Origin of the sequence: Kitasatospora sp. NPDC052896 (assembly GCF_044547075.1) — a bacterium.
Lineage (GTDB): Bacteria > Actinomycetota > Actinomycetes > Streptomycetales > Streptomycetaceae > Kitasatospora.
Genome location: NZ_JBITZU010000004.1, coordinates 332,440 through 423,348, shown reverse-complemented (window position 1 = coordinate 423,348; position 90,909 = coordinate 332,440). Strand labels below are relative to the sequence as shown.

Annotated in this window: 75 protein-coding genes and 2 pseudogenes (1 of these 77 only partly in view); 44 read left to right on the top strand and 33 right to left on the bottom strand. The window is 73.4% G+C overall.

Translation table 11 applies throughout. The annotated features are described in order from the left end of the window. Both ACIGXM_RS12705 and ACIGXM_RS12700 read left to right on the top strand, forming a co-directional pair. A pseudogene (locus ACIGXM_RS12705) lies at nucleotides 1–261 on the top strand (hypothetical protein); the annotation flags it as partial. Then, entirely contained in the window at nucleotides 258–938 is a 681-nt protein-coding gene (locus tag ACIGXM_RS12700) for a class I SAM-dependent methyltransferase (RefSeq protein ID WP_396559887.1), read from the top strand. The pseudogene ACIGXM_RS12705 and the gene ACIGXM_RS12700, both read left to right, overlap by 4 nt. 59 nt (nucleotides 939–997) lie before the next feature. Here ACIGXM_RS12700 and ACIGXM_RS12695 read toward each other — a convergent pair whose 3' ends face one another. From ACIGXM_RS12695 to ACIGXM_RS12680, 4 genes are all read right to left on the bottom strand, one after another. Continuing rightward, the gene (locus ACIGXM_RS12695) at nucleotides 998–2,863 is read right to left on the bottom strand and encodes a glycoside hydrolase family 15 protein (protein ID WP_396559885.1); all 1,866 of its coding nucleotides are present in this window, start codon (nucleotides 2,861–2,863) and stop codon (nucleotides 998–1,000) included. Nucleotides 2,864–3,042: 179 nt separating this feature from the next. Then, nucleotides 3,043–3,222: a hypothetical protein gene (locus tag ACIGXM_RS12690; RefSeq protein WP_396559883.1), complete on the bottom strand. Its 180-nt coding sequence runs from the start codon at nucleotides 3,220–3,222 to the stop codon at nucleotides 3,043–3,045. Nucleotides 3,223–3,363: 141 nt separating this feature from the next. Then, nucleotides 3,364–4,029 (bottom strand): peroxiredoxin-like family protein, encoded by a 666-nt coding sequence (locus tag ACIGXM_RS12685; protein WP_396559881.1) that lies wholly within the window; start codon nucleotides 4,027–4,029, stop codon nucleotides 3,364–3,366. Between the two features lie 182 nt (nucleotides 4,030–4,211). Then, nucleotides 4,212–4,952 carry an SDR family NAD(P)-dependent oxidoreductase gene (locus ACIGXM_RS12680; RefSeq protein ID WP_396559879.1) on the bottom strand — a complete coding sequence of 247 codons (741 nt, stop codon included), beginning with the start codon at nucleotides 4,950–4,952 and terminating at the stop codon, nucleotides 4,212–4,214. 121 nt (nucleotides 4,953–5,073) lie between these two features. Here ACIGXM_RS12680 and ACIGXM_RS12675 point away from each other — a divergent pair, with 121 nt between their 5' ends. Continuing rightward, nucleotides 5,074–5,745: a TetR/AcrR family transcriptional regulator gene (locus ACIGXM_RS12675; protein WP_396559877.1), complete on the top strand. Its 672-nt coding sequence runs from the start codon at nucleotides 5,074–5,076 to the stop codon at nucleotides 5,743–5,745. A gap of 314 nt (nucleotides 5,746–6,059) precedes the next feature. On the opposite strand, the gene ACIGXM_RS12670 is transcribed toward ACIGXM_RS12675, so the two are convergent. The 3 genes from ACIGXM_RS12670 to ACIGXM_RS12660 form a co-directional block, all read right to left on the bottom strand. After that, complete coding sequence (locus tag ACIGXM_RS12670) at nucleotides 6,060–6,815, bottom strand: SDR family oxidoreductase (RefSeq protein ID WP_396559875.1); 756 nt, start codon at nucleotides 6,813–6,815, stop codon at nucleotides 6,060–6,062. 28 nt (nucleotides 6,816–6,843) lie between these two features. Further along, nucleotides 6,844–7,239 (bottom strand): nuclear transport factor 2 family protein, encoded by a 396-nt coding sequence (locus ACIGXM_RS12665; protein WP_396559873.1) that lies wholly within the window; start codon nucleotides 7,237–7,239, stop codon nucleotides 6,844–6,846. A gap of 116 nt (nucleotides 7,240–7,355) precedes the next feature. Further along, nucleotides 7,356–8,489 (bottom strand): alkene reductase, encoded by a 1,134-nt coding sequence (locus tag ACIGXM_RS12660; RefSeq protein WP_396559871.1) that lies wholly within the window; start codon nucleotides 8,487–8,489, stop codon nucleotides 7,356–7,358. Between the two features lie 273 nt (nucleotides 8,490–8,762). Here ACIGXM_RS12660 and ACIGXM_RS12655 point away from each other — a divergent pair, with 273 nt between their 5' ends. The 3 genes from ACIGXM_RS12655 to ACIGXM_RS12645 all read left to right on the top strand — a co-directional run bounded on the left by ACIGXM_RS12655 (nucleotide 8,763) and on the right by ACIGXM_RS12645 (nucleotide 10,688). Then, the gene (locus ACIGXM_RS12655; RefSeq protein WP_396559869.1) at nucleotides 8,763–9,452 is read left to right on the top strand and encodes a TetR/AcrR family transcriptional regulator; all 690 of its coding nucleotides are present in this window, start codon (nucleotides 8,763–8,765) and stop codon (nucleotides 9,450–9,452) included. Nucleotides 9,453–10,019: 567 nt separating this feature from the next. Further along, a complete protein-coding gene (locus ACIGXM_RS12650; RefSeq protein WP_396559868.1) occupies nucleotides 10,020–10,427 on the top strand; it encodes a hypothetical protein in 408 nt (135 codons plus the stop codon). A 39-nt stretch (nucleotides 10,428–10,466) separates the two neighbouring features. Continuing rightward, a complete protein-coding gene (locus ACIGXM_RS12645; protein WP_396559866.1) occupies nucleotides 10,467–10,688 on the top strand; it encodes a hypothetical protein in 222 nt (73 codons plus the stop codon). A 636-nt stretch (nucleotides 10,689–11,324) separates the two neighbouring features. On the opposite strand, the gene ACIGXM_RS12640 is transcribed toward ACIGXM_RS12645, so the two are convergent. Continuing rightward, nucleotides 11,325–12,197 carry an alpha/beta fold hydrolase gene (locus ACIGXM_RS12640; RefSeq protein ID WP_396559864.1) on the bottom strand — a complete coding sequence of 291 codons (873 nt, stop codon included), beginning with the start codon at nucleotides 12,195–12,197 and terminating at the stop codon, nucleotides 11,325–11,327. A 40-nt stretch (nucleotides 12,198–12,237) separates the two neighbouring features. On the opposite strand from ACIGXM_RS12640, the gene ACIGXM_RS12635 reads away from it, so the two are divergent. Further along, complete coding sequence (locus tag ACIGXM_RS12635) at nucleotides 12,238–12,600, top strand: FadR/GntR family transcriptional regulator (RefSeq protein WP_396559862.1); 363 nt, start codon at nucleotides 12,238–12,240, stop codon at nucleotides 12,598–12,600. 110 nt (nucleotides 12,601–12,710) lie between these two features. Here ACIGXM_RS12635 and ACIGXM_RS12630 read toward each other — a convergent pair whose 3' ends face one another. Continuing rightward, complete coding sequence (locus tag ACIGXM_RS12630; RefSeq protein ID WP_396559860.1) at nucleotides 12,711–14,072, bottom strand: DUF4157 domain-containing protein; 1,362 nt, start codon at nucleotides 14,070–14,072, stop codon at nucleotides 12,711–12,713. A 230-nt stretch (nucleotides 14,073–14,302) separates the two neighbouring features. Continuing rightward, on the bottom strand, nucleotides 14,303–14,764 hold the full coding sequence (locus ACIGXM_RS12625) for a DUF6194 family protein (protein ID WP_396559858.1): 462 nt from the start codon (nucleotides 14,762–14,764) through the stop codon (nucleotides 14,303–14,305). A gap of 214 nt (nucleotides 14,765–14,978) precedes the next feature. Here ACIGXM_RS12625 and ACIGXM_RS12620 point away from each other — a divergent pair, with 214 nt between their 5' ends. Both ACIGXM_RS12620 and ACIGXM_RS12615 read left to right on the top strand, forming a co-directional pair. After that, entirely contained in the window at nucleotides 14,979–16,352 is a 1,374-nt protein-coding gene (locus ACIGXM_RS12620; protein ID WP_396559856.1) for an FAD-dependent oxidoreductase, read from the top strand. Between the two features lie 142 nt (nucleotides 16,353–16,494). Continuing rightward, complete coding sequence (locus ACIGXM_RS12615; RefSeq protein WP_396559854.1) at nucleotides 16,495–17,055, top strand: GNAT family N-acetyltransferase; 561 nt, start codon at nucleotides 16,495–16,497, stop codon at nucleotides 17,053–17,055. A 61-nt stretch (nucleotides 17,056–17,116) separates the two neighbouring features. On the opposite strand, the gene ACIGXM_RS12610 is transcribed toward ACIGXM_RS12615, so the two are convergent. Continuing rightward, nucleotides 17,117–17,347 carry a hypothetical protein gene (locus tag ACIGXM_RS12610; RefSeq protein WP_396559852.1) on the bottom strand — a complete coding sequence of 77 codons (231 nt, stop codon included), beginning with the start codon at nucleotides 17,345–17,347 and terminating at the stop codon, nucleotides 17,117–17,119. A 213-nt stretch (nucleotides 17,348–17,560) separates the two neighbouring features. On the opposite strand from ACIGXM_RS12610, the gene ACIGXM_RS12605 reads away from it, so the two are divergent. The 8 genes from ACIGXM_RS12605 (at nucleotide 17,561) to ACIGXM_RS12570 (ending at nucleotide 24,527) form a co-directional block, all read left to right on the top strand. Continuing rightward, nucleotides 17,561–17,977 carry a molybdopterin-binding protein gene (locus ACIGXM_RS12605; protein ID WP_396559850.1) on the top strand — a complete coding sequence of 139 codons (417 nt, stop codon included), beginning with the start codon at nucleotides 17,561–17,563 and terminating at the stop codon, nucleotides 17,975–17,977. A gap of 89 nt (nucleotides 17,978–18,066) precedes the next feature. After that, nucleotides 18,067–18,837: a glycerophosphodiester phosphodiesterase gene (locus ACIGXM_RS12600; RefSeq protein WP_396559848.1), complete on the top strand. Its 771-nt coding sequence runs from the start codon at nucleotides 18,067–18,069 to the stop codon at nucleotides 18,835–18,837. Nucleotides 18,838–18,964: 127 nt separating this feature from the next. Next, nucleotides 18,965–20,080, top strand: a complete 1,116-nt coding sequence (locus ACIGXM_RS12595; protein ID WP_396559846.1) for an AI-2E family transporter — start codon at nucleotides 18,965–18,967, stop codon at nucleotides 20,078–20,080. 81 nt (nucleotides 20,081–20,161) lie between these two features. Beyond that, nucleotides 20,162–21,115 carry an alpha/beta hydrolase gene (locus ACIGXM_RS12590; RefSeq protein WP_396559844.1) on the top strand — a complete coding sequence of 318 codons (954 nt, stop codon included), beginning with the start codon at nucleotides 20,162–20,164 and terminating at the stop codon, nucleotides 21,113–21,115. Nucleotides 21,116–21,168: 53 nt separating this feature from the next. After that, nucleotides 21,169–21,957, top strand: a complete 789-nt coding sequence (locus tag ACIGXM_RS12585; RefSeq protein WP_396559909.1) for a spermidine synthase — start codon at nucleotides 21,169–21,171, stop codon at nucleotides 21,955–21,957. Nucleotides 21,958–22,208: 251 nt separating this feature from the next. Then, a complete protein-coding gene (locus ACIGXM_RS12580) occupies nucleotides 22,209–22,856 on the top strand; it encodes a DedA family protein (protein WP_396559842.1) in 648 nt (215 codons plus the stop codon). Between the two features lie 87 nt (nucleotides 22,857–22,943). Further along, nucleotides 22,944–23,615, top strand: a complete 672-nt coding sequence (locus ACIGXM_RS12575) for an O-methyltransferase (protein ID WP_396559840.1) — start codon at nucleotides 22,944–22,946, stop codon at nucleotides 23,613–23,615. Nucleotides 23,616–23,639: 24 nt separating this feature from the next. After that, nucleotides 23,640–24,527, top strand: coding sequence for a Gfo/Idh/MocA family protein (locus ACIGXM_RS12570; protein ID WP_396559838.1), 888 nt, complete (start codon nucleotides 23,640–23,642; stop codon nucleotides 24,525–24,527). Nucleotides 24,528–24,592: 65 nt separating this feature from the next. Here ACIGXM_RS12570 and ACIGXM_RS12565 read toward each other — a convergent pair whose 3' ends face one another. Beyond that, a complete protein-coding gene (locus ACIGXM_RS12565) occupies nucleotides 24,593–25,468 on the bottom strand; it encodes an SDR family NAD(P)-dependent oxidoreductase (protein ID WP_396559836.1) in 876 nt (291 codons plus the stop codon). A gap of 65 nt (nucleotides 25,469–25,533) precedes the next feature. On the opposite strand from ACIGXM_RS12565, the gene ACIGXM_RS12560 reads away from it, so the two are divergent. From ACIGXM_RS12560 to ACIGXM_RS12540, 5 genes are all read left to right on the top strand, one after another. Beyond that, nucleotides 25,534–25,986, top strand: a complete 453-nt coding sequence (locus ACIGXM_RS12560; RefSeq protein ID WP_396559834.1) for a MarR family winged helix-turn-helix transcriptional regulator — start codon at nucleotides 25,534–25,536, stop codon at nucleotides 25,984–25,986. 360 nt (nucleotides 25,987–26,346) lie between these two features. After that, nucleotides 26,347–27,363 (top strand): GlxA family transcriptional regulator, encoded by a 1,017-nt coding sequence (locus ACIGXM_RS12555; RefSeq protein ID WP_396559832.1) that lies wholly within the window; start codon nucleotides 26,347–26,349, stop codon nucleotides 27,361–27,363. Continuing rightward, nucleotides 27,360–29,174 carry a thiamine pyrophosphate-binding protein gene (locus tag ACIGXM_RS12550; RefSeq protein WP_396559830.1) on the top strand — a complete coding sequence of 605 codons (1,815 nt, stop codon included), beginning with the start codon at nucleotides 27,360–27,362 and terminating at the stop codon, nucleotides 29,172–29,174. The genes ACIGXM_RS12555 and ACIGXM_RS12550 overlap by 4 nt, the downstream gene beginning before the upstream one ends. Continuing rightward, nucleotides 29,146–29,808, top strand: coding sequence for an SRPBCC family protein (locus ACIGXM_RS12545; RefSeq protein ID WP_396559828.1), 663 nt, complete (start codon nucleotides 29,146–29,148; stop codon nucleotides 29,806–29,808). Before ACIGXM_RS12550 ends, ACIGXM_RS12545 begins: the two co-directional genes overlap by 29 nt. Further along, nucleotides 29,805–30,833, top strand: coding sequence for a 3-oxoacyl-ACP synthase III family protein (locus tag ACIGXM_RS12540; protein WP_396559826.1), 1,029 nt, complete (start codon nucleotides 29,805–29,807; stop codon nucleotides 30,831–30,833). Before ACIGXM_RS12545 ends, ACIGXM_RS12540 begins: the two co-directional genes overlap by 4 nt. A 244-nt stretch (nucleotides 30,834–31,077) precedes the next feature. On the opposite strand, the gene ACIGXM_RS12535 is transcribed toward ACIGXM_RS12540, so the two are convergent. From ACIGXM_RS12535 to ACIGXM_RS12525, 3 genes are read right to left on the bottom strand one after another with little or no spacing between them, the layout of a single operon-like run. Then, nucleotides 31,078–31,845, bottom strand: coding sequence for a MerR family transcriptional regulator (locus ACIGXM_RS12535; RefSeq protein ID WP_396559824.1), 768 nt, complete (start codon nucleotides 31,843–31,845; stop codon nucleotides 31,078–31,080). Nucleotides 31,846–31,893: 48 nt separating this feature from the next. Next, nucleotides 31,894–32,994, bottom strand: a complete 1,101-nt coding sequence (locus ACIGXM_RS12530; RefSeq protein WP_396559822.1) for a hypothetical protein — start codon at nucleotides 32,992–32,994, stop codon at nucleotides 31,894–31,896. Between the two features lie 56 nt (nucleotides 32,995–33,050). Beyond that, nucleotides 33,051–34,430 (bottom strand): APC family permease, encoded by a 1,380-nt coding sequence (locus ACIGXM_RS12525; RefSeq protein ID WP_396559907.1) that lies wholly within the window; start codon nucleotides 34,428–34,430, stop codon nucleotides 33,051–33,053. 242 nt (nucleotides 34,431–34,672) lie between these two features. On the opposite strand from ACIGXM_RS12525, the gene ACIGXM_RS12520 reads away from it, so the two are divergent. After that, nucleotides 34,673–35,932 carry an ROK family protein gene (locus ACIGXM_RS12520; RefSeq protein ID WP_396559820.1) on the top strand — a complete coding sequence of 420 codons (1,260 nt, stop codon included), beginning with the start codon at nucleotides 34,673–34,675 and terminating at the stop codon, nucleotides 35,930–35,932. 73 nt (nucleotides 35,933–36,005) lie between these two features. Here ACIGXM_RS12520 and ACIGXM_RS12515 read toward each other — a convergent pair whose 3' ends face one another. The 4 genes from ACIGXM_RS12515 to ACIGXM_RS12500 form a co-directional block, all read right to left on the bottom strand. After that, a complete protein-coding gene (locus tag ACIGXM_RS12515) occupies nucleotides 36,006–36,878 on the bottom strand; it encodes an LLM class F420-dependent oxidoreductase (protein ID WP_396559818.1) in 873 nt (290 codons plus the stop codon). An 85-nt stretch (nucleotides 36,879–36,963) separates the two neighbouring features. Then, nucleotides 36,964–37,698 (bottom strand): hypothetical protein, encoded by a 735-nt coding sequence (locus tag ACIGXM_RS12510; protein WP_396559816.1) that lies wholly within the window; start codon nucleotides 37,696–37,698, stop codon nucleotides 36,964–36,966. Further along, the gene (locus ACIGXM_RS12505; protein ID WP_396559814.1) at nucleotides 37,695–37,964 is read right to left on the bottom strand and encodes a hypothetical protein; all 270 of its coding nucleotides are present in this window, start codon (nucleotides 37,962–37,964) and stop codon (nucleotides 37,695–37,697) included. Before ACIGXM_RS12505 ends, ACIGXM_RS12510 begins: the two co-directional genes overlap by 4 nt. Before the next feature lie 321 nt (nucleotides 37,965–38,285). Then, entirely contained in the window at nucleotides 38,286–38,951 is a 666-nt protein-coding gene (locus ACIGXM_RS12500; RefSeq protein WP_396559812.1) for a TetR family transcriptional regulator, read from the bottom strand. A 263-nt stretch (nucleotides 38,952–39,214) separates the two neighbouring features. Between ACIGXM_RS12500 and ACIGXM_RS12495 the strand changes: the two genes are divergently transcribed. From ACIGXM_RS12495 to ddaH, 11 genes are all read left to right on the top strand, one after another. Then, complete coding sequence (locus tag ACIGXM_RS12495) at nucleotides 39,215–44,077, top strand: amino acid adenylation domain-containing protein (protein WP_396559810.1); 4,863 nt, start codon at nucleotides 39,215–39,217, stop codon at nucleotides 44,075–44,077. A gap of 26 nt (nucleotides 44,078–44,103) precedes the next feature. After that, nucleotides 44,104–48,669: an amino acid adenylation domain-containing protein gene (locus ACIGXM_RS12490; RefSeq protein ID WP_396559808.1), complete on the top strand. Its 4,566-nt coding sequence runs from the start codon at nucleotides 44,104–44,106 to the stop codon at nucleotides 48,667–48,669. 61 nt (nucleotides 48,670–48,730) lie between these two features. Continuing rightward, nucleotides 48,731–48,946, top strand: coding sequence for an MbtH family protein (locus ACIGXM_RS12485; RefSeq protein ID WP_396559806.1), 216 nt, complete (start codon nucleotides 48,731–48,733; stop codon nucleotides 48,944–48,946). Next, a complete protein-coding gene (locus tag ACIGXM_RS12480; protein ID WP_396559804.1) occupies nucleotides 48,946–50,802 on the top strand; it encodes a non-ribosomal peptide synthetase in 1,857 nt (618 codons plus the stop codon). The genes ACIGXM_RS12485 and ACIGXM_RS12480 overlap by 1 nt, the downstream gene beginning before the upstream one ends. Beyond that, nucleotides 50,799–52,313, top strand: a complete 1,515-nt coding sequence (locus ACIGXM_RS12475) for a condensation domain-containing protein (protein ID WP_396559802.1) — start codon at nucleotides 50,799–50,801, stop codon at nucleotides 52,311–52,313. Before ACIGXM_RS12480 ends, ACIGXM_RS12475 begins: the two co-directional genes overlap by 4 nt. Further along, the gene (locus ACIGXM_RS12470; RefSeq protein ID WP_396559800.1) at nucleotides 52,310–54,301 is read left to right on the top strand and encodes a cytochrome P450; all 1,992 of its coding nucleotides are present in this window, start codon (nucleotides 52,310–52,312) and stop codon (nucleotides 54,299–54,301) included. The genes ACIGXM_RS12475 and ACIGXM_RS12470 overlap by 4 nt, the downstream gene beginning before the upstream one ends. A gap of 56 nt (nucleotides 54,302–54,357) precedes the next feature. After that, entirely contained in the window at nucleotides 54,358–55,845 is a 1,488-nt protein-coding gene (locus ACIGXM_RS12465; RefSeq protein WP_396559798.1) for a condensation domain-containing protein, read from the top strand. Then, the gene (locus tag ACIGXM_RS12460; RefSeq protein ID WP_396559796.1) at nucleotides 55,842–56,594 is read left to right on the top strand and encodes a thioesterase II family protein; all 753 of its coding nucleotides are present in this window, start codon (nucleotides 55,842–55,844) and stop codon (nucleotides 56,592–56,594) included. Before ACIGXM_RS12465 ends, ACIGXM_RS12460 begins: the two co-directional genes overlap by 4 nt. Continuing rightward, nucleotides 56,587–58,212: an amino acid adenylation domain-containing protein gene (locus tag ACIGXM_RS12455; protein WP_396559794.1), complete on the top strand. Its 1,626-nt coding sequence runs from the start codon at nucleotides 56,587–56,589 to the stop codon at nucleotides 58,210–58,212. Before ACIGXM_RS12460 ends, ACIGXM_RS12455 begins: the two co-directional genes overlap by 8 nt. Continuing rightward, a complete protein-coding gene (locus ACIGXM_RS12450; protein ID WP_396559792.1) occupies nucleotides 58,206–59,540 on the top strand; it encodes an MFS transporter in 1,335 nt (444 codons plus the stop codon). Before ACIGXM_RS12455 ends, ACIGXM_RS12450 begins: the two co-directional genes overlap by 7 nt. Beyond that, the gene (gene ddaH / locus ACIGXM_RS12445; protein ID WP_396559790.1) at nucleotides 59,528–60,403 is read left to right on the top strand and encodes a dimethylargininase; all 876 of its coding nucleotides are present in this window, start codon (nucleotides 59,528–59,530) and stop codon (nucleotides 60,401–60,403) included. The genes ACIGXM_RS12450 and ddaH overlap by 13 nt, the downstream gene beginning before the upstream one ends. A gap of 15 nt (nucleotides 60,404–60,418) precedes the next feature. Here ddaH and ACIGXM_RS12440 read toward each other — a convergent pair whose 3' ends face one another. Continuing rightward, nucleotides 60,419–61,840 (bottom strand): helix-turn-helix domain-containing protein, encoded by a 1,422-nt coding sequence (locus ACIGXM_RS12440; RefSeq protein WP_396559788.1) that lies wholly within the window; start codon nucleotides 61,838–61,840, stop codon nucleotides 60,419–60,421. A gap of 427 nt (nucleotides 61,841–62,267) precedes the next feature. Here ACIGXM_RS12440 and ACIGXM_RS12435 point away from each other — a divergent pair, with 427 nt between their 5' ends. Next, nucleotides 62,268–65,321, top strand: a complete 3,054-nt coding sequence (locus ACIGXM_RS12435; RefSeq protein ID WP_396559786.1) for an AfsR/SARP family transcriptional regulator — start codon at nucleotides 62,268–62,270, stop codon at nucleotides 65,319–65,321. Between the two features lie 25 nt (nucleotides 65,322–65,346). Here ACIGXM_RS12435 and ACIGXM_RS12430 read toward each other — a convergent pair whose 3' ends face one another. From ACIGXM_RS12430 to ACIGXM_RS12415, 4 genes and pseudogenes are all read right to left on the bottom strand, one after another. Continuing rightward, nucleotides 65,347–65,505 carry a hypothetical protein gene (locus tag ACIGXM_RS12430; RefSeq protein ID WP_396559784.1) on the bottom strand — a complete coding sequence of 53 codons (159 nt, stop codon included), beginning with the start codon at nucleotides 65,503–65,505 and terminating at the stop codon, nucleotides 65,347–65,349. Nucleotides 65,506–65,637: 132 nt separating this feature from the next. Continuing rightward, nucleotides 65,638–66,036: a hypothetical protein gene (locus tag ACIGXM_RS12425; RefSeq protein ID WP_396559782.1), complete on the bottom strand. Its 399-nt coding sequence runs from the start codon at nucleotides 66,034–66,036 to the stop codon at nucleotides 65,638–65,640. A gap of 173 nt (nucleotides 66,037–66,209) precedes the next feature. Then, nucleotides 66,210–66,338, bottom strand: coding sequence for a hypothetical protein (locus ACIGXM_RS12420; RefSeq protein WP_396559905.1), 129 nt, complete (start codon nucleotides 66,336–66,338; stop codon nucleotides 66,210–66,212). A gap of 73 nt (nucleotides 66,339–66,411) precedes the next feature. After that, nucleotides 66,412–66,741 (bottom strand): annotated as a pseudogene (locus ACIGXM_RS12415) (FAD-dependent monooxygenase); the annotation flags it as partial. Nucleotides 66,742–66,748: 7 nt separating this feature from the next. Here ACIGXM_RS12415 and ACIGXM_RS12410 point away from each other — a divergent pair. Beyond that, nucleotides 66,749–67,333 carry a TetR family transcriptional regulator gene (locus tag ACIGXM_RS12410; RefSeq protein WP_396559780.1) on the top strand — a complete coding sequence of 195 codons (585 nt, stop codon included), beginning with the start codon at nucleotides 66,749–66,751 and terminating at the stop codon, nucleotides 67,331–67,333. Between the two features lie 105 nt (nucleotides 67,334–67,438). On the opposite strand, the gene ACIGXM_RS12405 is transcribed toward ACIGXM_RS12410, so the two are convergent. Further along, the gene (locus tag ACIGXM_RS12405; protein ID WP_396559778.1) at nucleotides 67,439–68,224 is read right to left on the bottom strand and encodes an SDR family NAD(P)-dependent oxidoreductase; all 786 of its coding nucleotides are present in this window, start codon (nucleotides 68,222–68,224) and stop codon (nucleotides 67,439–67,441) included. Between the two features lie 598 nt (nucleotides 68,225–68,822). Between ACIGXM_RS12405 and ACIGXM_RS12400 the strand changes: the two genes are divergently transcribed. Both ACIGXM_RS12400 and ACIGXM_RS12395 read left to right on the top strand, forming a co-directional pair. After that, nucleotides 68,823–69,677, top strand: a complete 855-nt coding sequence (locus tag ACIGXM_RS12400) for an alpha/beta fold hydrolase (protein WP_396559776.1) — start codon at nucleotides 68,823–68,825, stop codon at nucleotides 69,675–69,677. Nucleotides 69,678–69,827: 150 nt separating this feature from the next. Next, on the top strand, nucleotides 69,828–70,598 hold the full coding sequence (locus ACIGXM_RS12395; RefSeq protein WP_396559774.1) for an SDR family oxidoreductase: 771 nt from the start codon (nucleotides 69,828–69,830) through the stop codon (nucleotides 70,596–70,598). Nucleotides 70,599–70,671: 73 nt separating this feature from the next. Here the strand turns inward: ACIGXM_RS12395 and ACIGXM_RS12390 are convergent, their stop codons facing one another. Then, entirely contained in the window at nucleotides 70,672–71,637 is a 966-nt protein-coding gene (locus ACIGXM_RS12390) for a GlxA family transcriptional regulator (protein ID WP_396559772.1), read from the bottom strand. Between the two features lie 71 nt (nucleotides 71,638–71,708). On the opposite strand from ACIGXM_RS12390, the gene ACIGXM_RS12385 reads away from it, so the two are divergent. Together ACIGXM_RS12385 and ACIGXM_RS12380 are read left to right on the top strand one after the other, a co-directional pair. Then, nucleotides 71,709–72,383 (top strand): HD domain-containing protein, encoded by a 675-nt coding sequence (locus tag ACIGXM_RS12385; protein ID WP_396559770.1) that lies wholly within the window; start codon nucleotides 71,709–71,711, stop codon nucleotides 72,381–72,383. A 46-nt stretch (nucleotides 72,384–72,429) separates the two neighbouring features. Further along, nucleotides 72,430–72,852, top strand: coding sequence for a Rid family hydrolase (locus tag ACIGXM_RS12380; RefSeq protein ID WP_396559768.1), 423 nt, complete (start codon nucleotides 72,430–72,432; stop codon nucleotides 72,850–72,852). 523 nt (nucleotides 72,853–73,375) lie between these two features. Here ACIGXM_RS12380 and ACIGXM_RS12375 read toward each other — a convergent pair. Further along, the gene (locus ACIGXM_RS12375; protein ID WP_396559766.1) at nucleotides 73,376–74,101 is read right to left on the bottom strand and encodes a TetR/AcrR family transcriptional regulator; all 726 of its coding nucleotides are present in this window, start codon (nucleotides 74,099–74,101) and stop codon (nucleotides 73,376–73,378) included. Nucleotides 74,102–74,196: 95 nt separating this feature from the next. On the opposite strand from ACIGXM_RS12375, the gene ACIGXM_RS12370 reads away from it, so the two are divergent. Next, nucleotides 74,197–75,321: an FAD-dependent oxidoreductase gene (locus ACIGXM_RS12370; protein WP_396559764.1), complete on the top strand. Its 1,125-nt coding sequence runs from the start codon at nucleotides 74,197–74,199 to the stop codon at nucleotides 75,319–75,321. Between the two features lie 432 nt (nucleotides 75,322–75,753). Continuing rightward, nucleotides 75,754–77,112, top strand: coding sequence for a GH1 family beta-glucosidase (locus ACIGXM_RS12365; RefSeq protein ID WP_396559762.1), 1,359 nt, complete (start codon nucleotides 75,754–75,756; stop codon nucleotides 77,110–77,112). A 196-nt stretch (nucleotides 77,113–77,308) separates the two neighbouring features. Here ACIGXM_RS12365 and ACIGXM_RS12360 read toward each other — a convergent pair whose 3' ends face one another. After that, on the bottom strand, nucleotides 77,309–78,703 hold the full coding sequence (locus tag ACIGXM_RS12360) for an FAD-binding oxidoreductase (RefSeq protein ID WP_396559760.1): 1,395 nt from the start codon (nucleotides 78,701–78,703) through the stop codon (nucleotides 77,309–77,311). Nucleotides 78,704–78,867: 164 nt separating this feature from the next. Further along, the gene (locus ACIGXM_RS12355; protein WP_396559758.1) at nucleotides 78,868–79,434 is read right to left on the bottom strand and encodes a nucleoside deaminase; all 567 of its coding nucleotides are present in this window, start codon (nucleotides 79,432–79,434) and stop codon (nucleotides 78,868–78,870) included. Between the two features lie 98 nt (nucleotides 79,435–79,532). Here ACIGXM_RS12355 and ACIGXM_RS12350 point away from each other — a divergent pair, with 98 nt between their 5' ends. Then, nucleotides 79,533–80,519: an antibiotic biosynthesis monooxygenase gene (locus ACIGXM_RS12350; protein ID WP_396559756.1), complete on the top strand. Its 987-nt coding sequence runs from the start codon at nucleotides 79,533–79,535 to the stop codon at nucleotides 80,517–80,519. 23 nt (nucleotides 80,520–80,542) lie between these two features. On the opposite strand, the gene ACIGXM_RS12345 is transcribed toward ACIGXM_RS12350, so the two are convergent. Then, complete coding sequence (locus ACIGXM_RS12345; protein WP_396559754.1) at nucleotides 80,543–81,766, bottom strand: glycosyltransferase 87 family protein; 1,224 nt, start codon at nucleotides 81,764–81,766, stop codon at nucleotides 80,543–80,545. Between the two features lie 193 nt (nucleotides 81,767–81,959). Here ACIGXM_RS12345 and ACIGXM_RS12340 point away from each other — a divergent pair, with 193 nt between their 5' ends. Beyond that, a complete protein-coding gene (locus ACIGXM_RS12340) occupies nucleotides 81,960–82,577 on the top strand; it encodes a GNAT family N-acetyltransferase (RefSeq protein ID WP_396559752.1) in 618 nt (205 codons plus the stop codon). 42 nt (nucleotides 82,578–82,619) lie between these two features. Here ACIGXM_RS12340 and ACIGXM_RS12335 read toward each other — a convergent pair whose 3' ends face one another. The 3 genes from ACIGXM_RS12335 to ACIGXM_RS12325 all read right to left on the bottom strand — a co-directional run. Beyond that, nucleotides 82,620–83,354, bottom strand: coding sequence for a polyprenol monophosphomannose synthase (locus tag ACIGXM_RS12335; protein ID WP_396559750.1), 735 nt, complete (start codon nucleotides 83,352–83,354; stop codon nucleotides 82,620–82,622). Nucleotides 83,355–83,768: 414 nt separating this feature from the next. After that, nucleotides 83,769–84,608 (bottom strand): endonuclease domain-containing protein, encoded by an 840-nt coding sequence (locus tag ACIGXM_RS12330; RefSeq protein WP_396559749.1) that lies wholly within the window; start codon nucleotides 84,606–84,608, stop codon nucleotides 83,769–83,771. Nucleotides 84,609–85,384: 776 nt separating this feature from the next. Further along, nucleotides 85,385–90,909, bottom strand: partial view of a type I polyketide synthase gene (locus ACIGXM_RS12325; RefSeq protein ID WP_396559748.1) — the 3' portion only. Its footprint extends 2,743 nt past the window's final position; only the last 5,525 of its 8,268 coding nucleotides appear in the window; the start codon falls outside the window, past its right edge; the stop codon is at nucleotides 85,385–85,387.

The following is a 90,909-nucleotide window of genomic DNA, read 5'->3' as shown; positions in this document are numbered from 1 at the left end:
TGGATCAACTACCTGCGCGTGCCCACCTTCCTCACCGGCGTGCTCCTGCTCGTCTGGTTCCCCCTCATCTTCGACCTGTCGATCCCCTACCCGGATGCCACGCGACTGCCCGAGAACGTCTACCTCGGCCGGTGGCTGGCCATCACCGCCGCCCTCTTCGCCGCCTCCGCACTGGCCTTCGCCCTCACACTCCGCCGCCACCACCGGGCCGGCCGAGCCACCAAGGAACGACCCGGACCGGGTCACGATGCCGCACCATGACGACGGACGGGGACGCGCCGTCCCACATCGGGGAAGACCCCTATGCGCTCGCCCTGCGAACCGGCCACGGACCGGTGTACCTGCGGCTGGCGGACGGGCGCCGCATCTGGATGCCGGTGCACCGCTGGTACGCGCAGCCCACCGTGGCCGACGAATCCGTCCTCAACCGCTGCGTCGGCCCCGTCCTCGACATCGGCTGCGGACCAGGCCGGCTCTGCAGAGCGCTCCTGAGCCGCGGCGTCCCCGCACTCGGCGTCGACGTGGCCCCCCGCGCGGTAGCCCACAACATCACTCTCGGCGGGAGAGCACTGTGCCGATCGGTCTTCGACCGGCTACCGGCCGAGGGAGACTGGCAGACCATCCTGCTCATCGACGGCAACATCGGCATCGGCGGAGACCCACACGCCCTGCTGCGCCGGTGCATCCAGCTCGTCACCCCGACGGGTGTTCTCCTCGTCGAGGTCGGCCCTCACGGTGTCGAGGAACTGTGCACCGCCTGGTTCGAAAACATCCACGGCCACAGGGGGCCGCCGTTTCCCTGGGCGCTTCTGGGAGCACCGGCGCTCCGCAGGATCGCCGAGGACCTGGCCCTCAGCGCCAGCGACCAGTGGAGACGCGGCCGCCGAAGCTTCCTCGCCCTCAGTCGCCGGGGCTCGTCCTCGGGTCATCCAACCTGAGGCCGACTGGGGGGATGGAGGGTTCTGGGCGGGTGGCGGCACCGGGGTGTCCCAGGGTCTCAACCGGTGGATCGAGGCAGCCTGGGTGTGGGTGTGGGTGTGGGTGTGGGTTGCTCCTCGGCATCGCGGATGGCGCGGGCGGCGTTGATCAGGCCGATGTGGCTGAAGGCCTGTGGGAAGTTACCGAGAGCCTCCCCGGTGGCGGAGTCGGCCTCCTCCGCGAGTAGTCCGACGTCGTTGGCGTGCGCGAGGGCGGTTTGGAAGACGTGGCGTGCGCGGGTGGTGTCGCCAGTGAGGGCGAGGGCGTGGGCTAGCCAGAAGGTGCACAGTAGGAAGGCGCCTTCGTCTTCGGGCAGCTCGTCGGTGAGGTAGCGGCGGACCAGGCCGTCGCGGTCGGTCAGGTGCGTGGCGATGGCCAGCACGGTGGAGTGGACGCGGGGGTCGTCAGGTGGCAGGAAGCCGACGATGGGCAGCATCAGCGCGGAGGCGTCGAGTTCCGTACTGCCGAACGCCTGGGTGAACGCGCCCAGGTCGGGGCTCCAGCCGCGCTGTTCGATGGCTTGGCGGATCTGGTCGCGTTCGTGCCGCCAGTGGGGAACGTGGGCATCGGCTTGGAGGGTGGGTGCCATGGCGATGGCGCGGTCCAGGGCGACCCAGCACATCAGTTTCGAGTGCAGGAAGTGTCTGCTGGGCCCGCGTCGCTCCCAGATGCCCTGATCTTGTTCGGGCCACCGTCGGGCGGCTGTCTCTGCCGCTTGGACCAGGAAGGTGCGGGTGGCGGGGGCCAGAGGTTCGCCGGGCGGGAGGGTCTGTTGGGCGGCTTCGAGGAGTTCGCCGTAGACGTCGAGTTGACGTTGGCGCCACGCGTCGTTGCCGCTCCGGACGGGGCTGCTGTCGCGCCAGCCGGTCAGGTGGGGCAGGGGCCGTTCGCTCAGATCGCGTTCCCCGCCGATGCCGTACATGATCTGCAGGTCGATGCCGCGGTCGGGCTGGTTCACCGCGGCTCGGGCGAGGAAGTCGAAGAACTTCTCCTTCTCCTTGTGGCAGGCGGCTGTGGCCAGCGCCTGAAGGGTGAAGCTGGCGTCGCGGACCCAGGTGTACCGGTAGTCCCAGTTGCGTGTTCCGCCCACTCGCTCGGGCAGGGAGGTGGTGGCCGCGGCGACGATGGCGCCGCTCGGTGTGAAGGTCAGGGCGCGCAGCACGCGTCCGCTGTGGCCCACCTCGTCCTGCCAGGGGCCGACATAGCCGCGGTGGAGTTTCGACCACGACCGCCAGCCGTGGGCGGTGTCGCGAAGGCGGCGTCGGATACGCCCGGCCCGCCAGCGCGTGGGTTCGCGTTCCCAGGCCGGCTCGGCGTGCAGGGCGAATCCCAGGCGTTGCCCTGCCCGTAGCGGGATCCGACCGTGGGCGGTGGAGCCGTTCACCTGCAAGTCCACGGGGCTCGACAGGAGCAGGGCGTGTGCGCCCCCGTGGGCTGCGAGTCCGCCCCGGACGGGTGAGAGGAGCGGGTGGACGAGTCCGAATTCCGGGCGCGGCGCGTAGGAGATTTCGATGGTCACCCGTCCTTCGGTACAGGTGATCTGTCGCAGGAGCACTCCGGGGGAGGCGGTGCCGAGTGCGTGGCCGCGTTCGTGCCGTCCCAGGGCGAGGGCGTCGCGCAGTACCACCGTGCCTTCACCCGTGCGGAAGGTCGTCTCCAGGACAAGGGTGTCCTCGAGGTAGCGGCGGCTGGCCTCGGCAGGGCTGGTGGGCCGGATGGACCAGTGGCCGGCGTTCTCGTCGAGGAGCCGGGCGAAGATCGCCGGGCTGTCGAACCGGGGGAGGCACAGCCAGTCCACCGAGCCGTCGGAGGTGACCAGGGCGGCCGAACGACAGTCGGAGAGCAGGGCGTGGTCACCGATCGGTCGCGCGCTCATGCCTCGCATCCTGTCCCTCTCGGGCCGGGCGAGGCGGTCCGGCGAGGACGACGTTCGAATCGGTCGTCCGTGTCGCGGCTCGCTTCAGACGCCTGAGAAGCATTGATCCCAAAGCCTCCGACTGCAGCGGATTCGCCCACCAGCCAATCAGCACGATCCGCGATTCGCACGTGCTGGCCGCCCGGCGGCTACGCTGACCAGCGCACGGCCAGCAGCTGCTCCGACCAGTGCACGGCGTCCGGCTGGCCACGACGTTGACCGGCGGGAACCGCCATGCCGTCACCCAGCCGATCCCGCTGATCCGGGCCGTCCTGCTGATCCGCGGCAAGCGCCACTGCCACCGTGCCGGGGGCTTCGGGGAAGTTCACCCTGACGAGTCGAAGTCAGTAGGCGGAACCGCGCCGCGAGCAAGGAGTACGTCGTGTGGGTCGTGCGGGTCGGCGCCCACGTGAGAACAAGGCCGGTGCCGCTGGCGGCCCCGGCCTTGTTCTCTTCTCGTGCGGGTGCCCTCAGTCGAGGACGGTGAGCGCGGCCAGGATGTCGGCGGGTTCGGTGCGGGTGGCGTAGTTGGGGTGGACGTCGAGCCAGCGGATCGTGCCGACGGAGTCGATGATGGCGACGGTCGGCATCGGGAGAGCGGGCGTGTGGTCGGCGTTGACGGCGGTGAGGTCCAGGCCGAGGGCGGTCTGGGCCTGGCGCGCGCGCTCGGTGGGGGCGGTCAGGATGCCCAACCGGCTCGCGATCTGGTTCCCCGGGTCGGACAGCACGGTGAAGGTCAGCTGCTTGGTCTGCTGCATGGTCAGGGAGCCGTCGGGTGTCTGCGGGCTGATCGCGACCAGCGCAATGCCACGGGCGGTGAGGGCGGGCTGCACCTGCTCCTGGTAGGCGCGCAGGGCGATGTTGCAGTAGGGGCACCAGGCTCCGCGGTAGAACACGACCACGGCCGGTCGACCGGCGCGGGCCTTGGTCAGGGTGGTGGGCTCACCGTGAACGTCGAGCAGCTCGCCGTCCGGCAGTACGGACCCGACCGCGGCCAGGCCCGCGGGCAGGCCGGCGGCGTCCAGCTGCTGCTGCTCGTCGTGGAAGGCGTCCCGGGCATCGGCGGGCGTCCGGTCGGTGGCCTGCTGGTGCATGGCGTCGATCTGCGCGGCGATCGTGAAGCCGGTGGTGGTCATGGGTACTCATTCCTTCTGTGGGTGGGTGTGACCGAAGACGGGTCCGCAGGCCCGGGATGCCCAGGTCCACGAGGGCGCCGTCGGTGGCTGTCGGTTCCCTGGCGGGGGCTGCAGCGTGTGGGTGAACACCCTCGTGCCTGCCTCCGCGGTTGCGGGAGTCGGGCCTGCCGGCCCGGCGGTGGTCAGACGGCGGTGCGTCCGCCGTCGACGGGCAGGACGACACCCTGGACGAAGCTCGCCGCGTCGCTGACCAGGTAGGCGACGGCCTCGGCGATCTCGCGGGGGTCGGCCACGCGTCCGGCCGGGGCCTGGGACGCGATCTGGTCCAGCGCCCCTCCCATGGGCGCGGTGCCCTCGGTGCGGACAGGGCCCGGGGAGACGGCGTTGACGCGCACCCCGCGCGGGCCGAACTCGGCGGCCCACGCCTTGGTCAACAGCGCCACGGCGGCCTTGCTGGAGCCGTAGAGCGCCATTCCGGCCTGGCCGAAGCCGGCCACCATGGTCGCCAGGCTCACGATCGCGCCCTCGCCCCGCTCGGCCATGGCCGGAGCCAGGGCGGCCACCAGGAAGAACGGAGCCTTGACGTTCACGGCGTACGTGGCGTCGAAATCCGCTTCGCTGGTGGCGTCGGTGGGGCCGAACACGACGGCCCCGGCGTTGTTGACCAGGATGTCGACCTTGCCACCGGTCTGGACCGCGCGCCGGGCCAGGTCCCGCGCCGACTCGGCGTCGTGCAGGTCCGCGGCCAGGAAGTCCGCCTTGCCGCCGTCGGCGCGGATGGCGGCGACCACCCTCGCGCCGCGTTCCTCGTCGCGGCCCGACACCAGGACGTGGGCGCCCCGAGCGGCCAGGGCCTGTGCGGTGGCACGGCCGATGCCACTGGTCGATCCGGTCACGAGGGCGATCTTGCCGGTGAGTTCCATGACAAACCTCCACGGGACGTACGTCACCAGGGCCCGGCCGGACCCCGGAATGGCTTGCGCAATCCACTATCCGCCGCAAAAAATGGATTGTCCAGTCCAAAAGTGGAGGTAGGCTGGACCCATGACCACGCGCACGGAACAACGACCGGCGAAGCTGACCCGCAAGGGGGAGCAAACGCGCCTGCGCATCGTCGCCGCCGCCGCTCAGCTGATGTTCGACAACGGCGTCGCCGGCACCACGATGGAGGACGTCAAGGCCGCGGCCCAGGCCAGCAGCTCGCAGCTCTACCACTACTTCGCCGACAAGCAGGCATTGGTCCTGGCCGTGATCGACTACCAGGACGACACAGTCGTCGGCGGGCAGGAACCCATGCTGGCCCGCCTGGACAGCATCGAGGGCCTGCGGACCTGGTGCGACTTCATCGTGCAGCACCAGCGCGACCTGGAGTGCCGCGGCGGCTGCCCCATCGGATCACTGGGCGGCGAGCTGGCCGAGACCGACGCGAAGGCCCGCGCCGCAGTCTCGGGTGCATTCCTGCGCTGGGAGTCCGGCATCCGGGGCGGTTTGCGCGCCATGCACGAACGCGGCGAACTCACCGCCGACCCCGAAGACCTCGCGCTCACGATCCTTGCCGCACTGCAGGGCGGACTGCTGCTCACCCAGATCCACCGCGACGTCCACCCGCTGGAAGTCACCCTCAACGCCATGATCGACCACGTCGCCGCACATAGCACGACCCGTCCCCCGGCAACGGCGTCGCTCGCCGGCGCGGTGGACCCGGTGCAGGCGTAGCCCCGCGGGTTCTGGAGCACAGCCACCGGCCCCGGCCCAGCAGGACGCCACCCGTGCTTTCCCGATGCCCGCTCGTCCGTCCTGACCAGCGCTCGCCACACCCGAATCGGCCACCGGCAGATCAGCGACGCCGCCGCACACCGGCGCGGCGCCCGGCCTGGTCGATGGCTGGCGGTGCCAGACCGCCGGCCCCGGCTGACGATCAGCCCAGGACGCCGGATGACGCTCCGGGGGAGCCGCCGCAGGAAGAGATGGGCCTTGACGGGTGGCGGCCGTTCCCCGCCGCGTCAGCGCGGCGGGGAACGGCGGCGGGGTCAGTCCTTCAGCGCCTCGGCCATCCGGGTGTTGAGCTCGGTGACGAAGGCGTGCTCGCGGGGTCCCACGTTGTCACGGTGGATCCTCGCCTCGTCGACCAGCACCTCCTCGGAGTCGGTGCCCAGCGCCTCCAACGTCTGCTCCAGGAAGGCCTCCAGGGGCATGGCACGCGGGTCGTCGGGGCTGCCGACCAGGCCGGTGGCGACCCAGGGCGGGACGATCTCCTGGACGCTGACCGAGGTGTCGCGGAGCAGGAAGCGCTGGGAGAGCGCGTAGGAGTGCAGGGCGGCCTTGGTCGCGGAGTAGCTCGCGAAGGAAGCCAGCGGGGTGAAGGCGAGGGTGGAGGTGTTGTAGACGATCGTGGCACGCGGTTGCTTCTTCAGGTGGTCGATGAACGCCGAGGTGGTGCGGATGGTGCCGAGCAGGTTGGTGGTGACGTGGCCGAGGAGCACGTCCTCGTCGAGTGGGCCGGCGGCGTCGTCGGGGAGCATGATCCCGGCGTTGTTGATCAGGACGTTGAGGTCGGGGTGGTCGGCGAGGACCGCCCGTGCGGTGGCCTTGATGGCGGCGGGGTCGGTGAGGTCGAGTTCGACGGCCGCCATGCCGGGGTTGGCAGCGGTGACGGCGTCCAGCGCGGCGCGCCGTCGGCCGGCGATGACGACGGTGTTGCCCGAGCGGTGCAGGGCCTCGGCCAGGCCACGGCCGATGCCCGAGGTGCCACCGGTGATGAGGACGGTGTTGCCGGTGAGGTTCACGATGTCTCCTGAAGGGTGTGGATGAGGGTCAGGCCGGGAAGTGGTCGCCGAACATGGGCAGTCCGCTGGCCGACTCGGAGCGGGTCGCCTCGTCCTGCAGGACGTCCCAGTGCTCGGCGAGCCGACCGTTCTCGACGCGCAGGACGTCGGCGGCCACGGTCGCGGCGGGGCCTCCGTTGCCGGAGAAGCGACCGTGGAGCATGACGTGGTCGCCCTCGGCCAGGATCAGTTGGTGCTCGTAGCGCAGGGTGTCGGGCAGCGAACGGACGAAGTCGAACAGGCCTTCGCGGCCAGGTGGAACGTGGGCGCTGTGCTGGATGTACTCCTCGGACCAGAGCCGTTCGGCCGCCTGGTAGTCGCGCTGGTTGAACAGCAGGTCGAAGGCGTGCAGGACGAGTGCCTTGTTCTCTTCGGCGGAGCTCATGTCCGTCTCCTGGGGGTCGGGTCGGGCCGGGAGGATGCCGGGATCGGGCCGCCCGGGGCTGGTTGTCGGGACGGCTGACGGCCGGCGGCGACCGGGAGGGGTTCATCGGCGGGGCGTCAGGACGCCGTGGTGCTGAGTGCCGGGAGGAGCGGGGGATAGTCGGTGTAGCCGGCCGGTCCCGCGGCGTAGACGGTGTTCCAGTCGGGCTCGGCCAGCGGCGCGCCGGCGGCGAAGCGAGCGGGCAGGTCGGGGTTGGCGATGAAGGGCCGGCCGTAGGCCACCAGGTCGGCCAGGCCTTCGGCGATCAGCCGGTTGCCGCGCTCGCGGTCCATGTCCACGTTGGCGATCAGTGTGCCGGGGTAGAGCGGGCGGAAGTGGCGGAACATCCCGTCGCCCGCCAGCTCCTCCAGGGCGGTGCCGGTCAGGTCGTGCGTCGCGCCCATCAGCAGCAGGTGGGACAGGCCGTGGCCGGCCAGGCGGCTGATGACGTACTCCCAGGTGGGCAGGGTGTCCTGATGGGCGGCGAACGGGCCGCTCTCGTGCATGGGCCCCGCCTTGACACCGATCCGGGAGGCGTCGACGACCTCCGACACGCTGTCGAGGATCTCGAACAGGAGCCGTGCCCGGTTCTCGACGGAGCCGCCGTACTCGTCGGTGCGCAGGTTGGTCGCGCTGTTGAGGAACTGGGCGATCAGGTAGACGTAGTTGGCCTGGATCTGGACGCCGTCGAAGCCGGCCCGGGTCGCGTTGCGGGCGGCCGTGGCGTAGTCGGCGACGACCTGGCGGATGTCCGCCCGGGACATCGCGCGCGGCACCACGGTGGGTTTGCGCCCGGTGGCGGTGACGCTGAGCTGGCGCGGGTCGACCGCCGAGGCGGACAGCGGCGTGGCGCCGCCGAGGAGGTCCGGGTGCGAGAGCGAGCCGGTGTGCCAGAGCTGCGCGACGATGCGCCCGCCCGCCTCGTGGACGGCGTCGGTCACCGTCCGCCAGCCGCGGACCTGTTCCGTGCTCCACAGCCCCGGGGTGTCGGCCCAGCCCACGGCCTGCGGGCTGACCGCGGTGTCCTCGGTGATGATCAGTCCGGCGCCGGCGCGCTGGGCGTAGTACCGCGCGTGGAGCGGGGTCGGGGCCTGGGCGGGGTTGTCGGCGCGCATCCGGGTGAGCGGTGCCATCACGATGCGGTTGGGTAACGCCAGGTCTCCCAACCGGGCGGGCGTGAGCAGCGGTTGGCCAGGGACGGTGTCGGACATGGTTGCTTCCTTCCTCGGGGGTGGTGGGTGAGCGGCGCTCAGGCGGTGACGGCGACTTCTCCGGGGCCGTTGCCGGACTCCGGGTAGCGGTGGCCGTCGGCGATCTCGTCGAGGGGGAAGGCGCGGTCGACGACGGGGGCAGCCGCACTCCACCAATCACGATGTCGCTCGACATTGTTCTACGCCCGACCGGGCGTCCTGTCAATGTCGACCGACATTGACTTTGCGGAGTGCGGCTCCTACAGTCATGGGCAGACAAGATCGGGGAATCGCATGGGCATCTCGAAACAGCAGGCGGCGGAGAACCGCGCGGCGATCATCAGCGCCGCCGAGGCCCTGTTCCGCGAGCGCGGCGTCGACGCGGTGGGCCTCGTCGAGCTCATGGGAGCCGCGGGGATGACGCGCGGCGGCTTCTACAACCACTTCGCCTCCAAGGACGCGCTGGTCGACGCGGTCCTCGCCAAGGCCATGGCGGACGGGTACGCCAACCTCACCGCGGCAGTCGAGGGCTCCGTCTCCCGCGGCGGCGACCCGCTCGCCGACCAGTTCGCCTGGTACCTCTCTCCGGAGCATCGCGACGACATCGACCACGGCTGCCCCAACGCCGGTTTCGCCGGCGACGCCCGACGGCTGGACCCCGTCACCCGCGACCGCTACGCGCGGGGGCTGGCGACGCACCTCGCCACCTTCACCGAAACGGTCCGCGCGGCCCGGTCCACCAGCCCCGACCACGCCCCGGACGACTCCGCCGCCCCGGACGCGCACCGCGGCCACGCGCTCGCCATGGTCTCCGAGATGATCGGCGCGCTGGTGCTCTCCCGCGCGGTCCGGGACTCCGACCCGGCCCTCGCCGACGAGATCCTCGACGGCGCGCGCACCGACCTGCTGGAACGCCGGGCCGCCGAGATCGCGCGGGGCGGCGCGCGGGGGAGCGCCGGCAGCGCGGTCGCCGGAGCCCACTGAGGCATCCCCCTTTCGGACGCGCTCGGCGTGATCCGCGCGCACCGGCGGCAAGCTCGACGTCCGGTAGCTCGCCCTGCCCGCCCCCCGCCGTCGACCTGGCGCCGGGCTGGCTCCCGGTATGCCCCGCGTCCGGCCGAAAGCAGCCCGGCCGCAAGGGAGTTGACGCGGGGAACCGGGGCTGTTCCCGCCCCGGAGTTCTCGACTTGCCCGCCATCTGTTCTCGGTCTGTTCTGGATCACCGAGTCCGCCCGGATCGGCTGCTAGAAATTGGGCCTCGCCCCCGGTGCCCGCCGGCGCCCGGCCGCTCGATTCGGCGTCGCGGCCCGGGCACCGGGCCTTTTCCAGTGAGGGAGGTGGACCAGATGAAGAAGATCGCCATCCGGAAGGCCGGATCCGTGCGCCTCACCAGCGCGGTTGGCGCGCTGTACGGCGGCTGTGGCTGCCCGGCCTGATAACCAGTCACGTTCCGATCCGGTGATGGGTTCGAGGCCCGTTCGAACCCATCACCGGTGACCGGCCGGGGGAGCCGGCCGGCAGCCCATTGTCCGTCTTCCGCGCGGAGGAGCCATGTCAGACAGGCCTGCGGCGGTGGAATCCGGCGAGGCCCGAGGAGCGGGAGCACCGGAGCGGCCGCTCGCCTTCCACCAGCTCACCTTCCTGTCCGAGGGCGACGACGTGACCGTCGGGCGGCCGGACGAGGGGGAGTTCGTCGTCCTGCCGGCCGACGGTGCCGCGCTGCTGCGCCGGCTGGTCGAAGGACAGACCTGCACGCAGGCAGCCCAGTGGTACCTGGAGACCTACGGGGAACCGGTCGACGTCGCGGACTTCGTCGCGGACCTCGGCGAGTTGGGCTTCCTGCGCGGGGCGGACGACCCCGACACCCGGCAGCCCGCCCCGGTGCGCTGGAGCCGTCTGGGCCGGGCGGTCTTCTCCCCGGTCGGCGCCCCGCTCGCTCCGCGGCCCGCGGCTTCCTGACGGTTCGCCGCGCGCAGGCCGCGCGCCAGACATCGCCCGGTGCTGACCAGGCAGCCGTGGACGGCGTCGCCGAAGCGGTGGCCCGCGATCGCGGACCCGGCCGTGGGCACGGCCGGCGACGGGGCCGGCTCCACCGGCGACGGCGCGGGGCCGGCCGAGTCGGCGGCGAACCGCGCGGTGAGCCGCACGGCCCGTTCACGCAGCGCGCGCCGACGAAGGGCCAGCAAGGAGTTCGGCGGCACGTCGAAGCGCTCCTCGTAGCACCGGATCAGCGACTCCGAGGGAACCCGCCGCGCCTTCTCGACGTCGGCGAACACACTGTGCGCGCTGTACCCCATCAACTTCGCCAACGCTCTGAGGGACAGCCCGCCCTCCACCCGTATCCGGTACAGCGTCAGCCCCAACTCGCGCTCGGCCTGGCTGAGTTCCGACCTGGCGGGCGAGACGCACCGGCCGGTCCCGCCGGCCGGTCCCGCCGGCCGGGTCCGGCAGCACCGATCCCGGAACCGGCCCGCGTTCCGCGGGCACGGCATCGGCGCCGTCCGTCCGGAAGAGAGCACCATCCACTCGAGTGTTCCGCAGGTTCCACGCCATCAAGTCGATCACTCCTTGTGACCTGGTCTGCACGCTTCGTGCAGGACTAGTTCATGGTGGGCCAACAGTCGACACTAGAACACCTCTTCGACAGTTGAATAACCATGATCGCCGGTACCACCGCCGGCCGTTCGCGCCGCGCTCGATCGGGTGAGCCGGCACCGAGTCCCGGGCGGCGGCTGCGGGCGGGGGAGTGGTCGCGGATGAAGGGGGACTCCGTTGGCCGCGGCAAGAGTTGGTGACGTCCGGGCCCTCGCGCGGCCACCGGCCGCCGGGCTCGGCGCGGCGGCCTCGAGTCCGCTCTCAGCTCCGGCGCACGCGTCCCAGGTGCCGCGCCAGGGCGGCCGCGAACTCGTCGGGGTGACTGAGGTGAGGCGCGTGACCCGCCCCGGTGAGGGTCTCCACGGTCGCGGCCGGCAGGCGGTCCGCGAGCAGTTGGGTGCAACGGCGTACCGCCGCGGGCCCGTCGGTGCCCACGGTCACGGTGATCGGGACGCGATCGGTGGCGAGCGCCTCGAGGTCGAGCGCGTAGTGGTCGGGGTCGTGGAACTGGTCGAGGTAGGTGTGGGCGTTGGCGGCGAGCACGGCCCGCTGCGGCTGCGGGAACAGCTCCCGCCACCGGGGGCCGAACGCGACCTTCTCGGCGAAGAGGGCCACCGCCTCGTCCTGGCGGCCCGCCTCGATGTGGGCGGCGACCGTGGTGACGTGGGCGCGGGCTTCGGCGCGCAGCGGCTCGCCCTGCGGGTCGTCGGCCAGCAGGGGGAAGGCCGGCGGCTCGTGCACCAGGACGCTGCTGACCAGTTCCGGGTGACGGGCCGCGGTCATGAGGGCGACCAGTGCGCCGTAGGAGTGCCCGACCAAGTGGGCGGCGCCTCCGGCGAGTTCGGTGATCACGGACACGAGGTCACCGGCGTGGTCGTGGAGGCCGGACCGGCCGGCGGGGGCGCTGCTGCGGCTGTGGCCGCGCCGGTCGTAGCGGATGGCGGTGATGTCGTGGGGCAGGAGGGGGACGATCCGGTCCCAGCTGGTGTGGTCGTCGAAGGAGCCGTGGACGAGGACCACGTTCGTCGTGACCTGGTCCGCGCGCCAGTTCAGTGCGGCGCCACCGGTCCTGAGGCTGCCCGTGCGGACGGTGGCGGTGGTGATCCGACCCGCGGCCGGAGTTGCGAGATCCATGGCCCGAAGGCAATCAGGGGTCCTGGCTGACAGTCAATCATTGACCGTCCAGCTGGGAGATGTGATGCTCAAGGTCGGGTCCAGTTCGCGGGTGGAGCAGATCGCCGAGGCCGTGCTGGAGGAGATCGCCCGCGGGCACTGGCGGGTCGGCGACCGGGCCGCCTTCCACCGTGCGGTGGTGGAGGCCTCGCACAACGTCGTGCTGATCGAGCTGTACCAAGGCCTGGCAGGGGCGGTGACCGAGAGTCTGCGCCGCTCGCGGACGGCCCCCGGACTGCCCGAGGCGCCGCACGACATCCACCGCGAGCTGTACGAGGCGATCGAGGCCGGTGACCCCACCAGGGCCGCTGCCGAGGCGGCCCGACACCTTGACGTGCTGATCGACACGCTCCGCCGGTCCTGACCACCGCCCGACTCCGCGCGCCCCGGCCGTGCGGTGCGGTTGCTCGCCACCCGTTCGGTGCGCTCGTCCGCCGAGGGCACGGCCATCCGCGCGAGCCGACAGCCGACCGGTCAGGTCACGTTCGGGTTGGCCGGCCGCTCGTCGCCCGCCGCCACGCGGCGGCCCTGGCCGCGTGGTCCGATGACGACCGTCTTCATGGTGACGTGGGGGTAGTGGACGCTGTAGTAGCCGTCGGTCCAGTAGTCGTGGAACGAGGCCGTCGAGTTGACGGTGTACGTCCTGGGGTCCGGGGCGGTCTGCCCGCTGCCGGCGAAGGCCTCCAAGGTCACGGTGTCGGTTCCGTCGACCCCCACGACCGCCGCCGCGTGGTACTGCGACATGACCGTTTCGCCGGGGTTCAGGGCGACCATCACGTAGGCCTGGCCGACGACCGGAGCCGCCCGCCGGTCCGGCTCCCCACGGAAGGCCGCCGCACGCTCGCGGTTCGACTCGTCCGTCACGCCGAAGGCCTTGGTGCCGGCGGTCGTGCGGATGTTGCTGTTCGCACCGTCGGCCAGTTCTCCCACGGCGTTGTGCATGATCTCCTCCGCGGTGTGGAGGCAGTCGTCCAGGATCTGCCTGGCGAGCTGGTACTCCTGGTAGTCCCCGGTACCGAAGAGGTTCTGCGGCTGTGCGTGCGTCGGCCGCAGCGCCGGGGAGACGTTCTCCTCCGACGTTCCGACCCGCACCCAGACCGAGGTCGGTCCATCGGCGGCGACCGCGAACAGCCCGCCGCTGGACACCGTCATGGCGTCGTTGGCCTGGGAGTTCTGGGCCGCCCAGCGCTGGACCGGCTGCCCTGGTGTCCGCCCGGCGAGCTGCGCGGTGCTCTCGGCCCGGCGGGTCGCCGGTACCGCACCGCCCATCACGCGGCGCGCGGTGCTCTCGGCCTCCCGCTCGAAGCGGTCGGCGGGGTCGGAGACCCGGAGCCCGTCGCCGATGTCGGTGCCGGCCACCGGCCCCTGGCTCTGCTGGATGACGTGGGTGAGTTCGTGGGCGAGGGTGTGCTTGTCGGCACCGCCCGCACCGATGACCACGTGGTGGCCGGTGGTGTAGGCGCGGGCCCCGATGTCGGCCGCGGACGCCTTCGCGGCACTGTCGTCGTGGATCCGGACCTCGGAGAAGTCGGCGCCGAAACGGCTCTCCATCTCGGCGCGGGTGGCCTCGTCGAGCGGCCGTCCGGGGCTGCGCAGGACGTCGTGGACCGCGGAGCGCTGCACCGCCGCCGGCTCGGCCGGGTGGCCGCTCCGGTGTTCCCCCGGCGCGGCGAGGCGCCCGGCCCGCCGGAGGCGCCGCCCGACGGCGGCGTTCCCGACGGTCGCCTGGAGGTGGAGGAGACCGGGGAGCCGCTCGCCCCGGGCCGCGGCGGCTCCGCGGGCCGCCGGACCGGCCTCCTCCTTGCGGGTGCCCCTGGCATTCGCGTGGTCGCGCACAGCGCCTCCTCCGGCGTGGGAATGACGTCTCCTCCTGGATACGCGGGAACCGGGCCCCGACGTCAGGTCCGTGGGGGCAGAGTGCACGGTCCGCGAGGACAGAGCGCACCGGCCGCGCGGACACCCGTCCCGCGCCGGCCAGCGGTTCGGCGAGGCCCAGGGGCCGGCCGTGGTGGTCGAACGAGCCGCTGAGCGCCTACGGCCACCCAGTCAGGGACCGCGCCCGGCCGTCACCCCGTACGTCGTTCATGGCGCGAACGTGCGAGGTGACAGGCATCGCGGAGCAGCTCGCGGGTCGCGGTACCGGTCCGCCGGCCTGGATTCACCACCGCGAGCCAGCCCATCGAGCCGTAGACGGGGTGTGCCATCACGGCATCGGTGCGGCCGGGGTCGTCGTCGACGGCCGCTTCGCGCGGCGCGTGGCCGGTCCGTTCGACGAAGGCTTCCTTCCCGGCGGCGATGTTGACGCGGAACGCATCCGGGCGATCCAGGCGCGATCTCTCGTCGCCCGGGTAGTTCTTCGTCACGATCGTCGCGAACGGTTGAGCCGCTTTCGGCACGACACCGTCGGGAGCGTAGTAGAAGAACGTGTCCCCCCAACTGATCTCCGGTGAGCCGTCGTCGGGTCCCGGGCTGACGGCCAGGACTCCATCGAGGTCCCGCATGAAGTCGGTGATCTCGTCGATGGTCATGCTCCCAAGCGTCTCATCAAGGGGCTTGTGGCGACATCGGATCGAGGGTCAAAGTCCGTTCCGGGGCGACTAGTTCAGAGTGGAGCGGGTCGGATCGGCGGAATCCACGGCGCCGCACCACATCGCCGTCGCACCGCGACGGACGACGCCGGCTCTCGACCGGAGATCGCCAAGCAGTAGGCTCACTCCGCAACACGACGCGAAGGGGAGCTCGGTGGCGCGGGTTGCGGTGATCGGTGGGGGTATCAGCGGGCTGGGGACGGCGCTCATGCTCGGGCGGCGGGGCCACCTGGTCACGTTGTTCGAGCAGGACGCGCGGGCGGCCGGAGAGGACCTGAACCGGGACTTCTTCCACTGGGACAGGCCCAGGGTCCCGCAGGCCGGCCATCCCCACTCGTTCCTCGCGCCCGTCCGCACCGTGTTGCGCACCGAGATCCCTGATGTCTACGCGGACCTGCTGGCACGCGGAGCCCGGGAGTACCACGACTTCGACTGGTTCGGTGAGCATCCGCCGCATCGGGCCGGCGACGAGGACTTGGTGACCCTGCGCACCCGCCGCATCGTGCTGGAGGCCGCCCTGACCGCGGCCGCGCGGCGGGAACCCACCGTCGAGGTGCGGCGAGGCTGCCGGGTGAGCGCCCTCACCTTCGCGGAGGGCCGCCCTGCCCGGGTCGACGGCGTGCGGGTGGGCGCGGAAACCCACCGGGCGGACCTCGTCGTCGATGCGTCCGGTCGGCGCTCGCCGGTTTCCGCCTGGCTGACAGCGGCCGGCTGCCGCCGTCCCGTGGTCGACAGCCACCGCACCGGGATCGCCTATCTGTGCCGCTGGTACCGCCTGCGCGCCGATGGCCCGCGTGACCCCGGGCGGGTGAAGACCGGCTCGGCCGCACCGTTCGCACTCGCCGGCGTCTTCCCTTCCGACAACGACACCTTCGCGGTGAGCCTGGTGCTCTCCACGGGTGATCCGACCCGCGGCGCGCTCACCGACCCTGCCGTGTTCGAGGCCGTCGCCCGCCGCTTCCCCGCCACCGCCGCCTGGCTCGACCTGGCTCCCGAACCGCGGACCGCCGTCCTGGCGATGGCCGGCCTGGACAACCGCTGGACCTCCCTGGTCGACGATGACGGACCTGTCGTCACGGGCCTGGTCAACGCCGGGGACAGTCTCGTCCACACCAACCCCACCCTGGGCCATGGCGTGGCCCTCGGCCTGCGTGCCGCCCAGCACCTCGCCGCCCATGTCGACCGGATCGCCGCGGACCCCGTCGGCTACCACACCTGGACGGCACAGGTCCTCCGCCCGTGGTTCGACGCGCAGGTGACGGCCGACCACGGCAACGAGCAACGCCTCACCGAGAGCTCACCACCCTCGGACCGGCGGGCCGCCGCCCTGGCCGCCTGCGCCTTCGACGATCCCGTCGTCATGCGAGCCCGTGCCCAGGTACGCCATCTCCTGCGACCGGCCGACGACGCCTACGGCACCGACGAAGTGGACCGGGCCGTCACCGACTGGCTGGCCGCACACCCGGACTTCTCGCCCACGCACGACGGCCCGACCCGCGATCAGTGGGACGCACTCATCCCGAGCTGAGCGCTTGCCCGGCGGATCCCCCCGGCGCAGGCAACTGGCGTCCCGTCGGAGCGCGTCCCCATGTGTGACGACGTCAGAAGTCGTTGTCCGCAATGGCCATACGGGGTCGAACCGGGTGGCCGAGAGGGTCAGGAGCCGTTCCATGTCGGATGAGATCACAGCGCACCCCGTCGCCTGGCCGCCCGCCCCGATCAGGACCGAACGGCTCGTGCTCCGCGAGCCCGAGGCCCGGGACCGTGCGGCGATCATCGAGCTGTTCACCTCGCCGGAGGTGGGCACCTACATCGGTGGCCCTCGACCGCGTGACGAGTTCGAGCGTGCGGTGCCCGAGGTGCCCGGGCGGCGCCCCGGCCTCTTCGTGGTCGATCTGGCCGGAGCGATGATCGGCTTCCTCACGCTTCTCGATCGGCGCGGCGCGGAGCGTCCGGGTCACGTCCGTCCGGAGGGCGGGGAGGCCGAGCTCGGCTATATGTTCCTGCCGCAGGCGTGGGGATTCGGGTACGCCACCGAGGCGTGCGCGGCGGCGCTCGACTGGTTCGCCGACGCGCTTCCCGGCGAACCGGTGGTGCTCTGCACCCAGACCGCCAACGACCGCTCGATGCGCCTCGCGGTGAAGCTGGGGTTCACCGAGGTGGAGCGGTTCGAGGAGTACGGCGCCGAGCAGTGGTTCGGCGTGCGGTCCTCGCTCATGCCGTCCGGTTGAGTTCTGCCCGACAGCACGGATCCACGAGGCCCCTCGGACAACGATCGACGCCGCCGCCCGGCTAGTGCGCCGCGCTGACCACGGGTCCGTGCGCCGGCGGGGTGGTGAGCGCCGGGGTGCCCAGCAGCACGGCCGTCACCAGACCGGCCGCCAGGACCAGGCCGATCGCCAGCCGCCCGGCCAGCGCCCGGAACGAGGGCCGGGGGCGCGGCGGCAGGACGGTCCCGCGCCATTCGCCGGCCTCGCGCTCGGCGAGGAACGCGAAGGACACGGTCTCCGGTTCCAGGGACATCCGCTCGCTCCGCTCGTTCGCCCGCAGCCGCGGGCTGATCACCCGATGGTCTGCCGATCTGCTCTCCGGTCCATGGTGCCCGATCAGTCCGAATTGGGCCGAACGGCGGATGGTGCGGGAAGGCCCGCCGGATGCGAGAGGATGAACCGCGCCAGCAAGTCTCGGCCGCGCCGACCCCACCGGCACGGCCGCCAGGAGAACCCAGGGAGCGTCATGGGGCAGCCCGAACGGCCGGTCAACCACTACCGCATCGGCGAGGCGGCGGCCATCCTCGGTGTCAGCGCGGACACCATGCGCCGTTGGGTGGACGCCGGCCGGGTCGCCGCCACGCGCGACGACCACGGCCACCGGATCATCCCCGGCGACCGGCTGGCGGCCTTCGCCCGGGAGCTCGCCAGGCCGGGGGCCGCGGAGGCGGAGGGCCGGCCGTCCTCGGCCCGCAACCGGTTCCCCGGGATCGTCACCCACGTGGTGCTGGGCGATGTGGCCGCTCAGGTGGAGGTCCAGGCCGGACCGTTCCGGGTGGTCTCGTTGATCAGCCGGGAGTCGGCCGAGGAGCTGGGCCTGGTGCCCGGGGCCGCCGCCACCGCGGTGATCAAGTCCACCAATGTGATGATCGAACGCGGCTGACCGTGATCGAATAGCGTGATCGAATAGCCGTCGCACCCGAGCGCAGCGGCCCCATCGAGCGGGTCGTGCGGGAGACCGGAGGAAGCGCAGTGCCAGCAGCCGCCCTGCCCACCACCCAGCGCGCGGCGGACCGCGCGGCGCGGCCACTGGCGGTCGCCCACCGTGGTGACCCCTACCGGCACCGCGAGAACACCCTGCCGGCGATCGCCGCCGGGCTCGCCGCGGGGGCGGACGCCGTCGAGATCGACGTCCAGCTCACCCGGGACGGCGTCCCGGTCCTGCTGCACGACCCCACGCTCAAGCGGCTGTGGGAGCTGGACCGCCCGATCCGGGCACTGACCTCGGCCCAGCTGGCCGCCCGGACCTTCGCCGGCGGACTGAAGATCCCGACCCTGGAGGAGGCGCTCGCCCTGCTTGCCGGCACCCCGTCCGGTCGGCTGCTGATCGATCTGGACGAGCCGGGTCCGGCCGCGTCCACCTGGCGGACCGTCACCGCGCTCGGCGCCGAGGACCGGGTGGCGTTCTGCGGCCCGGCCACTGCCATGCTCGCCGTCCGCGAGCTGGCCCCCGACGCGACCGTGGCGCTCACCTGGAAGCGCCCCGAGCTGCCCGGTCGCCCGCTCCTCGACGACCTGCGCCCGCGCTACCTCAACCCGCCGTTCGGCCTGGTCGACCGTGCGCTGGTGGACCGGGCCCGTGACGAGGGCCTGGAGGTCAGCGTCTGGACGGTCGACCTGCGCCGGACCATGCGCCGGATGCTGGCGGCCGGCGTCTCCTCGCTCACCTCCAACCGGATCGACGTGCTGCGCGCGGTGATCGACGGCCGCCGCCGGCCCGGCGCACCGGCGGCCCGGGGATGACCGGCGGGCCCGCCCGACCGAGGGGTGCGGGCCCGGACGCGCCGTAGGGCCGCGGGTCGGACATTTCGTCAGATTGTTTGCTGAGATGGACCGATCAAGAGAACGGTCCGGCGGAGGCGGAGGCGGAATGTCGACGGACCCCACGCCCGGAGGGGCGGCGGATCAGCAGCCCGAGAGCCACCACGAGCCCCACCAGTCGCTGCCGCCCGCGGTGCGGACCGCTGCGGCGTGGTCCGTCGCGGTGATCCTCTTCATCACCGTCGGTGGTCTGGTGGTCTACGCGTTCGTCGCCCTGCGGGCCGCGACCATCCCGATGCTGCTCTCCCTGCTGGGCACCGCGCTGCTCTACCCGGTCGTGCCCTGGCTCGTCGGGCGCGGGCTGGGGCGGGGCCTGGCGGCCGGGTTGACCTGCGTGGTGCTGGTGGCGGTGGTCCTCACGGTGCTGGCGGTGCTCACCAACTCGCTGGTGCACAGCGCCCCGCAGATCGCCCACGCGCTCCAGCGGGCCGGTGACCAGATCGCCGAGAGGCTCGGCCCGCTCGGCCAGAAGATCAGGTTCGCGCTCACCCAGTCGGCCGGCTCGGGCAGCTCACTGGTCTCCTCGCTGGCCGACGGCGTGCTGTCGGGGCTCGGGGTGGTCACCCAGGTGATCACCGGGAGCGTGCTGGCGCTGGCGCTGGTCTTCTTCTTCCTGCGCGACGGTCACCGCAGCGGGGAGCTGGTGCGGTCGGTGCTGTCGGAGCGCCAGGCGGAGACGGTGATCGCCTGCGGCCGGCAGGCCTTCGCCGCGATGGCCGGGTTCATGCGCGGCACCACCCTGATCGCGCTGATCGACGCCACCTTCATCACCATCGGCCTGGCGGTTCTCGGCGTGCCGGGCGCGGCGGGCCTGGGCGCGTTGGTCTTCCTCGGCGCCTTCATCCCGTTCATCGGGGCGTTCCTCTCCGGCACGGTCGCGGTGTTGGTGGCGCTGGCGGACGGCGGGCTGACCAAGGCGCTCTGGGTGCTGGGCGTGGTACTGGCGGTCCAGATGGTGGAGGGCAACGTGCTGCAGCCGGTGATCCAGAGCCGGACGGTCGAACTCCACCCCGCGACGATCATGATCGCGGTGGTGGCGGGCGCCGGGGTGGCCGGCATCCTCGGCGCGCTGCTCTCGGTGCCGCTCTGCGCGGCCGGCCTCGGCATGGTGGACGTGCTGCGCGGCCGGCCCGGCCAGCGCGGGCGGGTCGGCCGCCCGTCCTGAGCCGTCCGGCGCGCGGGTCGGCCGGTGGCACCCGTGACCGGCCGCAGTGCCGCCCGTGGGCCACCCAGTACAGTCGGCGCTGTGGACGCTGTGGAATTCCGAACCGACATCCTGGGCGAGCCGTACCAGGCCGCCGAGCTGCCGCTGACCGTCGACGAGGAGGGCGCCGTCAGCGCGACCCTGGTCCGGCGACTGGTCCCCGGTTCCGAGCGGGCGGTGCTCTACGTCCACGGTTACACCGACTACTTCTTCCAGACCCACCTGGCCGATCGATTCGTCGACCTCGGCTACTCGTTCTACGCGCTCGACCTGCGCAAGTACGGTCGGTCGCTGCGGCCGCACCACTCGCCCAACTTCGTCCGCGACCTGCGCGCCTACGACGAGGAGCTGGACGCCGCCGTCCGGATCATCCGCGAGCAGGACGGGCACACCCGGTTGCTGGTCAACGGGCACTCCACCGGCGGTCTGGTGACCGCGCTCTGGGCCGACCGGCTGGCCGGGCGCGGCGTGATCGACGGGCTCTTCCTGAACAGCCCGTTCCTCGCCATGCCCGCGGCCCGGGCGGCGCGCACCCTGGGCTCGCCCGCCGTCGGCGTGCTGGGCCGCTTCGCCGCGACCCGGAAGCTGCCCTCCGCGCTCAACCCGCACTACGTGCACAGCCTGCACCGCGACCACCGGGGCGAGTGGGACTTCGACCTCGCTCTCAAGCCCGCCGAGGGCTTCCCGCTCTATGCCGGCTGGCTCGCCGCCATCGACCGTGGCCACCGCCAGGTGCGGCGCGGTCTGCACATCGACTGCCCGGTGCTGCTGATGGCCTCGACCGCCAGCATCAGCACGACCAAGTGGGACCCGGCGCTGCACCGGCGGGACGCCGTGCTGCGCGCCGACGACATCGCCGCGCTCGCCCCGCGACTGGGCCGGCACGTCACCACCGTGCGGATCGAGGGCGGGATGCACGACCTGGTGCTGTCCGCCCCGGCCGTCCGCGAGCAGGTCTTCACTGAGTTGGACCGCTGGCTCAAGGCGTACCTGTGACCGAGGAGCCGCACCCGGTGCTCCGGGAGACCGCGTTCGGCACCGCCAAGCTGATGCCCGACCTGGACTGCCCGGGCGGCTGGCTGCTGACCCTGGACGGCACTCCGCAGTCCTACGTGGACCTGCGCGACCCGACCCGCCTGGAGTTCGAGTACACCCAGCGGCTCGGCCACCTGACGGACGCCCTGGCGCCCGAGGGCGCGCCGCTGGACGCGCTGCACCTCGGCGGCGGCGCGCTCACCCTGCCGCGCTACCTCGCCGCCACCCGGCCCGGCTCGCGGCAGCGGGTCGTCGAGGCCGACGGCCCGCTGGTCGAGCTGGTCGCCGAGGTGCTGCCGTGGGCGGGCCGGGGCATCACGGTGACGGTCGGTGACGCCCGGGCGGCGCTCGGCGGCCTGCCACCCGGCTCGGTGGACCTGCTGGTGGCCGACGTCTTCCAGGGCTCGCGCACCCCCGCGCACCTGACCTCGGTGGAGTTCGTCGGGCTGGCCGCGGCGCTGCTGCGCCCGGACGGCTGCTACGCGGCCAACCTCGCGGACGGCGCGCCGCTGGAGTTCGCCCGGGCCCAGGCGGCCACCGTCCGGGCGGTGTTCCCGGAGACCTGCCTCGTGGCCGAGCCCTCGGTGCTGCGCGGACGGCGGTACGGCAACCTGCTGCTGATCGGCTCGCGCCGGCCGCTGCCGGTGGCGGCCCTGGCCCGTCGGCTGGCCGGGGACCCGTTCCCGGCCCGGTTGGTCGCGGGGGAGGAACTGGCCGAGCTGGCGGCCGGCGCCCAGCCGGTGACCGACGCGGCGGCCCGGCCCTCCCCGCCGCCCCCGGCCGGCGCCTTCAGCATCGGCTGAACGCCGCCCGAGTGCCAGAACGCCGGAAGGCGGATCGCGAGGGGACGAGCGAGTGACGACGTGGGTGCCGCGGATCCCCTCGCGCGGGTCCACCGGCGTCGCGGTCCGCGGAACCTAAAGCAGGGGTAAAACGTCCTCCCTGGAGGCGGCGGGTTAGGCTCGGATGTTCCGGTGCGCGGAACCGCGTTTCCCGACCGTCCGCTTCCCGACCGCCCCGCTCCCTGATCGACACCTGCCTGGAGGTACCGGCCTTGCACATCGACGCGTGGATCCAGAGCGTTCCTCCGGGGGCGGTGTACCTGCTGGTCGGTCTGATCATCGGGGTGGAGAGCCTGGGGATCCCGCTGCCGGGCGAGATAGCCCTCGTCACGGCCGGGTTGATGGCCTCCAAGGGCACCATCAACCCGTTCCTGGTGGCGGTCTGCGCGGTGGCCGGCGCGATCATCGGCGACTCGATCGGTTACGCGATCGGGCACAAGGGCGGCCGGCCGCTCTTCGAGAAGCTGGGCCGGAAGTTCCCGCGCCACTTCGGGCCCGACCACCTGGCCACCGCCGAGCGCTCGTTCCAGCGCTGGGGCATGTGGGCGGTCTTCTTCGGCCGTTTCGTCGCGCTGCTGCGGATCTTCGCCGGGCCGCTGGCCGGGGCGCTGCGGATGCCGTACTGGAAGTTCCTGATCGCCAACGTGCTGGGTGGGGTGATCTGGGCGGGCGGTACCACCGTCGCCGTCTACTACGTGGGCAAGGTGGTGGAGAAGTACCTGCAGAGCTTCTCGTACGTCGCGCTGGTGCTCGCGGTGCTGGCGGGGCTGGGCTCGGCGGTGGTGGTCAAGCGGCGGGCCGCCCGGGCCCAGGCGGCGGACCGGGCGCAGGAGCCCGCCCCGGTGCCGGCCGGCGAGTGACGACGGGCCGCTGACCGGCCGTCATGTGCCTGCCGGGACACCCCGTAGGATGCGGCCCAGCGTACGGACCGAACGGCGGAGGCACTGATGGATCAGCAGCAGCGATGGACCGCGGTGGACGAGTACCTCAACGACGCCCTGGTCGGGGAGGACGCCGTGCTCCGGGCGGCGCACGAGGCGAGCGCGGCGGCCGGCCTGCCGGAGATCGCGGTCGCGCCGAACCAGGGCAAGTTGCTCCATCTGATCGCCCTGACCATGGGCGCGCGCCGGATCCTGGAGGTCGGCACGCTCGGCGGCTACAGCGCGATCTGGCTGGGCCGGGCGCTGCCGGAGGACGGCCGGCTGATCTCGCTGGAGCTCGACCCGGCGCACGCCGCGGTCGCCCGGGCCAACCTGCACGAGGCGGGGCTGGAGAAGGTCGCCGAGGTGCGCACCGGCCGCGCGGCGGACAGCCTGGCGGAGCTGATCGACGACGCCGAGAAGCCGTTCGACCTGATCTTCATCGACGCCGACAAGGCGGGCTACCCCGAGTACTTCACCCTCGCGCTGGAGCTCACCCGTCCCGGCTCGGTGATCATCGCGGACAACGTGGTGCGCCGGGGCAGGGTGGTCGACGCGGACGACACCGACCCGAACGTGGTGGGCGTCCGCCGGATGCACGAGCTGATCGCCGCCGAGCCGCGGGTCACGGCGACCGCGGTCCAGACCGTCGGCGTCAAGGGGCACGACGGTTTCACGCTGATCCGCGTGCTGGGCTGACCACGGACGGGAGCTGAGGAGCGGATGCGGATCGGACTGCTCGGGACCGGCCCCTGGGCCGGCCGGGTGCACGCGCCAGTGCTGGCGGCGCACCCCGGCGTGGAGTTCGCCGGGGTGTGGGGTCGCCGCCCCGAGGCGGCCGGCGCGCTGGCTGCGGCGCACGGGGTGACCGCGTACCAGGACGTCGACGCCCTGCTCGACGCGGTGGACGCGGTCACGGTGGCACTGCCGCCCAGCGTCCAGCCCGAGCTCGCGGTGCGGGCCGCCCGAGCCGGCCGCCACCTGCTGCTCGACAAGCCGCTGGCGACCGACGTCGAGCGGGCCGCTGCCGTGGTGGCGGCCGCCGACCGGGCCGGGGTGCGCAGCCAGGTCTTCTTCACGCTCCGCTTCGACCGGGAGCAGGCGGCCTGGACGGCGGCGCAGGCCGCGGCGGGTGACTGGTTCACCGGCCGGGTGGAGTGGCTGGCCGCCGTCTTCACCACGGACAGCCCGTACGCGGCCTCGCCCTGGCGCCGGGAGAAGGGGCCGCTGTGGGACATCGGCCCGCACGCGCTCTCCGTGCTGCTGCCCACGCTGGGCGAGGTCGAACAGGTCACCGTGGTGGCCGGCGCCGCCGACACCGTGCACCTGGTGCTGCGGCACGTCGGCGGTGCTTCGAGCACCGCGGACCTCGGCCTGTCGGCGCCGCCGCCGGCCGCCGGTCGGTCCGTCGAACTGCGCGGCCCGGCCGGGGTGGCCGTGCTACCGGACTCCACCGCCGGGCCGGGCGCGGCGTTCCACCGCGCGGTGGACGCCCTGCTCTCCGGCGAGCCGCACGACTGCGACGCGGCCTTCGGGCTGCGGGTGGTGCGGATCCTGGCCGCCGCCGAGGAGGCACTCGCCACCGGGCGGACGGTCCGGCTCCTGCCCTAGGACTTGTCTGACCATTCCCGCCGGGCGCGCGAATGGTCAGACAAGCCTTGGGGCGACCGGGGCCGTCACCGGGGCGCGGTGAGTGCGGCCGTCAGCGCGGCCAGCCGGGACCGGGCGGCCGGGTCGTAGGCCTGCTCGTGCGCCCGGGCCTCGGTGAACCGGTCGAAGTAGCGCCCGGAGACGCTCGCCAGCGCCGGGTCGGTGACCAGCCGGGCCGTCGGGCGGACACCCTCCGCGATGTCGACCGCCGGCACCAGGCCGGCCTCCCGCACCGCGCGGGTGTCCATCAGGTGAGCGGGGTGCACCGCGTTGACGGTGACCGCCGGGGCGTCCGGCGTCCGGTCCAGCGCGGCGGCCAGGTCGAAGGTGGACATGATCATCGCGAGCTTGCTGCGGCAGTAGGCCTCCAGGCCGTCGTAGCCGCGTTCGAACATCACGTCGTCGAGATCGATCGGGGCCTGGCCCATCGACGCCACGTTGACCACCCGGGCCGGGGTCGCGGGCCCGGTCGAGGCGGCGAGCAGCGGCAACAGCGCCCGGGTCAGCGCGTGGGGCGCGAGGTGGTTCACCGCGAGCCGCAACTCGTGGCCCTGAGCGCTCAGTTCCCGCTCCTCGGGATGCCGGCCCGCGCCGATCGCGGCGTTGTTGACCAGGACGTCGAGGCGCGGTTCCCGGGCGAGGACCTGCTGTGCCAGGGCGTGCACCTGGTCGAGGTCGGCGAGGTCGGCCAGGTACGTCCGGACGGACGCGGTGGCCCCGGTGCCGCCATCGGCCGGCCCGGTGGCCCGCGCCGCGCGGACGGCCGACACGGTCTCGGCCAGTCGGTCGGCGTCCCGGCCGTGCAGCAGCAGACCCGCGCCGCTTCGGGCCAGCTCCAGGGCGAGCTGCCGGCCGAGGCCCTGGGTCGCGCCGGTGATCAGAATGGTCTGCGTGATCTTCATGCCTTGATGTATATCAAGGCCTTGATACATGTTCAACGCTTGATGTGCTCGATACACTCCCCGACATGGAGATGCCCGCGGAGGACAGGCTCGGCCTGGACATCAAGAGAGCCGAGCAGGCCGTGATCGGGGCGAAGACGGCCGCGCTGCGCGGTTCGGGGCTGAGCGTCCCGCAGTACGCCGCGCTCGCCGTGCTGGCCGAACAGCCGGGAATCTCCGGCGCCGCGCTGGCCCGCGCCTGCCTGGTCACCCCGCAGGCGATGGCCGCCCTGTTGAAGAACCTCCAGGAGATCGGCCTGATCGAGCGCACGCCCCACCCGTGGCACCAGAAGATGCTGGAGACCCGGCTCACCCCGGCCGGCCGCGAGGCCGTCCGGATCGCCGACGCGGCCGCGGTCCGTCTGGAGCGCCGACTGGCGGCGGCCTTCACGCCCGCCGAACGCGACTCCTTGCGCGCCCTGCTGGCGCGCTGCGTCGAGGCCGTCCAGGAGGGCTGGGCGGGGCCGGTCGGACCGTGACCCGGGCCGGCCGCACCTCGGTCGGCCGGCAGCCGCCGCTCGGCATCCGGGGCGCCCTTGGTCGGCAAGTGGCTCGACGGCATCTCCTTCGGGGCGGTGGCTCCTCGGTCGGGTGGTGAGCGCCGGGTGGTGACCGAAGTCGCCCCCTGGACGACGACGCCGCCCCGCCGGGGCCGGCACTCCTCGGCGAAGTCCACTGGAATGTGACGCGCCACCAGGCGACTTGTCGTGACCTCGCTCACAGTGCGTGCTCACGGTCCGTCAAGAACCCCTGGTCAGTGGCGTCTTCCGTCCCGCGTGGCCGAATTCGTCAGTAAGCCGTCATTGCGGCCGTTCCCGTGTCGAATACAGGCTGTCACCGTGCAGCAGCGACGCGTTGTGGTGGTGGTCTATCCCGGGGCACAGGCCCTGGACATCTCGGGGCCGGTCGAGGTGTTCGACACGGTCAACCGGCGGCTCACCGACCCGGCGGGCGGGTACCGGATCCAGTTCGTCTCGGCGGCCGCACCCCTGGTGCGGACCTGCGCCGGCATGGAGATCGGGGCCGAGCCGCTGGCCGCGGCGGACGGCCCGATCGACACCCTGATCGTGCCCGGCGGCTGGAGCCTGCCCGAGGCGCTGGCGGATCGGGCGCTGGTCGGCTGGATCCGCGCCGCGGCCGGCCGGTCCCGGCGGGTGGCGTCCGTCTGCGGTGGGGCGTTCCTGCTGGCCGAGGCCGGGCTGCTGGACGGCCGCCGGGCCACCACGCACTGGGCGTACTGCGCCGAGATGGCCGAGCGCTACCCGGCGGTGGCGGTCGACCCCGAGCCGATCTTCGTCTGGGACGGGCGGTTCGTGACCTCGGCCGGCGTGTCCACCGGGATCGACATGGCGCTCGCCCTGGTGGAGGCCGACCACGGCGCCGCCCTCGCGCTGGAGACCGCCCGGTTCCTGGTGCTGTTCTTCAAGCGGAACGGCGGACAGTCGCAGTTCAGCACCGTGCTGGAGGCTCAGCTGGCCGACCGCGCGCCGATCCGGGCGGCCCAGGAGTGGATCCTGGAGCACCTCGAACAGCCGCTGCCGGTACCGGAGATCGCCGAGCGCGCCAACATGAGCGTGCGCCACTTCGCCCGGGTGTTCCGGCGCGAGGTGGGCATGCCCCCGGGCCAGTACGTCGAGCAGATGCGGATCGCCCGGGCCCGCAAGCTGCTGGAGACCACCGATCTGCCGGTCGGTCAGATCGCCCGGCACAGCGGGTTCCCCACTCAGGAGACCTTCTTCCGCTCCTTCGGGCGGGCGCTGGAGCTGACCCCGGGCGAGTACCGCCACCGTTTCCAGACCATCGCGCCGGCCGGGCTGCTGGTGCGCCCCGAACCGGCGGAGAGGAGTTCGACATGACCGCCGAACCGGCGAGCACGACCCCGGTCCGGGTGCGGCTGGTCGACCAGCTGGCCGCGGAGCTGGCCCGCAACGGCGTCCGGCACGTCTTCGGCGTCGGTGGCGCCAACATCGAGGATCTGTTCGACGCGCTGCACGTGCCCGGCGGCCCGATCCGCGTGGTGGTGGCGAAGCACGAGTTCTCCGCCGCCACGATGGCCGACGGCCAGGCCCGGGTGACCGGGCGGCTCGGCGTGGTCGCGGCCACCTCGGGCGGCGGCGCGGTGAACCTGCTGCCGGGGCTGGCCGAGTCGTACGCCTCCCGGGTGCCGGTGCTGGCCCTGGTCGGGCAGCCGCCCACCACGGGGGAGGGGCGTGGCGCGTTCCAGGACTCCAGCGGCCGGGCGGGCTCGCTCGACGCGCGCCGGCTCTTCGCGTCGGTGAGCCGGTTCTGCGCCCGGGTGGACCAGCCGGACGCGCTCGCCGAGTTGCTGCCGCGGGCGATCGCGGCGGCCCGCGGCCGGGTCCCGGGGCCCGCGGTGCTGCTGCTGCCCAAGGACGTGCAGCAGGCCCTGGTCGAGCCGCGGGCCCTGGCACCGGCGACGGTACCGGCCGACCCGGCGGATCCCGTCACCCGTGACCGGGCGGCTCGGCTGCTCCGCGCCGCCCGCCGGGTGCTGGTCATCGCGGGGGAGGGGGTGGCCGCCGCCGACGCCCGGGCCGAGCTGGCCGAGCTGGCCGGTCGGCTCGGTGCCTGGGTGGCGGTCTCCCCGGACGCCAAGGACGTGTTCGACAACGCCGACGCCCGGTTCGCCGGGGTGGCCGGGGTGATGGGCCACCAGAACGTGGCGGACTGCCTGCGGCGGGCCGACGCCTGCCTGCTGGTCGGTACCCGGCTGCCGGACCTGGCGCGGGCCGGCCTGGACCGGGCGCTGGCCGGTACTCCGGTGGTCTGCGTCGACCCCGAGCCGCCGTTCGTGCCCGGGATCGCGCTGCGCGACGGGATCCGGACCACCCTGCGAGAGCTGGCCGATCTGCTGACGCCCGGCGCGCGGCCGGCCCCCGCGCACGCCGGTCCGGCACCGCTCTGCGCACCCCCACAGCCGGCCCTGCGCGCCGCCGAGCCCGCCACCACCCACGCCGGCTCGTACGCCGGGGCGCTGGCCGCCGTCGAAGGCGCGCTCCCCGCCGACGCGCACGTCTTCGTCGACGCCGGCAACGCCGGGGCCGCCGCGATCCACCTGTTGCCCGCCCCACGGCACGGCCGCTTCGTGGTGGCCGTCGGGATGGGCGGCATGGGTTACACCTTCGGGGCCGGCATCGGCGCCGCGCTCGCCACCGGCCGGCGCACGTACGTGATCGCCGGGGACGGCTCGTTCTTCATGCACGGCATGGAGGTGCACACCGCGGTCGAGCAGGCGGCGCCGGTCACCTTCGTGATCCTCAACAACAACGCCCACGCGATGTGCGCCAGCCGGGAGCGGCTCTACCTCGGCGGTGTGCACCCCGGCAGCCTGTTCCGCCCGGCGGACCTGGCGGCCGGCGTGGCCGGTCTCTTCCCGGGCCTGGCCGCCACCCGGGCCGCCACCCCGGCGCAGCTGCGCCGGGCACTGCTGGACGGCAACGGGGGCGGCGGCCCGGCGTTCGTCACGTTCGACCTCGACCCGGCCGAGACCCCGCCGTTCCTGCCGTTCCTGGCGCTACCCGACACCGCGTCCGTACCGAACACCCCGTCCGTACCGAACACCCCGTCCATAGCGATCACCGCCGGCGCCGAGCCGGCCGAGCACGAGGAGACCGCCGATGACCGCGGACCCGTCCACGTCGGCTGAGTTGGCCGACATCCCCGGCCTGACCCGGGTGGAGACCACCGACCAGGAGCGGCTGCTGGCCCGCTGCGCCGAGCTGACCCGGGCGGACTACCCGCACGACCAGGTCTACGGCCGGTACTGCACGATCCAGGAGTACATCGACTGCCCGCCCGAGCAGGTGTACGAGTACCTGCGGCAGGGCCACCACCTGGAGGAGTGGACCTTCAGCCTGCGCGACTTCGCCCCCACCGACACCCCCGGCCTGTGGGCCGGCGACGACCGGCTGGCGGCCGACACCCGGATCTACTGCCGGGTCGAGTCGAATGCCGAGGCCGGTACGGTGGACTTCCACTGCGCCTGGGACCAGGGCGAGCAGCTCTGGATGATCTACCTGATGCGGGTGGTACCGGCCCGGCTGGTCCTGGACCGGCCCGGCTCGGTGGTCACCTGGACCAACTGCCGGCACCCCCACTACGACCGCAACCCGCACCCCGAGCTGGCTCCGGACCCGCGGCGACCGTGGGTCGGCGACTACTGGGACCTCTTCTACGCCGGCCACACCGTGGAGATGGCCAACCTCAAGGCGATCCTGGAACACCGCCACCGCAACGGCCTGCCGATCAGCAGCACCCCGCGCCCGGCGGTGGCGCGGTGACCACGGTCAGCCTGACCGACGTCTCCGGCTACCTGCCCGGCGAGCCGGTCCCCGCCGAGTTCTACACCGCGTACCCCGGCGCGGAGGACAAGCTCCGGGACAGCCCGATGTTCCGGGTCCCGCCGCTGCGCCACCACGTCGCCCCCGGCGAGACCAACGTCGACCTGATCGAGCGCGCGACGCGGCCGCTGATCGAGCGGCACGGCGCGGCGGAGATCCGCTCGGTGGACGTCCTGCTGGTGCACAGCCAGCTGCCGGACATCCCGTTCGTCGGCGCCGGCACCGAGGTGGCGCGCCGGCTGGGGCTCAAGCCGCGCTGGCTGATCGACGTGGCCAACGCGGGCTGCGCCTCCTTCGTGCACATGCTCCAACTGGCCCGGCAGCTCCTCACCGGCACCGACGCCCGGACCGCGCTGATCTGCAACGCCCAGACCACGGCCGGACAGCTGTTCACCCAGTCCGAGGTGCGCGGGCTGGCCCAGGCCGCGATCCCCGGAGACGGCTGCGGGGTGGGCTATCTGACCACCTCCGCCGCCGCCCCCGTACTGGACGTGGTGGCCCGGCACCTGGGCGACCACGCCGGGGAGATGACCGCGGTGCTGGACGACGGCCGCCGCTACTGGGAGCCCGGCGCGTCCCAGCTGCGGATCGGGTTCACCGAGTCCGGCGTCGCCGAGGTGCTGGCCCGCGGCAACCGGCTGGTGCCGGAGGTGGTCACCGAGCTGTGCGAAGGGCTCGGCGTCGGCACCGAGGAGATCGACCTGCTGGTGACCAACCAGCCCAACCGCACCTTCCTGACCAACTGGCGGGAGGCGCTGGGGCTGCCGCCGGAACGGCACGCCGACACCTTCGACCTCTGCGGCAACCTGTTCGGCGCGGGGATCCCGGTGACCCTGGACCAGGCGGTCCGTGCCGGGCGGGTCCGGGACGGCGACCTGGTGGTGCTGGGCGGCTTCGCCCACGCGGGCGACTACGCGGGCGCCGCCGCGATCCGCTGGAACGCGGGCGGCACCGCCGCGGCCTGATCGGCCGGGGCGGTGCCGTGGCCGGCGGCCGGTCAGTGCGGGTGCGGGTGCGGCCGGACGCCGGCGGTCGTGGCCAGCACGGTGAGCGCGATCGCCTCGGCCGGCAGCACGCTCCAGGGGGAGCGCGCCGCTGGTGGCCGGCAGGCAGGTCGCCGGGACGGGTCAGCAGGGTCGGGAGCGTGGCGGCCAGGGCGATCCGCCGGCGGACGGGTTGCCTCATGAGAACTCCGAGCGGTGACGGTGGTCAGGCTCCGGTGCCGCGGGCCCGATCCAGGTAGTCGGCGAGTTCCCGCCACTCGTCGGCGGGGGCCGCGGGGTCGCCGGACATCGCCGCCGGGTCCGCCCGCCAGGCGGCCCGGACGCCGGCCGAGACGGCCGCGTCGCCGCCGGTGAACAGGACGGTCAGCTCGTCCATCCGGGCCGCCAGCCGGCGGACCCGGGGGTCGGTGGGCGGCGCCCCGTCGGTCCGCAGCCGCTCGGCCCGCCGGTACAGCTCGGGCCACTCGACCTCCAGCAGGTAGTACGCCGTCGGCCCGAGCGCGGCGCCGCGGGTCTCCAGCAGTTGCAGCTGCTCGGGATCGAGGTGCACGCGCAGGGTCTCGCCGCCCTCCGCTCCGGTGCGGCCGAGCGCACGCAGCGCGTCGAGCAGGGTGCCGGTGGTCGGCTCCCGGCCGGCCGTCAGGTCGTCGTCGAGCCGCCGCAGGCGCCGGCGCAGCAGGTCGAGTCCGGCGAGTGCGCTCTCCACCCGGGCCAGGTGGTCCTGGACCAGCCGGGCCGGGTCGAGGCCGCCGTCCAGGCAGGTGGCGATGGATTCCAGGCTCAGGCCCAGGGCGCGCAGCGCGAGGATCTGGTAGAGCCGGACCAGGTCGGGCTCGGTGTACTCGCGGTGCCCGCCGGCGGTGCGCTGGGACGGGCTGAGCAGTCCGATGCCGTCCCAGTGGTGCAGGGTGCGTACGGTCAGGCCGCTGGCCTCGGCGAGCGGGCCGACTTTCCAGGTGGTCGTGGAGGTCATGCCGTTACTCTGCGACCTCACGCCGCGTGAGGTGCAAGCCCCGAGCGCTCAGGCCGTGCCCGGCGGGGTGCCCGGGCGGCGGTCGGCGGGCCGGCGCGGCGGGATCGGGGTGGACAGGAAGTCCCGCGGCCCGGTCCACAGGGACGGTACGGCGTCGCAGCGGCGGCAGAGCTCGTACGCGATGGCCTCGTAGTTCACCCGCCAGCCCTGGAAGTGCGGCCAGGCCAGCACGCTGGGCCGCTCGGTCTCGAAGCCGCTCGCGACGATCATCGAGACCGCCGCGTCGAACTCCGGGTAGCTGAGTCGCAGTGGGTTGTTCGGCTCCGGGTCGGGGTCGTAGTCGATCCGGACCACCCGGGCGATGTCGCGCAGCGCGGTGAACCCGGCGCGCAGCACCAGCCGGGCCTCCGGCGGCGCGGTCCGCGGGTTGACGGACAGTTGGATCGCCGCCGCGTCCATCACCGCGACCAGACCGACGATCCAGCTGCGGTAAGGCTGCGGCGAGCGGAAGGAGAGCAGCACCGGGTAGTTGGAGTGGCTCTCACCCAGTTCGGCGGCCAGTCGCTCCCAGTCCTGGTAGAGCTGCGGCAGCGCGGTCTCGGTGTCCACCAGCGACTGCCGGGCCAACAGTTCGGGACCCCACGCGGGTTCGCCGGCGCGCGACTGCAGCAGTGTCACCTCGACCTCGCGCCGGTTGTAACTCCCGTAGAGGGTCGGCAGATAGGCGATCTGCAGGGCGATCACCAGCGGCCCGCTGGCGGCGGCGAGGAAGTCGACGGTCTCCAGTTGCAGTCGGGCGCCGCTGGCGAAGCCGAGGGTGAAGAGGCTGGAGCCGGCCTCCCGGACCGCGACGCCCCAGGAGAGCCGCGAGGTGCCGTACAGCAGCAGGGTGAAGCCGGCCAGGAACGCGCAGAGCCAGCAGAACAGCATGCCGAGCAGCATCAGCGGCGCCAACCAGGCCTGCGCGCGGTCGTGTGCCCGGTAGCTGCCGAACGGCACCGTGAACAGCCGGAGCATGACGCGCAGGGTCCGCCAGAGCCGGGTGACCAGCATCGAGTGGAGCCCGCGTGGCACCACCAGGGTGCGCAGGATGCTGCCGATGGTCAGAACGAGCAGCAGGACGCCGGCCAGCGCGGGGATCAGCCTCATGGCCGCCATTGTCGATCATCGGACCGCCGGGCCGCGCGCCCGTCCCCCCGAGGCGGTCAGGTGGCGGGTGCCGGGAACTCCTCGCGCACCTCCCGTGGCCCGAACGGCCAGGTCCGCTCCCGGCGCGCCCAGACCAGGAACGCCGCGGTGCCGAGCGCGACCCAGGCGAGCGACCACTCGATCGGGTGGAATCCGGGCGAGTTCCGGTCCGCGTAGCCGTACACCACCAGCCAGCCGACCGCCGCCACGATGCTCGGCGCCGGGTAGAGCCACATCCGGTACGGCCGGGCGAGCCCGGGCCGGCGCCGGCGCAGCACGGTCACCGCGAGGATCTGGGCGAACGCCTGGACCAGCACCATCACCGTGGTGAGCAGGTCGATCAGGACGGTCAGCGGCGGGTGCTGGGCGCCGTCGGCGAGGTGCCGGCTGAGGTAGAAGCCGGCCGCGGTGACCACGCTCATGGTGAGCAGCCCGAGCACCGGGAACCCGTGCCGCTCGTGCAGCCGTCCGTAGGCGCGGAAGAACACCCCGTCCCGCGCGGCGTCGTACGGCACCCGGGAGCCGCCGAGCAGCCCGGTGAGCACCGAGGCGAAGGCGGTGACCAGGATCAGCACGGTGACCACGTCGGCGGCGCTGCGGCCCCAGGTGCGCTCCAGCACCGCGGAGGCCACCGACTGCGAGGCGACCGAGTTCGGGTCGAGCATCTCCCGCCAGTCGACCACCCCCAGCACGCCGACCTGCAGCAGCAGGTAGCAGGCCATGATGCCGGTGATCGAGTAGAGCACCGCGCGCGGCAGCACCCGGCCGGGGTCCTTCAGCTCGGCGCCCAGGTAGGCCGCGGTGTTGTAGCCGAGGTAGTCGTAGATCCCGATGGTCAGGCCGGCGGCGAAGCCGAGCCAGAACTGACCGTGGGTCAGCGCGATCGCGTGCGCGGGCCAGTCGAAGGCCCGGGACGGGCTGAAGTGGGTGTAGGAGGCCAGCACCACCGCCGCCACCGCGGCGATCATCACGCCCCACGTCACCGTGGTGAGCCGCGCGATGCCGTCCACCCGGCGCCAGAGCAGCACGGTCACCAGCGCGACCAGCGCCAGTCCGACCAGGTCCCCCTGGCCGGTCGTCATGTGCGGCCAGAGGAAGCCGAGGTACTGGACGAAGCCGACCACGCCGGTGGACATGATCAGCGGGATGAAGAGCATCGCGGTCCAGACGAAGAGGAACGGCATCAGCCGCCCGCTGCGGTACTGGAACGCCTCCCGCAGGTAGGCGTAGCTGCCGCCGGCGCCGGGCAGCGAGGCGCCCAGCTCGGCCCAGACCAGGCCGTCGACGAGGGCGAGCACGGCGCCGGCGATCCAGCCGAGCACCGCCTGCGGGCCGCCGAACGCGGCCACCATCAGGGGGATGGTGACGAACGGTCCGATGCCGCACATCTGGCTCATGTTGATCGCGGTGGCCTGGAAGAGGCCGATTCTTCGGGTGAAGCCGGGGGACGACACGGGGACCTCCGGGCGTGGGGGAGGAGTGCTCGGGGGATTAAGTTAAATAACCTAACTTGATGCGTCAAGAGCCCCGCGGCAGGGGAGAACGGCCCAGGGGCGGCCACCGGAGCCGGTCCTCGCCACGGTCGCATAGGGTGACCGGAAACGATCACGCGGAGAAGCGCGAAGGCGCGGAGGCGACGATGAGCTCCCACCCGGTCCCCGGCCAGGCCAGGGAGGCGGCGGCACCGGCCCCCGCCGGACAGGCGTGGAACCGCCAGCGCCTGCGCAGCAACAACGAGTGGCTGCTGCTGGAGCGGCTGCGCACGGCCGGACCCGCCTCGCGAGCCCAGCTCGCCCGGGACACCGGCCTCTCCAAGCCCACCGTCTCCAGCGCGCTGGCCAACCTGGAACAGGCCGGGCTGGCCCGGGAGGCCGGACTGCTGGCGCCCGAGCGCGGGCGGATCGCCGTGCTGTACGAGGCGGACCCGACCGCCGGCCACGTGCTGGGCATCGACATCGGGCGGGCCTGGCTGCGGATCGCCGTCGCGGACCTGGCCGGGGAGATCGTCGCCCGCCGGGACGTGCCCAACCGGGGCCGGACCGCCGACGCGGTGGCCGACGCGGTGGTCGCGGCGGCGCTGGCGGCCATCGACGAGGCGGGGCTCCGGCCGGCCGACGTGGTGCACGCGGCGATCGGCACGCCGGGGGTCTGGGACGAGCCCGAGCAGCGGGTCCGGTACGCGGCGAACCTGCCCGGGTGGGGGCGCCGGGGGTTGTTCGACCGGCTGCGGGCCGGGCTCGGCACGGCGATCAGCGTGCACAACGACGCCAACCTGGCGGCGCTCGGCGAGTACGCCCGCGGGGCCGGGGTGGGCAGCCGGCTCTTCGTCTACCTGCTGATCGGTACCGGGCTGGGCATGGGTGTGGTCGCCGGCGGCCGACTGCAGCAGGGCGCGCACGGTGCGGCGGGCGAGATCGGCTTCCTGCCGCTGCCCGGGGTGGCGCTCGCCGAGGCCGTCGCGGGCGGGGACGCGACCGGCGGGGACCGGCGGGGGATGTTGGAGTCCGCCGCCTCCGCCGAGTCGGTGGTCCGCGCGGCCGAGCGGCTGGGGCTGCGCGGGGCGGCCACCGCCAAGGAGGTCTTCGACGCGGCCCGGGCCGGCGACCCGGCGGCGCTCGGCGCGGTCGAGCGGGAGGCCGAGCAGCTCGCCTACGCGGTGGCCGTGGTCTCCTCGGTGCTCGACCCCGACCTGGTGGTGCTGGGTGGCGGCGTCGGGCACAGCGCCGACCTGCTGCTCGGCCCGGTCGAGCGCGCCCTGCACGCCCTCACCCCGCTGCGCCCCCGGCTCGCGCCGAGCCTGCTGGGCGAGGAGGCGGTGCTGATCGGCGCGCTGGCCACCGCCCTGCGGACGGCCCGCCCGGAGGTCTTCGCCCGCCGCTCCGGCGCGGCCGAGGGGTAGGGCCTGTCCGACTGTTCCCGCCGGACGCGAATGGTCGGACCGGCCCCAGCGGTCAGCCGGCGGCTGACCGGGCTCAGCCGATGGAGGCGAGCCGTGGGGCGATCCGTTCGGCGACCTGCTCGGTGAAGGCGACCGGATCACCGACCGGCGTGAACTGGAACTCGCTGATGCCGAGCCGGGCGAGCGCCTCGGCGTCGGCGAGGAAGCCGTCGACGTCGTCCAGGACGGTCCGGCCGGCCAGCATGGTCTTCTCGATGCCGTCGTAGTCCCGACCCACGTCGGCGCAGTGCGCGCGCAGCACGTCGAGCTTGTGCGCCGCCTCCTCGACGCTGCCCGCGAAGAGGTTGCAGGCGTCCGCGTACCGCGCGACCAGCAGCAGGGTCTTCTTCTCGCCGCTGCCGCCGATCAGGATCGGCGGGTGCGGCCGGGTCAGCGGCGCGGGCACGCACAGGGTCTCGGCGAGCTGGTAGTGCCGCCCCTGGTACGGGCCGTTGTCCTCGCTCCACATCTGCCGGCAGATCTGCAGCGCCTCCTCCAGGCGCTCGAACCGCTCGCCCATCGGGACCAGTGGCACGCCGAGCGCGAGCTGTTCCCGTTCGTACCAGGAGGCGCCGATGCCGAGCCGGGCCCGGCCGCCGGAGAGCACGTCCAGGGTGGCGACGATCTTCGCCAGCAGGCCGGGGTGGCGGTACATCACGCCGGTGACCAGCAGGCCGAGGGCCATTCGCTCGGTCAGCGCGGCGACGTACCCGAGCGTGGTGTAGCCCTCCAGCATGGGTTCCTCGGCGGCGCTCCCGAAGTGCTCCATCTGGAAGTAGTGGTCCATCAGGGTGAACGACGAGAACCCCGCCTGCTCGGCGGTCCGTGCGGTCCGGGCCAGTGTCGGTGCGATCAGCGCCGGATCGGCCGGGGTCGAGAAGTTCCAGTAGTGCAGGCCGAGCTTCATGTCCGTACCTCCAGCCGGAGCGGGCGGTTGGGGCCGCTCGCTCCAGGATAGGTGGGTTGGTCGGGGCCGCCCGCCGGCCGGTGGGTCAGGTCGGCTGCTGGGAGAGCTGGCTGAACCGTTCCAGGCTCTGCTGGTAGGCGACCGGGGTGACGTGCATCGGGCCCGCGTACGGGTGGGTCATGTGCAGTACCAGGTAGACGCCGAAGCCGACCACCGCGCCGACCAGGCCGAGCGCGACGGCCTCCCGGTGGCGGAAGGTGAGGCCGGCGATCGGGGCGTAGAGCAGCACCAGCAGGCCGGTGCCGACCAGGGCGGGGTAGAGCGGCTCGGGCAGCGAGGCGCTGGCGTCGGCGAGCCGGATCTGGCGCTTGGTGTAGATGTCGTCGAGGTCGGACAGCATGGTGGTCCGCTGTGCCGAGTCCGGCAGCGCCTCGACGTGCGCCCGCACCGAGTCCAGGGCGGCCCAGGCGGTGGGGGAGGCGTCCCCGTGGGCCATCGCCTGGAAGTCGGGTCCGATCACGTCCGTCACGTAGCCCCGCAGCAGCGGGCGGGTGGTCGGGTCGGCGTCCGTGTAGGCGGCGTTGAGGGCGCGGGCCTCGTCCCAGGTGTGGCCGCGAGCGGTGTTGAGGTTGGACCAGGAGCCCGCGATCAGGAAGGCCGCGACCAGGGTGAAGGAGGAGAGCGAGGCCGAGCCGAGGAAGCCCAACGCCCCGCCGGAGAAGGACCCTTCGCGGGACCGGGTGGTGCGCCCGAAGGCGGCCAGGATGCCGACGGCCACGGCGGCCCCGAGCAGTACGGCGATGACCAGACCGATGCTCAACGACGTCTCCCTGCAGAGTGGTTGATGAAGTGGGCGGCTGCCGCGAGGACGGCCGGGATGGTGATGGCGACCAGCGTGAAGACGCTCTGCGAGGCGTCCGCCGGGACGGTCAGGCTGTCGTCGGGCGGCCTGGTCGGGACGGCGGTGGTCGCGTGCAGCGTGCTGGGCGGCGGGGGCGGTGGCAGCGCCGGGGTGGAGTGCGGGCGCGGCGCGGCGGGGGTCGGCGCGGGCGGTGGTGGGGGCGGCGCGGGCGCGTGGTGTGGCACCGGCGGCGGGGGTGGCGGGGGCGGCGGGGGCGGTGGTGGCGGTGGGGTGGGCACCGGGGGTGGTGGCGGTGGCGGTGGCGGCGGTGGTGGGGGCGGCGGGGGAGCAGGCGGTTGGGGCGGGGTGGGCGGCTCCGGAGGGATCGGCGGCGGTGGCGGATCCCAGGGTTGCCCTACGGCGGGACCTTGCATGTCGCGAAGGTAGCCAGCCGCCCCGCACCCGGTGGGCCTGATCTCGTGAAGTTGACCCTTCAAGGGGACTGCGGCCCGGCTCGCCGTACGTTCGGCGAACTCATGTTCCCGTTCGTGCGGCTCGCCGGGGCGTCAGGCCGCCAGGTAGCGGCGGAGCAGCAGTTTGCACTCGGCGATCAGCGCCGGATCGCCGTCCCGGTCGTGCTGGAAGGCGAGTTTGAGTATCGCGTCCGCGCACTCCAGGGCCACCCGCAGGGCGAGCGGCGAGGGCCCTCGGCCGTGCGCCGAGAGGTGATCGGAGGTGAGCCGGTGCAGGTGCTCGGCCACCGTGCTGTTGTTGTCGAGGCTGAGATCGAGGAAGTGCTCGACGTCGGTCAGCGCCGGGGGTGTTGGGCCGGTGAGCCCGAAGTCCAGCGCGCCGAAGCCCGGCACCGCGCGCTTCATCGCGACGAACTCCTCCACCGCCAGGTCGACGAACCCGCCGATGTCGCGTGGCGCCTCCGCCTCCAGCCGGCGGGTCAGCCGGTCCAGGTACCGGTTCAGGTTGCGCCGGGCCAGGGCCGCCAGCAGGCTCTGCTTGCCGGTGAAGAACTGGTACAGCGTGCCGATCGGCACCTGGGCCCGGGCGGCGGTCTCCTTGGTGGTGAGTGCGGCGGCGCCCACCTCGTCGAGCAGTTCGGCGCAGGCGTCCAGTACCCGCTCCAGGCGAAGCTGGCTGCGTTGTTGCACGGGCCGGCGACGCAGTTCGGTGTCCGCGTTGCCGCCCGCCGCCACTCGCCTGCCGCCGTCAGTTCCCAATCCGCCCACCTCGCCCGCTCGTTCGTGGCCCACCACTGTGCCGCATCCGGTGTTCGTCGCGCGAATCCTGTCATGAGCTAGGCTCATGTTCGAGCCAGGTGCCGCCGCGACGGCGGACCCGACCTGACCGCCGATCCCGGCGGCTCGGCCGCGCTCGCGGGCCTGGGCGCCCGGGCAGCGGCAGTTCACGGCCGGCCGAACTGCCGCTCTCCTGCCTCGTGCACTGCCCTTGCCGGGGGGTCGGGCCCGGTTGGCTTGTGGGCATGGCCGAGTTGAAGAGTTCGCCGCTGAGTCCGGAACCGCTGTCGGAACCCGCACCGCGCTCGGGGCCCGTCCCCGGGGCGCCCGCCTGTCTGGAGCTGATCGCCGCCGTCGCCCGGCGCACCCCGTCGCGGCCGGCGATCCGGCTGGCGGGCCGCGCCATCGACTACGGCGAGCTGGAGCGGCGCAGTGCGGCACTGGCCGGACGGCTGGCGGAGCTGGTGCCCGGCCCCGGTGGGGTGGTCGGGGTGCGGGCGGCGGACCGGGTGGCGTACGTCGTCGCGCTGCTGGCCGCGTTGAAGGCCGGCGTCGCCTTCCTGCCGCTCGACCCCGAGGCGCCGCGGGCCCGGGTGGCGGCGATCCTCGCGGACAGCGGGGCGGTCCTGCTGCCCGACGACGCCGCGGGGGCCACTGCGGTCGTCCGGCCGATCGCGGACCCGGGCGAGGTCGCCTACGTCATCTACACCTCGGGGACGACCGGGACGCCCAAGGGCGTGGCCGTCAGCCGCGGGCCGCTGGACGGACATCTCGCCACCGCGCGGGAGCGGTTCGGGATCACGGCGGACGATGTGGTGCTCCAGTTCAGCGCGCCGTACGTGGACGTCTGGGTCGAGCAGGTGCTCACCGCGCTGACCGCCGGGGCCTGCCTGGCGATGACCGGGGCACGGGTGACCGCGCCGGCGGAGCTGGCCGCGCTGATCCGGCGCGAGGGCGTCACGGTGGCGAACCTGCCGGCCGGGTACTGGCAGGAGTTCACGGCGTCGCTCGGCCACTACGCGGCCGAGTTGGCGAGCCTGCGGCTGATGGTCTGCGGCAGTGACACCATGCCCGCCGCCTCGGCCGCGCGCTGGCTGCGGGAGACCGGGATACCGCTGCTGAACGCCTACGGGCCGACCGAGGCGGTGATCACCAGCCTGGTGCACGAGGTGCGCGCCGCCGAGGCGGGCCGCCCGGTGCCGATCGGCCGGGTCATCGGCGAGCGGGAACTCCACGTGCTGGACGAGGAGTTGAACGAGGTCCCGGTCGGGGGGAGCGGGGAGCTGTGCATCGGCGGGGCGGCACTGGCGGTCGGCTACCTGAACCGGCCCGGCCTGACGGCGCAGCGTTTCGTGCCCGATCCGTTCAGCCCGGTGCCGGGGGCGCGGATGTACCGGACCGGCGACCTGGTGCGCCGACTGCCGGACGGCACCGTGGAGTTCATCGGTCGGCGGGACGGCCAGGTGAAGGTGCGCGGCTACCGGATCGAGCCGGGGGAGATCGAGAGCGCGCTGGCCGCGCATCCGCGGGTGGCGACCTGCGCGGTGACCGTGTACGAGCCGGCCCCGGGGGAGAAGCGGCTGGCGGCGTACGTCACGGTCGAGGGGAGGAGCCTGCCGCGGCCGGACGAACTCCAGGTCCACCTGCGGGCGGCGCTGCCCGAGTACATGGTGCCGGCCAGCTTCACGGTGCTGCCCGCGCTGCCGCTGACGGCGGGCGGCAAGATCGACCGCCGCGCGCTGCCGGCCCCGGTGGAGGCCCGGACGGACGCGCCGACCCCCGCGCGGCACGACGCGCCGGCCAGCGACTTGGAGCGCCTGATCGCCGACGTCTGGTCCGAGATCCTCGGCGTGGACGGAATCGGTCTGGACGAGAACTTCTTCAACCTCGGCGGGGACTCCCTCACCGCCCTGCGGGTCGCGGGCCGGATGCTGGAGACCCCGTACGCGGCCGTCTCCCACGTCACCGTCTTCGAGGCGCCGACCGTGCGGGAACTGGCGGCGGCGATGGTCGCGGCGAGCGCGCCGGCCGCGGGACCGGAGCTGACCCGGCGGCAGGCCGCGACGGCGCCACTGTCCGGACTGCAGCGCGGCCTGTGGACGCACGCCCAGTTCAACCCGGACTCGACGGCCTACAACATCCCGTGGGTCTTCGAACTGGACGGCCCGGTCGATCTGCCGGCGCTCCAGCTGGCGCTGGACGCGCTGGTCGCCCGGCACGAGGTGCTGCGCACCACCTTCGCCGCCGAGCGCGGCGAACCGCGCCAGCTGATCCACGCCCAGTGGCCGGCCTCGATCGCCCTCACCGACCTGACCGGCCGCCCGGAAGGGGAGCGGGAGGCCGTCGCGACGGCGGCGATCGAGCAGGACGCCCGAGCGGCCTTCAGCCTGGCCGACGGGCCGCTCTTCCGGGTGCGGCTGATCCGGCACGGCGCCGAGCGCAGCACCCTGGTCGCGGTCTTCCACCACATCATCTGGGACGAGTCGTCGCTGGGCGTCTTCGAAGGCGAGTTGGGCGAGCTGTACGCCGCCGCGCTCGCCGGGAGCGAGCCGCGACTGCCCCAACTCCCCTTGCAGTACGCCGACTACAGCAGCTGGCAGGACGAGGCGCCGCAGCAGCGGCACCTCGACTACTGGGCCGGGCAGCTGCGCGGTGCTCCGCCGGTCACCGCACTGCCCGTCGACCGCCCGCGTGGCGAGCAGGACGCGCCGCGCGGGGACAGCCACCGCTTCGAGATCCCGGCCGAGACCGCCGAGCGGATCCGCGAGCTGGCCCGCGCCGAGGACGCCACGCCGTTCACCGTGCTGCTGGCCGCCTTCGCCGCGCTGGTCCATCGCCGCACCCAGGGCGAGGACCTGGTGATCGGCACGCCGGTCACCACCCGTAGCCGGACGGAACTCGACGGTCTGATCGGCTACTTCGTCAACATGCTGCCGCTGCGGCTGAACGTCGGTGCGCGGCAAGGATTCCGCGACCTGGTCCGGCACGTCCGCGACACCTCCTTCGACGCCCACGCGCACCGGGACACCCCGCTGGACAGCATCGTCAACGCGGTGCTGGACGATCGCCGGCTCGACGTCAGCCCGCTCTTCCAGACCGCCTTCGAGCTGCATCCGGGCAACGGATCGGTGTTCCGGCTGGGCACCTCGAGCGGCACCCGGCGGCTGCACGCGCACCAAGTGGCCAAGTTCGAGCAGGTCTGGATGATCGAGGACCCCGGTACGGCGCTGCGCGGCTGGATCGAGTTCGACGCGCGGCTGTACGACCGGGCCACGGTCGCCGGGTTCTGCCGGGAGTGGATCGAGTCGCTCACCCGGTACACCGAGGACCCCGCTGCCCGGATCGGCGAGCCGGTCGCCGCCGCCCGGACGGTGGTCGAGCTCTTCGAGGAGCGGGTGCGGGCCTGCCCGGAGGCCGTGGCGCTGGTCCAGCCGGGGACGGGAGAGTGGTCGTACCAGGAGTTGAACGCGCGGGCGAACCAGGTGGCCTGGTGGTTGCGGGGTCACGGGGTGGGGGTGGGGGACCGGGTGGGGCTGCATCTGGCGCGGTCGCTGGAGTGCGTGGCGGCGATGTTGGGGGTGCTGAAGGCGGGGGCGGCGTACGTGCCGCTGGAGCCGGGGGTGCCTGCCGAGCGGTTGGCGCACTTCGTGCGGGACGCGGCACCGGTGCTGGTGGTGAGCGCCGATCCGGTGACGGCGGCGGGTCTCGGGGTGCCGGTGCTGGACCTGGCGGCCCCGGAATTGACTTACCATCAGATGGTGGATCCGCGCGTCGAGTTGTCGCCTCAGGACGCGTTCTACGTGCCGTACACCTCGGGCTCCACGGGTGTGCCGAAGGGCACGCTGGTGCCGCACCGCGCGGTGCCGGGGTTCTTCGCGGGGCAGGGGTACGCCTGCTGGGGACCCGGGTCGACGGCGGTCCTGCACTCGGCGCTGAGCTGGGACGGGCACGTGCTGGACCTGTACCCGGCATTGCTCTCCGGTGGCCGGGTACTGATCCCGGAGCCGGGCGACACCGACCCGATCAGCGTCGCGCAGTTCGCGGCCGACCACGGCGCGACCGTCCTGCTGCTCAGCGCCGCGGCCTTCGGCGCGGTCGTCACGGCCGACCCGGGCCTGCTGGAGAACCTGCGGGACCTGCTCCTCGGCGGCGACCGGATTCCCGCCGACCACTTCCGCCGGATGCTGACCGAGCTGCCCGGGGTCAACGTGGTGCACCTCTACGGCCCGTCCGAGGCGACGGTGGCCGCCACCATGCACCAGGTTCGGCCGGGTGATCTGGAGCGGACGGTGGTGCCGATCGGCCGCGCGGTGGGCGACCGGACCGTCCACGTGCTGGACGAGCGGCTGCGGCCCAGCGCGGACGGCGAGGAGGGCGAACTGTACATCGCTGGACCGGCGTTGGGTCACGGCTACCTCAACCGGGCCGCCCTGACGGCGCGGAGCTTCCTGCCCGACCCGTTCGGCACCGAACCGGGTGCGCGGCTCTACCGGACCGGTGACCTGGTGCGCCGACTGCCCGACGGCACCGTGGAGTTCATCGGTCGGCGGGACGGCCAGGTGAAGGTGCGCGGCTACCGGATCGAGTTGGGCGAGATCGAGAACGCGCTCGCCGCCCACCCGCTGGTCGGCACCTGCGCGGTGACCGTGTACGAGCCGGCCCCCGGGGAGAAGAGGCTGGCGGCCTACGTCACGGCCGAGGGGAACGGCCTCCCGCGGACGGACGAACTCCGGCGCCGCCTGCTGGCGACGTTGCCCGAGTACATGGTGCCCGCGAGCTTCACCCTGCTGCCCGAACTCCCGTTGACCGCCCACGGGAAGGTCGACCGCAGGGCGTTGCCCGCCCCCGACGCCGGGCGGCCACAGGACCCGGCCGCAGGTCACCAGGCGCCCACCGGCGAGCTGGAGCGGTGCGTCGCCGAGGCCTGGTCCGAGGTGCTGGGCGTGCGGGACATCGGCGTCGACGACAACTTCTTCCAGCTCGGCGGGGACTCCCTGCGCGCGGTCCGGGTCGCGGTGCTGCTGGCCGAGACGCTGGCGCGGGAGGTACCGCCCCGGCTGATCTTCAGCTGCAAGACCGTCTCGGCCCTCGCCGCCCAACTGGCCTGACGCCGGCCCACAGAATTGGAGTGATCATGGGCAACTACCATGCCTTGACCCGGCTGCACGCCGACCGGGCGCCGGTCTCCGGTCTGCAACGCGGGCTCTGGTTCCTCGACCAGCTCACCCCGGGCAGCGCCGCCTACAACATCCCGTGGGTGCTCGACCTCGACGGGCCGGTCGACCTGACGGTGCTCCAACGGGCACTGGACGCGATCCTCGCCCGGCACGAGGCGCTGCGCACCACCTTCGCCGTCGAGCGTGACGAGCCCTGCCAGCGGGTCCATGCCCGGCTGCCGGTCCCGATCGCGCTGACCGACCTGGGCGCTCTGCCGGCCGACCAGCGGGCGGCCGCGGCCGCCGCGACCGTGGCGCAGGACGCCCGGGAGCCGTTCAGCCTCGCCGAGGGCCCGCTGCTGCGGGTCAGGCTGATCCGGCACGCCGCCGGCTCCACCGGGCACACCGCGGACGGACACGGGGAGGAACGGAGCACCGTCGTCGCGGTCTTCCACCACATCGTCTGGGACGAGCGGTCGATGGACCTGTTCGAGCGGGAGCTGACCGAGCTCTACGACGCGGCGCTGACCGATCGCACCCCGGACCTGCCCGAACTGCCCGTGCAGTACGCCGACTACAGCGCCTGGGAGCGGTCCACCCCGCGCGAGCGGGAACTGGCCTACTGGCGGCAGCGGCTGAGCGGCGCACCGGCGGTCACCACGCTGCCCGCCGACCGGTCCCGCCCCGCCCGGGCCAGCGCCCACGGGGACACCTACCACTACGAGTTGGCGCCCGGCACCGCGGCCCGGGTGGGCGAGCTGGCCCGCTCGCTCGGGGCCACCCCGTTCACCGTGCTGCTGGCCGCCTTCGCCACGCTGGTCCACCGGGTCACCCGGGAGCAGGACCTGGTGATCGGCACTCCGGTGTCCACCCGCAGCCGGCCCGAACTCGACCACCTGATGGGCTACTTCGTCAACGTGCTGCCGCTGCGCCTGCGGGCCGGGGCGGAGGTCACCTTCCGCGAGCTGGTCGAGCAGGCCCGGGACACCTCCTTCGACGCCTACGGCCACCTGGACACCCCGTTCGACGGCATCGTCAACGAGATGGCGGTCGACCGGGCGGGCAACCACCCGCCGCTGGTGCAGCTGCTGTTCGGCGCGCACACCCAGGACCCGGCCGAGCTCCGGCTCGGTGCCGCCACCGGTCGCGCCCGGTCGCAGCCCAACGGAACCACCAAGTTCGACCTGATCTGGTCCACCTACGACGACGGCGAGCTGCACGGCGAGGTGGAGTTCAGCACCGACCTGTTCGACCGGGACACCATCGCCCGACTGGCCGCCGCCTGGCGGGAGTTGCTCGACCAGGCGGTCACCTCACCGGACACCCCGCTCGGCGTGCTCGGTCTGGTGCCGGAAGCCGGGCTCCCGACTCTGCTGCCCCGGCCCGCCGAACCGGCCGGTGTCGCCCTCCCGCTGCACCGCGGCTTCGAGCAGCGGGTCGACCGGGCGCCCACCGCCGTCGCGCTCACCGACGGTACCCGCTCGCTCAGTTACGCGGAGCTGGACGCGCAGGCCAACCGGCTGGCCCACCACCTGTACGCGGCCGGGGTGCGACGCGGCGACCGGGTCGGCCTCTACCTGGACCGCACGGTGGACGCCGTGGTGGCGATCGTCGCCGTGCTCAAGACCGGCGCGGCCTACGTCCCGGTCGACCTCACGGCGCCCGCCGAGCGGCTGGCCTTCGCCTTCGCCGACGCCCGGGTGCGGGTGGTGGTGACCGACCAGCCGGACGGCGCGGCCGACGGCCCCTGGCGGACCGTGCACCTGCGGCGGGAGGCCGACGCGATCGCGCACCGCCCCGCGCACCGGCCCCAGGCGGCGGCCACCGCCGACGACGCCGCCTACCTCATCTTCACCTCGGGCTCCACCGGGCGACCCAAGGGGGTGCAGATCGCCCACCGGAGCGTCGGCGAGTTGATGGCCGCCACCGCCGGACGGCTCGGGATCGGTGCCGGCGACGTGGCCACGCTCTTCCACTCCTACGCCTTCGACGTCTCCGTGTGGGAGATCTGGAGCGCGTTGCTGCACGGCGGCAAGCTGGTCGTGGTCCCCTACCTGACCTGCCGCTCGCCCGAGGAGTTCGCCGCGCTGCTGGCCCACCAGCGGGTCACCCTGCTCTCCCAGACCCCCTCCGCGTTCCGGCAGTTGACCACCGAGCTGGACGAGCGCCCGCGCCCGCTGCCGGAGCTGCGCTGGGTCCTGCTGGCCGGCGAGGCACTGGATCCGCCCGCCGTGCGGCGCTGGTTCGAGCTGCCGCAGCCGCCGCCCGCCGTGCTGTGCAACCTGTACGGCACCACGGAGACCACGGTGCACGCCACCGCCCACGACATCGGCGCGGACACCGCGCGGGACTTCGACCGCAGCCAGGTCGGCTCGGTGCTGCCGCACCTGACCCAGGTGGTGCTCGACGACCGGCTGCGGCCGGTGCCGGTCGGCGTCCCGGGTGAACTCTTCGTCGGCGGCGAGGCGTTGGCGCACGGATACCTGAACCGGCCCGGCCTGACGGCGCAGCGCTTCCTGCCCGACCCGTTCAGCCCGCTGCCGGGGGCCCGCATGTACCGCACCGGGGACCTGGTGCGCCGGCTGCCCGACGGCGGGCTGGAGTACCTCGGCCGGCGGGACGGGCAGGTGAAGGTCCGGGGCTACCGGATCGAGCTGGGGGAGATCGAGAGCGCGCTCGCCGCCCACCCGTCCGTGGCCACCTGTGCGGTCACCGTCCACGAACCCGAGCCGGGCGACCGCCGGTTGGCCGCCTACCTCACCAGCGCACCGGAGGGTGAGCCGGAGCCGGCCGAGCTGCGGCGCCACCTGCGGACCACGCTGCCGGAGTACATGGTCCCGGCCAGCTTCACCGTGCTGCCCTCGCTGCCACTGACCACCAACGGCAAGATCGACCGGGCCGCGCTACCGGAGCCGTCCGCGGCCCTGGTGATCCGTGCCGGGGGCGAGCGGCTCGCGCCGAGCGGTGAACTGGAGGTCCTGGTGGCCAAGATCTGGTCCCAGGTGCTGGATGTGGCCGAGCTCGGCGTCCACGACAACTTCTTCCACCTGGGTGGGGATTCGCTGCGCGCGGTGCGGGTGGCGAGTGCGCTGCGGGCGGCGGGCTGGAGCGTGCGGCTGCAGGACTTCTTCGCCGAGCCGACCGTGGCGGCGCTGGCCAAGGTGACCACGCCGGACCTCGAGGGCGCCCAGGAACCCCTGGAGCAGCGGCCGTTCGCGCTGGTCCCGGCGGCCGACCGGGCGGCCCTGCCCGACGGTGTGGTGGACGCCTATCCCACCGTGACCATGCAGGTGGCCATGGCCTACCACATGGAGCTCTCCGGGGGCACCGACAGCTATCACAACGTCAACAGCTACCTGGTCGCCGGCGCCTTCGACCCGACGCTCTTCGAGCAGGCCGTCACCGAGGCGATGGAGCGCCACCCGGTGCTGCGGACCTCGATCGACCTGATGTCCTTCAGCGAGCCGCTCCAGCTGGTGCACGGCACGCTGGCGCCCCCGGTCAAGGTCGCCGACCTGCGGCAACTGCCGCAGCCGGAGCGGCAGGCGGCGGTGCGCCAGGAGTTCGAGCGGCTGCGGAGCACCGGCTTCTCGCTCGGCAGCGCCCCGCTCTTCGCGGTCAGTGCGCACCTGCTCGCGGATGACGCCTTCCAACTGACCATCGCCGAGCACCACGCGATCCTGGACGGCTGGAGCTTCACCTCGCTCCTGTCGGAACTGCTGCGCCGCCACGCCGAGTTGTTGGCGGATCCGTACCGTCCGCCGCTGGCTCCGCCGAAGTCCGGCTTCGGCGAGTTCGTCGCCACCGAGCGCGCGGCCGCGGCCGACCAGGCGGCGCTGGACTTCTGGCGCGACCGGCTGGCGGGCGTGGACGGAACTCTGCGTCCGCGCGCGGATCTCGCCCCGGTGGCGGGGGAGTCGGGCGTGCACAGCACCGAGAGGCTGCTGCGCGGTGTCGGCGCGGTACTGCGGCTGGCCGCGGCCAACAGCGGCGGCACGCCCAAGAGTGTCGCGTTCGCCGCCCACCTGGTGGCGCTCGGCCGGATCACCGGAGCGGCCCGGGTGACCAGCGGGCTGTCGGTCAACGGCCGGTTGGCCAGGGACGGTGGCACCGAGGCGCTCGGCCTCTTCCTGAACACCGTGCCGGTCGGCGCCGCGGTGGAGGGTGACCCGGGCGCGCTGGCCCGGCTGCTGCACGAGCAGGAGACGGCGATGCTGCCCCACCGCCGGATGCCGTTCGCGACGCTGGCCCGGATGATGTCCGGCACCGCGCTGGACGCCAACTTCGGCTTCCTGCGCTTCCACGCGCTGGGCCGGCTCGCCGAGGACACGGCCCAGATCGTGAGCGACAGCCTGCGCTTCGAGCCGACCATGCGGCACGAGCCGACCAACTTCGCGCTCAGCGCGGCCGTGGTGCTGGACCCGACCTCCGACGACGGCCTGCTGCTGGTCGACCACGACCGGGCCAGGCTGCCCGAGCGGGCGGCGGCCGAGTACACGGCGGCCTACCTGGCGGCCCTCGACAACCTCGCGGCCGGCCGCTGACCGTCACGACCCATTGAGAATCCCAGCCAACTGACGAAGTATCAGAAGAGGAGAAGTCGCCATGGACGCTTTCACCGAGTTCGACGTCGTGGTCAACGAGGAGGAGCAGTACTCGCTCTGGCCGGCCGGTCTGGAGCTCCCGCTCGGCTGGCGGGCCGAGGGGACCAGTGGCAGCGAGGCGGACTGCCTGGCCCGGGTCGAGCAGGTCTGGTCGGACATCCGCCCGAAGAGCCTGCGGGACTCGATCGCGCGGCGGCGTGCCGAGGAGTCCGTGTGATGACCGTCGGACTGGAGATCGAGCCCGGGACCCTCCTGGGCAGCACGGGGACGGTGGTCGAGCTCTTCGAGGAGCGGGTGCGGGCCTGCCCGGAGGCCGTGGCGCTGGTCCAGCCGGGGACGGGAGAGTGGTCGTACCAGGAGTTGAACGCGCGGGCGAACCAGGTGGCCTGGTGGTTGCGGGGTCACGGGGTTGGGGTGGGGGACCGGGTGGGGCTGCATCTGGCGCGGTCGCTGGAGTGCGTGGCGGCGATGCTGGGGGTGCTGAAGGCGGGGGCGGCGTACGTGCCGCTGGAGCCGGGGGTGCCTGCCGAGCGGTTGGCGCACTTCGTGCGGGACGCGGCACCGGTGGTCGTGGTCAGCGCCGATCCGGCGGCGGCGCCCCGGTCGGGGGTGCGGGTGCTGGACCTGGCGGACCCGGAGCTGGCCCGGCAGGAGACCCGGAACCCGGGGCTGGAGCTGTCCGCCGAGGACGTGGTGTACGTGCCGTACACCTCGGGCTCCACGGGGACGCCGAAGGGCACGCTGGTGCCGCACCGCGCGGTGCCGGGGTTCTTCGCCGGGGAGCGGTACGCCTACTGGGGCCCCGGGGCCACGGCGGTGCTGCACGCGGCGCTCTCCTGGGACGGCCACATCCTGGATCTGTACCCGGCGTTGCTCTCCGGTGGCCGGGTGCTGGTCCCCGGCCACGGCAACACCGACCCGATCGCCACCGCCCACACCGCGGCCGAGCACGGCGCCAGCGTGCTCTTCCTCACCACGGCGGCCTTCAACCTGCTGGCCCTCACCCAGGGCGGGCCGGCCACGGCCCCGCGGCAGCTGCTCTTCGGTGGCGAGAGCGCCTCCGTCGAGTACACCCGGCAGATCGCGCGTCGCTACCCCGACACCGAACTGGTGCACTGCTACGGCCCGTCCGAGGCGACGGTGTTCACCACCGTGCAGCCGCTGCGGCCCGCCGACCTGGCCGGGGACGTCCTGCCGATCGGGCGGCCGGTCGGCGACCGGATCGTCCACGTGCTGGACGAGCGGCTGCGGCCGACCCCGGACGGTGAGACCGGCGAACTGTACGTCGCCGGCCGGGCGCTCGGCCACGGCTATCTGAACCGGGCCGGCCTGACGGCGCAGAAGTTCCTGCCCGACCCGTTCAGTGCCGAACCCGGTGCGCGGATGTACCGCAGCGGCGACCTGGTGCGCCGACTGCCGGACGGCGGACTGGAGTTCGTCGGACGGCGGGACGGCCAGGTGAAGATCCGGGGCCACCGGGTCGAGCTGGGCGAGATCGAGACCGCGCTCGCCGCGCTCCCCTCGGTGGCCACCTGCGCGGTGACCGTGTACGAGCCGGCGCCCGGCGACAAGCGGCTGGCCGGCTACCTCACGGCCGTCGACGGCGGCAACCCCGAACCGGAGGGGATCCGGGAGCAGCTGCGGGCGACCCTGCCCGAGTACCTGGTCCCGGCCAGTGTCACCGTGCTGCCCGCGCTCCCGCTGACCGCCAACGGGAAGATCGACCGCCGGGCGCTGCCCGTGCCCGACCCCACCGCGGACCGGGCCGCGGCGCGGCTGCGGGAGGACCAGGACGGCGACCCGTTGCAGCGGCTCATCGGCCTGACCTGGGCCCGGTTGCTCGGCGTCGGACAGGTGGCGGCCGGCGACAACTTCCTGACCCTGGGCGGGCATTCGCTGCTCGCGGTGCGGCTGGTCCACGTGCTGCGGGCCGCGCTGGGGGTGGAGGTGACCCTCGGCGGCCTGCTCGCCGCCGCCGACCTGGCGGAGTTCACGGCGGGGGTGCGGGCCGAGCTGGACCGTGCGGCGGTCGAACCCGACCTGCCGCGGCTGCTGCGCAGGCTGGCGCCGTGAGCGCCACCCGGTCGCAGGCCGCCCCGGACGACGTGATGCGGGAGCTGCTGGCCGCCCTGGTCGATCCGGCCACCGGGCCCGCCAGCCCGCTTCCGCAGGGCACCGGCCAGCACGGCGAGGTCCCGCTCACCGAAGGCCAGCGGCAGCTCTGGTTCCTCCAGCAGCTGTGGCCCGAGGCCACCACCTACCACGTGTGCACCGCCCTGCGGCTGCACGGACCGTTGCGCGCCACAGCCCTGGAGCGGGCGCTGGCCGGGCTGGTGGACCGGCATCCGGTGCTGCGGATGAACATCCGCGGCACCGGGCGGCGCGGGCGCCCGCAGGGGGTGGTGCACCCACCCGGCACCGGCCCGGCCGCCCTGGTCGTCGACGGTCCGCCCGGCTGCCCGCCCCAGGAGCGCGAGGCACGGATCCAGCAGGCGGCGCGGGCCGACCTGGCCGTGCCGTTCGACCTCGCCGCCGGCCCGCTGATCAGGGCCCGGCTGCTCCGGTTCGCACCGGAGGACCACGCGCTGGTGCTGACCCTGCACCACCTCGTGGTCGACGGCTGGTCGATGCGGATCATCCTGCGCGACCTGGCCGCGCTCTACTCGGCCGAGGTCGGCGGCCCGCCCGCCGACCTTCCGGAACTCCACCACCAGTACGCCGACTTCGCCGCCTGGCAGCGGAGCGGGCTGAACTCGTCGCCGCGCTACGCGGCCGCGCTCGACCACTGGCGGCGTACCCTGGCCCAGGCGCCGCAGGAGTCGACCCCGCCGCCGGACCGGGCCGCCGCCGCGGCCGGACGACGGGTCGGCCGCTCGCTCCACTTCGACCTGCCGGCCGCCACCGTGCGCGACGTGCGGGCGTTGGCCGCCCGCCAGGCCAGCAGCCCGTTCGCGGTCTGCCACGCGGCGTTCACCCTCTGGCTGGCCCGGGCCACCGGGCGCACCGACCTGGTGGTGGGCGTGCCCAGCTGCGGCCGTCCGTTCCCCGAACTGGACGACGTGGTCGGCTATTTCGTCAACCTGCTACCGCTGCGCAGTGAGCTGCGCACCGAGTCGACCTTCGCCGAGACGGTGCGCGCGGTCCACTCCACCGTCGCCGCCGCGCTCGACCACGACCTGCTGCCCTTCGACCGGATCGTCAGCGCGCTGGGCGTGCCCCGGCGCCCCGGCGTCCAGCCGCTGGTCCAGGTGATGTGCCAACTGGTCGGCGACCGCAGCGTGGGCGGCGACGCCGGGGACTGGCAGGGCCTGGCCGCCGCGGAGTGCCGGATCCTGCACGACGACGAGGCCCGCTTCGACCTCGAACTCGACCTGCGCGAGGAGGGACCCGAGCAGATCCAGGGCTGCCTGACCGTCGACGCCCACCGTTACGGCGAGCGGCGGTCCGAACGGATCCGCGACGAGTACTGCGAACTGCTGGGTCTGTTGAGCCGCCGGCCGGACACCGTGCTCGGCCCGCTGCTGGCCGGTGACTGGCCGCCGACCGGCACTGACGACGCTTTCGAAGGGAACGGACCACGATGACCACCACCGTGCTGAGCCCGTCGGACCGGCCCCAGGTGGTCGACGACTGGTTCCTGCTGCCGGCGCCCGCACCGGCGGCCCGCACCAGGCTGTTCTGCCTGCCGCACGCGGGCGGCGACGCCACGGCCTTCGCCCCGCTGGCCCGCGAACTGGCGCCCGAGATCGAGGTCTGGGGGCTGCGGCTACCGGGCCGCGGCGCCCGGCTGCGCGAACCGCTGCCCACCGACTTCGACGAACTGGTCCGTCAGGTGGTCGCCGCGCTGCTGCCGCACACCCACCCCGGGATCACCTTCGGGCTCTACGGCCAGAGCTTCGGCGCGCTGCTCGGCTACGAGGTGGCCAGGGCGCTCCCGCCGGGGCACCGGCCCCGGTTCTTCGTCCCGGCCTCCGCCCACGCCCCGCAGCGCTGGGCCGCGGAGCTGCCGGAGCAGGTCGACGCGGCCGCCCTGCTCTCCGCCACCGACGCCGACCGGATCATCGAGCAGAACGCCGAACTCAAGGCGCTCACCCTGGCCGTCACCGGCGCGGACCTGGCGTTGTGCCGCGGCTACCGGCACCGGCCCGGCCAACTGCCGCCCGAGGTGCGGCTGCACGCGGTGGTGGGCGCCGACGATCCGCTGGTGGCCGGCCCGGACCTGGCGGCCTGGGGCGCGGTCACCGAGCGCCCGGTGGCGACCACGGTGGTGGCCGGCGGCCACCTGCTCGCGGTGCCCACGGAGCCGGGCCCGGTCGAACTGCTGCGCTCGGTCGCCACGCCGGCGGAGGCGGCCGCGCCGCAGCCCGCCGCCGGCCGCCCCGAGCGGGTGCCGGACCTGGAGCTGGACCTGACCGACACCACCTTCTGGGCGGGCCCCGACGTGGCGGCCCGGATCGACGCGCTGCGGGCCGCCGCGCCTGTGCGGCGGATGAGGGTCGCCGGGGACGGTCCGGTCTGGTCGGTCCTCTCCTACCAACACGCGGCCCAAGTGCTCGGCGACGCCGAGAACTTCAGCTCGCTGGGCGGCTCGCTGCTGGGCACCTCCCCGGACGGCTCGGTGCCGGCCGGCTCCGGCCGGATGATGGCGTTCTGCGACCCGCCGGTCCACCGCACCATCCGCACGCCGCTGACGCCGTTCTTCAACGCGCGCAACACCGCCGGCTACGCGCCCCGGCTGGCCGAGATCGCCGAGCAGGCCGTCCGGGCCGGGCTGGCCCAGGGCGAGGTCAACTTCGTCGACACCATCGCCCCGGTGCCGCTGGCGGTGATGTGCGACCTGCTGGACATCCCGGTGGCGGACCGCGACAAGGTGGTCGAGCTCTCCGACCGCGCCTTCCTGAGCGCCACGCCGCAGGACCGCCGCTCCGCGCACCAGGAGCTGATCCGCCACCTGTTCATGCACACCATCGCCCACCGTGCCCGCCCGGGCGACGATCTGGTCAGCGTGCTGGCCACGCACCGGACGGACGGCAGCCTGCTGCCGATCGAGGACGTGGTGCTGAACCTGGACAACATCCTGGTCGGCGGCGTCCAGACGGTCCGCCACACGGCCGCGATGGGCATGCTCGCGCTGCTGCGCGACCCTCGCCAGCTCCAGGCGCTGTGGGAGGGCGAGATCGAACCGGCGGACGCGGTCGACGAGTTGCTGCGCTGGACCTCATCGGGGCTGCACGTGCTGCGCACCGCGGCCCGGGACGTCCGGCTCGGCAAGGCCGAGATCAAGGCGGGGGAGAAGGTGGTGGTGTGGACCTGGGCGGCCAACCACGATCCGGCCCAGTTCGACCGGCCCGAGGAGCTGCTGCTGGACCGGGCGTCCAACCGGCACCTGGGCCTCGGCTGGGGGCCGCACTTCTGCCTCGGTGCCGCCCTGGCGAGGGCCGAACTCGCCGCGATCTTCACGGCCCTGCGTGACCAGGTGCGCTCGGTCGAGCTGATCGGCCGGCCCCGTCACAACAAGTCGATCATCAACTTCGGCCTGGACGAGCTGCCGGTGCGGCTGGTCGGCCGATGACCGGCGCCACCCGGGTGAGTTCGGGCACAACTGGAGGGGAAACGATGGACACGGGCATGGACACGGGCACGGACACCGGCATGGACACCGGCACGGTGGCGGAGTTGCTGGCGGGCGTCTGGTCGGAGGTGCTGGACGGCGTGCCGGTCGGGCCGGCGGACAACTTCTTCGACCTGGGCGGCGACTCGCTGCTGATCATCGAGGCGGTGGCGCTGGCCCGCGAGGAGGGGCTGGAGTTCACCCCGCTGGAGCTGATCGAGTACCAGACGGTGGCCGAACTGGCGGCCCGGATCGCCGGTCGGGGGAAGGCCACCGGCGTCGCGGCCGCCGTCGCGGCGCAGGGCCCCGGGGAGTTCGCCCTCACCGCGGCCCAGGAGCGGTTCTGCCTCGCCCAGCCGTACCCGCAGTACGTCACGCAGTCGGTGCTGTGGTGCGCGGACGGCCTGGACCCCGCGCGGCTCGGGGCCGCGCTGGCCGCCGTGCTGGACCACCACGACTCCTTCCGGTTGCGCCTGCACCACACCCCCGACGGCAGCCGGCTGCGCTACGCCGACCAGGTGGGCTTCGAGCTGGAGCGGCACGACCTGTCCGCCGAGCCGGCCGACCGGCGGGCCGCGGCGCTCCTGGCGACGACCACCCGGCTGCAGCGCTCGGTCGACCCGGTGACCGGACCGCTGGTGCGGGCCGCGCTCTTCGACCTGGGGGCCGGTGGACAGCGGCTCTTCGTCTCGGCGCACCACCTGGCGGTGGACAGTGCCTCCTGGCGGATCCTGCGCGGTGACCTCACCAGGAGCGTGCGCCGCCTCGAACTGGGGCAACCGCTCGACCTGCCGGCCGCCACCAGCTCGTACGGCGCCTGGGCCGAGCAGCTCGCGCAGCTCCCGTCGGCCGACCGGACGGCCCGTCAGGACTCCGCCGCACTGGTCTCCCGGGCCACCACCGCCACCGTGCGCACCGACGCGGAGGTGACCGGGACCCTGCTGCGCCGCGCCCGCTCCGAGCTGGGGGCCGGCCTGGACGCGGTGGTGGTGGCGGCCGTCGCCCAGGTGGTCGCCCGGGCCGGTGGCGTCGAGCGGGTGGCCGTCGACATCGAACGGCACGGCCGGGACACCGGCCCCGCCGAGTGGCTCGACATCAGCCGGACCACCGGCTGGTTCACCCGGCTGCAGACCGTCCGGCTCGCCGCGGACGGCGCCGCGCCGCGCACCCTGGTGAAGTCCGCCGATCAGGAACTGCACGGCGCGGCAGCCGGGTTCGAGTCGGCGGCGGACGCCACCGTACTGGTCAACTACCTGGGCCGGTTCACCGAACGGGCCGAGGAGCTGTTCGGCGAGGCCACCGAGGCGATCGGGGCCGACCGCCACCCGGACAACCTGCTCTCCCACCCGGTCGAGGTGCACGCCGCCGTCGACGGCGCCCACCTGGTGACCGTCTTCAGCTGCGCCGGGACGGCCCCGGCGGCCTCCAGCGCCCAGGCCCTCGCCGCCGAGTACGCGACGCTGCTGACCCGGCTGGCCGCCGAACTGCGCGGGGAGGCGTCGTGATCCGCTTCCACCCCGCGCCGCCCGCGCAGGGTGCGGCGGTGCTGCTGATCCCGGGCATCGGCGGCACCGCCCGCAGTGCCCGGCCGCTGACCCGGGCGCTCGCCGGGCTGCCGACCGCGGTGGCGGTCCGGCGGCCGGTCGCCGCCGGCGAGAGCGGTGAAACCCCCTCGATCCCGGCCCGCGCCCGGGCGCTGGCCCGGCAGTTGGCCGACGGACCGTGCCCCGAGGAGCTGGTGGTGGTCGGGCACAGCCTGGGCGCGTACGTCGCGCTCGAACTGGTCCGCGAGCTGGCGCCGCTGCGCCCCGGGGCGGTGCGCGCCCTGGTGGTGGCCGGCCAGCTCCCGCCGCACCGGCAGCCGCGGCACGCCGACGACGGCTTCGCCGACGAGACGCTGCTGCGCAAGGTGACCGGGGGCGCGCTGCCCGAAGGGCTGGCCGGCGAGCCCGAGTTGTTGTGCCGGCTGGTCGACCAGTGGCGCGGTGACTACCGGGCCATCGACTCCTACACGGCCGCCGAGGTCCCGAGTCCGCGGGCCCGGCTCGCACTCCCGCTGCACGTCTGGAGCGCGACCGGGGATCCGGCCGCGCCGAGCGGCGCCGCGCTGGACGCCTGGCGCGAGTACACCAGCGCGCCGACCGCCTTCGCGGTGTTCGAGGGCGGTCACGACTTCCCGTTCACCCGTGCCGAGTCCGCCGCCGCCCGGCTGCGGCGACTGGCCGTTCCCCGAGCCGAGGTGCTCCATGCCTGACCCGTCCGCCCCCGCACCCACCCTCTACGAGTGGTTCGCCCGCACGGTCGCCCGCCAACCGGACGCGCCGGCCCTGGAGTTGGGTGAGAACTCGTACAGCTACCACGAGTTGAGCCGGATCGCCGACCAGCTGGCCGGGCGGATCCTGGCGCTGCTCGGTGGCCCGCCCGCGCGGGTCGCGCTGCTCGCCTCCCGCAGCCTGGTCGCCTACGCCGGCTACCTCGCCGCGCAGCGCCTCGGGGCCGCCGTCACCCCGCTCAATCCCGAGCACCCCGCCGTGCGCAATCGCGCGGTGTGCGCCCTGGCCGGGACGGAGCTGCTGATCGCCGACCAGGCGGGCGCCCAGCGCTGGGAGTTATCGGACGGCGAGCCCGGGCCACTGCTGCTCGCCCTCACCGACGAGGAGTTGACGGCCGAGCCGGTGACCGGGCTGCCGCCGTACCGGACGACCGGGAACGACCTGGCCTACCTGCTCTTCACCTCCGGGTCGACCGGACGGCCCAAGGGGGTGCCGATCCGGCACCGCAACATCACCCCGTACATCGCCCACAACATCACCCGTTTCGAACTCGCCCCCGGGGCCCGGGCCTCGCAGACCTTCGACCTCACCTTCGACCCCTCGCTCTTCGACCTCTTCGTCACCTGGGGCGCGGGCGCCACCCTGGTCGTCCCGCAGCGCAGCGAACTGCTCACCCCGGTGACCTACCTGGTCGAGCGCGGCATCACCCACTGGTTCTCGGTCCCCTCACTGGTCTCGGTCAGCGCCGCCCTCGGCAACCTGCCGACCGGTCTGGTGCACTCGCTGCGCTACAGCATCTTCGCGGGCGAGCAACTGACGTACCGTCAGGCCGAGGCCTGGCACGCGGTGGCGCCCGGCAGCGTGATCGCCAACATCTACGGTCCGACCGAACTGACCGTCACCGTCACCGAGTACCGGCTGCCCGCCGAGCGTGCGAGCTGGCCGCGGACCTCCAACGACTCGGTGCCCATCGGCCCGGTCCACGGCCACCTGGACCACCTGGTGCTGGACGAGCGGGGGCGCGAGGCGGTCGAGGGCGAGCTGTGCGTGCGCGGCAACCAGCGCTTCGACGGCTACCTCGACCCGGCCGACAACCGCGGGCGCTTCCTGTTCCGGGGCGCCGACGGCGCCGACACCGCCGCGGTCTGCGCCGACACCGGCGGACCGGCGGACCGGCCCGCTGCCGAGCTCTACTACCGCACCGGCGACCGGGTGCGCTGGGAGCACGGCACCCTGGTCCACCTCGGACGGCTCGACAACCAGGTGAAGATCCGCGGCTACCGGGTCGAGCTGGGCGAGATCGAGACCGCCCTGCGCCGCCACCCCGGCGTGGCCGAGGCGGTGGTGCTGGCCGTGCCCGGGCCGGGTGGCCCCGACCTGGTGGCCTGCCACACCGGTGAGCCGCTGCCCCGCGCCGGGGTCAAGGCATGGCTGCGGCAGCGGATTCCGGCCCACATGGTGCCGCGCCGCTTCGTCCACCTGCCCGCGCTGCCGCTGAACGCCAACGGCAAGATCGACCGGCCCGCGCTGTCGCGCACCCTGAGCTCGGAGCCGGTCGCCGGGCGCCGCGACGCCACCCGGCTCGGCGCGCGGTGCTGACCGCGCGGGCGGGGCGGGTCCGGGGCACCGCCGGTGCCGCCGGGCGCGGCGGCCTGGCGGCGAACCGCAGTTTCCGGCTGCTCTGGATCGGCGAGTCCGCCGGCAAGTTCGGTACCGCGATCACCGGGGTCGCGCTGCCGCTGCTGGCCACCGTCACGCTGCACGCCGGCACCTTCCAGCTCGGGCTGATCACCGCCGTCCAGTGGGTGCCCTGGCTGCTCGTCGGCCTGCCCGCCGGGGTCTGGGTCGACCGGTACAGCCCCAGGCGGCTGATGATCTGCTGCAACACCGCCTCGGCCGCCGCCCTGCTGAGCATCCCGCTCGCCGCCGCCGCCCAGTTGCTGACGATCACTCAGATCATGTTGGTGGCACTGGTGCTGGGCCTGGCGAACGTCTTCTTCAGCACTGCCTACCTGGTCTACCTGCCGCTCATCGTGCCCCCCGAGGACCTGGTCGCCGCCAACAGCCGGCTGCAGGGCAGCGAGTCCTCGGCCCAGATCGCGGGCCCGGGCCTGGGCGGGGCGCTCACCCAACTGCTCGGCGCCGCCGTCGGGCCGCTGGTGAACGCCGGCTCGTTCGCCGTCTCCACGGGCTGCCTGCTGCTCGCCCCGGAGCCCGCCCCCGACCTGGTCACCGCCCCCGGCAGGGGACCGGTGGCCTCGGTCCGGCAGGAGATCGGCGAGGGCCTGCGCTTCGTCCGGCGGCACCGCGTGCTGCGGCTGCTGACGGTCGTCGCCGCGCTGGCCAACCTGGCGATGACCGCCTACGAGGCGATCCTGGTGGTCTTCCTGGTCCGCACCGTCCACCTGCCGCCCGCCGCCGTGGGTCTGCTGATGGCCGCCACCGGTGTCGGCGGGATCGCCGGTGCCCTCGCCGCCGCCCCGCTGGTCCGATGGCTGGGCGAGCCACGCGCCATCGTGTACAGCCTGGCCGCCACCGCCCCGTTCGGCCTGTTGCTGCCGCTCACCGGAACGGGCCTGGCCACCGGGTACTTCCTGCCCGGCGCCATCGTGCCGGTGGCGGGCCTGGTCGTCCACAACGTGGTGGTCGGCAGCTTCCGCCAGCGGCACACCCCGCGCCGGCTGCTCGGGCGGATCTCGGCGACCATGCGCTTCCTGGTGTTCGGTGCGATCCCGCTGGGCGCCCTCGCCGGCGGCACGCTCGGCTCGCTGCTCGGGCCGCGCGGCGCCCTGTGGTGCGTCATGACCGCCGCGCTGCTGCCCGCCCTCCTCCTCTGCTGTTCGTCGCTGCGCCGGCGGCACGAGCTCGACTCCCCCGCCGCTCCGGACCACTCCGCCGTCCCGGAAGGAACCCCATGCCCCAGCTAGTCGACCGAGCCCCCACCCCGGCGGCCCCGAGGCCCGCCCCCGTGCGCCGTGCCCGCCCCCGCCGCCTGTTGATGTGCCGTCCGACCACCTTCGAGGTCAGCTACGCGATCAACCCGTGGATGGACCCGACGGTGCCGGTGGACACCGCGCTGGCCACCGCCCAGTGGGAGCGCCTGTACCGGCTCTACCTCGAGCTCGGGCACAGCGTCGAGCTGATCGAGGCGCTGCCGGGGCTGCCCGACATGGTGTACGCGGCCAACGGGGCCACCGTGGTGGACGGCAAGGTGCTCGGCGCCCGGTTCCGCAACGCCGAGCGGGCCGCCGAAGGAGCCGCCTACCTGGACTGGTTCCGGGCCCGCGGCTTCACCGAGATCCACGAGCCCCGGTACGTCAACGAGGGCGAGGGCGACCTACTGACCTGCGCCACCCACATCCTGGCGGGCTACGGCTTCCGGACCGCGCGGGAGGCGCACCGCGAGGTCGAGGAGGTGTTCGGCCGACCGGTGGTCGGCCTGGAACTGGTCGACCCCCGCTTCTACCACCTCGACACGGCGCTCGCGGTGCTGGACGGCGACGAGATCATGTACCACCCCGAGGCGTTCGCGCCGCACAGCCGGGACCTGCTCCGGAGCCTGTTCCCCGACGCCCTGCTCGTGGACCGGGCGGGCGCCGAGGCGTTCGGGCTCAACGCGATGAGTGACGGGCTCAACGTGGTGCTGCCGCAGGCGGCCAAGGGCGTGGCCGGGCAGCTGGCGGACCGCGGCTTCCACCCGATCGGGGTGGACCTGAGCGAGCTGCTCAAGGGCGGCGGCAACGTCAAGTGCTGCACGCTCGAGCTGCGGCCCGGCCCTGCGGGCCGGTGAGCCGGCCGGGCTCGCTCAGGCGAGCGCACCGGCCAGCACCGGCGCCTGCGCGGCCACGGCCGCCCGCGGTGGCGACGCGCAGGGCGCCGGCGGTTGGGCGGGGCCCAGCCGCCGGACCAGGTTGAGCACGCTGAACCGGGCCGGCCCGCCCGCCGTGGCCGGCAGCTGGCGCAGCAGGCCGTGCAGCAGCAGCGCGTGGACGTCCCTGGCGGCCGCCGCCGGCGGGATGCCGAGTGCGCGGGCGGCGGCCTCCACCGTCCAGGGGCGGGTCAGCGGTGACACCGCGCGCAGCAGCGCCGTCAGCCGCGGGCACAGGTCGCGCACGGTGTCGGCCAGCAGCCCGCTCAGCCGGGGGCCGTCCCCGGGCAGCGGCGGGGCGGCGCCGTCGATCAGCGCCAGCGGCGTGCTGCGGGCGATCTCCAGCAACTGCTCCGGTGAGTACAGCAGCAGCCAGGAGCCGGCCGCCTCCAGCGCCTGTGGCAGCCCGTCCAACGCGTGGCAGATCAGGGCCACGGTGGCGACCACCGACTCGGTCGGCAGCAGGTCGGGGCGCAGGTGGCTGACGTACGACATCATCAGTTCCACGGCCGGTCCGGCGGTTGACGCCGGCACCGGCCGGCAGGGGTGGAACGGTCCGGTCGGCTCCGGCTCCGGTTCCGGCAGCGGAAGCGGGGCCAGCGGTACCAGCCGGCCGTCCAGCGTCCGCTCCGGCCGGCGGCTGGTGATCAGCACCTTCAGCCGCTCGCAGGAGTGCAGCAGACCCAGCAGGCCGGGCCCGAGGCCGCCCTGCGCCGCGTCGTAGCCGTCCAGTACCAGCAGGGTGGGCTTGTCCCGGACCAGGGCCGCCAGTTCGTCCATGGCGCCGGCGTCTCCGCCCTGCTCGAGCAGCGACCTGACCCAGCCGGCCAGGGCCGACCGCGGCCGCCGCGGTGCTCCGGACGGCTCCTCCGCGGTGCGGTCCATGGCCACCCACAGCACCGGTGCCTGGGCCTGGGCGTGGAAGCACAGCGCCGCCTCCTGCGCGAGCCGCGACTTGCCGACACCGGGCAGGCCCACCACGGTGAGCAGCCGCTCGTGCTCCGCGCCGAGCAGGCCGGTCAGCGCGCGCAGCTCCGCCCCGCGCCCGGTCAGCGGCCGCAGCGGAGCCGGTGGCGGAGCCAGCTCGACGCCGTAGAGGTCGCCCAGAGTGCTGCCGACCGAGGCGCTCCCGACCGCGAGCCGGAGGGTGGCCCGGTGGGTGTCGCTGAGCCGCATGGTGTCGGCGAGCAGCCGGATGGTGTCCTTGCGCGGGTGCTGGACCCGGCCCTGTTCGAGATCCCGGATGGCCCGGACACTGACCGTCGAGAGGCCGGCCAGCTGTTCCTGGGTGAGTCCGGCCCCGCGGCGCGCGCTGCGCAGCAGGGCGCCGAGTCCGACCGATGGAGCCTGAGCGTTCATCAGATAAACCTCCGTGGTCCGAGGATGACCGCACGCAGGCCCGATCAGCCACCGTGCGCCGTCCCGATCAGCCGCCGTGCCCCGCCGCGGGCCGCCGGGCCCCGGACGGTGAGGTCCTGGGCTCGGTCCGGGCGGGGCGTCCGATGACAGCAGCTTCCGGGAGGCGCTTCCCGATCTTTTCCCTGCGCGGTACCGCCGTCCGGGGCGGCTTCCCACCGGCTTCCCACCGGCATCCCTTGGCTTCCCTCGGGTTCCCCCGGAATCCCCGGGCGGTATCGCGTGATCAGCCGGCGTCCCGGGGCAGTACCGCGTGATCAGCGCGCGGCTTATCATCCAGCGGGGGCCAGTTCTGTTCGTGACCGATGTTCGGCCGTGGCGACGTTCCATCGCGACGATCCTTGCGGGGTGAGAAGGGGTAGGGGGAACTATGCCTGCGGGCGCTCGGAGTGGGCTGCGCTTCAACATCCTGGGCTCGCTGGAGGGCTGGGAGGACGGGCGGAGGCTCCGGCTCGGCGGGACCGTCCGGGAGCGGGTGCTGGTCACCCTGCTGCTGGAGCCCGGCAGGGTGCTGCCGGTCTCCCGGCTGGTGGCCGCGGTCTGGGCCGAGGACCCGCCGGCCACCGCGTCCCACCAGGTGCGCAAGGCCGTCGCGGAGCTGCGCCGGAGCATGCCGGACGGCGGCGAGGTCCTGGTCACCGACGGCCCCGGCTACCGGGCGGCGGTCACGGACACGCAGTTGGACCTGACCGAGTTCGGCGCGCTGGTCCGCACCGCGCGGCAGGCCGCGGCGGCGGGGCGACCCGCCGAGGCCGTCGAGGCGCTGCGTGCCGCGCTCGCACTCTGGCGCGGCCCGGTCCTCTCGGGCGCCGGCGGCCCGGTGATCCAGGCCGCGGCCACCGCGCTGGAGGAGCGCCGGCTGGCCGCCGCCGAGCAGCTCTTCGAGCTGCGGCTGGACCTGGGCGAGAGCGCCGAGCTGGTGGTCGACCTGCGCCAGCTCGTCCACCAGTACCCGCTGCGCGAGACCCTGCGCGGCCAGCTGATGCTCGGGCTCTACCGCTCGGGGCGGCAGGCCGAGGCGCTGGAGGAGTACGGCCGGGTCCGCAGGCTGCTGGCCGAGGAGCTCGGCATCGATCCCGGCCCGGGGCTGGCCCGGATCTACCAGGGCATCCTGCGCAACAAGCCCGAACCGGCCACCGCCCCGCCGCCCCCACCGGCGACCGACGCGCCGTCAGCAACACCCCCGGCAACCGTCGCCCCGCCGCCCCCGCCCGCCGCCGGCTCGCCCAGCACCCTCCCGTACGACCTCGCCGACTTCACCGGCCGCGACCGCGAGCTCGCCGAACTGCTCGCCTGCGCGCGGCAGGAGGGCGGGCCGCGGACCCGGATCGTGGCCATCGACGGCATGGGCGGCAGCGGCAAGACCTCGCTGGCCGTGCGGGCCGCGCACCGGCTGGCCGCCGCCTACCCGCACGGTCAGCTCCACATCGACCTGCGCGGCCACGCCCCCGGCGAGCCGCCGGTCGGTGCCGGCACCGCGCTGCACACCCTGTTGCGCGCGCTCGGCCTGCCCGGCGACCGGATCCCGGACGACGTGGCGGGCCGCACCGCGCTGTGGCGGGCCACCCTGGTCGGCCGGCGCCTGCTCCTGCTGCTCGACAACGCCGCCGACGCCGCCGCGGTGCGCCCGCTGCTGCCCACCTCGCCCGGCTGCCTGGTGCTGGTCACCAGCCGGGCCCGCCTGGTGGACCTGGACGGCGCGCGGTGGATCTCGATCGACGTGCTGGCACCCGAGGAGAGCGCGAGCCTGGTCACCGAGATCCTCGGCGCGGCGCGGATCGCCGCCGAGCCCGAGGCGGCCGCCGAGCTGACCAGGCTCTGCGGCCACCTCCCACTCGCCCTGCGGATCGCCACCGCCCGGCTGCGCAACCGCCCGCGCTGGACCCTGCGCTACCTGGCCGACCGGCTGCGCGACGAGACCCGGCGACTGGACGAACTCAGCTCCGGCGAACGCAGCGTGGCCGCGACGCTGCGCCTCTCCTACCAGACTCTGGACGAGCGGAGCCGCTCGGCGTTCCGGCTGCTCGCCCTGCACCCCGGCGGGGAGCTCGACGTCTACTCGGCCGCCGCGCTGCTGGGCAGCGGGGCCCGGGCGGCGGAGTCGGTGCTGGAACTGCTCCTCGACGTCCACCTGCTCCAGCAGCCGGAGATCGGCCTCTACACCTTCCACGACCTGGTGCGCAGCTTCGCCCAGAGCCTGCGGGACGGGTCGACCGAGGCGGCGGACACGGCCGCGGTGGAGCGGCTGCTCGACTACTACCTGGCGGCCACCGAGGCGGCCTGCGAGCAGCTGTTCCCCGGCCGGCGCCGAAGCCTGGCCGGGATGCCGCAGGCCACGGCCGAGCTGCCCGCCCTGGCCGACGACACCCGGGCCCAGGCCTGGTTCACCCGGGAGCACACCACGCTGCGCTCGGCCGTCGCGCTGGCCGAGCGCGGCGGCTACGACCGGCACACCGTCTGCCTGGCCCGCAACATGATGTTCCAACTGCACGCGCGCGGCCACCTGGACGAGTTCCAGGTGCTCGGCCGGATCGCGGTCACCGCCGCGCGCCGGCTCGGTGACCTGGCCCTGCTCGGGGTGAGCCTGGCCAACCTCGGCGTCGCCTGCTGGAAGCTGGGCCACTTCGTCGAGGGCGTCGAGGTCGCGCAGGAGGCCCGGGACGTCGCCGCCCGGCTCGGCGACCGGCAGACCGAGGCGCACAGCGAGAGCACCCTCGGCCTGTACAAGAGCCTGCTCGGCCGCTTCCCCGAGGCGCTCGCCCACCTGACACAGGCGATCGCCCACGAGCGGGAGTTGGGTTCGGTGCGCGCCGAGGCGGAGAGCCTGACCCTGCTCAGCGCGCTGTACGAGCAGTGGGGGCGTTACGGCGAGTCCGCCGAGGCGGCCCGGCGCGCGGTCGAGCTGGGCCGGCGACTGGGCCGGCACGAGAACGAACTGGTCGCGCTGACCGATCTGGCCGCCGCCCTGCTGGGCCTGGGCTCGTACGCCGAGGCCGAGCAGTACCTCGGTCAGGCGAGGGAGTTGTGCGACGAGACCAAGGAGCCGGGCCAGGTCGCGCTGGCGCTGGCCCTCTCGGCCGACGTCGCGCACCGGCTCGGGCGCCCGGAGCAGGCCGGCGACCACCTGGCACGGGCGCTGGAGCTGGTGGAGTCGAGCTCCTCACCGCTGCGCCGGGCCAAGGTGGAGAACACGGCCGGCCGGCTGCTGCAGCGCCGCGGCGAGCACGCCGCGGCGCTGACCCTGCACGCCCACGCGCACCGGCGCGCCGCGGCGATCGACTACCGCACCGAGGAGGCCTACGCGCTGGCCGGCCTGGCCCGGGCGGCCGAGGCCCTGGGCGATGCGGGCGCGGCCGGACACCGCGCGGACGCCGAGCGGCTGTTCACGGTGCTGGGGGTGCCGGCGGAGTGCCGACGCGAGTGAGGCGGGCCGGTTCCGGCCGGGACCCTCACCGCACGAGGGGGGAGATGACCGTCGGGCCCTTGTCCTCGGCCAGCACCCGGTGCCCGGCCGGCTGGTGCGGGTCCACCGCCCCGGCGGCCGTGCCCAGGCCCAGGGCCAGCGAGGCGACGACGATCCCGAACAGTCCGGCCAGCTTGCGTCCCATGGTCACGTCCCTTGAGTGATGTTCCGCGTGACGTCCCGCGTGGTGCTCCGTGCGGTGTCCGCTCCCGACTTCGCCCATGGTGGCCGTGGCACTTCCCGAACGGTTCCCACCGTGTTACCGCCCGAGCACCCGCTACCCCGCCGGCCCGCCGGCCTCCCCGCCGAGCCGACAGGCCACGATCCGCGGACCGCGCGCGGTGAGTGCCACCTCGGTGGTGGCGGGGCCCTCCTGATGGCCCGCCAGGTCGAGCAGCGCCCTGACCACCGAGCGCGCCGCCACGACCTGCGCCTCGTCGTGGTTCGCCGCGGGGCCGACCGCGATCACCCGGTGCATCCCGCTCCCGCTCATGGTCTCCACCCGCAACAGGGGCCCCACCGGCTCCTCGTGCACCCCGTACCCGTCCGGGCCGCCACCCCCGCCGTCCACGCCGCCCCCGTCCCGCAGCCACCGGGCCCACTGCTCCACGGCGGCCAGCTCGTGGAGCGCGGCGCGCAGCTGGGCCGCACCGGGGCGGTCGGGGGGACGTGTCACAGCAGCCTCCTGAGGCAGGGAACCGGTCAGCCTGACGGTCCCACCGCGCGGTCCCGATCCCCTCCCCGTCCGTTCCCGCCGGACCGGGCGGCGCGCGGGGGCGGCCGACCGCGCGGTGGACCAGCCCGTCCGGGGCTCCTGCGCGGGCTGTCACGCCGGAGTGCCGGCCCGGATCAGCCGGCGGCCGGGCCGAACCAGTGGGTGAGCGCGTCGGTGAGGCCGGCATCGCCGGCCCAGCAGACGTATCCGTCCGGGCGTACGAGCACGGACTCGGCGTCGAACGCGTCGGTCTTCGCCCGCACCCGCACGACCCGGTCGCTCCAGGGGTGTGAGCAGGGTGAAGTGGCCCTGGGGCGAGGTGCGGATGTGGCCGCTGATGTGCTTGGCGGAGTCGTCGACGTCGCCGGTGAGCACGAGGTCGGCGCTGGCGCTGCGGGCGGTGCCCGCCTGGCCGGGGAACGCCGCGCCGGTGAGCTTGCGCACGCCGCTGTGCGCGCCGTCGCACGCGACGAGGTAGCGGCCCCGGAACGACCGGATGCCGTCCGGGCTGGTCACGGTGGCCGTGACGCCGTCGGCGTCCTGCTGGAGGGCGACCAGACGGTGCTGGCGGAGTATCCGCCCGCCGAGCTCGGTGAGTCGGTCCTCGAGCAGCGCCTCGAGCCGGTCCTGGGGGAGGCGCAGGGGGCACGGGTAGCGGGAGCGCACCCGGCAGGTGATCGCCGACGTGGCGATCGAGCTGTTCGTGAGCCGTGGCTTCGACGACGTGTCGGTCGTGGAGATCGCCGAGGCGGCCGAGGTCTCCAAGCGCACGCTGTTCGCCTACTTCCCGGCCAAGGAGGACCTGGTCCTGCACCGGTTCGCCGACCACGAGGACGAATCGGCCCGCGTGGTCCGCGCCCGCCCGGCCGGCACGGACCCGCTGACCGCCCTGCACGCCCACCAGCTCGACGCCCTCTCCCGGCGGGACCCGGTCACCGGACTCACCTCCGACCCGCGGACCGTGGCCTTCCTGCGACTGCTCAGCGAGACCGCGAGCCTGGCCGAACGACTGACCCGCTACCAGAGGCGCAGCGCGGTGGCCCTCGCCGAGGCGCTGCTGGAGGCCGGAGCCGACGAGCTCACCGCCCGGCTGGCCGCCGTCCAGATCGTCACCGTCCTGCGCGCGCTGGCGGACCGCAACAGCCGCCAGGTGCAGGCCGGCCGGTCGGCCGACGAGGTGTACCCGGAAGCCGTCGCCGACACCGACCACGCCTTCCGGCTGCTCGGCCAGGGCCTGACCCCGGCACTGCCCGGCTGACCGGACGTCCGCCCACCCCGGTCGAGCTTGCACGCTGTTGTTCGCGGACCAACCCGGGGCCGCGCCCGCCGGTGGTGCGGCATGGCGCTCTGTCGACGAACCCCCTCAGAAGAAGCCACCGTCGAGGGGCAGGGTGCGGCCGGTCATGTAGGCGGCGTCGTCGGAGGCGAGGAAGGCGTAGCCAGCGGCAATCTCCTCGGGGTGCGCCAGGCGGCCGAGCGCGCCGTGCACGGCGAGCCACTGCTCCAGGGGCATGGTGCTCCTCAACCGGGGGTGCTGGTAGCGGGCGCCGACTTCGGCGGCCATGTCGGTCGCGGTCCCGCCGGGGGCGATGGCGTTGATGGTGATGCCGCGCTGGCCGAGTTCGGGGGACAGGTTGAGGACCATCGCCTCCACGGCTGCCTTCGATGCGGCGTACAGGGTGTGCTGGAACACCGCGTGGGAGGCGCTGGTGGAGGAGGTGAGCACGATCCTGCCGCCCGCGCCCATGTGGGCGGCGGCGTACTGGGTGGCGAACAGCTGGCCGCGGGTGTTGACCGCGAAGACGTGGTCGAAGTCGGCCGGGGTGATGTCCTCCAGGGCGTCGAAGTGCTCGATGCCGGCGCAGGATGCCAGGACGTCGAGCTGTCCGAACTCGGCTACGGCCCGCTCGATCAGTGCCTTGGCCTGGCCGGGGTCGGCGACGTCGGCACGCAGTGCGAGGGCGCGCCGGCCGTCGGCGGTGAGTGCGGAGACCAGGGCCTGCGCCGCTTCCTGGTTGCTCCGGTAGCCGATCACGACGGCGGCACCCTCCACCGCCAGCCGGGTGGCGACCGCGGCGCCGATGCCCCGGCTGCCGCCGGTCACCACGGCGACCTTGCCCTCGAAGCGTGAGCTGCGCACTGCTGTCATGAGGCGCCTTCCTTCCGTTGCCCGGACGTGCCGGTGGTCATGGGCCGGGCGCGTCGCCGTCGGCCCATGACCACCGGCACTCGCGGTCCGTGCGGTTCCCCGAAGCCGGTCATGGGTTCACTCTCGCTTCGTCGGCCACATGCCGCATCCCCACCCCCGTCGAGTCGGCCCGCCGCGCCGCGACCCGGCGTTGGAGTCGCCCGCCTTCGACGGCGGTCCCGTCGGCGGCCGAGCCTTCGCGCCGCCCGTCGCTGAGCTGTTCGAGCCCTTCGCCCGCAGTGCGGAGCGTGTCCGGCACCGCTCCAAGTCCCCGCTGTGCCAGGCTGGCCGCTACCGGCCTCGGGCTCCGGCCGGCTGGACGGACCTGACAGTGGCGGAGAACGAAGCTTCGGTCGACCAGGTACTCGGTTACCTGTCCGCGTCATTCTGTTCATCCGGTGCGGCATTTCACCGCTGAGCGGAGGGGCGCACACGTGTCGACCCCGAGCCGTTGGTCACCGCTCCCCGAACCGTGGTGGAGACCGTCCTCGACGCCGTGCGCGGGGCGGTGACGGAAGGACAGACGCCCGTCTTGGGCCGACGCACAGGAGAAGACGCCTTGACCGCGACCAGCTACCGCAGCACCGACGTGAAGGGCCTGAAGGTCTTCTACCGTGAGTCGGGGCCCGCCGACGCCCCGAAGCTGCTGTTGTTGCACGGCTTCCCCAGCGCCGGCCACATGTTCCGGGACCTCATCCCGCGACTGGCCGACCGCTTCCGGGTCATCGCCCCCGACCTGCTGGGCTTCGGACAGTCCGCGATGCCGAGCCGCGACGGCTTCACCTACACCTTCGAGGCCCTGACGGACGTCCTCGAGGGCTTCACCGACGCGGTGGGCCTCGATCGGTACGCGCTCTACGTGTTCGACTACGGCGCCCCGACCGGGTTCCGGCTTGCCGTCCGGCGGCCGGAACGGGTCACCGCCATCGTCACGCAGAACGGGAACGCCTACGAGGAAGGGCTCAGCGACGGCTGGAACCCGATCCGCGCGTACTGGAAGGAACCCACCCGGGCCAACCGCGAAGCGATCCGCACGCTGGTTCGGCCCGAGACGACGGTGTGGCAGTACACCCACGGAGTACCCGACCCGACGTCGGTCTCACCCGACGGTTACACCCTCGACAACCACTACCTCGCCCGTCCCGGAGCGGACGAGATCCAGCTGGACCTCTTTCTCGACTACGCGAACAACGTGCGGCTCTACCCCACCTTCCAGGAGTACTTCCGCACCCATCGGCCACCGCTGCTGGCCGTCTGGGGCCGCAACGACCCGTTCTTCCTGCCGGCCGGGGCCGAGGCGTTCAGGCGCGACATCCCCGACGCCGACGTCCGGCTGCTGGACACCGGCCACTTCGCGTTGGAGACGCACGCGGGTGAGATCGCCTCGGCCATCCGGGGATTCCTCGGCGACTGACCCGGGCCTCCCGGACCGGGCAGCCGCTCGCCGGCACACGAACACGGCCACCGGTCCCCGGCGCGCAGAGCGCCGACCGCGCCCGGCGACACCGGGACGGTGCCCCGTCCAACGCGACCTCGACACCCGCCATGACGAGAAGGAACCAGCATGCCCCAGTCAGTGGCCATCGTCACCGGCGCCAGCCAAGGCATCGGCCGGTCCACCGCGATCCGGCTGGCGCGCGACTTCGACTCGATCGCACTCGTCGCCCGCAACCGCGTCAACCTCGACGAGACGGCGACCGCCGTCAGCGCCGCGGGCGCCGACCCCCTCGTCATCGCCGTGGACCTCTCCGACTCCGCCGCGGCCCGCACCGTCGTCGACACGACCCTGGCCCGATTCGGCCGTGTCGACGCCCTGCTGAACATCGCGGGCGCCGTCCCGCAGGTCGACGTGTTCGACATGACCGACGAGCAGTGGGATCACGGGCTCGCACTCAAGCTCCACGGTGCCCGCCGCCTCACGGTCGCCGCCTGGCCGGCCCTGAGGGAAGCGAACGGATCCGTCGTCCTGATCTCGGGCAACTCGGCGCTCTTCCCCAAGGCCCCCTACGCCGCGGTGGGCACGATCAACGCCGCGATCGTCGCACTGGCCAAGGCGTTCTCCGACCGCGGCATCACCGATGGCGTCCAGGTCAACAGCGTCCTGCCGGGACCGGTGATGACCGGCCGTCGCCGCTCGTACCTCGAACACTGGGCGCCCCTGCACGACATGACCGTCGAGGAGGCCACCGCGAAATTCCCCCAGGAGGCGGGCATCGCACGCTACGGCGAGCCGGACGAGATCGCCGAACTCATGGCCTTCCTCGTCTCGCCGGGGGCCCGCTGGCTGACCGGCTCGGCGCTCCGCATGGACGGCGGCGAGGTCAAGTCCGTCTGAGGCCACGGCCCGGCCTCAGCGGTGGCCTCCAACGATCAGTAAGGCTGCCCGAGGTAGTGATGAGGCGTCCGGGTCATGGCGAAGGGGCCGGCTCGTGTGTGTGGTCCGAACACCAGAAGGTGCGTCGGTAGGCAGTGGGAGTGGTGTCGAGTGCGCGGCGGAAGTGCAGGCGCAGGTTGGCGGCTGTGCCCAGTCCGCAGTCGCGTGCCACCCGGTCCACCGGGTGGTTCGTGGTTTCCAGTAGTTCCCGTGCCCGGCTGATTCGGGCGTTGAGCAGCCACCGCAGCGGGGTCGTGCCGGTCTCCTCGGCGAACCGGCGGATGAAGGTGCGCTGCGACAGGCCGGCGTGGCGGGCGAGCGCCGGCAGGGTGAGTGGCTCCTCGAGTCGTTGCAGGGCCCATTCCCGGGTGGTGGAGAGCGAGGCCTCGCCGGTTACCGCGACCGGAGCGGGTACGTACTGCGCCTGCCCGCCGTCTCGGTGCGGGGCGGCGACCAAGCCGCGGGCGATCTGGTTGGCCACCACCGCCCCGAGGTCGCGGCGCACGATGTGCAGGCAGAGGTCGATGCCGCAGCACACCCCGGCCGAGGTGAGCACGTCACCCTCGTCGACGTACAAGACGTCGCGGTCGACCGTGATGGCGGGGAAATCTCGTTCGAGCTCCTCGATGTGCTTCCAGTGGGTCGTGGCGTGCAGGCCGTCCAGCACGCCCGCCGCGGCCAGCGCGAAGGCTCCCGTGCAGATCGACACCACGCGCCGACCACGCTCGCGGGCCTCGGCCAGCGCGTCGAGTACGGCGCTCGGAAGCTGGCGGATCGGCTCGAACCCCGGAACGATCACCGTGTCGGCGACGCGTACCTGCTCCAACTCCCCACTGGCGATCAGTGCGAAGCCCGCGCTGGTGGTCACCTTCGCGTCGAGCGCGCACACGGTCATCTCGTAGGGGGTTTCTGGTCGGGCGTTGAAGATCTGCGTCGGGATCGCCAGATCGAGCGGGGTGACCCCGTCCAGCGCCAGGACTGCGACTCGGTGAATTGCCATGGCAGGATCCTATCGAAGTTGGGTAATTTTGCCTCTCGCCTGGTCAGGGCGGTCGCGGCGATGCTGAAGTCATGAACGGATCTACCCGTGAGGCGACCACGGACCTGATCACGCTGCCCGGCACACCACTTGCCGACGCCGTCGTGAATCTCGTCCGGACGGTGCAAACGCCCTCCGTGTTCAACCACAGCGTCCGCAGCTACCTGTTCGCCAGGTTGGTGGCCGCCCGCCTCGACCTGGCCGTCGGCCGTGACTACGACGACAGCCTGTTGTTCGCCGCCTCCGTGATGCACGACCTCGGCGTCGCGTCGGACGGCCCGCACTGTCAGCGTTTCGAGGTCGAGGGCGCCGACCGGGCCGCCGAGTTCCTCGTCGAGCGCGGAGTTTCCGCGGCCGACGCCGATGAGGTCTGGCAGGCCATCGCCCTGCACACCTCCCCGGGCATCGCGGAACGGCGCGGCACGTTGTGCGTGCTCGTCCGCGCAGGCGTCGCGCTCGACTTCGGCGGCGCGGTGGGCACCGGTCACCTCGAAGCCGTCACCGACGAGCAGGCCGACGCGGTGCATGCCGCCTACCCGAGACTGGAGATGATCCGCTCACTCACCGACGCGATCGTCGCGCAAGCCGCGAAGAACCCGAAGAACGCACCCCGTTACACGATTCCCGGTGAATTCCTCCGAGAACGTGAGACCTTCGGCCGGACCCGACTGGAGCACGCCGGTCGTTCGTCCCGCTGGGGCAGCTGACGTCCCGGATCCCACAACCAGTCAACAGAGAGAGGAAAGCACTGCCATGACCATCCACACCGTCGAGATCCCCGAGGGCTCCGAGGTCTTCGGAGAGACCAGGGGCGCCTTCGCCCGCTTCGGCTACTCCGCCGCGGTCCGTGCGCACGGTCTGCTCTTCATCGCCGGAACCATCGGCCGCCGTGCCGACGGAATCATCGCGGACACCATCGAGGAGCAGACCGAGATCGCCATCCGGCGCATCGAGGAGATCCTCCGGTTGGAGAACCTCGACATGTCCGCCCTCGTGGACGTGACCAGCTACCACGTGGACATCCACCAGCACATGCCCGGCTTCCTCGAAGCCAAGCAGCGCCTCATCAAAGCCCCCTTCCCGACCTGGTCGCTGATCGGTGTCAGCGCCCTCGCCAGTCCGGGGCTGCTCGTCGAAATTCGCGCCACTGCCGCCTATCCCGACGCATCTCGGTAGACCGCCGCTCCTGGGCCACCCCCTCGGCCCAGGAGCGTCCCCACCACTGACCTGAGGTCCCGGCCGCGGCCCCTGCCGTCCTCGGAGCAGGCGGTCCACGCCCCGGACCGACGAAGGGCTCCCGAGCCGCCCGGGAGGGGGTTCAGGAACAGGCTCCTGCCTTGCCGTTCATCCGGTCCGTCGGGGCTTGGTGCCGACCTTGTGGCGGAGAACGCGCCCCTGCCGATCCCGTCGCACGACACACTCGTCCCCAACGGCCTTCGCTCCGATCATCCACCCCTGGCCCGAGTGCATGATCGAGCGGAGGCCGCCTCCATGTCCGGTGAACCCTCGTGTGAGTGATCGAGTTCGAGGCGCCGTTCGAGGCCAAAACGATCGTTATGTTGAGCGCCGAACCGGCGTGCGTCGCGAACGAGTTCGGCGACGACACCCGAGAGCCTGTGGGTTCCACCGACGACCGGCGCGCGCCTCATGATGCGACTTGTGATCGTCTCGGCGTCAGGTGGCCACCGCGTGCCGCGGGTCAACCGGATGCGGGCCGCAGATTGTTCATGAACAGGCCGAGGGTGAACTCGAAGCGGTCGTGTCCGGTGCCGGAGATCAGCTCGGCGGCATGGCGTCGAGTCTGCGGGAATCTCTCGGCGGGCAGTGCGGTGAAGCGGTCCAACAACTCCTCGTGGCTGAGCACCCATTCCTGATCCTGGTGCTGGCGCCGTTGCCGGACCAGCGACTGCTCCAGCGCGTAGGCGCTGACGTAGAGGGACAGCGCGTCGCGGGCCCAGCCGGCCGTCCTCGGTTCGATGCCGCCCGCGAGCAGGATCGCCAGGATCCCTTCGCCGACCCGCAGCGTTGCCAGGTTGGTCGGCACCATGGCCAGCGCGGCGCGCGAGACTCCAGGGTATTTCAGGTACAGGTCGCGGATCTGTGCGTACACCCCGAACAACTGCTCGCGCCAGGCGGCCGGGTCCGGTTCGGGGAGCACGACCTCGGCGTAGAGCCTGCCGATCAGCAGATCGTCGATGTCGTCCTTGTTGACGATGTGCGCGTACAGCGACGACGGACCGGTGCCGAGCACGGCGGCGACCCGGCGGATGGTCAGCGCGTCGTACCCCTCGGTGGCGACGACTTCCAGGGCGGCGTCGGTGATCCGTTCGACGGTGATCGGCTTCTTGCGTGCTGCCGCCGCGGCGACCTCCGCCGCGGGTTGGGCGTGGCGAGCTGCGCGGCGTTGGCGGGGATCGGCGGACATGTCGACCACTATACCTTGACACGATCTAAGTTCGTTAAGTAGAACTTAGATCGTCCGGACGAACTAAGTTCGTATCGATGTCGCGGAGGTGTGGGATGCGAGTTTCCGTTGTCGGAGCCGGCCTGGGAGGTCTGGCTCTCGCGCAGGGTCTGCGTGGTGCCGGGATCGAGGCCGACGTGTTCGAGCGCGACCCGGGGATCGTCGCACGGTTCCAGGGCTACCGGCTCGTGCTGAACCCGATCGGTTTCCAAGCGGTGCGCGACTGCCTGCCGACGCGCTGGCACCCGCTGCTGGACGAGATCGTCATGGACGCCTCCGCCGAGCAGCTGATCCTGGACCCGCGGCTGAACGAGATCGGCAGGCTCGGCGCGGGCCGGACCGGCATCGTGGTCGACCGGCAGGTGCTGCGGCACCTGTTGCTGACCGGCCTCACCGTGCACACCGATGCCGCGCTGACCGGCTACGACGTGCTGGCCGACGGCGATGTCCAAGCCCGGTTCGCCCGCCGCGACCCGGCCACCGCCGACCTGCTCGTCGGCGCGGACGGCGTCACCTCCGCGGTCCGCGGGGTGTTGTCGCCGCGGACCACCCCGACCGACACCGGCGTCCGGTTCGTCATCGGCCGCACTCCGCTGACCGACGAGTTCGCCAGCCTGTCCAAGGCCTACGGCTCGAAGATCACGGGCGACGGCGTCAGCCTGCTGCTCGGCGCGATGCGCTTCCGTACCCCGCCGAAGCAGGCCGCCGAGCAACTGGCCCCCGAAGTCACGCTGCCCGACATCGGCGACTACGTGCGCTGGGCCATGATCCTGCCGCCGAACGGCTCGCTGGGGGACCTGACCGCGCAGGACGCCGTGCTGTCCAGGATGGAAGGTTGGCACCCGGAGCTGCGCGCGCTGATCGAGCAGGCCGACCCGGACAACAGCACGCTGCTGTCCATCCGGGTGGTCAAGCCCGGTGAACGCTGGGCGTCCGGCCCGGTCACGCTGCTCGGCGACGCGATCCACGCCACCTCCCCGACCGGCGGCAACGGCGCGAACACCGCGCTGCGCGACGCCGACCTGCTACGCCGCTGCCTGATCGAGGCCGACGAAGGCCGCCAGGATCTGCTCGACGCGGTCGACGACTACGAGCGGCAGATGTTCGAGTACGGCGCCGAGGCCGTACGCGGCAGTCTCGAGAAGCTGCCCGCCTTCGCCCCCGAAGCGAAACCGTCCTGAGACCGAAATTCACCTGGCGCGATCGACCGGACTCGTCGCTGGTGGCGGCATCGGGCCGCCGCCAGTGCGAGACGTCCACGGCCAGGACCAGCCGGCCATCCGCAGCCCGCGGCAGCGACACCCCGGCCAGGGAGCGCCGTAGCCGGCCGATTTCGATGAGGCCCCGGCGCTCCCGCCGATCCCGTCACACGACACACGCGTCCCCAACGGCCTTCGCTCCGGTGCCCTCCAAGACCTTCAAGTGGTCCTCCCTCGATGCGTGTTGCCGCGTGAGAGTCCGCCCTACCGGTGATCTCCGAGGGTGTGGTGCATCGCTGTCGGCGCGGCGTTCAGGCGTACCAACAGCTGAAAACCACCCTTCTGCTTCTGGCAGTTCAGTGGCAGGGTTAGCCAACATGAGCTGAACTCGCATTAGCGGAGAGGGGCTTGACCATGCCGACTCGATTCGACCTGCCGGCGGGCTTCCGCTGGGGTGCTTCCACGGCCGCTTACCAGATCGAGGGTGCGGTCGACGAGGACGGGCGCGGGCCCTCCGTCTGGGACGTGTTCGCCGCCCGCCCGGGTGCCGTCCGTGACGGCCACACCGGCCGGGTCGCTTGCGACCACTACCACCGCTACGCCGAGGACATCGCCCTGATGCGCGAACTCGGCCTCGACGGCTACCGGTTCTCGATCGCCTGGCCCCGGATTCAGCCCACCGGCACGGGCCCGGCGAACCCGGCCGGACTGGCCTTCTACGACCGGCTGGTGGACGCCCTGCTCGAAGCCGGCGTCACGCCGATGCCCACGCTCTTCCACTGGGACCTGCCGCAGGCCCTCGAGGACGGTGGCGGCTGGCTGGCCCGTGACACCGCGTACCGCTTCGTCGAGTACGCGGAGCTCGTCGTGGACCGGATCGGTGACCGGGTCCCGGCCTGGATCACGCTCAACGAGCCCTTCGTGCACATGGTGTTCGGCTACGCCCTGGGCACCCATGCCCCTGGTCGAACCCTGATGCTCGACGCCCTGCCCGTCGCGCACCACCAGCTCCTCGGCCACGGCCTGGCGGCCGCCGGGCTGCGCGAGCGCGGCCACCAGGTGCTGATCGCCAACAACCTCACCCCGGTCTGGCCGGCGAGCGAGGACCCGGCGGACCTGGCGGCCGCCGCGGCGTACGACGCGCTGCACAACCGGGTGTTCACCGATCCGCTGCTGCTCGGACGCTACCCCGACCTGTCGGCCTTCGGCGTCGGCGAGGACCTCGGCGGCAGCGTCCGTCCTGGCGACCTGGAGCTGATCGCCGCCTCCGGCCTGGACGGTCTCGGCCTCAACTTCTACAACCCGACCCGGATCGCCGCCCCCACCGGCCCCGAACTCCCTTTCACCGAGGCCGCGATCGAGAACGTCCCGCGCACCGCCTTCGGCTGGCCGGTCGTCCCCGAAAGCCTGCGCGAACTCCTCCTCGGCCTGCGGGACCGTTACGGTGACGCGCTGCCGCCGATCACCATCACCGAGAACGGCTGCTCGGTGGACGACCGGGTCGCTCCTGACGGCACCGTCGACGACCGGTTCCGGATCGACTACATGGCGAGCCACCTCGACGCCCTGGCCGAGGCGATCGCTCAGGGTGTGGACGTCCGCGGCTACTACACCTGGTCCCTGATGGACAACTTCGAGTGGGCGGAGGGGTTGGAACGGCAACGCTTCGGGCTGGTCCATGTCGACTTCGCGACCCAGCGCCGCACGCCGAAGGCCTCGTACGCCTGGTACCGCGACCTGATCGCCGCCCACCGGGCAGGGCACGAAGGGTAGTTGCGGCGATCCGGTGCCGTACGGCGGCACCGCGCCCGTTCCGTCCCCGGGATGCTGACCGCGGCGGCTCGAGCTGTGCGGGAACTCCGACGCGGACACGCGGAGCCACATCGTGTCCGGTCGGACGAGAGGCCCCCACCGGGGGCCTCTGCCGCACGACCGCGAGCACGAACCTCGGCGGAGGGCCTACCAGCGGCTACCGCCCCTCACCGGAGCCTTCCAGGTAGGAGTGGAAGAGACCCTGCGGGTCGTACTCCGTCCGGAGTGCTCGCAGGCGCTCCCAGTCGGACGGCGTGAACGACCGCCGGGCCCGGGACGGGTCGGCGGTCAGGTCCGCTTCCGCGATGTAGTGCCCGGTCCCGAACGGCTCCACCGTGCGCATCGCCTCGCGCAGCCAGCCGACGTTGACGCCGTCACGCGCCGGATCGTCCCAGATCGCGTAGGGGACGACGTAGCTCGCGCCGAGCACGGAGAAGGCCATGTTCCGCAGCAGCTCGTCCTCCCGCGAAACCGGTGAGACGGGCGCCAGCACCAGGGACTTCGCCGACGGGGCCCTGGTGAGCGCGTGGCCCAGCTTCGTCAGGAGCGAGGGGTAGTCCTCGTCCGACCACAGGGTGTCGGCCGCGTAGCGGTGCCTTTCGGGCCACGTGCCCCCCGCGATGCCGTAGAGAGCGGCGAGGGAGGTCGGTTCGTCGAGCCGCCGGGACAGCGGGCGTTCGGCGAGCGGGCAGCCGCGCAGCGGCTGGAGGGCGCGCACGGCCTCGGGGTGCGAGCCCGCGAAAGCGGTGGCGGTGACGACGACCACCTTGGTCGGTGGCCGGTCACTCGTCAGGGTCGGGTCGGCGGTGGCCAGTACGAAGGACAGCTCGACGTTCGCGGGGAGCTCGCCCGCCCGCTCGGTGGCCCAGCGGGCCACGGGTTCGACCGCGGCCAGTGGAAAGACGTAGGAGGTAGTGGCAAGTGCCGCCGGGCGCGGGCGCAGCCGCAGGTGGAAGCGGGTGACGACGGCGAAGAAACCGGGGCCGGCACCCCGTGCCGCCCAGAACAGACCGGGATGCTCGTCCTCGGTGCACCTGACCACGTCACCCCCGGCCGTCACGGCCGTGATCTCCCGCACGCTCGCGCAGCCCGGTCCCCACAGGCGGGAGTTCCAGCCGAGGCCGCCGCTGAGGAGGTACCCACCGAGGGCGACGGTGGCGCAGTGCCCCGCCGGAAAGGCGAGGCCGTGCCGGGCGAGCTCCGCCGCGAACGCACTGCCGACGGCACCGGGCTGCACGGTCGCCGTCGCCGAGCCGGCGTCGATCTCCCACTGACGGAGTCCGGAGAGGTCGAGGAGCATCCCCCCGTCCCGCAGCGGCGAGCCGCACCAGCTGTGTCCGCCCGATCGAACGGCGACCCGCAGACGGTGGGATCGGGCCAGCTCGAGGGCTTTTGGAACGTCCTGCTCGCAGGCGGCGCGGACGATCACGTCGGGGTACCGTTCCGGCCTCAGCCCGTTCCAGAGCTCGCTCGCCCAGGTGCTCCGGTAATCCGCGTCGCCTCTGCGCACGAGCGTGCCCTCGATGCCCGAGGGGCCGACGTGTGCGCGCATGCTGACCTCCTCGTCCTGCTGCCCTCGGCCTCGGGCCGGCTCGCGATTCGAGGCGTCCCGAGGCCGGTTGGCGGGAACGGCCGCGGGCGGGGCGGAGGCGCCAGCCCGTCAGGCGTGCTACGAGGGCCCGGTCCGGCGGAGTCGGTCGCGGTCGATACGACCCGTCAGTACGCGTGTCGGTCGGGCTTGTCCATCCAGGCCTGGTAGGCCCGGGCGCCCATCTCGGGACGGATCTGCTCGATCCGGATCCTCCGCTGGTCGAGGGGCCGCTGGAAGTCCTCGTACTGGAAGGCGTCGTCGAAGCCGATCGCGCGGGTGGCAGCCAGGTCACAGCTGTAGTAGACGGCGTCGATCCGTGACCAGTAGATGGCACTCATGCACATCGGGCACGGCGCACCGCTGATGTACATCGAGCAGCCCTGGAGCATTCGGGCCCGCTCGGGCAGCGGGTCGGGGGACCCCTCGGGGCGCGGCACGTATGCCAGCGTGCTCTCGTCCTGATGCTTCGTCGATATCGACGGTGCCTCAGGGTTGAGGCGCTGTACCGCCTTTCGGATGGTCTCCACCTCGGCGTGCGCGGTGGGGTCACCCGTGAGGAGCACGCGGTTCTGTCCGCTGGCGACGATCTCTCCGTCGCGGCTGATCACAGCACCGAACGGGCCGCCCCAGCCCATCTCCACGGACTCCATGGCCAGCCGTACCGCTTCGGTCAGGAAATCCTCGTGTGCCATGCCGGAAACCTCCGCCCAGCAGTCGGCGAGGGACTCTGTCTCAGGGGCTACTTTGTCCCAATTTTCCGTTAAGTACCTTTTGATCTATGCTACGCCACATGAGCGAGCGTGCAAGCCGGAGCCCGGGTCGCGACCCCGGCGGTGGAGATGGCGGCGCGACAGTCGTGACGTCCCAGAGGATCCGGTCCGGCCGCGAGGGCGACTACCAGCGCTGGCAGGAGAGGACGAACCGGACCGTGCGGGGTTTCGACGGGTTCGAGAGCACGGAGTCGTATCCACCGGGCCCTGGCGAGGAGAACGAATGGGTGGTGGTCTTCCGCTTCTCGCACATCGACCAGTTGACCGCGTGGCTGAATTCGAGTGCACGTCGGAGGCTCCTCGACGAGGGGGCCGAGCTGTTCGAGGAAACCCCGAAACAGGAGGTGCTCGGCGGCGGGAAGGCAACTCGGGACGCGGTCACGGCAGTCATCTCCCATGACGTCAGATCCGGGCGCGAGAAGGATTTCGTGCGCTGGCAGAAAAAGATCACGGGAGTCCAGGAGGGATTTCCCGGCTTTATGGGGTCCGAGCTGTTCAGTCCCGTGAAGGGGATTCAGGAGCACTGGGTCGTGGTGTCCCGTTTCGACACGCGCGAACACTTGGAGGAATGGCTCGGGTCGGAGGTCCGCGAGAAACTCCTGGAAGAGGGGCGTCAGTATTTCTCCGCCTACGAGGTGCGGAAGGTCGGATCGGCGTTCAGTGGTTGGTTCCATTTCGGCGAGAAGGCGTCGGAAGGCGCTCCGCCCAATTGGAAGCAGGCCATGACGGTGCTGCTCGCCCTCTATCCCACGGTCATGGTCCTGAACCTGACGGTGGGCCGGGTACTCGACTCCCAGGGGGTCGCCGGGTACCTGGCGCTGTTCATCAGCAACATGTTGAGCGTCAGCATTCTGACGTGGCTCCTGATGCCCCTGGTGAACAGGGGCCTCGGCTCCTGGCTCGAGCCGAGGCGGAACCGGTCCCTTCGCGGCCAGCTGGGGGGTGTCGCGGTCGTGGTGATCGGTTACCTGCTGCTCATCGCCGTCTTCGGTCTCACCACCGGTTGACCTTCCCCGCCGCCGCCCCCGAGCTACCGCTCGGCGGCACGGCGGTCGGCCAGGCAGCGCGCCACGCAGGCGGCGAGGAAGGCCAGCGCGGCGGCCGTGTAGAGCCCACTGGTCACGGCGGCGGGGAGCACGGTGAGGCCGGGTGCCCACCAGACCGCGAAGGACGAGAACGTCAACCACATCGCCGCCGCCGCGCACCACCACGGCCACGAGCCGAGCCGCCGGGCCTCCGCGGCGACCAGCAGGGTCAGCGGCACGCACCAGACCCAGTGGTGCGACCAGGAGACCGGGCTGACCAGCAGCGTGGTGGTGGCGCAGCAGAGCAGCGGCCAGGCGAGGTCCGGCCGGTCCCGGCGGCCCGTGGCGAGCAGGGCGGCGGTGCCGAGCCCGAGCAGCGCCAGCACCAGGGCGGTGGCCAGCCAGGGCAGTCCGGGGTCGGTGGTGCCGAGCAGCCGGGCGACCAGGCCGCGGACGGACTGGTTCGCGTCGTGCGCGGCGTCGCCCGGGCGAGAGGGCTGGAAGACCGTCGTGGTCCAGAAGCGGAGCGAGTCGCGCGGCATGAGCAGGCCGGGGAGGGCGACGGTGGCCACGAAGGCGGCCGTGGCCCCGGCGGCCGAGCGGAGCCAGGGGTCCGGGGCCCGCCGCTCCTCGGGCGCACCGCGCCGCCGCCGGTCGAGGACACCGGCCGCGGTCAGGAACAGGACGAACAGCAACGGGGTGAGCTTGACGCCGGCGGCCAGCCCGGTGCCGACCCCGGCCCAGCGCCGGCCGGCGCACAGCGTGAGGTCCCCGAGCACCGCCACCGCCAGCAGCAGGTTGATCTGCCCGTTGCCCACCGTGCTCCAGACCGGCTCGCACCACACCGCGAAGGCCGCCACGAACAGCGTCACCGCCGTGCGCGGCGGCCGGTCCGGACGGTCGACCAGCCGGAGCGAGAGGTGGACGAAGACGATGACCAGCAGCAGGTTGGCCACGGTGGTGGCGAGCCGCGCCACCGGCATGCTGAGCAGGGTCAGTGGGGTGAACAGCAGGCCGGCGAAGGGTGGGTAGGTCATGGGCAGGTCCAGACCGGTGACGCGCATCGCGTAGAGGTCCTGCCCGGCCCGGACGGTCGAGCCCGCCGCGCGGTAGACCGCGAGGTCGATGAAGGACACCGCGGCCGCCCGCTGGGCGAGGCCGAAGGCGGTGAACGACACCAGGCAGAGCGCGGCGCAAGCCGCCGCACGCCTGGTGGGCTGGATGAACACGGGCAGGCCTCACCACGGGGTCGGGCAGCTGACGGACCATTGGATGACCAACTGGATACCGCAGACCCGGTGGCCGACCCGACACCCGGCTCCGGACGCGGCGTGTCGGACCGCCTCCCCTTCGGGCAGCCGACGCCGCCCGAAGGGGAGGCCCGGTTGCCAGACGGGCGGGTGGTTGCCGACAATCGGCCGCATGGCCGAGCACGCGCACCCGGACTTCGCGACCAAGCCCGTCCTCAGTGGGGAGCGGGTCCTGCTACGCCCGTTCGAACCGGCCGGCGACCTCGACGCGCTGCGCGAGATGCTGCGCGATCCGGAGGTGGCCCGGATGGCCGACGGCGCGCCCGAGGAGGCCCCGCCGCCGCCCTGGGACGAGGCCGCCGAACTCCGGTTCCGACAGTGGTACGACACCCGCAACGGGCAGACCGACCGGTTGGACCTGGCCGTGGTCGACCGGGCGACCGGCTGTTGTGTGGGCGAGGTGGTGCTCAACGCGTGGCAGCCCGACCATCACAGCTGCAACATCCGGATCGCGCTCGGTCCGGCCGGCCGCAACCGCGGCCTCGGCACCGAGGCGATGCGCCTGATGACGGGCCACGCCTTCGAGCAACTCGGCTTGCACCGGCTCTCGTTGGACGTCTTCGCGTTCAACCCCCGAGCCCGCCGCGCCTACGAGAACGTCGGGTTCGTGGTCGAGGGGGTGCACCGCGACGCCCTGCGCGACGGTGACCGCTGGGTGGACGAGATCCTGATGTCCGTCCTGGCCCCCGAGTGGGAGCGGCACCGCGGCCACCCGCGGCTGGTCCGCTGAGGGTCCAACAGCGCGGGCGGCCAAGGTGGTTGCGCTACCGAGTCAGCTCATCCGGCCGAAGAGCAGCTTCCACGGCGCGAGCGCGGACTCGACCTGCACGGCCATGCTCATCTTCGACGCGCCCTTGACCCGCTCCTCGAAGCGGATCGGCACCTCCATGATCCGCATGCCGCGCTTGACCGTGCGGTAGTTCATCTCGACCTGGAAGGAGTAGCCGTTGCTGTGGATCGACTGCAGGTCGATCGCGCGCAGGGTCTCCGCCCGCCACGCCTTGAACCCGGCGGTGGCATCCTTCACCCGCAGTCGCAGCAGCGTGTTGACGTAGAAGTTCGCCCAGGCCGACAGGGCCTTGCGGTGCCACGGCCACTCCGCGGCGGTCGAGCCGCCCGCGACGTAGCGGGAACCGAGCACCACGGCGGCGTCCTTGGTGCGCAGTGTGTCGAGCATGGCCGGGAGCGCCGAGGCCGGGTGCGACAGGTCGGCGTCCATCTGGATCACCACGTCCGCGCCGTCGGCCAGCGCCCGGCTCATCCCGGCGATGTACGCGCGCCCCAGGCCGTCCTTCTCGGTGCGGTGCAACACGCTGACGGAGTCGGGCGATTCGGCCGCGAGCTTGTCCGCGAGCTCGCCCGTGCCGTCGGGTGAGCTGTCGTCCACCACCAACAGGTGCAGGTTCGGCAGCCGCAGGTCCTTGAGCAGCCCGGCCAGCACGGGCAGGTTCTCCCGCTCGTTGTACGTGGGAACGACGACAACGACCTTGGGGGAAGCCTCTGACATGAATCAAATCCCTCGCGTGATCTCCGGCCCGTGGCACGCGGGCGATGCCCGTGCGTGCGCCACCGGACAGTTGTTCTGGTGCGGTTGGGTGAGTGTAGCTCACTACCAGTAACTCAAGATTCAACGCTGGTGGCCTGATTGCCAGATGAACGGGGGCATGAGAAGTCCATGAGGACTGCCGCTACGAGGTGCCCGGGCGGCGCGGGCGGTAGCGGAGCTCGGGGCGTCCCAGCTGGCCGTACCGCGGCTCCCGGACGGCTGCCCGGTGTCGACCAGGTGCTCGAGGTGGCCGCGCATGGTGATCCGTGACACACCCGCCGCCGTGCCCGTCCGGCAGGTGCGGAGTGTGCAGCCCTGGCCATGGATTCTGGTCCGGCTGGCACGCTGACCGAGGAGGCATGCCCCCGCCCGGGCTCAGAAGAGCGTCAGGCCCTCGTTGCTGGTATCCGGGACGACGGGCCGGAACTGCGCGGGGAAGCCGTCATGACGCCCGGGCCCAGCGGCGGCGGCCACCGCGGGAGCTGCCGTGGTCAACCAGGCGCGGAACCGGTCGACGGCGTCGCGATAGGGGACGTGCGCCAGGACGCGGTGCTCCCCGCTGGGGCAGTAGTCCACACTCAGGGTGATCACGCAGGAGCCGGGAGCACTGTGACTGCCGCTCCAGGAGGCGCGCAGTTCACCGCAGGGCGTGCGTCCGCGGGAACTGTGGGGTGCGCGGTGGGTCGGGCGCAGTGGTTCGCCGACCAGGAGTGCGGTGAGTGCGGCCAGGTGCGGAAGCGGCACTGTGCTGCGGGCGCGACAGCCGGGGCAGCGGTGCCAGTGCCGCGACCAGTCCTCGGCCTGGGTGTGGAAGAGGGACGTGTAGCGGCCGGTCACGTACACGTCGTTGCTGTGGAGGTAGTTCGGCCGCTCCCGCGTGTTGCACGGCTGGCAGACGGGAGCGCGGACATAGCCGTGCTCGTGGCAATGGTCCACCGCGCGGGCGGGCGCTTCCCGGCAGATGGCGCAGATCCACCCGGACACCTCCAGCGAGCTGCGCTTCTTCCTGAGTACCGCGTAGAGGTGTCCTTCCAACTCCCCGTTGTACGGGCGCAGTGTGGTGGTGCGGCAGGTGGGGCAGATGGTCTGCCAGCCACTGTCGGTCTGGACGCGCCACTGGTCGGGGTGGTCCGCCACGGCCCCGCACCTCTGGCAGGTCCGTACGGCCAGCAGCCACCGCGCCTCGGCGTGCTCGGCCGCGTCCAGCACCTTCACCAGAGCGCGAGGTAGCCACCACGTGTCCGACGCCCGCGTCTGGGGCCGCTGCACCAGAGCCCGGCGCCAGTCGATCCCCGCCAGGTGCGACAGTTTGCCGCTACCGCGCTGCGACCGCTCAGGCGCGGTATCGGCGCGGGATCGGGCCCGTTCTTGCCCCAGGCGTTGACGCCACCGCAGCGCCGGCCCTTCCCCCTGTCCCGGTCTCATTGGGTCATGAAAGGGGGCGACGCGGACGAGGCCGCCTCTGTGTACCGTGACCGCACTCAGTTCCTCGGCCGCCCGGCGCACCTCGGCCTCGTGCACCTGCCACCATCCGTCGACTCCCTTCACTGTCGGCAGCGCTCGTGCGCCGAGCAGCACGTACCCGGCCCGTGGATCGGCGGGCGAGCTGGTGAACGCTCCGGAAGTGGCCGGAACCGCGCTGTTGGCCGTCAGCTCGGCCCACAGGACGTCCGCGACGGCCAACGGGAGCAGGCCGTCTGCGCGGCGCGGGGTAGCGCGGTGTGGCATGGCCGGTACGCTAGCAGGCCTCTTGGACACCTTCCTGGGGCTCAACCCTGTGCGTGGGTTGGCCACGCCCGCAGACGTTCTTCGCCGCGCTGCCGAGCAGCCGTAGGCCTGCCAGCCCGAACGACCTGCGCGTCGATGGGTGGATCAAGGACCATCGCATGACCGCCGATCATGTCCCGACCCACTCCGTTCCCGCAGGGAAAACGCCGCACGTCAACGCCCCGAGCTCGAGTGTTCACGCCGGACGGGTCGACTGCGTGATGTTACGTCAGATCCTGCTGCCCGGCCTCGTGGACGCCGTTCACCACGGCGCAGGCAGTAGTGTCCGGGTGGCCGAGGGAGTCGATCCAGGCGCGGATCGTGGCCGCCGTGGTGGCGGCGTGCTTCCGCGTCAGGGAGAGGTGGTCGCCGGGCACGTCGACGCGCTGGTGCGGCAGCGGCCAGGACGTGCGCCAGGCGTCGTCGTCCGCGCGCGCCGCCATCAGGGGGGTCGGCCGCGCGGCCCCGACGAACAGGGTCGGGGTGTCCACGGGCTCCGGCCGCCAGTCCATGAAGAGCCCGGTGTAGGCGCCCATGGCCGCGACGGCGGCGTCCTCGTCGCCGGTCGACCCGTCCAAGGCCACCCGCGCTTCCGGCGGGGCGGCCAGGGCGGTCAGCCAGTCCGTGGAGTGGTTGCCCTGGTGGACGAGGTACGTGTCGATCAGCACCTGTCCCAGGGGAGCGGATCCCATGAGTTCGAGCCGTCGGGTCACGGCGTGCGCGACGGAGCCCCCGGCGGAGGCGCCGACCAGGACGACGGGCCGACTGCCGACGTGCCGCAGCACCGTCTCGGCGTGGAGACGGGCGAGCGTCTCCCGGTCGGCCGGGACGGCGCACCCCGCGCCGATGCCCGGGTGCGGGAACTCCAGGACGTCCAACTCGCCGTCGAAGCAGGAGTGCAGGGCCGCGAACCCGCCGGCAGGGAGCGCGGGGAGCGGACGGTGGTCGGGGAAGAAGGCCACGACGGGGGCGCCGCAGCGGCCTTGGGCCCGGCGCAGGGGCGGCACGGCGTGCTGCGCGGCGTCGTCGGCGCCGAACGTCGCGGCGGCCGAGGACGCCGCGACCACCAGGTGCATAGCGGCCACCGCGTGGCCCTTCTCGCAGAGCGTGCGATACAGCGACGCGAGCGTCTGTGCGCGACGGCCGGTGGGCGGTGCGGCCCGGGAATCGGACCGCTCCGGCGCTGCGCCGTCGGGCAGATCGTCCAGCAGGTCGAGCACGTGGCGGGCGAGGTCCTCGATCGCCGGGTGCTCGAACACCACGGCCGCGGGCAGCCGCAGGCGCAGGGCCATGCTCAGCCGGTTGCGGATCTGCACCGCCGTCAGGGAGTCGAAGCCGAGCTCGGCCAGGGTCCTGCCGGCGGGCAGGGCCTGCGCGCCGGGGTAGCCGAGCACCGCGGCCACATCGCCGCGCAGCAGGTCCGTGAGCGCGGCCCCGCGCTCCTCGGCGGGCAGTCCGGCCAGCAGCGTGCGCCACGCTCCGGGCTCCGAGGTCTCCCGGGTGCTCTGGGGTGCTTTGGTCGCACCGCTCCGCGCCTCGGCGGCGGTCCGGCCGGGGTGCACCAAGTCGCTTAGCGGCGGCGGTAGTTGCCCTGCGGCGCTGCGCAGGGCGGCCCGGTCCAGCAGGACCGGGGCGAGTACGGGAGCACCCGTCCCAAGCGCCGCGTCGAACAGGGCAAGTCCTTGCGCGGGGGTGAACGCCCGGACCACCTCGGCGGACCTCGCGTGCCCCGTGCTCCCGGTCAACTGCGCAGCCATACCCGCGTCGTGGCCCCACCAGCCCCACGCCAGCGAGACGGCGGGCAGGCCGGCCGCGGCCCGGTGCTGCGCGAGCGCGTCCAGGAACGAGTTCGCCGCGGCGTAGTTGCCCTGGCCCGCCCGGCCCAGCACGCCCGAGACCGAGGAGAACAGGACGAAGGCCGACAGGTCCCGGTCGCGGGTCAACTCGTGCAGGTGCCAGGCCGCGTCCGCCTTCGGCCGCAGGACCGCCGCCAGCCGCTCGGGGGACAGCGCGGCCAGCGCTCCGTCGTCGAGGACCCCGGCGGCGTGCACGACGGCGGTCAGCGGGGGATCGCACTGCTCGATCAGCTCGGCGAGCCGGGCCCGGTCGACCGCGTCGCACGCGACGATCCTGACCTGCGCGCCCCGCTCCGCCAGCGTCTCGCGCAGGGCGTCGGCGCCCGGTGCGTGCGGGCCGCGCCGCCCGATCAGCAGCAGGTGGCGGACCCCGTGCGCGTCGACCAGGTGCCCGGCCAGGTCCGCACCCAGCGCTCCGGTGCCGCCGGTGATCAGCACCGTGCCGCCCGGGTCGAAGGCGCCGGAGCGGCGGGCCGGGGCGGTCTCGGTCGGCGATGGCTCGGGCCGGGGGAGCGCCGGCGGAACGTCGACCAGCCGCGGCACCGTCGCCCGCCCGCCGCGCAGGGAGAGTTGGGGCTCGCCGCAGGCGGCCGCCGCGGGCAGCAGGCGCAGGGAGGCGGGGTCCGCGTCCACGTCGATCAGGACCACGCGCCCCGGCAGCTCCGACTGCGCGGTGCGCACCAGTCCCCAGACCGCGGCACCCGCCAGGTCCGGCTCGGGAGCGGTGGCGTCCCGCGTCAGCACCACGAGCCGCGAGCCCGCCGTTGCCGGATCGTCCTGCCAGTCCTGCAGGACCTCGAGCACCCGCGCGGTCAGCAGGTGGACGTCGGCCAGCGGGCCGCGATCCGTTCCCGAACCGACGGCGGTGACCGCCAGAGGGCCGGGCAGGGCTGTGCCGTCCGCGCTGTCCGCGCGCGAGGACGGGCCGGCGAGGGGGAGGAAGGCGGCGAGGTTCAGCTGGTCCGGCCCGAGGAGCGTCCAGCTCTCCAACTGCTGCGCACGGCTGGGCAGCGCGATGGGGAGCCAGTCGGGGCGCAGCAGGGCGTGCCGGGCGATGTCCAGCCCGGGGTGGCCGGGCCCGGCCGGAAGCTCCCTGGTGGACAGGGAGTTGACGCGGGCCACCAGGCGGCCCGCCGGGTCGGCGAGCGTGATCGAGAGCGCGCTGTGCTCGGGGCCGGGGCCGGCCTCGCCGACCGGCGCGATCCGTACCCGCACCGTCGACGCCGCGGCGGCGTGCAGGCACACGCCGCGCCACTGGAACGGCACCCGGGCGCCGACCGCGCCCGCGTCCGAGCCTCCACCCGGGCCGTGCGCGGCGAGCAGCGAGGCGTGCGCGGCGGCGTCCAGGAGCGCGGGGTGGATGCCGTACCGGTCCGCCTCGGCCGTCCACGGCTCGGGCAGCCGGACCTCCGCGAACACCTCCGCGCCCCGCCGCCACAGCGCGCGCACGCCGCGGAACGCGGGCCCGTAGTCCAGACCGCGCTCCGCCGCGGCCTCGTAGGCGGCGGTGGGTTCGATCGCCGCGGCGCCGGGCGGCGGCCACTGCGTCAGGCCGTCCTCGTCCGGTGCCGGGCCCGGCTCGGGCGCGCGGGCGAGCAGACCGGTGGCGTGCCGCGTCCAGGTGGCCGCGGTGGGCTCCACCGGTCGCGCGTGGATCTCGACGGGCCGCCGGCCGGAGTCGTCCGCCGCCCCCACCACGGCCTGGACCCGCACCCCCGCGGCGGGCAGCGCGAGCGGTCGCAGGATCACGAGCTCCTCCAGCGTGCCGCAGCCGGCCGCGTCGCCCGCGCGCACGGCCATCTCGACGAACGCCGTCCCCGGCACGAGCGGCGCCCCGCCGACGACGTGGTCGGCGAGCCACGGCTGGGCGCTCGCCGAGAGCAGGCCGGAGAGCACCGTGTGCCCGGTGCCCGGCACCTCGAACGGCGGGCCCAGCAGCGGATGCTCCCCGGCGGCCGGTCCGACCCCGGCCGGGCGCGGCGCGTCCAGCCAGTACCTCCGGCGCTGGAAGGCGTAGGTCGGCAGCTCCACGCGCCGCAGCCCGCATCCCGCGAACACCGCGGGCCAGTCGACGCCGGCGCCGCGCACGTGGAGCCGGGCCACGGCCGACAGCAGCGTCTCCGGCTCGCGCTCGCCGGCACGCGCCGCGAAGGCGAACACCGGGCCGCCGCCGTCCTGGAACACCGGGCCGCCGCCGTTCCGCGAGGCCGAGCAGTCTTCCGCGTACGCGGTGAGCACGGGCTGCGGGCCCAGTTCCAGGAAGCCCCCGACTCCGTTGGCGCCCAGCCACTCCACGGCCTCGGCGAACCGTACGGGCAGCCGTGCGTGCCGCACCCAGTAGTCCGCGGAGCCCAGTTCCTCGGGCGCCGCCCGACGTCCCGTCACGGTGGAGACCACCGGAATCCGCGGCGGCCGGAACTCCAGCGTCTCGGTGACGCGGCGGAATTCGTCGAGCACCGGGTCCACGAGCGGCGAGTGGAAGCCGTGGCCGACCTTGAGCCGCGTGCTGCGGCGGCCGCGGGCCGCGAACCGCGCCGCGACGGCGAGGACCGCGTCCCGCGCGCCGGAGATCACCACCGCCCGCGGCCCGTTGACCGCGGCGATCGCCACGCGGTCCGCCACGTCGGCGAGTTCGGGCAGGACCTCGTGCTCCGCCGCGTCGAGGGCCACCATCGCCCCGCCCTCGGGCAGCGCCCGCATCAGCCGCCCGCGGGCCGCGACCAGGCGTGCGGCGTCGGCGAGGTCCAGCACGCCGGCGACGTGCGCGGCCGCCACCTCTCCCACGGAGTGCCCCGCCAGGAAGTCGGCCCGCACGCCCCAGGACTCCACCAGCCGGAACAGCGCCACCTCGTAGGCGAACAGGGCGGCCTGGGTGAAGTCCGTGCGGTCGAGCAGCGCGTCCGGTGAGCCCGGCTCGGCGCGGATCACCGTGCCCAGCGGCCGGTCGAGTTCGCCGTTCAGCGCCTGGCAGACCTCGTCGAAGGCCGCGGCGAACGCGGGGAACGCCGCCCGGAGCTCCTCGCCCATTCGCGCGCGCTGCGCGCCCTGCCCGGTGAACAGGAAGGCGAGGCGGGTGCGCGGGTCGGCCAGGCACGTCACCGCCCCGGCGCCGGAGGTGCCGTCGGCGATCGCCCGAAGTCCGGCCAGCATGCGCTCGCGGTCCGCGACCGGCACCATCGCCCGGTGCGTGAGCGCCGCCCTCGACACCGCCAGTGAGAAGCCCACATCCGCCGACGACAGGCCCGGCCGGGCTGCGACGTGGTCCGCCAGCCGCCGGGCCTGGGCGCGCAGGGCCGCCTCGTCGGCCCCGCAGACCAGCCACGGCACCGCCACCGGCCCCTGCGGCGGAGGGGGTGCCTGCCGCGGGGCGCGGTCGGCGGCGGCCGGTTCCTCGATGATCACGTGCGCGTTGGTGCCGCTGATCCCGAAGGCCGACACGCCGGCGCGGCGCGGCCGGCCGGCGGGCGCGGGCCACGGCCGGGCGGCGGTCAGCAGCCCGACCCGGCCCGAGGACCAGTCGACGTGCGGCGTGGGGGCTGCCACGTGCAGGGTCCTGGGCAACTCACCGTGCCGCATGGCCTGGACCATCTTGATGATCCCGGCGACCCCCGCGGCGGCCTGGGTGTGTCCGAGGTTGGACTTGACGCTGCCCAGCCACAGCGGGGGATCCTCCGGCCCCCGGCCCCGGCCGTAGCCGGCGAGCAGCGCCCGCGCCTCGACGGGATCACCGAGCGCGGTGCCCGTCCCGTGCGCCTCCACGGCGTCCACCTCGTGCGCGCGCAGCCCGGCGTCGGCCAGCGCCAGCTTGATCAGGCGCTGCTGGGCGCGGCCGTTGGGCGCGGTCAGGCCGTTGGACGCGCCGTCGGAGTTGACGGCGCTGCCGCGCACCACGG

Coding starts and splice junctions, on each gene's coding strand:
- ACIGXM_RS12700 (WP_396559887.1), top strand. CDS start 258: ATGACGACGGACGGGGACGCGCCGTCCCACATCGGGGAAGACCCCTAT.
- ACIGXM_RS12695 (WP_396559885.1), bottom strand. CDS start 2,863: ATGCGAGGCATGAGCGCGCGACCGATCGGTGACCACGCCCTGCTCTCC.
- ACIGXM_RS12685 (WP_396559881.1), bottom strand. CDS start 4,029: ATGACCACCACCGGCTTCACGATCGCCGCGCAGATCGACGCCATGCAC.
- ACIGXM_RS12680 (WP_396559879.1), bottom strand. CDS start 4,952: ATGGAACTCACCGGCAAGATCGCCCTCGTGACCGGATCGACCAGTGGC.
- ACIGXM_RS12675 (WP_396559877.1), top strand. CDS start 5,074: ATGACCACGCGCACGGAACAACGACCGGCGAAGCTGACCCGCAAGGGG.
- ACIGXM_RS12665 (WP_396559873.1), bottom strand. CDS start 7,239: ATGAGCTCCGCCGAAGAGAACAAGGCACTCGTCCTGCACGCCTTCGAC.
- ACIGXM_RS12660 (WP_396559871.1), bottom strand. CDS start 8,489: ATGTCCGACACCGTCCCTGGCCAACCGCTGCTCACGCCCGCCCGGTTG.
- ACIGXM_RS12655 (WP_396559869.1), top strand. CDS start 8,763: ATGGGCATCTCGAAACAGCAGGCGGCGGAGAACCGCGCGGCGATCATC.
- ACIGXM_RS12650 (WP_396559868.1), top strand. CDS start 10,020: ATGTCAGACAGGCCTGCGGCGGTGGAATCCGGCGAGGCCCGAGGAGCG.
- ACIGXM_RS12640 (WP_396559864.1), bottom strand. CDS start 12,197: ATGGATCTCGCAACTCCGGCCGCGGGTCGGATCACCACCGCCACCGTC.
- ACIGXM_RS12625 (WP_396559858.1), bottom strand. CDS start 14,764: ATGACCATCGACGAGATCACCGACTTCATGCGGGACCTCGATGGAGTC.
- ACIGXM_RS12615 (WP_396559854.1), top strand. CDS start 16,495: ATGTCGGATGAGATCACAGCGCACCCCGTCGCCTGGCCGCCCGCCCCG.
- ACIGXM_RS12610 (WP_396559852.1), bottom strand. CDS start 17,347: ATGTCCCTGGAACCGGAGACCGTGTCCTTCGCGTTCCTCGCCGAGCGC.
- ACIGXM_RS12605 (WP_396559850.1), top strand. CDS start 17,561: ATGGGGCAGCCCGAACGGCCGGTCAACCACTACCGCATCGGCGAGGCG.
- ACIGXM_RS12595 (WP_396559846.1), top strand. CDS start 18,965: ATGTCGACGGACCCCACGCCCGGAGGGGCGGCGGATCAGCAGCCCGAG.
- ACIGXM_RS12585 (WP_396559909.1), top strand. CDS start 21,169: ATGCCCGACCTGGACTGCCCGGGCGGCTGGCTGCTGACCCTGGACGGC.
- ACIGXM_RS12575 (WP_396559840.1), top strand. CDS start 22,944: ATGGATCAGCAGCAGCGATGGACCGCGGTGGACGAGTACCTCAACGAC.
- ACIGXM_RS12570 (WP_396559838.1), top strand. CDS start 23,640: ATGCGGATCGGACTGCTCGGGACCGGCCCCTGGGCCGGCCGGGTGCAC.
- ACIGXM_RS12565 (WP_396559836.1), bottom strand. CDS start 25,468: ATGAAGATCACGCAGACCATTCTGATCACCGGCGCGACCCAGGGCCTC.
- ACIGXM_RS12560 (WP_396559834.1), top strand. CDS start 25,534: ATGGAGATGCCCGCGGAGGACAGGCTCGGCCTGGACATCAAGAGAGCC.
- ACIGXM_RS12550 (WP_396559830.1), top strand. CDS start 27,360: ATGACCGCCGAACCGGCGAGCACGACCCCGGTCCGGGTGCGGCTGGTC.
- ACIGXM_RS12545 (WP_396559828.1), top strand. CDS start 29,146: ATGACCGCGGACCCGTCCACGTCGGCTGAGTTGGCCGACATCCCCGGC.
- ACIGXM_RS12535 (WP_396559824.1), bottom strand. CDS start 31,845: ATGACCTCCACGACCACCTGGAAAGTCGGCCCGCTCGCCGAGGCCAGC.
- ACIGXM_RS12530 (WP_396559822.1), bottom strand. CDS start 32,994: ATGAGGCTGATCCCCGCGCTGGCCGGCGTCCTGCTGCTCGTTCTGACC.
- ACIGXM_RS12525 (WP_396559907.1), bottom strand. CDS start 34,430: ATGAGCCAGATGTGCGGCATCGGACCGTTCGTCACCATCCCCCTGATG.
- ACIGXM_RS12520 (WP_396559820.1), top strand. CDS start 34,673: ATGAGCTCCCACCCGGTCCCCGGCCAGGCCAGGGAGGCGGCGGCACCG.
- ACIGXM_RS12515 (WP_396559818.1), bottom strand. CDS start 36,878: ATGAAGCTCGGCCTGCACTACTGGAACTTCTCGACCCCGGCCGATCCG.
- ACIGXM_RS12495 (WP_396559810.1), top strand. CDS start 39,215: ATGGCCGAGTTGAAGAGTTCGCCGCTGAGTCCGGAACCGCTGTCGGAA.
- ACIGXM_RS12490 (WP_396559808.1), top strand. CDS start 44,104: ATGGGCAACTACCATGCCTTGACCCGGCTGCACGCCGACCGGGCGCCG.
- ACIGXM_RS12485 (WP_396559806.1), top strand. CDS start 48,731: ATGGACGCTTTCACCGAGTTCGACGTCGTGGTCAACGAGGAGGAGCAG.
- ACIGXM_RS12480 (WP_396559804.1), top strand. CDS start 48,946: ATGACCGTCGGACTGGAGATCGAGCCCGGGACCCTCCTGGGCAGCACG.
- ACIGXM_RS12470 (WP_396559800.1), top strand. CDS start 52,310: ATGACCACCACCGTGCTGAGCCCGTCGGACCGGCCCCAGGTGGTCGAC.
- ACIGXM_RS12465 (WP_396559798.1), top strand. CDS start 54,358: ATGGACACGGGCACGGACACCGGCATGGACACCGGCACGGTGGCGGAG.
- ACIGXM_RS12455 (WP_396559794.1), top strand. CDS start 56,587: ATGCCTGACCCGTCCGCCCCCGCACCCACCCTCTACGAGTGGTTCGCC.
- ddaH (WP_396559790.1), top strand. CDS start 59,528: ATGCCCCAGCTAGTCGACCGAGCCCCCACCCCGGCGGCCCCGAGGCCC.
- ACIGXM_RS12440 (WP_396559788.1), bottom strand. CDS start 61,840: ATGAACGCTCAGGCTCCATCGGTCGGACTCGGCGCCCTGCTGCGCAGC.
- ACIGXM_RS12435 (WP_396559786.1), top strand. CDS start 62,268: ATGCCTGCGGGCGCTCGGAGTGGGCTGCGCTTCAACATCCTGGGCTCG.
- ACIGXM_RS12430 (WP_396559784.1), bottom strand. CDS start 65,505: ATGGGACGCAAGCTGGCCGGACTGTTCGGGATCGTCGTCGCCTCGCTG.
- ACIGXM_RS12405 (WP_396559778.1), bottom strand. CDS start 68,224: ATGACAGCAGTGCGCAGCTCACGCTTCGAGGGCAAGGTCGCCGTGGTG.
- ACIGXM_RS12395 (WP_396559774.1), top strand. CDS start 69,828: ATGCCCCAGTCAGTGGCCATCGTCACCGGCGCCAGCCAAGGCATCGGC.
- ACIGXM_RS12390 (WP_396559772.1), bottom strand. CDS start 71,637: ATGGCAATTCACCGAGTCGCAGTCCTGGCGCTGGACGGGGTCACCCCG.
- ACIGXM_RS12385 (WP_396559770.1), top strand. CDS start 71,709: ATGAACGGATCTACCCGTGAGGCGACCACGGACCTGATCACGCTGCCC.
- ACIGXM_RS12380 (WP_396559768.1), top strand. CDS start 72,430: ATGACCATCCACACCGTCGAGATCCCCGAGGGCTCCGAGGTCTTCGGA.
- ACIGXM_RS12375 (WP_396559766.1), bottom strand. CDS start 74,101: ATGTCCGCCGATCCCCGCCAACGCCGCGCAGCTCGCCACGCCCAACCC.
- ACIGXM_RS12370 (WP_396559764.1), top strand. CDS start 74,197: ATGCGAGTTTCCGTTGTCGGAGCCGGCCTGGGAGGTCTGGCTCTCGCG.
- ACIGXM_RS12365 (WP_396559762.1), top strand. CDS start 75,754: ATGCCGACTCGATTCGACCTGCCGGCGGGCTTCCGCTGGGGTGCTTCC.
- ACIGXM_RS12360 (WP_396559760.1), bottom strand. CDS start 78,703: ATGCGCGCACACGTCGGCCCCTCGGGCATCGAGGGCACGCTCGTGCGC.
- ACIGXM_RS12355 (WP_396559758.1), bottom strand. CDS start 79,434: ATGGCACACGAGGATTTCCTGACCGAAGCGGTACGGCTGGCCATGGAG.
- ACIGXM_RS12350 (WP_396559756.1), top strand. CDS start 79,533: ATGAGCGAGCGTGCAAGCCGGAGCCCGGGTCGCGACCCCGGCGGTGGA.
- ACIGXM_RS12340 (WP_396559752.1), top strand. CDS start 81,960: ATGGCCGAGCACGCGCACCCGGACTTCGCGACCAAGCCCGTCCTCAGT.
- ACIGXM_RS12335 (WP_396559750.1), bottom strand. CDS start 83,354: ATGTCAGAGGCTTCCCCCAAGGTCGTTGTCGTCGTTCCCACGTACAAC.